Origin of the sequence: Streptomyces sp. col6 (assembly GCF_008042035.1) — a bacterium.
GTDB lineage: Bacteria > Actinomycetota > Actinomycetes > Streptomycetales > Streptomycetaceae > Streptomyces.
The window spans coordinates 251,177-339,087 of sequence record NZ_RDBL01000013.1 but is presented as its reverse complement, the minus strand read 5'-3'; the positions used below and the strand labels follow the sequence as shown (position 1 = coordinate 339,087).

76 protein-coding genes and 2 tRNA genes are annotated in these 87,911 nt (G+C 72.1%); 19 read left to right on the top strand and 59 right to left on the bottom strand.

Annotation, left to right across the window (positions count from 1 at the left end; all coding sequences use genetic code 11):
- Window positions 1-557 precede the first annotated feature (557 nt).
- Together ppdK and dusB are read right to left on the bottom strand one after the other, a co-directional pair.
- On the bottom strand, window positions 558-3,269 hold the full coding sequence (gene ppdK, locus EAO73_RS18090; RefSeq protein WP_147972581.1) for a pyruvate, phosphate dikinase: 2,712 nt from the start codon (window positions 3,267-3,269) through the stop codon (window positions 558-560).
- Between the two features lie 551 nt (window positions 3,270-3,820).
- Complete coding sequence (gene dusB / locus EAO73_RS18085) at window positions 3,821-4,969, bottom strand: tRNA dihydrouridine synthase DusB (protein ID WP_147972580.1); 1,149 nt, start codon at window positions 4,967-4,969, stop codon at window positions 3,821-3,823.
- 141 nt (window positions 4,970-5,110) lie between these two features.
- Between dusB and bla the strand changes: the two genes are divergently transcribed.
- Both bla and EAO73_RS18075 read left to right on the top strand, forming a co-directional pair.
- Window positions 5,111-6,037 carry a class A beta-lactamase gene (gene bla / locus EAO73_RS18080; RefSeq protein ID WP_147972579.1) on the top strand — a complete coding sequence of 309 codons (927 nt, stop codon included), beginning with the start codon at window positions 5,111-5,113 and terminating at the stop codon, window positions 6,035-6,037.
- Between the two features lie 15 nt (window positions 6,038-6,052).
- Window positions 6,053-7,525, top strand: coding sequence for an MFS transporter (locus EAO73_RS18075; RefSeq protein ID WP_147972578.1), 1,473 nt, complete (start codon window positions 6,053-6,055; stop codon window positions 7,523-7,525).
- A 71-nt stretch (window positions 7,526-7,596) separates the two neighbouring features.
- Here EAO73_RS18075 and EAO73_RS18070 read toward each other — a convergent pair whose 3' ends face one another.
- Window positions 7,597-8,496 (bottom strand): helix-turn-helix transcriptional regulator, encoded by a 900-nt coding sequence (locus EAO73_RS18070; protein WP_147972577.1) that lies wholly within the window; start codon window positions 8,494-8,496, stop codon window positions 7,597-7,599.
- A 112-nt stretch (window positions 8,497-8,608) separates the two neighbouring features.
- Between EAO73_RS18070 and EAO73_RS18065 the strand changes: the two genes are divergently transcribed.
- The gene (locus EAO73_RS18065) at window positions 8,609-10,081 is read left to right on the top strand and encodes an MFS transporter (RefSeq protein ID WP_224756357.1); all 1,473 of its coding nucleotides are present in this window, start codon (window positions 8,609-8,611) and stop codon (window positions 10,079-10,081) included.
- Between the two features lie 64 nt (window positions 10,082-10,145).
- Here EAO73_RS18065 and EAO73_RS18060 read toward each other — a convergent pair whose 3' ends face one another.
- Entirely contained in the window at window positions 10,146-10,385 is a 240-nt protein-coding gene (locus tag EAO73_RS18060) for a DUF6243 family protein (RefSeq protein WP_147972576.1), read from the bottom strand.
- A gap of 248 nt (window positions 10,386-10,633) precedes the next feature.
- Window positions 10,634-12,016 (bottom strand): glycine--tRNA ligase, encoded by a 1,383-nt coding sequence (locus EAO73_RS18055; RefSeq protein WP_147972575.1) that lies wholly within the window; start codon window positions 12,014-12,016, stop codon window positions 10,634-10,636.
- Between the two features lie 143 nt (window positions 12,017-12,159).
- Between EAO73_RS18055 and EAO73_RS18050 the strand changes: the two genes are divergently transcribed.
- The 4 genes from EAO73_RS18050 (at window position 12,160) to EAO73_RS18035 (ending at window position 15,348) form a co-directional block, all read left to right on the top strand.
- On the top strand, window positions 12,160-13,113 hold the full coding sequence (locus tag EAO73_RS18050) for a metal ABC transporter substrate-binding protein (protein WP_147972574.1): 954 nt from the start codon (window positions 12,160-12,162) through the stop codon (window positions 13,111-13,113).
- Window positions 13,114-13,169: 56 nt separating this feature from the next.
- Window positions 13,170-13,952, top strand: a complete 783-nt coding sequence (locus EAO73_RS18045; RefSeq protein WP_147973507.1) for a metal ABC transporter ATP-binding protein — start codon at window positions 13,170-13,172, stop codon at window positions 13,950-13,952.
- 2 nt (window positions 13,953-13,954) lie between these two features.
- Window positions 13,955-14,848, top strand: a complete 894-nt coding sequence (locus EAO73_RS18040; RefSeq protein WP_147972573.1) for a metal ABC transporter permease — start codon at window positions 13,955-13,957, stop codon at window positions 14,846-14,848.
- 65 nt (window positions 14,849-14,913) lie between these two features.
- Window positions 14,914-15,348 (top strand): Fur family transcriptional regulator, encoded by a 435-nt coding sequence (locus tag EAO73_RS18035; RefSeq protein ID WP_136317712.1) that lies wholly within the window; start codon window positions 14,914-14,916, stop codon window positions 15,346-15,348.
- Window positions 15,349-15,379: 31 nt separating this feature from the next.
- Here the strand turns inward: EAO73_RS18035 and EAO73_RS18030 are convergent, their stop codons facing one another.
- The 8 genes from EAO73_RS18030 to leuA form a co-directional block, all read right to left on the bottom strand.
- A complete protein-coding gene (locus tag EAO73_RS18030) occupies window positions 15,380-15,910 on the bottom strand; it encodes a YcxB family protein (RefSeq protein ID WP_147972572.1) in 531 nt (176 codons plus the stop codon).
- 49 nt (window positions 15,911-15,959) lie between these two features.
- Window positions 15,960-16,787, bottom strand: coding sequence for an isoprenyl transferase (locus EAO73_RS18025; protein WP_147972571.1), 828 nt, complete (start codon window positions 16,785-16,787; stop codon window positions 15,960-15,962).
- Between the two features lie 21 nt (window positions 16,788-16,808).
- The gene (recO, locus tag EAO73_RS18020; RefSeq protein WP_147972570.1) at window positions 16,809-17,555 is read right to left on the bottom strand and encodes a DNA repair protein RecO; all 747 of its coding nucleotides are present in this window, start codon (window positions 17,553-17,555) and stop codon (window positions 16,809-16,811) included.
- A gap of 59 nt (window positions 17,556-17,614) precedes the next feature.
- A complete protein-coding gene (locus tag EAO73_RS18015) occupies window positions 17,615-18,286 on the bottom strand; it encodes a response regulator (protein WP_147972569.1) in 672 nt (223 codons plus the stop codon).
- The gene (locus tag EAO73_RS18010) at window positions 18,283-19,521 is read right to left on the bottom strand and encodes a sensor histidine kinase (RefSeq protein WP_147973506.1); all 1,239 of its coding nucleotides are present in this window, start codon (window positions 19,519-19,521) and stop codon (window positions 18,283-18,285) included. Before EAO73_RS18010 ends, EAO73_RS18015 begins: the two co-directional genes overlap by 4 nt.
- Window positions 19,522-19,634: 113 nt before the next feature.
- A complete protein-coding gene (locus EAO73_RS18005) occupies window positions 19,635-21,731 on the bottom strand; it encodes an MMPL family transporter (protein ID WP_224756356.1) in 2,097 nt (698 codons plus the stop codon).
- Window positions 21,732-21,882: 151 nt separating this feature from the next.
- Entirely contained in the window at window positions 21,883-22,560 is a 678-nt protein-coding gene (locus tag EAO73_RS18000) for a TerB family tellurite resistance protein (protein WP_147972568.1), read from the bottom strand.
- A 209-nt stretch (window positions 22,561-22,769) separates the two neighbouring features.
- Complete coding sequence (gene leuA / locus EAO73_RS17995) at window positions 22,770-24,557, bottom strand: 2-isopropylmalate synthase (RefSeq protein ID WP_147972567.1); 1,788 nt, start codon at window positions 24,555-24,557, stop codon at window positions 22,770-22,772.
- Window positions 24,558-24,850: 293 nt separating this feature from the next.
- Between leuA and EAO73_RS17990 the strand changes: the two genes are divergently transcribed.
- Window positions 24,851-25,927: a M4 family metallopeptidase gene (locus EAO73_RS17990; protein ID WP_147972566.1), complete on the top strand. Its 1,077-nt coding sequence runs from the start codon at window positions 24,851-24,853 to the stop codon at window positions 25,925-25,927.
- Between the two features lie 58 nt (window positions 25,928-25,985).
- Complete coding sequence (locus EAO73_RS17985; RefSeq protein ID WP_147972565.1) at window positions 25,986-26,252, top strand: protealysin inhibitor emfourin; 267 nt, start codon at window positions 25,986-25,988, stop codon at window positions 26,250-26,252.
- A 28-nt stretch (window positions 26,253-26,280) separates the two neighbouring features.
- On the opposite strand, the gene era is transcribed toward EAO73_RS17985, so the two are convergent.
- From era to EAO73_RS17950, 7 genes are all read right to left on the bottom strand, one after another.
- Window positions 26,281-27,255 carry a GTPase Era gene (gene era, locus EAO73_RS17980; RefSeq protein WP_191134126.1) on the bottom strand — a complete coding sequence of 325 codons (975 nt, stop codon included), beginning with the start codon at window positions 27,253-27,255 and terminating at the stop codon, window positions 26,281-26,283.
- Window positions 27,256-27,387: 132 nt separating this feature from the next.
- Window positions 27,388-27,741, bottom strand: coding sequence for a cytidine deaminase (locus EAO73_RS17975; RefSeq protein WP_147972563.1), 354 nt, complete (start codon window positions 27,739-27,741; stop codon window positions 27,388-27,390).
- Between the two features lie 60 nt (window positions 27,742-27,801).
- Window positions 27,802-28,155, bottom strand: a complete 354-nt coding sequence (locus tag EAO73_RS17970; protein ID WP_093708896.1) for an MmcQ/YjbR family DNA-binding protein — start codon at window positions 28,153-28,155, stop codon at window positions 27,802-27,804.
- Window positions 28,152-29,447, bottom strand: coding sequence for a hemolysin family protein (locus tag EAO73_RS17965; RefSeq protein ID WP_147972562.1), 1,296 nt, complete (start codon window positions 29,445-29,447; stop codon window positions 28,152-28,154). Before EAO73_RS17965 ends, EAO73_RS17970 begins: the two co-directional genes overlap by 4 nt.
- Complete coding sequence (ybeY, locus tag EAO73_RS17960; protein WP_147972561.1) at window positions 29,444-29,941, bottom strand: rRNA maturation RNase YbeY; 498 nt, start codon at window positions 29,939-29,941, stop codon at window positions 29,444-29,446. The genes EAO73_RS17965 and ybeY overlap by 4 nt, the downstream gene beginning before the upstream one ends.
- A 9-nt stretch (window positions 29,942-29,950) precedes the next feature.
- The gene (locus EAO73_RS17955; RefSeq protein ID WP_147972560.1) at window positions 29,951-31,003 is read right to left on the bottom strand and encodes a PhoH family protein; all 1,053 of its coding nucleotides are present in this window, start codon (window positions 31,001-31,003) and stop codon (window positions 29,951-29,953) included.
- Window positions 31,004-31,124: 121 nt separating this feature from the next.
- Window positions 31,125-32,231: a PfkB family carbohydrate kinase gene (locus tag EAO73_RS17950; RefSeq protein ID WP_147972559.1), complete on the bottom strand. Its 1,107-nt coding sequence runs from the start codon at window positions 32,229-32,231 to the stop codon at window positions 31,125-31,127.
- 379 nt (window positions 32,232-32,610) lie between these two features.
- Between EAO73_RS17950 and EAO73_RS17945 the strand changes: the two genes are divergently transcribed.
- Window positions 32,611-33,972 (top strand): MFS transporter, encoded by a 1,362-nt coding sequence (locus tag EAO73_RS17945; RefSeq protein ID WP_147972558.1) that lies wholly within the window; start codon window positions 32,611-32,613, stop codon window positions 33,970-33,972.
- Here the strand turns inward: EAO73_RS17945 and EAO73_RS17940 are convergent.
- The 9 genes from EAO73_RS17940 to hrcA form a co-directional block, all read right to left on the bottom strand.
- Window positions 33,936-34,928 (bottom strand): adenosine deaminase, encoded by a 993-nt coding sequence (locus tag EAO73_RS17940; protein WP_147972557.1) that lies wholly within the window; start codon window positions 34,926-34,928, stop codon window positions 33,936-33,938. The two genes, EAO73_RS17945 and EAO73_RS17940, sit on opposite strands and share 37 nt — an antisense overlap.
- Before the next feature lie 41 nt (window positions 34,929-34,969).
- Window positions 34,970-35,878, bottom strand: a complete 909-nt coding sequence (locus tag EAO73_RS17935) for a ribonuclease Z (protein WP_147972556.1) — start codon at window positions 35,876-35,878, stop codon at window positions 34,970-34,972.
- Window positions 35,879-36,238 carry a histidine triad nucleotide-binding protein gene (locus EAO73_RS17930; RefSeq protein WP_147972555.1) on the bottom strand — a complete coding sequence of 120 codons (360 nt, stop codon included), beginning with the start codon at window positions 36,236-36,238 and terminating at the stop codon, window positions 35,879-35,881.
- 231 nt (window positions 36,239-36,469) lie between these two features.
- The gene (locus EAO73_RS17925) at window positions 36,470-39,688 is read right to left on the bottom strand and encodes a S41 family peptidase (RefSeq protein ID WP_191134125.1); all 3,219 of its coding nucleotides are present in this window, start codon (window positions 39,686-39,688) and stop codon (window positions 36,470-36,472) included.
- A gap of 134 nt (window positions 39,689-39,822) precedes the next feature.
- Complete coding sequence (locus tag EAO73_RS17920) at window positions 39,823-40,236, bottom strand: hypothetical protein (protein WP_147973503.1); 414 nt, start codon at window positions 40,234-40,236, stop codon at window positions 39,823-39,825.
- Between the two features lie 192 nt (window positions 40,237-40,428).
- Window positions 40,429-41,172, bottom strand: coding sequence for a 16S rRNA (uracil(1498)-N(3))-methyltransferase (locus tag EAO73_RS17915; protein ID WP_147972554.1), 744 nt, complete (start codon window positions 41,170-41,172; stop codon window positions 40,429-40,431).
- Window positions 41,169-42,242 carry a nitronate monooxygenase gene (locus tag EAO73_RS17910; RefSeq protein WP_147972553.1) on the bottom strand — a complete coding sequence of 358 codons (1,074 nt, stop codon included), beginning with the start codon at window positions 42,240-42,242 and terminating at the stop codon, window positions 41,169-41,171. The genes EAO73_RS17915 and EAO73_RS17910 overlap by 4 nt, the downstream gene beginning before the upstream one ends.
- Before the next feature lie 109 nt (window positions 42,243-42,351).
- Window positions 42,352-43,488 carry a molecular chaperone DnaJ gene (dnaJ, locus tag EAO73_RS17905; protein WP_147972552.1) on the bottom strand — a complete coding sequence of 379 codons (1,137 nt, stop codon included), beginning with the start codon at window positions 43,486-43,488 and terminating at the stop codon, window positions 42,352-42,354.
- Window positions 43,489-44,505 carry a heat-inducible transcriptional repressor HrcA gene (hrcA, locus tag EAO73_RS17900; RefSeq protein ID WP_147972551.1) on the bottom strand — a complete coding sequence of 339 codons (1,017 nt, stop codon included), beginning with the start codon at window positions 44,503-44,505 and terminating at the stop codon, window positions 43,489-43,491.
- A gap of 184 nt (window positions 44,506-44,689) precedes the next feature.
- Here hrcA and EAO73_RS17895 point away from each other — a divergent pair, with 184 nt between their 5' ends.
- From EAO73_RS17895 to EAO73_RS17885, 3 genes are all read left to right on the top strand, one after another.
- Entirely contained in the window at window positions 44,690-45,418 is a 729-nt protein-coding gene (locus tag EAO73_RS17895) for an MBL fold metallo-hydrolase (RefSeq protein ID WP_147972550.1), read from the top strand.
- Window positions 45,419-45,508: 90 nt separating this feature from the next.
- On the top strand, window positions 45,509-46,327 hold the full coding sequence (locus EAO73_RS17890; RefSeq protein WP_147972549.1) for a DUF3097 domain-containing protein: 819 nt from the start codon (window positions 45,509-45,511) through the stop codon (window positions 46,325-46,327).
- Window positions 46,328-46,444: 117 nt separating this feature from the next.
- Entirely contained in the window at window positions 46,445-49,318 is a 2,874-nt protein-coding gene (locus EAO73_RS17885) for an ABC transporter substrate-binding protein (protein WP_147972548.1), read from the top strand.
- A gap of 60 nt (window positions 49,319-49,378) precedes the next feature.
- On the opposite strand, the gene hemW is transcribed toward EAO73_RS17885, so the two are convergent.
- The 4 genes from hemW to lepA form a co-directional block, all read right to left on the bottom strand.
- Complete coding sequence (hemW, locus tag EAO73_RS17880; RefSeq protein WP_147972547.1) at window positions 49,379-50,620, bottom strand: radical SAM family heme chaperone HemW; 1,242 nt, start codon at window positions 50,618-50,620, stop codon at window positions 49,379-49,381.
- 68 nt (window positions 50,621-50,688) lie between these two features.
- Window positions 50,689-52,575, bottom strand: a complete 1,887-nt coding sequence (locus EAO73_RS17875; protein WP_147972546.1) for an ATP-binding SpoIIE family protein phosphatase — start codon at window positions 52,573-52,575, stop codon at window positions 50,689-50,691.
- Window positions 52,576-52,793: 218 nt separating this feature from the next.
- On the bottom strand, window positions 52,794-54,683 hold the full coding sequence (locus EAO73_RS17870; RefSeq protein ID WP_147972545.1) for an AMP-dependent synthetase/ligase: 1,890 nt from the start codon (window positions 54,681-54,683) through the stop codon (window positions 52,794-52,796).
- A 226-nt stretch (window positions 54,684-54,909) separates the two neighbouring features.
- Complete coding sequence (gene lepA, locus EAO73_RS17865) at window positions 54,910-56,784, bottom strand: translation elongation factor 4 (RefSeq protein ID WP_147972544.1); 1,875 nt, start codon at window positions 56,782-56,784, stop codon at window positions 54,910-54,912.
- Window positions 56,785-56,999: 215 nt separating this feature from the next.
- Here lepA and rpsT point away from each other — a divergent pair, with 215 nt between their 5' ends.
- Window positions 57,000-57,266, top strand: a complete 267-nt coding sequence (gene rpsT / locus EAO73_RS17860) for a 30S ribosomal protein S20 (protein WP_147972543.1) — start codon at window positions 57,000-57,002, stop codon at window positions 57,264-57,266.
- A 321-nt stretch (window positions 57,267-57,587) separates the two neighbouring features.
- On the opposite strand, the gene holA is transcribed toward rpsT, so the two are convergent.
- On the bottom strand, window positions 57,588-58,532 hold the full coding sequence (gene holA, locus EAO73_RS17855; RefSeq protein ID WP_147972542.1) for a DNA polymerase III subunit delta: 945 nt from the start codon (window positions 58,530-58,532) through the stop codon (window positions 57,588-57,590).
- A gap of 104 nt (window positions 58,533-58,636) precedes the next feature.
- On the opposite strand from holA, the gene EAO73_RS17850 reads away from it, so the two are divergent.
- Window positions 58,637-58,882, top strand: coding sequence for a hypothetical protein (locus EAO73_RS17850; RefSeq protein ID WP_147972541.1), 246 nt, complete (start codon window positions 58,637-58,639; stop codon window positions 58,880-58,882).
- A 23-nt stretch (window positions 58,883-58,905) separates the two neighbouring features.
- Here the strand turns inward: EAO73_RS17850 and EAO73_RS17845 are convergent, their stop codons facing one another.
- Both EAO73_RS17845 and EAO73_RS17840 read right to left on the bottom strand, forming a co-directional pair.
- Window positions 58,906-59,790 (bottom strand): YceI family protein, encoded by an 885-nt coding sequence (locus EAO73_RS17845; protein WP_147972540.1) that lies wholly within the window; start codon window positions 59,788-59,790, stop codon window positions 58,906-58,908.
- A 146-nt stretch (window positions 59,791-59,936) separates the two neighbouring features.
- Complete coding sequence (locus EAO73_RS17840) at window positions 59,937-60,743, bottom strand: arylamine N-acetyltransferase family protein (protein ID WP_147972539.1); 807 nt, start codon at window positions 60,741-60,743, stop codon at window positions 59,937-59,939.
- Between the two features lie 101 nt (window positions 60,744-60,844).
- Between EAO73_RS17840 and EAO73_RS17835 the strand changes: the two genes are divergently transcribed.
- Window positions 60,845-61,300, top strand: a complete 456-nt coding sequence (locus tag EAO73_RS17835) for a pyridoxamine 5'-phosphate oxidase family protein (RefSeq protein WP_147972538.1) — start codon at window positions 60,845-60,847, stop codon at window positions 61,298-61,300.
- A gap of 32 nt (window positions 61,301-61,332) precedes the next feature.
- Here EAO73_RS17835 and EAO73_RS17830 read toward each other — a convergent pair whose 3' ends face one another.
- From EAO73_RS17830 to EAO73_RS17795, 8 genes are all read right to left on the bottom strand, one after another.
- Window positions 61,333-63,951, bottom strand: coding sequence for a ComEC/Rec2 family competence protein (locus EAO73_RS17830; protein WP_191134124.1), 2,619 nt, complete (start codon window positions 63,949-63,951; stop codon window positions 61,333-61,335).
- The gene (locus EAO73_RS37215; RefSeq protein ID WP_147972537.1) at window positions 63,948-64,625 is read right to left on the bottom strand and encodes a helix-hairpin-helix domain-containing protein; all 678 of its coding nucleotides are present in this window, start codon (window positions 64,623-64,625) and stop codon (window positions 63,948-63,950) included. The genes EAO73_RS17830 and EAO73_RS37215 overlap by 4 nt, the downstream gene beginning before the upstream one ends.
- 526 nt (window positions 64,626-65,151) lie before the next feature.
- Entirely contained in the window at window positions 65,152-65,997 is an 846-nt protein-coding gene (locus EAO73_RS17820) for a DegV family protein (protein ID WP_147972536.1), read from the bottom strand.
- A gap of 170 nt (window positions 65,998-66,167) precedes the next feature.
- A complete protein-coding gene (locus EAO73_RS17815; RefSeq protein ID WP_147972535.1) occupies window positions 66,168-66,887 on the bottom strand; it encodes a hypothetical protein in 720 nt (239 codons plus the stop codon).
- 137 nt (window positions 66,888-67,024) lie between these two features.
- A complete protein-coding gene (gene leuS / locus EAO73_RS17810; RefSeq protein ID WP_147972534.1) occupies window positions 67,025-69,892 on the bottom strand; it encodes a leucine--tRNA ligase in 2,868 nt (955 codons plus the stop codon).
- Between the two features lie 293 nt (window positions 69,893-70,185).
- Window positions 70,186-70,258 (bottom strand) — tRNA-Ala (locus EAO73_RS17805).
- Window positions 70,259-70,372: 114 nt separating this feature from the next.
- The gene (locus EAO73_RS17800) at window positions 70,373-70,606 is read right to left on the bottom strand and encodes a hypothetical protein (RefSeq protein ID WP_018103228.1); all 234 of its coding nucleotides are present in this window, start codon (window positions 70,604-70,606) and stop codon (window positions 70,373-70,375) included.
- 133 nt (window positions 70,607-70,739) lie between these two features.
- Window positions 70,740-72,218 (bottom strand): MFS transporter, encoded by a 1,479-nt coding sequence (locus tag EAO73_RS17795; RefSeq protein WP_224756353.1) that lies wholly within the window; start codon window positions 72,216-72,218, stop codon window positions 70,740-70,742.
- Window positions 72,219-72,320: 102 nt separating this feature from the next.
- On the opposite strand from EAO73_RS17795, the gene EAO73_RS17790 reads away from it, so the two are divergent.
- A complete protein-coding gene (locus EAO73_RS17790) occupies window positions 72,321-73,214 on the top strand; it encodes a helix-turn-helix transcriptional regulator (RefSeq protein WP_147972532.1) in 894 nt (297 codons plus the stop codon).
- Between the two features lie 58 nt (window positions 73,215-73,272).
- Here the strand turns inward: EAO73_RS17790 and EAO73_RS17785 are convergent.
- The 7 genes from EAO73_RS17785 to EAO73_RS36010 form a co-directional block, all read right to left on the bottom strand.
- A tRNA-Ala gene (locus EAO73_RS17785) sits at window positions 73,273-73,345 on the bottom strand.
- A 116-nt stretch (window positions 73,346-73,461) separates the two neighbouring features.
- Window positions 73,462-74,115, bottom strand: a complete 654-nt coding sequence (locus EAO73_RS17780) for a histidine phosphatase family protein (RefSeq protein ID WP_147972531.1) — start codon at window positions 74,113-74,115, stop codon at window positions 73,462-73,464.
- Complete coding sequence (gene rsfS / locus EAO73_RS17775) at window positions 74,112-74,543, bottom strand: ribosome silencing factor (RefSeq protein WP_147972530.1); 432 nt, start codon at window positions 74,541-74,543, stop codon at window positions 74,112-74,114. Before rsfS ends, EAO73_RS17780 begins: the two co-directional genes overlap by 4 nt.
- Before the next feature lie 142 nt (window positions 74,544-74,685).
- On the bottom strand, window positions 74,686-76,458 hold the full coding sequence (locus tag EAO73_RS17770) for an LCP family protein (RefSeq protein WP_147972529.1): 1,773 nt from the start codon (window positions 76,456-76,458) through the stop codon (window positions 74,686-74,688).
- Window positions 76,459-76,477: 19 nt separating this feature from the next.
- Window positions 76,478-77,095, bottom strand: a complete 618-nt coding sequence (nadD, locus tag EAO73_RS17765) for a nicotinate-nucleotide adenylyltransferase (protein ID WP_147972528.1) — start codon at window positions 77,093-77,095, stop codon at window positions 76,478-76,480.
- Window positions 77,096-77,133: 38 nt separating this feature from the next.
- On the bottom strand, window positions 77,134-77,295 hold the full coding sequence (locus tag EAO73_RS36015; RefSeq protein WP_191134123.1) for a hypothetical protein: 162 nt from the start codon (window positions 77,293-77,295) through the stop codon (window positions 77,134-77,136).
- An 83-nt stretch (window positions 77,296-77,378) separates the two neighbouring features.
- Window positions 77,379-77,531 carry a hypothetical protein gene (locus EAO73_RS36010; RefSeq protein WP_191134122.1) on the bottom strand — a complete coding sequence of 51 codons (153 nt, stop codon included), beginning with the start codon at window positions 77,529-77,531 and terminating at the stop codon, window positions 77,379-77,381.
- Window positions 77,532-77,644: 113 nt separating this feature from the next.
- On the opposite strand from EAO73_RS36010, the gene EAO73_RS17760 reads away from it, so the two are divergent.
- Window positions 77,645-78,766: a M48 family metallopeptidase gene (locus tag EAO73_RS17760; RefSeq protein ID WP_147972527.1), complete on the top strand. Its 1,122-nt coding sequence runs from the start codon at window positions 77,645-77,647 to the stop codon at window positions 78,764-78,766.
- Here the strand turns inward: EAO73_RS17760 and EAO73_RS17755 are convergent.
- The 5 genes from EAO73_RS17755 to proB form a co-directional block, all read right to left on the bottom strand.
- Window positions 78,690-79,817: a hypothetical protein gene (locus EAO73_RS17755; protein ID WP_147972526.1), complete on the bottom strand. Its 1,128-nt coding sequence runs from the start codon at window positions 79,815-79,817 to the stop codon at window positions 78,690-78,692. The two genes, EAO73_RS17760 and EAO73_RS17755, sit on opposite strands and share 77 nt — an antisense overlap.
- 150 nt (window positions 79,818-79,967) lie before the next feature.
- Entirely contained in the window at window positions 79,968-80,552 is a 585-nt protein-coding gene (locus EAO73_RS17750) for a hypothetical protein (protein WP_147972525.1), read from the bottom strand.
- A gap of 65 nt (window positions 80,553-80,617) precedes the next feature.
- A complete protein-coding gene (locus EAO73_RS17745; protein ID WP_147972524.1) occupies window positions 80,618-81,901 on the bottom strand; it encodes a glutamate-5-semialdehyde dehydrogenase in 1,284 nt (427 codons plus the stop codon).
- 82 nt (window positions 81,902-81,983) lie between these two features.
- Window positions 81,984-82,484, bottom strand: a complete 501-nt coding sequence (locus EAO73_RS17740; protein ID WP_147972523.1) for a hypothetical protein — start codon at window positions 82,482-82,484, stop codon at window positions 81,984-81,986.
- A gap of 142 nt (window positions 82,485-82,626) precedes the next feature.
- Complete coding sequence (gene proB / locus EAO73_RS17735; protein WP_147972522.1) at window positions 82,627-83,760, bottom strand: glutamate 5-kinase; 1,134 nt, start codon at window positions 83,758-83,760, stop codon at window positions 82,627-82,629.
- A 188-nt stretch (window positions 83,761-83,948) separates the two neighbouring features.
- Here proB and EAO73_RS17730 point away from each other — a divergent pair, with 188 nt between their 5' ends.
- On the top strand, window positions 83,949-84,602 hold the full coding sequence (locus tag EAO73_RS17730; RefSeq protein ID WP_147972521.1) for a dTDP-4-dehydrorhamnose 3,5-epimerase family protein: 654 nt from the start codon (window positions 83,949-83,951) through the stop codon (window positions 84,600-84,602).
- On the opposite strand, the gene rfbD is transcribed toward EAO73_RS17730, so the two are convergent.
- Genes rfbD through EAO73_RS17715 form a run of 3 tightly spaced genes read right to left on the bottom strand, consistent with a single transcriptional unit; the run spans window position 84,521 to window position 87,539 of the window.
- On the bottom strand, window positions 84,521-85,486 hold the full coding sequence (gene rfbD, locus EAO73_RS17725; RefSeq protein WP_147972520.1) for a dTDP-4-dehydrorhamnose reductase: 966 nt from the start codon (window positions 85,484-85,486) through the stop codon (window positions 84,521-84,523). The two genes, EAO73_RS17730 and rfbD, sit on opposite strands and share 82 nt — an antisense overlap.
- Window positions 85,483-86,472, bottom strand: coding sequence for a dTDP-glucose 4,6-dehydratase (rfbB, locus tag EAO73_RS17720; RefSeq protein ID WP_147972519.1), 990 nt, complete (start codon window positions 86,470-86,472; stop codon window positions 85,483-85,485). Before rfbB ends, rfbD begins: the two co-directional genes overlap by 4 nt.
- Entirely contained in the window at window positions 86,469-87,539 is a 1,071-nt protein-coding gene (locus EAO73_RS17715) for a glucose-1-phosphate thymidylyltransferase (RefSeq protein WP_147972518.1), read from the bottom strand. The genes rfbB and EAO73_RS17715 overlap by 4 nt, the downstream gene beginning before the upstream one ends.
- Window positions 87,540-87,911 lie beyond the last annotated feature (372 nt).

The window sequence follows — 87,911 nt, the reverse complement described above, 5'->3', positions numbered from 1 at the left end:
CATCCGCACCCTGGAAAGGTCCCATCCGGAGACATGGATACGCAGCACCGAACTCCCACCCCTTGCACCTGCAATTGCCCCCTCGCAAGCGTATGCGAATCGTAACAGCACGTCACCACGGGGTTTCGGCCAGAGGTGAAACGCCTCGCCCCGACCCGCCGCCGGACGAAAGGCTGTGCGTCGTCGGGTGCGATTCCGGAGCCACCGGAAGAGCGAGTGAAGGCCGTGGGGGGTTTTGCTCGTTCGGCGGCGGTTGGCAATGGTGCGGCTCCGCACTCGATGGGGGTAAGCCGGGTGCGGCCCGTGGATGGGGATCCACGGGCCGCACCCTGGTTCGTTCGGCCGGGGTGCGTTCAACTGGATTTCTTTGCGCATTAAACGAAGCAATGGACGCCGGTCACTCTGATTATCCGGGACATGACAACGTTGGCCGGAGCGGCCGCACGACAAGGCGGCGGCACCCCCGCACAGGGTGCCGCCGCCTCCGGAATTCCGCGTCACCGCCGGTTCGGTGAGGGTTCGTGGACCGGCCGCGCGCGGAATCGGTCGGTGCCGCGTCAGCGGCTGTCGCTGCCCCTCGGTCCGGCAGCCGCCCGCCCTGCCTCCAGGCGCGCCACCGGAATACGGAACGGCGAGCAGGAGACGTAGTCGAGACCGGCCTCGTGGAAGAAGTGCACCGACTCGGGGTCGCCACCGTGCTCCCCGCAGATGCCGAGCTTCAGGTCCGGGCGGGTGGCCCGGCCGGCCGCGACGGCGTTCTTGACCAGCGAACCCACGCCGTCCTTGTCGATCGTCTCGAACGGCGACACCCCGAAGATGCCCTTCTCCAGGTACGCGGTGAAGAACGAGGCCTCCACGTCGTCGCGGGAGAAGCCCCAGACCGTCTGGGTCAGGTCGTTGGTGCCGAAGGAGAAGAACTCGGCCGCCTCCGCGATCTGCGCCGCCGTCAGCGCGGCGCGCGGCAGCTCGATCATCGTGCCGATCTTCAGCTTGAGGTCCGTGCCGGTGGCGGCCTGCACCTCGGCGATGACCCGGTCCGCCTCCTCGCGGACGATCTCCAGCTCCTGGACCGTGCCCACGAGCGGGATCATGATCTCGGCGCGCGGGTCGCCCTTGGCGTTCTTGCGCTCGGCGGCGGCCTCGGCGATGGCCCGCACCTGCATGGCGAACAGGCCGGGGATCACGAGGCCGAGGCGGACACCGCGCAGCCCGAGCATCGGGTTCTGCTCATGCAGCTTGTGCACGGCCTGCAGGAGGCGCAGGTCGTTCTCGTTGGCGTCCTTGCGGGCCTCGGCGAGCGCCACCCGCACCGAGAGCTCGGTGATGTCGGGCAGGAACTCGTGCAGCGGCGGGTCCAGCAGCCGTACGGTGACCGGCAGCCCGTCCATCGCCTCGAACAGCTCGATGAAGTCCGCCTTCTGGAGCGGGAGCAGCTGCTCCAGGGCCGTCTCGCGCTCCTGGTCGGTGTCGGCCAGGATCAGCTTCTCGACCATCTCGCGGCGCTCACCGAGGAACATGTGCTCGGTGCGGCACAGCCCGATGCCCTGGGCGCCGAAGCGGCGGGCGCGCAGGGCGTCCTCCGCGCTGTCCGCGTTGGCCCGCACCCGCAGCCGGCGCACCCGGTCCGCGTACGCCATGATCCGGTGCACGGCGGCGACCAGTTCGTCGGCGTCGTCGGCGCCCGCGTGCATCCGGCCCTCGAAGTACTCGACGACCGGGGACGGCACGACGGGGACCTCACCGAGGTACACCTTGCCGGTGGAGCCGTCGACGGAGACGAGGTCGCCCTCCTCCACCACGATGTCGCCGACCGTCAGGCGCCGGCGCTTGGTGTCGACCTCGATCTCCTCGGCGCCGCAGACACAGGTCTTGCCCATGCCCCGGGCGACGACGGCGGCGTGCGAGGTCTTGCCGCCGCGCGAGGTCAGGATGCCCTCGGCGGCGATCATGCCGTCCAGGTCGTCCGGGTTGGTCTCGCGGCGGATCAGGATGACCTTCTCGCCGGACCGGGACCACTTGACGGCGGTGTACGAGTCGAAGACCGCCTTGCCCACCGCGGCGCCGGGCGAGGCGGCGATGCCCCGGCCGAGCCGCTGGGTCTTCGCCGCGTCGTCGAAGCGGGGGAACATCAGCTGGGCGAGCTGGGCGCCGTTGACCCGCTGCAGGGCCTCGGCCTCGTCGATCAGGCCCTGGTCCACGAGCTGGGTGGCGATGCGGAAGGCGGCACCGGCGGTGCGCTTGCCGACCCGGGTCTGGAGCATCCACAGATGGCCGCGCTCGATGGTGAACTCGATGTCGCAGAGATCCTTGTAGTGGGTCTCCAGCGTCTCCATGATCTTCAGCAGCTGGTCGTACGAGTTCTTGTCGATCGCCTCCAGGTCGGCGAGCGGCACGGTGTTGCGGATGCCCGCGACGACGTCCTCGCCCTGCGCGTTCTGGAGGTAGTCGCCGTACACGCCCTGGTGGCCGCTGGCCGGGTCACGGGTGAAGGCAACGCCCGTACCGGAGTCGGGGCCGAGGTTGCCGAAGACCATCGAGCAGACGTTGACGGCGGTGCCGAGGTCGCCGGGGATGCGCTCCTGGCGGCGGTAGAGCTTGGCCCGGTCGGTGTTCCACGACTCGAAGACCGCCTTTATGGCCAGGTCCATCTGCTCGCGCGCGTCCTGCGGGAAGTCGCGGCCCGCGTCGCGCGTGACGATCTTCTTGAACTGCTTGACCAGCTTCTTCAGGTCGGCCGCGTCGAGGTCGACGTCGACGGTGACGCCCTTGGCCTCCTTCGCCGCCTCCAGCGCCTCCTCGAACAGGTCGCCGTCGACGCCGAGCACGGTCTTGCCGAACATCTGGATGAGCCGGCGGTAGGAGTCCCACGCGAACCGCTCGTCACCGGCCTGGGTGGCGAGACCCACGACGGAGGCGTCGGAGAGCCCGATGTTGAGGACGGTGTCCATCATCCCGGGCATCGAGAACTTGGCGCCGGAGCGGACGGAGACCAGCAGCGGGTCGTCGGCCTGGCCGAGCTTCTTGCCCATCCGCTTCTCCAGGGCGTCGAGGTGCGCACTCACCTCGTCGCGGAGGGCGGCCGGCTCCTCACCGCTGTCGAGGTAGACCTTGCACGCCTCGGTGGTGATGGTGAACCCGGGAGGAACGGGGAGACCGAGGTTGGTCATCTCGGCGAGGTTGGCCCCCTTCCCGCCCAGCAGGTCCTTCAGATCCTTGTTGCCCTCGGTGAAGTCGTAGACGAACTTCTGCACATCATTGTTTTCCGACACGGGTCTCGACTCCTCGAGGACGCGGTGGCTGCCCTGACGGCGAGGAACATACCCAGATCGAAGGTGCGTGGGTACGTCCACTTGCGCGTCGTACGGCCGTAACCACCCGTCCGCCAGCAGATCGAAAGTCGGCCGTCCGAGGGACACCGGAAAGCGTGCGTTCAGGACTCGTACACAGGATGACGCTGCGCACAACGGAACCCGCTGTTCAGTGGCTGAAAGTAATCGTTGCGTCGATCGATCAAAGTACGGACACCTGGCACCCAGTGCCATCCTTTGAGAAATGCAGCCCCGGATTTCACGCTCATGTGAGCAGGCAGGCTCTCAAGGTGGCGAGAATCACTCCACGGGGGCCGCTCAGATGTCACCATCCGGACACCCATTTGGTAACCCTGGGCGCCCTGCCCTTTACCTGAAGTGATGAGCGGTGGTCGTACTCGTGCGTAAAGCATCGATTCGAGACTTCGGGGCCTGTTTCGCGGCCCATTCGGCGCTCAGATGAGCATGGGGTACGGGTGGGCACCGAGTGCCCACCCGTACGGGGAGCGTCCTCAGCCCCCGGAGGTGTCCAGCTCCGCGTCGGCGCTCACGCCCGCGCAGTCGTACGGGTCCTTCAGCCAGCCGTCCGGCAGGGCCACCCGGTTGTTGCCCGAGGTGCGCCCGCGCGGTCCGTCGGCGCCGTCCGGCCACGGCTGGTCGAGGTCCAGCTCCTGGAGCTGGGAGCCCAGCTCCTCCAGCGACGAGGTGATCGCCAGCTTCTTGCGCATCTCGGAGCCGACCGCGAAGCCCTTGAGGTACCAGGCCACGTGCTTGCGGAAGTCGATCACGCCCCGGGCCTCGTCGCCGATCCACTCCCCCAGCAGCGTCGCGTGGCGCAGCATCACATCGGCGACGGTGCGCAGCGTGGGCGCCTGCCGCGTCTGCGTGCCCTCGAAGGCGCCGACCAGGTCGCCGAAGAGCCAGGGGCGGCCCAGGCAGCCGCGCCCCACGACCACGCCGTCGCAGCCGGTCTCGCGCATCATGCGCAGGGCGTCGTCCGCGCACCAGATGTCGCCGTTGCCGAGCACCGGGATCTCCGGGACGTGCTCCTTGAGGCGGGCGATGGCGTCCCAGTCGGCGGTGCCGCCGTAGTGCTGCGCGGTCGTCCTGCCGTGCAGGGCGACCGCCGTGACGCCCTCCTCGACGGCGATCCGGCCGGCGTCGAGGAAGGTGAGGTGGTCGTCGTCGATGCCCTTGCGCATCTTGATGGTGACGGGCAGGTCCCCGGCGCGGGAGACGGCCTCGTGCAGGATCGCGCGCAGCAACGGCCGCTTGTACGGGAGGGCCGAGCCGCCGCCCTTGCGGGTCACCTTGGGGACCGGGCAGCCGAAGTTGAGGTCGATGTGGTCGGCGAGGTTCTCGTCGACGATCATGCTGACGGCCTTGCCGACCGTGTCCGGGTCCACTCCGTACAGCTGGATCGAGCGCGGGGTCTCGGTCGCGTCGAAGTGGATGAGCTGCATGGTCTTCTCGTTGCGCTCGACCAGGGCCCTCGTCGTGATCATCTCGCTGACGAACAGGCCCTTGCCGCCCGAGAACTCACGGCACAGCGTGCGGAAGGGGGCGTTGGTGATGCCGGCCATGGGCGCGAGGACCACCGGCGGCTGCACGGTGTGCGGGCCGATGCGGAGCAGCGGGGGCGAGGGGGCGAGCGTGGTCATGGCCCCATTGTCCCGTACCCCGGCGACTGCTCCCGAGGCGGCCGCGGCCCGCCGGGGCGGGGGAATGAAGGGGCGTCGCCGGACCCCCGCCGTAGCGTGGGGTTTCCGGCGACGGGCCGGCCCACGAAGGAGACGAAGCTCATGACGACGCCCCTGTCCCGCTTAACCCCCGGCTCCCCCAGCCGTCGCGGACTGCTCGCGCTCGGCGGCGCCGGCGCCGTGGGGGCGCTGCTCGCCGGTGCGGGAACCGCCCGTGCGGCGGACGCGGCCGCGACGGCCCGGCTGCGCGAGCTGGAGCGGCTGCACGGGGCCCGCGTCGGCGCGTTCGCGTACAACGTGGCCACCGGGGCCTCGGTGCGGCACCGGGCCGGCGAGCGCTTCCCGATGCTGTCCACCTTCAAGACGCTCGCCGCGGCGGCCGTCCTGCGGGATCTGGACCGGGACGGCGAGGTGCTGGAGAAGGTGGTCCACTACACGAAGGCGGACTGCGTCTCCGATTCCCCGGTCACCGACACCCCGGAGCACCTCGCGAGCGGGCTGAGCGTCGCCCGCCTCTGCGACGCCGCGATCGGCGACAGCGACAACACCGCGGCCAACCTGCTGCTGCGCGAGCTGGGCGGCCCGACGGCCGTCACCCGCTTCGCGCGCTCCCTGGGCGACCGGGTGACCCGGCTGGACCGCTGGGAGCCCCTGCTGAACTCCGCCGAGCCCGGCCGGGTCACGGACACCACGACCCCGTCCGCGCTCGCCCGCGACTACGCCCGGCTCGTCCTGGGGAACGCGCTGGAGCCCCGGGACCGCGAGCGGCTGACGTACTGGCTGCTCAACTGCCGGACGAGCGGGACGCGGTTCCGGGCCGGGCTGCCGCCGGAGTGGACGGTCGCCGACAAGACGGGTGGCGGCTCGTACGCCTCGTGCAACGACGTGGGCGTCGCGTGGACGCCCGAGGGCGTGCCGGTGGTGCTGGCGGTGCTGACGACGAAGCCCGCGGGCGCCTCCGACGCGGCGGGCGACCACCCGCTGGTCCGGGACGCGGCGAAGGCACTGGCAGCGGCGGTCGTTAGTTAGTCGTACTATCGATGGATGCCTGAGCTCAGCCACCGGCGACGGATGCTGGTGCTGGCGATCTGCTGCATGAGCCTGCTGATCGTCAGCCTCGACACCACCGCCCTGAATGTCGCCCTGCCCGCCATGCGCCGGGAGCTGGACGCGAGCGTCGCGGGGATGCAGTGGACGATCGACGCGTACACGCTCGTCCTCGCCTCCCTGCTGATGCTCGCGGGCTCCACCGCCGACCGGATCGGCCGGCGCAAGGTCTTCATGGCCGGGCTCGTCCTGTTCACCCTGGGTTCGGCGCTCTGCTCGCTGGCGCCGAACCTGGAGGCGCTCATCACCTTCCGGATGGTGCAGGCGGTGGGCGGCTCGATGCTCAACCCCGTCGCGATGTCGATCATCACCAACACGTTCACCGATCCCCGTGAACGGGCCCGTGCGATCGGGGTCTGGGGCGGGGTCGTCGGCATCTCGATGGCGGCGGGCCCGGTGGTCGGCGGCGGGCTGGTCGACTCGGTCGGCTGGCGGTCGATCTTCTGGGTCAACCTCCCGGTCGGCATCGCCGCCCTTCTGCTGACCTGGCGTTACGTCCCCGAGTCGCGCGCCCAGCGGGCCCGCCGCCCGGACCCGCTGGGCCAGTTCCTGGTGATCACCCTGCTGGGTTCGCTGACGTACGCCATCATCGAGGCCCCGCAGAAGGGGTGGGCCTCCGGCGAGATCCTGCTCTTCGCCGGGCTCGCGGCGGCGGCCCTGGTGGGCCTGCTGGTGTACGAGCCGCGGCGCACGGACCCGCTGATCGATCTGCGGTTCTTCCACAGCGTGCCGTTCAGCGGGGCCACCGTGATCGCGGTCAGCGCGTTCGCCGCGCTCGGCGGCTTCCTCTTCCTGAACACGCTCTACCTCCAGGACGTCCGGGGGCTGAGCGCGCTGGACGCCGGTCTGTACACGTTGCCGATGGCGGCCGTGGTCTGCGTACTCTCACCGCTGTCCGGGCGGCTGGTGGCCAGTCGCGGGCCGCGCGTCCCGCTGCTGCTCGCGGGCGGCGCGATGGCGCTGAGCGGGCTGATGCTGGCGGCGTTCGACGCGGAGACCGGGACGGTCTCGATGTTCGCCGCGTATGTGCTGTTCGGCCTGGGCTTCGGCTCGGTGAACGCGCCCATCACCAACACCGCGGTCTCCGGCATGCCGCGTTCCCAGGCGGGCGTGGCGGCGGCGGTCGCCTCCACCAGCCGCCAGATCGGGCAGACCCTCGGCGTCGCCGTGATCGGCGCGGTCCTGGCGGCGGGCATGAGCGGGTCCGCCGGAGCGCCGGAGGGCTTCGTGGAGGCGAGCAGGCCCGGCTGGTGGATCGTGACGGGCTGCGGCCTCGCGGTCCTGCTGGTCGGGGCGCTGAGCAGCGGCCGCTGGGCGCGGGGCACGGCCCGCCGGACGGCGGAGCGGCTGGCGGAGCCGGTGGCCGAGGGGCCGGCCGCTCACTCATCGGCGGCGCGGACGGGGGCCTGAGCCCAGCCCATCGCGAGGATGGGGCCTGAGCCGGCCCCTCGCGGGGGCGGGGGTCCGGGCCCGCCCGCCGCTCAGGCCTCCGCGGCCTCCGCCTCGCGGACCAGTTCCTGGAGCCGCTCCAGCCGCTCGCGGGTCTCGTCGTCGCGGGGCGCGTAGCTGACCAGGCGCGGTCCGGCCGAGGGGCCGAGCCAGAGGTCGGTGGTCTCCACCCGGAGCAGGCCCACCCAGGCGTTGCGGAAGATCTTGGACCGGCTGCCGGTCCCGACGACCTCGTGCCGGGCCCAGTTCTCGCGGAACTCCGGCGAGGCCGCCTCCAGACGCCCCAGCAGCTCCTTCCAGGCGGGCTCGGCAAGGTGTTCCGCCATCGCCGCGCGGAACTTGGCCGTGATGAAGCGGGTCACCTCGGCGGTGTCCATGACCGAGGACCGCCACTGCTCGTTCGTGTAGGCGAGCAGCATGACGTTGCGGTCCTCGGGCGCCACCGTCTCCAGGTCGCAGAGCAGCCGCCCGTACGTGCGGTTGTGGGCGAGGATGTCGTACCGGCTGTTCTGGACGCAGGCGGGGATCGGCTCCAGCTGCCGCAGCATGGTGCGCAGCGCCGGGGTGACGTGCGGGCACTTGGTGCCGGGCGCGGGGTCGATGGCTCCGGCCAGCGAGAAGAGGTGGCTGCGCTCGCTGCGGTCCAGGAGCAGGGCGCGGGCGAGCGCGTCGAGGACCTGGGGCGAGACCTGGATGTCCCGGGCCTGTTCGAGCCAGGTGTACCAGGTGACGCCGACGGCGGAGAGCTGGGCGACCTCCTCGCGGCGCAGCCCGGGGGTGCGCCGGCGGTGGCCCCGGACGAGGCCGACCCGCTCGGGGGTGATCCGTTCGCGGCGGCTGCGCAGGAAGTTCGCGAGTTCGTGCCGCCTGACGTCGGGCTCGCGCCCCCCGTGAACGGCCGTCTGCACCTCGGGCGTCGCCATCGTCGTCATTCCTCCAGGGTGCGGGCCGGGCGGGGGCAGCGGACGAGCTGTGCCTGGTGGTTCTTGTACCAGGATAAAGACACTCTGGTACCAGGCTGCGGTCCGGGCGAGAGTCGGTGGCGTGAGTGAATCCTCTGTACGCACGACAACGGCACGCGCCACGGCCTCCCCGGTGGTGCGGCACGACCATCCCGGCCCGGTGCTCGGCAGGCTGGGCCTGTTCACCGTGCTGCTGGGCGCGGCCCTTCCTCTGATCGACTTCTTCATCGTCAACGTGGCCCTGCCCACCATCGACCACGACCTCGCTGCGGGCCCCGCCCTGCTGGAACTGGTCGTCGCGGGCTATGGCCTCGCGTACGCCGTGCTGCTCGTCCTCGGCGGGCGGCTCGGCGACATGGCCGGCCGGCGCCGGCTCTTCCTGACGGGCATGGCGGCCTTCGGGCTCACCTCGCTGGCCTGCGGGCTCGCCCCGAACGCCTGGTCCCTGGTCGGGGCGCGGGTGGCGCAGGGCGCCTCGGCCGCCCTGATGCTGCCGCAGGTGCTCGCCACCATCCAGGCCGCCACCTCCGGGCACCGCAGGGCGCGGGCGATGAGCCTGTACGGGGCGACGGCCGGGCTCTCCATGGTCGCGGGCCAGATCCTGGGCGGGGCGCTGGTCGCCGCCGCCCCGCTGTCCTCGGTGTTCGGCGAGAGCGCGGGCTGGCGCTCGGTGTTCCTGGTCAACGTGCCCGTCGCGGCCGTCGGCCTGGTCCTGGCGGCGCGCGCGGTGCCGGAGACGCGTGCGGACCGGCCCGCGCCCGTCGACGTACCGGGCACGCTGCTGCTCGCCGTCTCGCTTCTGACGCTGCTGGCCCCGCTCACGGAGGGGCGGGCGGCGGGCTGGCCGCTGTGGACCTGGGTGTCGCTGGCGCTGTTCCCGGTGGCGGCGGCCGCGTTCTACCGGGTGGAGCGGCGGGCGGACCGGCGCGGACCGACCCCTCTGGTGCCGCCGAGTCTGCTGCGCCTGGAATCACTGCGGCGCGGTCTGGCGCTGGTGATGCCGTTCTCGGTGGGCTTCGGCGGTTTCATGTTCGTCATCGCGGTGGCGCTCCAGCAGGGCCTGGAGCTGGGCCCCGCGCAGTCCGGCCTGTCGATGGCCCCGATGGCGGTGGCCTTCTTCGCCGCGTCGCTGGCCGGGCCCCGGCTGGTACGGCGGTACGGCAGCCGGGTTGTCACGGCCGGCGGGCTGATCCAGGCGGCCGGTGTGGCGGTGCTCGCGCTGACGGTGTGGCGCGGCTGGCCGGACCTGGGGATGGCGGGCCTGATGCCCGGTATGGCCGTCGCCGGTTTCGGCCAGGGCCTCCAGCTGCCGGTCATCTTCCGCATCATCCTGTCGGACGTGCCGCCGGAGCGGGCCGGGGTGGGCGGCGGGGTGATGACGACGACCCAGCAGGCGACGCTCACCCTGGGCGTGGCGACGCTCGGCTCGCTGTTCCTGGCGCTGGTGCCCGGTTCGGGGATGCGGGACGCCCTGGTGGTGACCCTGCTGGTGCAGCTGGCGGCCATCGCCCTGACGACGGCGCTGAGCCTGCGGCTGCCGCGCACGGTGAGCTGAGGCGGCGCGGGGGCCCGGACGGGGGCGAACGTGGGCGGGGGCGCCACAGGCGCCCCCGCGTACGTCAGCTCTGCGCCGGGGCCTCCGGGGCCTCCGGCTCCGCGGCCTGCGCGTCCGCGTCCTCGGCGTCCGGCTGCGCGGGCGCCCCGGCCCGCTCCCGCATCTTGCGGAGCAGCTCCTGCTTCTGGTCGGCGGCCGTCCTGCGGTCGGCCTCTCCGGCGGGGCCGGCCCCCTGCGCCCCGGCGCGGGACAGCTTCTTGCGCTGTCCGCCGACGCCGAGGAGGTTGTTGCGGCTCTTGGCCATGGGGTTCTCCCAATGTGTGGTCTCGGTGAGGTCTCTCGCGACCTCGGATCGATCCGGGGGGCGGCGGGTGGTCGGGCCCGCCGCGCTCTCACTCGTAGATCTGGAAGAACGAATACATGGGCAGGACGGTACCCACACCCGGGCGCCGGCTCACCCGGTTTTCCGCGCCCCGTCCCCCGTACGCACGAGGCCCCCGGCATCCGCGCGGCATGCGCGGAAGCGGGGGCTTCGTGCGGTGGGTGCGGCCGTCAGCAGCCGATCAGGCGGGTGGCGAGGTAGCCCTGGATCTGGTCCAGGGAGACGCGCTCCTGCTTCATCGTGTCGCGCTCGCGGACGGTGACCGCGTTGTCGTCGAGGGTGTCGAAGTCGACGGTGACGCAGAACGGCGTGCCGATCTCGTCCTGGCGGCGGTAGCGGCGGCCGATGGCGCCCGCGTCGTCGAACTCGATGTTCCAGTTCTGCCGCAGGTCGGTGGCGAGGCCCTTGGCCTTCGGCGAGAGCTGCGGGTTGCGGGACAGCGGGAGGACCGCGACCTTGACCGGCGCCAGGCGCGGGTCGAGACGCATCACGGCGCGCTTCTCCATGACGCCCTTGGCGTTCGGCGCCTCGTCCTCGTTGTAGGCGTCGAGGAGGAAGGCCAGCATCGCGCGGCCGACACCGGCCGCGGGCTCGATGACGTACGGGGTGTAGCGCTCGCTCTTCTCCTGGTCGAAGAAGGACAGGTCCGTGCCCGAGGCCTTGGAGTGGGCCGTGAGGTCGTAGTCGGTGCGGTTGGCGACGCCCTCCAGCTCGCCCCACTCGCTGCCGCCGAAGCGGAAGCGGTACTCGATGTCAGCGGTGCGCTTCGAGTAGTGGGAGAGCTTCTCCTGCGGGTGCTCGAACCACCGCATGTTCTCCTCGCGCATGCCGAGACCGGTGTACCAGTTCCAGCGCTGCTCCATCCAGTACTCCTGCCACTGCTCGTCCTCGCCCGGCTTGACGAAGAACTCCATCTCCATCTGCTCGAACTCGCGCGTGCGGAAGATGAAGTTGCCCGGAGTGATCTCGTTGCGGAAGGACTTGCCCATCTGAGCGATGCCGAACGGGGGCTTCTTGCGCGAGGTGGTCTGCACCTGGCCGAAGTTGGTGAAGATGCCCTGGGCGGTCTCGGGGCGCAGGTAGGCGACCGAACCGGAGTCCTGGGTCGGGCCGAGGTGCGTGGAGAGCAGGCCGGAGAACTGCTTGGGCTCGGTGAACGTGCCCTTGTTGCCGCAGTTCGGGCAGTTGAGGTCGGCCAGGCCGTTGGCCGGCGCCTTGCCGTGCTTCTCCTCGTACGCCTCCTCCAGGTGGTCCGCGCGGTAGCGCTTGTGGCAGGAGGTGCACTCGGTCAGCGGGTCGGAGAACGTGGCGACGTGGCCGGAGGCCACCCACACCTCGGGGGCCAGGATGACCGACGAGTCGATACCGACCACGTCCTCGCGGGAGGTGACCATGTAGCGCCACCACTGGCGCTTCAGGTTCTCCTTGAGTTCGACGCCCAGCGGCCCGTAGTCCCAGGCGGCCTTCTGACCACCGTAGATCTCGCTGCAGGGGTAGACGAAGCCACGGCGCTTGCTCAGGCTGACGATGGTGTCGATCTTGTCGGCGGCCACGGTGCTCTCTTCATTACGACGGAACGGGCGGGCGAATGGCCCAGATTACCGGCGGCCACTCCCCTTCGATCAAATCGGTATCGGTCCCGGCCGCCAACCCCGCTTGTTGACAATCGTTTCCACTTTTGTTGAAAATGACTGTCATGAACGTACGTCGCCTCATACCCACGGCCGCCATCACCGGCGCGGTCGCCCTCGGCCTCACCGCCCTCACCGCCTGCTCGTCGTCCGACGCCTCCGACCACAAGAGCGGCGACCGGCTGGATGTGGTGGCGTCCTTCTATCCGATGCAGTTCCTGGCCGAGCGCATAGGCGGCGACCACGTCTCGGTCTCCACGCTCACCAAGCCGGGCGTGGAACCCCACGACCTGGAGCTCAGCCCCCGGCAGACCGGCTCCCTCACCGACGCCGACTTCATCCTCTACCTCAAGGGCATCCAGCCCGCCGTCGACGACGCGATCAAGCAGTCCGGCGCCTCCCACACCCTCGACGTCACCACGCTGACCACGCTGGAGGACCACGGCACGGAGGCCGGCGGCGAGGAGCACGGCCACGAGCACGAGGGCGAGGAGGCCGGCGCCGACCCGCACATCTGGCTGGACCCGGTGAAGTACACCGAGGTCGCCAAGGGCGTCGGCAAGTCCCTGGAGAAGACCGACCCGGACCACGCCGCGGACTACCGCAAGAACACCGCCACGCTGGTCAAGGAGCTGGGCGCGCTCGACACCGCGTACCGCGACGGGCTGAAGAACACCACGACGAAGACGTTCATCACCACCCACTCCGCCTTCGGCTACCTGGCCGAGCGCTACGGCCTCACCCAGGAGGGCATCGCCGGCATCGACCCCGAGGCCGAGCCCAGCCCCGCCCGCATCAGCGCCCTGCACTCCATCGCGGAGAAGAAGAAGGTCACCACCGTCTTCTTCGAGACGCTCGCCAGCGACAGGACCGCGAAGACCGTCGCCCGGGACACCGGACTGCGCACCGACGTCCTGGACCCGCTGGAGGGAATCACCAAGAGCTCCAAGGGCGATGACTACATCGAGGTCATGAAGTCCAACCTCGCCGCCCTGCGCACGGCACTCGGCGCGAAGTGAGCGACGACCCCACCGCACCCATCGGCCCGCACCGCGCAGCAGCACCGGAGGCGCTCATGCCCGAGCCCCAGCACCCCGACCGCGAACCCGTGATAGTCGTCCGCGACGCCGTCGCCAGCCTCGGAGCACGTCCCGTGCTGCGCGGTGTCGACCTGACCGTGCACCGCGGCGAGGTCGTCGCCCTGCTCGGCGCCAACGGCTCCGGCAAGTCCACCGCCGTCCGCTCCGTCATCGGCCAGGTGCCGCTGACCGGAGGCACCGTGGAACTCTTCGGCACCCCGCTGCGCCGCTTCCGCGACTGGGCCCGGGTCGGCTACGTACCGCAGCGCACCACGGCGGCCGGCGGGGTGCCCGCCACGATCCGCGAGGTCGTCGCCTCCGGGCGGCTCTCCCGCACCCGGCTGGGCCTCCCTCGCAGGGCCGACCGCGCCGCCGTCGACCGCGCCATCGAGCTCGTCGGCCTCGCCGACCGGGCCAAGGACTCGGTGAACGCCCTCTCCGGCGGCCAGCACCAGCGCGTGCTGATCGCCCGCGCGCTCGCCGCCGAACCCGAACTCCTGATCATGGACGAGCCGATGGCCGGCGTCGACCTGGCCAGCCAGGAGATCCTCGCCGCCACCCTGCGCGAACAGGTCGCCGCCGGCACCACCGTGCTCCTCGTCCTGCACGAGCTGGGCCCGCTGGAGCCCCTGATCGACCGGGCGGTCGTGCTCCGCGACGGCTGCGTCCTGCACGACGGACCGCCCCCGAAGGCCGTCGGACAGCACGCCCTGCCCGGCCACGACCACGTACACCCCCACGCGGCTTCCGAGCCCGTCCGGACGGGACTGCTGAGCTGACCATGGAATTCCTCACCCCTCCCTTCATGCAGCGGGCCCTGCTCGCCGCCGTGCTGGTCGGCGTCATCGCGCCCGCCGTCGGCATCTACCTGGTGCAGCGCCGGCAGGCCCTGATGGGCGACGGGATCGGCCACATCGCGATGACCGGTGTCGGCCTCGGCTTCCTGCTCTCCACCAGCCCGGTCTGGATGGCCACCGCCGTCGCCGTCGCGGGCGCGGTCGTCATGGAGCTGATCCGCTGGTACGGCCGCACCCGCGGCGACATCGCGCTGGCCATGCTCTTCTACGGCGGCATGGCGGGCGGTGTGCTGCTGATCAACCTCTCCGACACCGGCTCGAACGCCAACCTCACCTCGTACCTCTTCGGCTCGCTGTCCACGGTCTCCTCCGAGGACATCACCGCGATCTCGCTGCTCGCCGCGTTCGTGCTGCTGGTGACGGTCGGGCTGCGGCGGCAGCTGTTCGCCGTCAGCCAGGACGAGGAGTTCGCCCGGGTGACCGGTCTGCCGGTGCGCGTGCTGAACCTGCTGGTCGCGGTCACCGCCGCGGTCACCGTCACGGTCGCGATGCGGGTCGTCGGGCTGCTGCTGGTCAGCGCCCTGATGGTGGTCCCGGTCGCCGCCGCGCAGCAGATCACCCGGTCCTTCAAGGTGACGTTCGTGCTCTCCGTCGTCATCGGCGTCGGCGTCACCCTTTCCGGCACCATCACCTCGTACTACCAGGACGTCCCGCCCGGCGCGACGATCGTGCTGCTGGCCATCGGGGTCTTCGTCGCCCTGACCGTGCTCGCCGCCCCCCTCGCCCGCCGCCGGGCCCGGCGCGGCGAGACCGCGGCGGAGCGGTGCACCCTGGAAGTACCGGCGGCCCGCCCGGCTGCGGACGACGTCCACGTCTGACCCCGCGGGAGGAGCGGGCTGGCACAATGGCCCGACAGATGTACGGGCGACACGAGGAGGCTCCTGTGGCGACGGCGCCGATCAGTGGAACGAACGCGGCTCCGGTCCGCGGCCGGTCGACCCGGCAGCGGGCGGCCGTGGCGGCGGCGCTCGACGAGGTGGACGAGTTCCGCAGCGCCCAGGAGCTGCACGACGTCCTCAAGCACCGCGGGGACTCGGTCGGCCTGACGACGGTCTACCGCACCCTGCAGTCCCTCGCCGACGCCGGCGAGGTGGACGTCCTGCGCACCACGGAGGGCGAGTCCGTCTACCGGCGCTGCTCGACCGGCGAGCACCATCACCATCTGGTCTGCCGCATGTGCGGCAAGGCGGTCGAGGTCGAGGGCCCCGTGGTCGAGCAGTGGGCGGAGACCATCGCCACGCAGCACGGCTTCGTCAACGTGGCGCACACGGTCGAGGTCTTCGGCACCTGCGCGGACTGCGCGAGCGGAGAGAAGTAGGCCGGACCGGGGCGGCTCCCGCTCCGGCCGTTCAGACCTTCGTCAGGTTCCGGCCGAAGATCTCGCGCATGCGGTCCACATCGGACCCGTCCCGGGCGCCCCGCTTGGCTATCACGGTCACCCCGGTGGCGTTCCGGTCGTCGCTGAACATCACGAACAGGTCCGTCGTCTCCACGTACCGCGGCTGCGCCCGCCACGTGACGACCGCGCTCGTGCTGTCCGTGTCGACGGCGACGCCGGACTCCTCGACCCGCACCCGGAACTCGCCCTGCCGCCGTACGAACCGGAACAGCTGGCGTGCCGTCAGCCACGGGCCGAGGAACAGCAGCGGGCCGCAGACCAGCAGCGCCGCCAGCAGCGGCACCGGCACATCGCCGCCCTTCGCCACGGACAGCGAGGTGGCCACGACGCCACATCCCGTCGCGGCCACCCCCAGCAGCCGCTGCCGCCGGCCCGAGGCGCTGACCCGGTTGCGGGCGCGGAGCGCCGTCGTGTAGTCCCGCAGCTCGGGGCGGTATCTCAGTTCGACCGCTCCGTGCACGGCACCCTGCTGTTCGTTCATGGCCCCCACCTGGCGTGTGTGAAAGAGCCGTGATCGTACCGGCAGGGGTTCAGGCCCGGGGATCCGTTTTCGCCGCGATCTCCTCGGCGCCGCCGAACCGGCGGTCGCGCTGGGCGAACTCCAGGCAGGCCCGCCACAGGTCCCGGCGGTCGAAGTCGGGCCACAGCACGTCCTGGAAGACCATCTCGGCGTACGCGCTCTGCCAGATCAGGTAGTTCGAGGTGCGCTGCTCGCCGCTGGGGCGCACGAACAGGTCCACGTCCGGCATGTCCGGGTAGTAGATGTACTTCGCGAACGTCTTCTCGTTGACCTTCGAGGGGTCGAGCCGCCCGGCGGCGACGTCCTGCGCGATGCGCTGCGCGGCGTCCGCGATCTCGGCCCGCCCGCCGTAGTTGACGCAGAAGTACAGCGTCATTCTGTCGTTGTCCTTGGTCTGCTCCTGGGCGACCTGGAGCTCCTGGACGACCGACTTCCACAGCTTGGGCATGCGGCCCACCCAGCGGATGCGGATGCCCAGCTCGTCCATCTCGTCACGGCGGCGGCGGATCACGTCCCGGTTGAAGTTCATCAGGAACTTCACCTCCTCCGGGGACCGCTTCCAGTTCTCCGTCGAGAAGGCGTACAGCGAGAGGTTCTTGACGCCCATCTCGATGCAGCCCTTGAGCACGTCCATGACGACGCCCTCGCCGACCTTGTGCCCTTCGGTGCGCGGCAGGCCCCGCTCCTTGGCCCAGCGGCCGTTGCCGTCCATCACGATGGCGACGTGCTTGGGCACGAGCTCCCCGGGGATCTTCGGAGGCACGGCACCGGACGGGTGCGGCTCCGGGGTCTTGTGGTCGCGCCGGTTACGGCCGCCGAGCATCCCGCGTACTGCCATGAGCTTCTCAGTCTCCCTGTGTCACTTCTCTACGTACCGCAGTGAACGCAGCCCGCGCTCCAGATGCCAGTGCAGATAGGCGGACACCAGCCCGCTCCCCTCCCTGACATGACGCGCCTCGCACGCGTCCGCCGTCTCCCAGTCGCCGCTGAGCAGGGCGCTCAGCAGGGCCACGGCCTCAGCCGAGGGTACGACGCTGCCGGGCACCCGGCAGTCGCCGCATACGACGCCGCCCGCCGCCACGGAGAAGAAACGGTTCGGTCCGGGCAGTCCGCAGCGCGCGCAGTCGTCGAAGCTGGGGGCGTAGCCGTTGACGGCCAGGGACCTCAGCAGGAAGGCGTCCAGGATCAGATGCGGCTCGTGCTCGCCCCGGGCCAGCGTGCGCAGCCCGCCCACCAGCAGCAGGTACTGCTGGACCGCGGGTTCACCCTCGTGGTCGGTGAAGCGCTCGGCGGTCTCCAGCATCGCGGTGCCGGCGGTGTAGCGCCCGTAGTCCGTGACGATCCCGCCGCCGTACGGGGCGATCGTCTCGCTCTGGGTGCACAGCGGCAGCCCCCGCCCGACCAGTTCGCTGCCGCGCGCGAAGAACTGCACGTCCACGTGGGAGAACGGCTCGAGCCGGGCCCCGAACTTGGACTTGGTGCGGCGCACCCCGCGCGCGACGGCCCGCACCCGGCCGTGGCCCCGGGTCAGTATCGTGATGATCCGGTCGGCCTCGCCCAGTTTCTGCGTGCGCAGCACCACGCCGTCGTCCCGGAACAAGCTCATGCGTCCATTGTCCGGTACGCCACCGACACCCGGGGCCCGCCCCCGGAAAGCCGGTCCGGTCAGCTCCCCCCGGCGGGCACCACGAGCCCCGACTCGTACGCGGCGATCACCAGCTGGGCCCGGTCCCGGGCGCCGAGCTTGCCCATGATCCGGCTGACATGGGTCTTGGCGGTGAGCGGGCTGAGGCCCAGGCTGTCGGCGGTCTCGGTGTTGTTGAGGCCGCGCGCGACCAGGGCGAGGACCTGGCACTCGCGCTCGGAGAGCATGCCCAGAGCGTCGGGTCCCGGCCCGGAGGGGGCGCGCGGGGCGCTGAGGACCCGGGCGATGAGCCGGGCGGTCGGGCCGGGCGAGAGCAGCGAATCGCCCGCGGCGACCGTCCTGATCGCGGCGAGCAGATCGGCGGGCCGGGTGTCCTTGACCAGGAATCCGGAGGCGCCGGCGCGCAGCGCGTCGACGATGTGGTCGTCGGTGTCGTACGTGGTGAGGACCAGCACCTTCACCCCGGCCAGGTCCTCGTCGGCGGCGATGCGGCGGGTCGCCTCGATGCCGTCGAGCTCGGGCATCCGGATGTCCATGACGACGAGGTCGGCGCGTGCCGAGCGGGCGAGCGCGACCGCTTCGAGGCCGGTGGCGGCCTCGCCGACCACCTCCATCTCCGGGTCGGAGCCGACGAGCATCGCGAAGGCCGCCCGGACGAGCGTCTGGTCGTCCGCGAGCAGTACCCGGATCATGAGGTGGTCTCCGCTTCCCGTTCCGGTGCGTGGTCATGCATGTACGTGGGTGGGCCGTCCGGCTGGTTTCCCGGGGACGGGGGCGGGAACGGCAGCAGGGCCGACACCTCGAAGCCGCCGTCGGGGCGGGGGCCCGCCGTGAGGGTGCCGCCGGTGGAGCGTGCGCGTTCCCGCATTCCGACGATCCCGAACCCGGGTGCGGAGCCGTCGTCCACCGGACCGGTGCCGTCGTCGGTCACCGTGACCCGCAGGGCACCGGCGGCGGGCTCGACGACGACGTGGATGCGGACGCCGGCGCCCGCGTGCCGTACCGCGTTCGTCAGGGACTCCTGGACGATCCGGTAGGCGGCGGCCCCGAGGGCCGGGGCGAGGCGGCCCGCCGGGACACCGACGTCGAGGTCGACCCGGGCCCCGGCCGCCTCGGCGGCCCGTACGAGGCCGGGCAGGGCAGCCAGGTCGGGCAGCGGTCCGTCCGGGTCCGCTCCCCCGCTCTCCCGCCCGCTCCCGCGCAGCACCTGGAGGGTGGTCCTCAGCTCGGCCCTGGCCTCCCGGCAGGTCTCGGCGATGTCGTCCAGCGAGGCGGCGACGGCCTGCCGGTCCAGCCGTTCCGGGTCGACGGTCAGGATGTGCGAGGCGACCGAGGTCTGCACCCCGATGAGGGTGATGCTGTGCGCGAGGAGGTCGTGCAGATCGCGGGCGATGCGCAGCCGCTCCTCGGCGACCCGGCGGGCGGCCTCCTCCTCCCGGGTCCGTTCGGCGCGTTCGGCGCGCTCCAGCACCGAGGCGACGTACTGGCGGTAGATGCGCACGTCGACCCCGCAGAACAGCACCGCGACGATCCACCCGGAGATCCGCAGCAGTTCGAGCCCGTCGTGCGCGCTGAGGGCGAGCACCACCGTCACCATCACGGAGGTGACGCCGATGCCGACGACCAGGGTGCGCAGCGGGCGGCCGGTGACGGCCACCGTGTAGAGCACGATCCAGGTCTGCGGCATCGGCGCCGTGTGGAGGTTGTCGGTGCCGTGGTAGAGCGCCAGCAGCGGCACCATGGCGAGCAGGACCGGCACCGGGGCGCGCCGCCGCCAGACGAGCGGCACGACGCTGCCCAGGAGCAGCGCCCAGCCCGCCGCGCCCATCCTCTCGGCGCCCCCGGCGGCCAGCGCGAGGGCCGTGGAGAGCACCGCCGTGGCCACGGCGAGCAGGGCGTCGTTGCGCGCCCGGTGCGGCGCCCGCATCGGATCGCGGTTGACGACGGCCAGGACGCGGTCGCGGCGGCTCGTGGCCGCGGGGGCGGCCGGTGCGGTGACTGGGGACACGTCGCCATCCTCCGGTACGGGGCGGGGCGTTGTCAGGGGACCGGGACGAGTTCCGGTTCGCGGGGCTCGGCCGCGGGGGCGGGGCGGCTGAGCGCACCGGGCCACCACATCCTGCGCTGGAGGGCCACGCTCGCCGAGGTCACCAGGTAGGTGCGGACCAGGAAGGTGTCCAGGAGCACGCCGACGGCGATCACGAAGCCCATCTCGGCCAGGGCCGTCATCGGCATGTTCGTCAGGACGGCGAAGGTGGCGGCGAGCACCAGGCCCGCCGAGGCGATGACCCCGCCGGTGGTGCGCAGGGCGGTGAGCGCCGCCTCGGTGGGCTCGGCGCCGCGCCGGGCCTCCTCGCGGACCCGGTGCATCAGGAAGATGCCGTAGTCGACGCCCAGGGCCACCAGGAAGACGAAGGTGAGCAGGGGCAGCCCGGGGTCGGTGCCCTTGAGGCCGAGGATCGGTTCGAAGACCAGTCCGCCGATGCCGAGGGCGGCGCCCCAGACCGCGACGACGGCGGCGACGAGCAGCAGGGGCGCGACGAGGCTGCGCAGCAGGGCGATCAGGATGAGGAGGACGGAGAGCAGGACGAGCGGGACGACGACCTTCAGGTCCCGGGAGCCCGCCTTCTCCAGGTCCATCTGCTGGGCGCTGGAGCCGCCGACGTGGCTGCCGGGCAGCCGTTCGCGCAGGGCGAGGATGGTGGCCCGCTCACCGGCGGACTCGGGCGCGGCCTTCGCGGTGACGGCCAGTTCGGTCCAGCCGCCGCCGCTGCGGCCCCGCTCGGCCGCCGCGACGCCCTCGGTGGCCCGCGCCTTCGCCAGCGTGCCGGAGGCCAGCTCGGTGGGCGTGGTGACGACGACGGGCCTGCTGGAGCGGTCGGGGTAGGCGTCGGCGAGGGTCGCCATGGCCGTGACCGAGTCCGGCTTCGTGGTGAAGGAGTCCTCCAGCTTGAGGTTTCCGGGCAGGTTGAGGACCCCGAGCGACAGCGCGCCCAGCAGGGCCCCGCCGGTGACGAGGACGGCGACCGGCCGGCGCCCGGCGGAGCCGCCCATGGCGGCGAACAGCGAGCGGCGGCGGCGCGGCTCGGAGCCGTACACGGGCACGAGCGGCCAGAAGACGCGGCGGCCCAGCAGCACCAGGACGGCCGGCAGCAGGGTCAGCATCGCCAGGAGCGCGCACAGCACACCGACCGCGGCGATGGGGCCCATGCCCCGGCTGCTGGTGAGATCGGCGGCCAGGAGGCACAGCAGGCCCGCCGCGACGGTGCCGGAGGAGGCCAGGACGGCGGGTCCGCAGCCGCGCAGGGCCGCGGCCATCGCCTCGCCGGGGCGTTCGGCGCGGGTGAGTTCCTCGCGGTAGCGGGAGACGAGGAGCAGGGCGTAGTCGGTGCCGGCGCCGAAGACGAGGATGGTCGTCACGGCGGAGCTCTGGCCGGTGACGGTGACGTCGAAGCCCCGGTGGAGTCCGTGGACGATGCCCATGGAGAGGACGTCGGCGACCCCGGCGACGACGAGCGGCACGAGCCACAGCAGCGGGCTGCGGTAGATGAGGATCAGCAGGACCGCGACGACGGCGACGGTCGTGTAGAGCAGCGGACCGCCGAGCGAGCCGTAGACCTTCTTCGCGTCCACGTCCATCGCCCCGGGCCCGCCGACCTCGGCGGTCAGGCCGTCGCCGCCGCGCGCGGTGTCCCGGACCTCGTCGACGAACGCGGTGCGCGCCGCGTCGTCCTGTCCGGGCTCGGTCGTGGAGACCGGGTACATCAGCGTGGTGCCGTCCTTCGACGGGACGGCGTGCGGCGGCGCGGTGAGGGTGTGGCCGCTCGCCACCTCGGCCGTCTGCCGGGCCGCCAGCGCCCGGTCGGCGGCGGTGAGGCCGCCGCCGCGGTGGAAGACGAGGACGAGGTCGGTGGACTCGCCGCCGGGCAGGGCATCCTGGATCTTCGCGGCCTGCGTGGAGTCGGCGCTCGCCGGGAGGTAGTCGACCGCCCGGTTGACCTCCACGTCGCCGAGCTTCCCGGCGAACGGACCTGCGACGGCCATCGCGGCGGCCCAGAGGGCGACGACCGCCCAGGGCAGCAGCCGCCACCGGCTCACCGCTCGTGCTCGTCCTCGGTCCTGTGCTGCGGCCGTCATGGGAGGCCCCCTTCCGTACGGGTGTCCGGTCGTGTCCAGACTCCCGTCGGGGCGGGGCGAGTTCGTCGCGCCAGGGGCCGACTTCCCGGCTACTGCCCGGGAGGGTGCGGCGGGCCCGTTACTCCCTGGGGAGTATCGGGCGGGCGCGGGATCAGGAGGGCGTACGCGCCGCCTGGGCGAGCAGCCGGGCGGTGTCCTCGGCGCGCAGCCGCAGCGCCCCGCCGACCGTCGTCAGCACCTCGCGCTCGGCCGGGCTGTACCCGCCGTCGGCGAGGGCGATCCGGGCCCCCTGGAGCAGAATCGATTCGCGTCCGGTGGGGGCGAGGTGCGGGGCGAGCGGTTCCAGCACCTCGTGGAGCTCGATGGCGAGGGCCGCGCCGCACGCCTCGGCGGCGGGGTCGAACGCGGAGCCGTGGCCGATGTCGGCGGACAGGACCTCGACGACGGTGGCGAGCTGCTCGGGCGTGCAGTCGTCGAACCCGGCGCCGCGCACGGTCTCGGCCGCGGTCTCCAGGACCGTACGGGAGGTGCTGCCGCCGGCCGCGAGGACTCCGAGGGCGACCGTGTGCACGGCGTCCCTGAGCATCGCGGAGAACCGGGTGGTGGTGGGGTGGTCGAGCGCCTCGCAGCCGAAGTGCCCGTGACAGGCGGCGCACTCGACGACCGGGCCCGTGGTGCCGCGCCGCAGCAGCGGCACCCCCAGCACGGCGAAGCGGCGGCGTCCGGTGAGGCGGCGGTAGTTGCGGTCGCCTCCGCAGCCGGGGCAGAAGAACTCCCCGTCGCCCACGGCGTCCCAGAGCGTACGGATGCCGCAGATACGCAGCTTCATGGCGCGTTGTCCCAGGGCTGACCGCACGTCGCACACCTCCGTAACACTCCGGCAACACTGCCGTGTCGACGTGATGTTAACCACATCCCCGTTGCGCCGTCAGCACCCCGCCCGTCACAACCACCCGGAGAATGGCCGAACCCCGCCCCCCGAGGACGGGTGGGCGGGGCTCGTGGACCGTGCCGCTGCGCGCCCTTCCGGGCGCCGGTTCAGCGGGTGGCGCGGTTGACGGCCGAGACGACCGCCTTCAGCGAGGCGCGGGTGGTGTTGGCGTCGATGCCGATGCCCCACAGCACCTTTCCGTCGATGGCGCACTCGATGTACGAGGCGGCCTGCGCGCTCGCGCCCTCGCTCATGGTGTGCTCGGTGTAGTCCAGCAGCCGGGCGTCGATGCCGATGGCCTGCAGCGCTTCGAAGAAGGCGGAGATCGGACCGTTGCCGGTTCCGGTCAGCACGGTGTCCGTGCCGTCGACGGTGGCCTCGACGGTGATCGTGTCCTGGCCGTCGGAACCGGTCGTGCTCTGGCCGGAACGGATCTGCACACGGCCCCACGCGTTGGCCGGGTTGGGCAGGTACTCGTCCTGGAACACGCTCCAGATCTGCGTCGGCGTGACCTCGCCGCCCTCGGCGTCGGTCTTGGCCTGAATGATCCGGGAGAATTCGATCTGCATCCGGCGCGGCAGGTCCAGCTTGTGGTCGTTCTTCAGGACGTACGCGATGCCGCCCTTGCCGGACTGCGAGTTGACGCGGATGACCGCCTCGTAGGAGCGGCCGACGTCCTTCGGGTCGATCGGCAGATACGGCACGGCCCACTCGATGTCGTCCACCGTCTTTCCCTGGGCTGCCGCGTCGGCCTCCATGGCGTCGAAGCCCTTCTTGATGGCGTCCTGGTGGGAGCCGGAGAAGGCGGTGTAGACCAGGTCGCCCGCGTAGGGGTGGCGCGGGTGGACCTCCATCTGGTTGCAGTACTCGCTGGTGCGGCGGATCTCGTCGATCTGCGAGAAGTCGATCTGCGGGTCGACGCCCTGCGAGAACAGGTTCATGCCCAGCGTCACCAGGTCGACGTTGCCGGTGCGCTCGCCCTGGCCGAACAGGCAGCCCTCGATGCGGTCCGCCCCGGCCATCAGGGCCAGTTCGGCGGCGGCGACGGCGGTGCCGCGGTCGTTGTGCGGGTGGACGGACAGGCAGACGAACTCGCGGCGCGACAGGTTGCGCGACATCCACTCGAACCGGTCCGCGTGCGTGGACGGCGTCGAACGCTCCACGGTCGCGGGCAGGTTGAGAATGATCTCGCGCCCCTCCTCGGGCTGCCAGACGTCACAGACGGCCTCGCAGACCTCCAGGGCGAAGTCCAGCTCGGTGTCGGTGAAGATCTCGGGGCTGTACTGGTAGCCGAAGATCGTCTCCTCGCCCAGGATCTTCTCGGCGTACTCCATGACCAGCCGGGTGCCGTCCACCGCGATCTGCTTGACCTCCTCCTTGGTGCCGCGGAAGACCACGCGGCGGAAGGTCGGGGCGGTCGCGTTGTACAGGTGCACGGTGGCGCGGTGGGCGCCGCGCAGGGATTCGACGGTCCGCTCGATCAGCTCCTCGCGGGCCTGCGTCAGGACGGAGATCGTCACGTCCTCGGGGATCGCGCCCTCTTCGATGATCGAGCGGACGAAGGCGAAGTCGGTCTCGCCGGAGGACGGGAAGCCGACCTCGATCTCCTTGTAGCCCATGCGTACGAGCAGGTCGAACATCTCGCGCTTGCGGGCCGGCGACATGGGGTCGATCAGGGCCTGGTTGCCGTCACGCAGGTCCGTGGAGAGCCAGCGGGGAGCCTTGGTGATCCGCTTCTCGGGCCAGGTGCGGTCGGGGATGTCCACGGCCTCGTAGCCGCCGTACTTGTGGACCGGCATCCCGGACGGCTTCTGCAGCACCGCGGCGTTGGTGACCGGCGTGCGACGGCCGACGGCGTGCGAGGCGGGGGTCTGGGCGGGATTCACTTCGGTCATGGCGTAGGGCTCCTCGGGGTCCTTCTACGGGACGGCCGACTGTGTCACTGCAACACCAGACTCCGCGGGGAGGGGGTCGGCCTACGACTACAGGCCCTCGCCGCGGCAGCTAAGAAGAAGCAGCCCGAAACGCATGATGCGTCGAGACTAGCCGAGGGGCGCCCGAGACGTGGGTGCTGTATCAGTATGCGGGACCGGGCGGCTTAAACACCCAACAGTGACCAATCACTCCATTTCATCAACACCAGTTGCAACCAGTGACATTGCGCTTACGCAGTGCCACAGTCGTGTGTATGCAGCCTCATTCACAGCAGGGGTTCCACCCCGTCTTCTGCACCATCGTCCCGCCCCACCTCCTCGACAAGCTGTCCCAGTCCGACGACCCCGTCCTCGCGAACCCGGCCCGCCGCACCCTGGAGGCCGACGCGGCCCGGCGCACCCGTCGCCGGATGACCACCGTCGTCCGGCCCACCGTCACCGCCGAGCCGGACGACGAGGGCTCCGCCAAGCCCGACCGCACGCTCTACGACTGCCGCCACGGCACGGACCTGCCGGGCACCAAGGTCCGCGGCGAGGGCGAGGACCCCACGTCCGACGCCAGCGTCAACCGCGCGTACGCGGGCCTCGGCGCCACCTTCGATCTGCTGCTCACCGCCTACGGCCGGCGTTCGATCGACGGCAACGGGCTGCCGCTGATCGGCTCCGTCCACTACGACGAGAAGTACAACAACGCCTTCTTCGACGGCGAACAGATGGTCTTCGGCGACGGGGACGGCGAGATCTTCCTCGACTTCACCGTCGCCATCGACGTGATCGCCCACGAACTGGCCCACGGCCTCACGCAGTACACGGCCAACCTGAGCTACTACGGCCAGTCCGGCGCGCTCAACGAGTCGGTCTCGGACGTCTTCGGCTCCCTCGTGAAGCAGTACTCGCTGGGCCAGACCGCCGAGCAGGCCGACTGGCTGATCGGCGAGGGGCTGCTCGCGCCCCGCGTCCAGGGTGTGGCGCTGCGCTCGATGAAGGCGCCCGGCACCGCATACGACGACGACGTGCTCGGCAAGGACCCGCAGCCGGCCTCCATGGACGACTACATCCACACCGGCGACGACAACGGCGGGGTGCACCTCAACTCCGGCATCCCCAACCGCGCGTTCTACCTTCTGGCGACCGCGCTCGGGGGCAGTTCCTGGGAGCGGGCGGGTCAGCTCTGGTTCGATGTGCTCACAGGTGGTGAACTGGCGGTGGACGCGGACTTCGCGGACTTCGCCCGGCTCACCGTGGCGGCGGCGCGCAGCCGCTTCGGCGAGGGCGACGAGGTGGAGGCCGTCCTCAAGGCCTGGTCGGAGGTGGGCGTTCCGACCCGTTAGGCACTCCGGCCGACCGGGCGACCCACCGGCCGGCCCGTCCGCCGTGGAAGGACACCGCATGCGGATTCAGGTGAGCAGGACCGGCGGCTTCGCCGGCATCGCGCGCCACCGCGAGATCGACACCTCCGGGCTGGCCGACGCCCCGGAGTGGGAGGCCCTGGCGGGCTCGGCGCTCGCCGACGGCCAGGACACGGCACCCCGGGGCGTCCCGGACGGCTTCAGCTACCGGATAACGGTCGACGGCCGCACGGTGCACTGCGCGGACCCCCGCCTGACCGACGCCCAGCGCGCCCTGATCTCACGCGTCCTGAAAGAGGGCGCGTGAGACGGGGCGGCCGGCGCGGCTGACGGCCTCAGAATCCCAGCTTGCGCAGCTGCTTCGGGTCGCGCTGCCAGTCCTTGGCGACCTTGACGTGCAGGTCGAGGAAGACGGGCGTGCCGAGCAGGGCCTCGATGTGCTTGCGGGACTTCGTGCCGACGTCCTTCAGCCGCTTGCCCTTCGGGCCGATGATGATGCCCTTCTGGCTGGGGCGCTCGATGTAGACGTTGGCGTGGATGTCCAGCAGCGGCTTGTCCGCCGGCCGGTCCTCGCGCGGCAGCATCTCCTCGACGACGACCGCGATGGAGTGCGGCAGCTCGTCGCGTACGCCTTCGAGCGCGGCCTCGCGGATCAGCTCCGCGACCATGACCATCTCCGGCTCGTCGGTGAGGTCGCCCTCGGGGTAGAGCGGCGGGCCCTCGGGCAGGAGGGGGGCGATCAGGTCGGCCAGCAGGTCGACCTGCTGGTCCTTGACGGCCGAGACCGGGATGATCTCCGCCCACTCGAAGCCGAGCTCCTCGCCGAGCCGGGAGACCGCCAGCAGCTGTTCGGCGAGCTGCTTGGAGTCGACCAGGTCGGTCTTGGTGATGATCGCGATCTTGGGCGTCTTCCTGATGCCCGCGAGTTCCTTGACGATGTACTTGTCGCCGGGGCCGAGCTTCTGGTCGGCGGGCAGGCAGAAGCCGATGACGTCGACCTCGGCCCAGGTGGTGCGCACGACGTCGTTGAGCCGCTCGCCCAGCAGGGTGCGCGGCTTGTGGAGCCCGGGGGTGTCGACCAGGATCAGCTGGGCGTCCGGCCGGTGCACGATGCCGCGCACGGTGTGCCGGGTCGTCTGCGGCCGGTTGGAGGTGATGGCCACCTTCCGCCCGACCAGAGCGTTCGTCAGGGTGGACTTGCCCGCGTTGGGGCGTCCCACGAAGCAGGCGAAACCGGCCCGGTGGGGGGCGGTGTTCTCAGCCTGCCGCGCGGCGGCTTCGGGGTTAGGTCGAGCGCTCATGGCGCCCATTGTCCCCGATCCCGGGGGCCGCGGGGCACCCAGGCGTCCGCCGAGGGCCCCGGACCCCGTCCGGGGCGGCCCCGCCACGCCCGCGCGGGGCGCGTCACGGCGCGGTGGGCGGGGCGCCCGTGCGTACGCGGGTCAGCCGGCCGTGACGCTGAGTCGCAGCTGCCCGTCCGGGCCGGCGAGCAGCACCGGGGTGCCGGCCCCGCCCAGGTCCCGTACGGCGGCCCGGTCCTCGTCCGAGGGGGCCTCGGCCTCGGAGACGATCGCGGCGGCCTCCAGGGACTTGGCCCCGCTGGCCACCGCCATCGCGACGGCCGTCCGCAGCGCGCTGAGCTTCAGCGACTCCAGCTCCACGGTCCCCGCCACATACGTGCGGCCCGTCTCGTCCCGGACGGCCGCGCCCTCCGGCACCCCGTTGCGGGCGCGGGCGCTGCGCGCCAGGGTGACGATCTTGCGGTCCTCGGCGCCGAGGTCGGTGCTCTCAGTCATGTGCCGAGCATACGAAGCCCGGCACGGGGCCGGGTACGCGGGAGCCCGGCCCGGTGTGGCTCAGGGCCGGTCCAGCCGCAGCCGCTCCGCCTTCGGCAGGCCGGCGACCACCAGGTCGTAGCTGTCCTCGATCAGCTCGCGCAGCTTCGCGTCGGGGAGGCCGGAGACCGTGACGGTGTTCCAGTGGCGCTTGTTCATGTGCCACCCGGGCACCACCGCCTCGTACTCCTCGCGCAGCCGCACCGCCTCGTCGGGGTCGCACTTGAGGTTCACCGTCAGCGGGCGGGCGTCCAGCGCGCTCAGCGCGAACATCTTGCCGAGCACCTTGAAGACGGACGCCTCGGGTCCGAACGGGAACTCCTCGACGCTGGCGTTGAAGCCCAGGCAGAACGCCCTCAGCTGCTGCGGTGTCATTCCGGGGTCTCCTCCTCCTCGGGAGCCACCGGCTCCACCAGCACCGTGACGATCTTGTTCCGTCGGCCCGCCGGGGACTCGGCGGTCAGCCGCAGCCGCCGCCCGTCGGGCAGTTCGACCTCCGAGGACGCACCGGCGATCGGGACCCGGCCGAGGGCCTTCGCGAGGAGTCCGCCGACCGTCTCCACGTCCTCGTCGTCGTACTCGTCGAGGCCGAACAGCTCGCCGAGGTCGCCGATGTCGAGCCGGGCGGTCACCCGGAAGCAGCCGTTCTCCAGCTCCTGGACGGGCGGCAGCTCGCGGTCGTACTCGTCGGTGATCTCGCCGACGATCTCCTCCAGGATGTCCTCGATGGTGACGATGCCCGCCGTGCCGCCGTACTCGTCGATGACGACGGCGACGTGGCTGCGGTCCTGCTGCATCTCGCGCAGCAGGTCACCGGCGTTCTTGGTGTCGGGCACGAACGCCGCCGGGCGCATCGCGGTGGAGACCGGGTCGGCCTCCGACTCCCGGTTGATGTGCGTCTTGCGGACCAGGTCCTTGAGATAGACGATCCCGACGATGTCGTCCTCGTTCTCGCCGGTGACCGGAATCCGGGAGAAGCCGGAGCGCAGCGCGAGGGTGAGCGCCTGACGGATCGTCTTGTAGCGCTCGATGCAGACGAGGTCGGTGCGCGGGACCATCACCTCGCGCACGAGCGTGTCACCGAGTTCGAAGACGGAGTGCACCATGCGGCGCTCCTCGTCCTCGATCAGCGACTCCTGCTCGGCGAGGTCCACCATGGCGCGCAGCTCGGCCTCGCTGGCGAACGGCCCCTTGCGGAACCCCTTGCCGGGGGTCAGCGCGTTGCCGATGAGGATCAGCAGCTGCGGAATGGGCCCCATGATCCGGGCCAGCGGCAGCAGCACGTACGCCGAGGCGGTGGCCGTGTTCAGCGGGTGCTGGCGGCCGATGGTGCGCGGCGAGACGCCGATCGCGACATAGGAGACGAGGACCATCACGCCGATGGCGACGGCCAGTGCCTCCCAGGTCTCCGGGAACTCCTTCAGGCAGGCGTAGGTGACGAGCACCCCGGCGGCCATCTCGCAGGCGACCCGCACCAGCAGGGCGACGTTGAGATAGCGCGTCGGATCGGCCGCGACCTGTTCCAGCTTGGCGCTGCCGCGCCGGCCCGAGCGGACCGCCTCGGCGGCCCGGAAGCTCGACGTACGGGCGATCCCGGCCTCGGCGCAGGCGGCCAGCCAGCCGACGACGACCAGCAGCACAACGCCGGAGATCAGCGGCAGGCTCACGAGACGGTCGGGGCGGGGGACGGGCCGGTCAGCCCGCGCTCACCGCGCCAGCCGTCCACGATGGCCGCCTGGAGGCCGAACATCTCGGCCTTCTCGTCCGGCTCCTCGTGGTCGTAGCCCAGCAGGTGCAGCACCCCGTGGACGGTGAGGAGCTGGAGCTCCTCGTCCATGGAGTGCTGCGTCTCGGCCTCCTGGCCCTGCTTCGTGGCGACCTCGGGGCAGAGCACGATGTCGCCGAGGAGCCCCGGCGGGGGCTCCTCGTCGTCCTTGGCCGGCGGACGCAGCTCGTCCATCGGGAAGGACATGACATCCGTCGGGCCCGGGAGGTCCATCCACTGGATGTGCAGCTGCTCCATGGCCGCGGTGTCCACCACGATCACCGACAGCTCGGAGAGCGGGTGGATCCGCATGCGCGCGAGCGCGTAGCGGGCGATGTCGAGGATCGCCTGCTCGTCGACCTCGGTTCCGGACTCGTTGTTGACGTCGATCGACATGGTGCGCTGCTACTGCTTCCCGTTGTGGCGGCCCCGGCCACGATGGCCGCTGCCGTCCTGCTCGCCCTTGCTGCTGTCGTACTTCTCGTACGCGTCGACGATACGGCCGACCAGCTTGTGCCGGACGACATCCTGGGAGGTGAGCCGGGAGAAGTGCACGTCGTCGATGCCCTCCAGGATCTCCTGCACCTGGCGCAGACCGCTCTTGGTCCCCGTCGGCAGGTCGACCTGGGTGATGTCGCCGGTGACGACGATCTTGGAGTCGAAGCCGAGCCGGGTCAGGAACATCTTCATCTGCTCGGCGCTGGTGTTCTGCGCCTCGTCCAGGATGATGAAGGCGTCGTTCAGGGTCCGGCCGCGCATGTACGCCAGCGGCGCGACCTCGATCGTGCCCGCCGCCATCAGGCGCGGGATCGAGTCGGGGTCGAGCATGTCGTGCAGGGCGTCGTAGAGCGGGCGCAGATACGGGTCGATCTTGTCGAACAGCGTGCCGGGCAGGAAGCCCAGCCGCTCGCCCGCCTCGACGGCGGGGCGGGTCAGGATGATCCGGCTGACCTGCTTGGACTGGAGGGCCTGGACCGCCTTGGCCATGGCCAGGTAGGTCTTGCCCGTACCGGCGGGGCCGATGCCGAAGACGATCGTGTGCTGGTCGATCGCGTCGACGTACCGCTTCTGGTTGAGCGTCTTGGGGCGGATCGTGCGGCCGCGGCTGGAGAGGATGTTCTGCGTCAGCACCTCGGCCGGGGTCTCCGTGCCGTCCGCCTGGCCGTTGTCGCTGGCCTTGAGCATCGCGATCGACCGTTCCACGGCGTCCTCCGTCATCGGCTGTCCGGTGCGAAGCACCAGCACCATCTCGTCGAACAGGCGCTGGATCAGCGCGATGTCCGCCGCGTCGCCCGTCGCGCTTATGTCATTGCCCCGGACGTGGATGTCGGCCGCCGGGAACGCCGCTTCGATCACGCGCAGCAGCGAGTCGCCCGCTCCCAGCAGCATCACCATCGGGTGAGCGGCCGGAATGCTGATGTGGGCACGCGCCTGCGGCTGTGTGGGTGACTGAGTCATGGGCCGGCCCTCGGGCCTGCACATACCTCCCGTTGCAGGGTTCTCGCTGCTCGAAAACCTCGTGTCCCACAAGCCTACGACTCCGCAGTGACAACACCAGAGGTTTTCCCGGGCGGTGGGGTTACGGACGGAAGCCGATCGTGGGTACGGCCCGGCGCAGCGGCCAGGGCCGGGCGGCGGCCGGCAGCAGGTCGTCGAGGAAGGCGTAACGACGCAGCGCGGCCGGGTCCTGGCCGGCGCAGGTGCGCACCTGCTGCCACCAGGCGGCGATCTCCGCCCAGCCGGGGGCCGAGAGCGAGCCGCCGAACTCCTGGACCGAGAGGGCGGCGGTCAGCCCGGCGAAGGCGAGGCGGTCGGCGAGGGGCCAGCCGGCCAGGGTGCCGGTGACGAAGCCGGCCACGAAGACGTCGCCCGCGCCGGTCGGGTCCAGGGCCTCGACCGCGATGGCCGGGACCTCGGCGGCGGTCCCGGTGGCCGCGTCGACCGCGTAGGCGCCCTCGGAGCCGAGGGTGACGACGGCGAGCGGTACGCGTTCGGCGAGGGCGTGCGCGGCGGCCCGGGGGCAGTCGGTGCGGGTGTAGCGCATGGCCTCCTCGGCGTTGGGGAGGAAGGCGTGGCAGTGCTCCAGGCCGTTCAGGGCGTCCAGGTCCCAGCGCCCGGTCTCGTCCCAGCCGACGTCCCCGAAGATCAGGGCCCCCCGGCGGGCGGCCTCGGCGACCCAGGGTTCGGTGCGGCCGGGGACGAGCGAGGTGACGGCCGCCCGAGCCCTGGGCGGGCAGCGGGGGAAGGCGGGGGCCTCGGGCGAGGCGGTGGTGGGGAGCGCCGGGGCCTCGTGGCCGTGCGAGACCATCGTCCGCTCGCCCTCGTACGCCATCGAGACGGTCACCGGGGAGTGCCAGCCGCGGACCGTGTGCGAGCGGGACAGGTCGATGCCCTCGCCCTGTTCGAGCGCGTCCCAGCAGTACTCGCCGTAGTGGTCGTCGCCGAACGCGGCGGCCAGCGAGGTGTGCAGGCCGAGACGGGCCAGCGCGGTCGCCATGTTGGCGACCCCGCCGGGGCTGGAACCCATGCCCCGGGCCCAGGACTCGGTGCCGCGTACGGGGGCGCTGTCCAGGCCGGTGAAGATGATGTCCAGGAAGACCGTGCCGGTGAGGAAGACGTCGCAGTCGGGGTCCTGCGGGGCGCGCAGCCCGTCCAGCGGGTCGATGTCCGGAATCCCAGCGCTCACCTTGCACTCCCCGGTCGTGGCGGTTGCGGCCAGTGTGCCCGATTCCCGGCCGCATGGGACGAGTGCGCGCCGCGCGTGTGTTCACCGACTCTGACCTGCATAAACATGCGCAGTTACCCATCGATGGACCGCATAAACACAAAGGTGACCCAGATCACAGGAGACCGGCTTTCGGCGCGCCGGGAGCACTTGATACAAATTGGCCCGCGAGCACCGTTGGAGACGTACCCGACGGAAGCGCCGATTTCCTCGTATTCCCGCAGTGCCTCTCCTCGCGTCACCCTCCGGGCATCGCCCTCTTCGCACCACCCCCTCGTACCACCCCGCGCCTTACCCCTCCCTGCCTTCCGCCTCTTCTGGCATGTCTTCAGGAACGCCCATGTCCTCGCGCCCTCGCGCCGCGTGGCCCCTGGTCGCCGTGTTCACCGCCGGTTACCTCGCCGCCTACCTCCTCCCCACCATCGTGGGACGGCTCTCCGTCTACCTGGGTCTCAGCACGGCCCAGGCCGGGCTGGTCGGCAGCGCCCTGCTGCTCAGCTCGGCCTCCGCCGGTTTCACCCTGGCGGGACGCGTGGAGACGTACGGACCGTGCAGACCGGCACGCGTGGGACTGATCCTGTGCGTGGTGGGGTACGGCTGCGCGGCGCTGGCCGGGTCCGTGCCGCTGGTGGTCGCCGGCGCGGTGGTCGGCGGCCTCGGCTCCGGCACGGCGACCGCCGTCGCGGCGGCGGGCATCGCCGCCCAGCACGACCCGCACCGCACCTCGTCCCTGGGGCTGCTGAGCGTCTCGGCGACCGCGGGCGCCCTGTACCTGACGGTGCCGCACCTGGGCGGCGGCCACCGGCTGCCGTTCGCCTCGATCGCCCTGGTCGCGCTCCTGGTGTGGCCGGCCACCTCCCGGCTCGGCGGCTCGGTCCGCGAGGACCAGGCCGGACCGGCCGTCCCCGCCGCCGGCCGGCTGCCGCACCGCCGCTCCGGTCTGGTGCTCGCGGGCGGCATGCTCGTCTGGTCGATGGCGCAGAACGCGCTGTGGGGCGTCAGCAGCCGGATCGGCGTGGACCAGGTCGGGCTGTCCGAGGTGACCATCGGCGCCGTGTTCGCCGCCGCGCTCGGCGCGGGGCTGCTCGGCGTGATGGGCGCCGGGCTGCTCGGCTCCAAGCTCGGCCGGGCGGTCCCGATCGGCGTGGGCACTGCCGTCATCGCGGGGAGCATCGTGCTCAGCTCGTCCGCCGGGAGCCTCGGCTCCTTCGCGACCGGCGAGATCCTGTGGAACACCGTCTACCCGGTGGTCCTCTCGTACCTGATCGGCCTGGCCGCCTCCCTCGACGTGCGCGGCCGCTGGGCGGTCCTCGCGGGGTCCGCCTCGTCCGTCGGTGTCGCCTGCGGGCCGGTGCTCGGCAGTGTGCTGTCGGAGGCGGCCGGCTATCCGGGAATGGGCCTGGTCCTGGGCGTGACGACGCTGCTGATAGCGCTCCCGGTGACAGCCGTTGCCCTGCACACCGGCGGCCGTCCGCTGGTGCCCGGTTCGGTACGCCGCCGGGGTGGTGCGCCGGCCGCGCTGCTCGCCGTCACCACGGGTGCGGTGCCCGGGGCCGTGCCCAAGGTGGGCGCGCCCGAGCAGGCCGTCACGGAACTCAGCATCCCGGCCCTGCGCCGCAGGCGCCTGGGCAGGAACGCGTTCCGCACGGCCGGCCCGGAGGGCGGTCAGTCGAACGCGTACGCCTCGACCTCCGACAGGTAGCGCGCCCTGCGCTCCTCGTCGTGGTCGAGGAAGGCCGCCTCGAAGGAGTTGCGGGCCAGCGTGCGCAGCTGCTCGCGGTCCAGCCCGAGCGCCTCGTGCACGGCGTGGAAGGTGTCTCCGACGTACCCGCCGAAGTAGGCGGGGTCGTCGGAGTTCACCGTGCACAGCAGCCCGGCGTCCATCATGGCCGGCAGCGGGTGCTGCTCCAGGGTGTCGATCGCGCGCAGCCGTACGTTGGACAGCGGGCACAGCGTGAGCGGTACGCGCTCCGCGACCAGCCGCTTCACCAGGTCCGGGTCCTCCATGCAGCGCAGCCCGTGGTCGATGCGCTCCACGCCCAGCACGTCGAGCGCCTCGCGGATGTAGGCGGGCGGCCCCTCCTCCCCCGCGTGGGCGACCTTGCGCAGCCCGAGCTCCCCGGCCCGTTCGTACACCTCGCGGAATTTCGCGGGCGGGTGGCCGACCTCGGCGGAGTCCAGGCCGACGGCGCTGATCCGGTGCAGGTGCGGCCGGGCCGCCTCCAGGGTCTCCAGGGCCGAGTCGGCGGACTGGTCGCGCAGGAAGCACATGATCAGCTGGGTGGAGATGCCGTGCTTCTCCTCGCTGCGCTGCAGCGCCCGGCCCAGGCCCTCGACGACGGTGCCGATGGGCACGCCGCGTGCGGTGTGGGCCTGCGGGTCGAAGAAGATCTCGGCGTGGCGCACGCCCTGGGCGGCGGCGCGGGCGAGGTAGGCGTCGGCGAGCTCGGCGAAGTCGTCCTCGGTCCGCAGCACCGCCATCAGCGCGTAGTAGAGGTCCAGGAAGCTCTGCAGGTCCTCGAAGAGGTACGCGGTGCGCAGGGCCTCGGTGTCCGCGTACGGCAGGGTCACGCCGTTGCGCGCGGCGAGCGCGAAGGCCAGTTCCGGTTCGAGGGTTCCCTCGATGTGGAGGTGGAGTTCCGCTTTGGGGAGGTGCACGGTGTTTCTCGCTAACGCAGGTGGTGCTGGTGTGGGGGCTGTTACGGGTGACGGCTCGGGACCGGTACCCGCATCAGATCCTCGGCGACGGTCAGCTCGCCCTGGTACCCGGCCCCCCTCGCCTCGGCCTCGAAGGCCTCCGGCTCCGGGTAGCGCTGGGAGAAGTGCGTGAGGACGAGATGGCGTACGCCCGCCTCCCGGGCGACCGTGGCCGCCTGGGCCGCGGTCAGGTGGCCGTGGTCCTGAGCCAGCCTGCGGTCCTCGTCGAGGAAGGTCGACTCGATGGCCAGCAGGTCGCACCCCTCGGCGAGGGCGTACACGCCGTCGCAGAGCCTGGTGTCCATGATGAACGCGAACCGCTGTCCGCGCCTGTGCTCGGAGACGTCCGCGAGCGTGACCCCGCCGAGCGCGCCCTCGCGCAGGAGGCGTCCGACGTCCGGCCCCGCGATGCCGTGCTCGGCGAGCTTCGCGGGCAGCATGCGCCGCCCGTCGGGCTCGGTGAGCCGGTAGCCGTACGACTCGACGGGGTGCGAGAGCCGGTGGCTGTCGAGCGTGTACGCCGGGGTGGTGGCCAGGGTTCCGTCGGCGGCGACCGGGGCCTCGGTCAGCTTCACGGTCTCGCGGTAGGCGGTGGCGTACCGCAGCCGGTCGAAGAAGTGCTGCCCGCTCGCCGGGTAGTGGGCGGTCACCGGGTGCGGGACCTGGTCGAGGTTGATCCGCTGGATCACCCCGGCCAGGCCCAGCGAGTGGTCGCCGTGGAAGTGCGTGACGCAGATCCGGTTGATGTCGTGCGCGGCGACCCCGGCCCGCAGCATCTGGCGCTGGGTGCCCTCGCCGGGGTCGAAGAGGATGCCCTCGCCGTCCCAGCGCAGCAGATAGCCGTTGTGGTTGCGGTGCCGGGTCGGGACCTGGCTGGCGGTCCCGAGCACGACGAGTTCACGAGCGGACATCTATCCGGGGGGCCATTCCAGGCCTCGGCCGCCCAGGACGTGGGCGTGCGCGTGGAAGACGGTCTGGCCGGCGCCGGCGCCGGTGTTGAACACGACCCGGTAGCCGGTCTCGTCGATCTTGTCGGCGGCGGCGACGTTGCCCGCCTCGCACAGCACGTCGGCGAGCACCGTCGGTTCGGCGGCGCCGAGCGAGGCGGCGTCCGGGTAGTGCAGGCGCGGGATGACGAGTACGTGGGTGGGGGCCTGGGGGTTGATGTCGCGGAAGGCGACGGTGGTGTCGGTCTCCCGGACGATGGTGGCCGGGATCTCGCCCGAGACGATCTTGCAGAACAGGCAGTCGGGCTGCGGTTCTCCTGCCATTCGCTTACGCGCTCCTTGGTCTGGGTGATCCGTTGCGTGCCAGCCTATCCGGGGGCGCTGCCCCCGGACCCCCGCTCCTCGATCGCCGGAGGGGCTTGATCGTGCCGCGCGGCCACTTCCAGCCTCGCCGGCGTTTGAGACGCGGGGTCCGGGGCGGAGCCCCGGGTTCGGGAAGGGGCGGGGTGGGGAACAGGCCCGCCGCAGGCGCGCCTGTTCCCCACCCCGCCGAAGTCACCCCGGAAGGCCCGGCAGCTCCGGTGCCGCCTTCGCCGGGACCCGCTCCAGCGACTCCAGCGCCAGACGGATCGCCTCGTCCAGCTGAGGGTCACGCCCCTCCGCGTGGTCCCGGGGCGTCATCACGACCTCCACGTCCGGGTCGACGCCGTGGTTCTCGACGCCCCACCCGTACCCCTCCAGCCAGAACGCGTACTTCGGCTGGGTGACCAGCGTGCCGTCGACCAGCCGGTAGCGGCTGTCGATGCCGATCACGCCGCCCCAGGTCCGCACGCCGACCACGGGCCCGATCTTCAGGGCCTTGATCGCGGCGTTCACGATGTCGCCGTCCGAGCCGGAGAACTCGTTCGCGACGGCCACGACCGGCCCGCGCGGCGCGTCGCCCGGGTAGCTGTACGGACGCATGTTGCGCGGCAGGTCCCAGCCCACGATGCGGCGGGCCAGCTTCTCCACGACGAGCTGCGAGGTGTGGCCGCCCCGGTTCTCCCGGACGTCCACGACCAGGCCCTCGCGCGCCATCTCGGTGCGCAGGTCGCGGTGGATCTGGGCCCAGCCGCCGCCGACCATGTCCGGGACGTGGAGGTAGCCGAGGCGCCCCCCGGACCGCTCGTGCACGTACGCCCGCCGGCCGGCGACCCACGCGTGGTAGCGCAGCGCCTCCTCGTCGGCGACGGGTACGACGACGACATGGCGCCGGTCGCCGCCGTCGGCCGGGGAGACGGTCAGCTCGACGGGCTTGCCGGCCGAGCCGGTGAGCAGCGGCGCGGGCCCGGTCAGCGGGTCGACGGGGTGCCCGTCGACGGCCAGGATCGCGTCCCCGGCCCGGACGGCGACGCCGGGCGCGGCGAGCGGCGAACGGGCCGCCGGGTCCGAGGTCTCGGAGGGCAGCACGCGGTCGATGCGCCAGCTGCCGTCCTCCGCACGGGAGAGGTCCGCACCGAGCAGCCCCTGCCGGGCCGCCTCGTCGCGCCAGCCGCCGGGCGGGGTGACGTAGGCGTGGGAGGTGCCCAGCTCGCCCTGGATCTCCCAGAGCAGGTCGATGAGGTCGTCGTGGGTCGCCACGCGCTCCAGGGCCGGCCGGTACCGCTCCAGGACGCCGTCCCAGTCGACGCCGCCCATGTCGGCCCGCCAGAAGTTGTCCCGCATGACGCGGCCGGCCTCGTCGTACATCTGGCGCCACTCGGCGGCCGGGTCGAGGGTGCGGCGGATGCGGGAGAGGTCGACGGTCACGGCGTCGTCGTGGTCGTCGTCGCCCGCGGGCACCCGGCTGTCGGAGGGGACGACGGACAGCTTGCCGTGGTGGACGATCGCGAGCCGCTTCCCGTCACCGCTGACCGCGAAACGGCTGACGTCGGAGGTGAGTTCCTCGCAGCGCAGCTTCTCCAGGTCGTACCGCTCCAGGACGGTGTCCGGGCGCCGCGCGTCCGGACCGGCGCCGCTGGTGCCCAGGACCCCGGTGAGCGGGTGGCGCAGCCAGAGCAGCCCGTCCCGCGCGGCCCTGAGCGAGGAGTAGACGGCCGCGTCGACGGGAAGGGGCACGATCCGGTCGGCGAGGCCGTCCAGGTCGATGCGGGTGATCGGGAGCGCGGTGGGGTTGTCCTCGCCGTCGCCGCCCTTCTCCTTCTCGGTGGGCCGCCCGTGCAGCTGCGGACCGAACGGCGAGGGCGTGGTCGCCGCGAGCGTCAGCAGGTGCGGCCGGCAGGAGCCGATGAACGCCATGTCGAAGACGTGCGCGTCGTAGATGGGGTCGAAGGCCCGCTCGGAGAGGAAGGCCAGGTGCTTCCCGTCGGCGGTGAAGGCGGGCGCGAAGTCCCGGAACCGCAGCGGGGTGGCCTCGGAGACCGAGAGGTCCGCGATGTGGGCCAGCTTGAGCTGGCTGAGCGGCTCGGGGCCGGGGTGCGACCAGGCGAGCCAGGCGGAGTCGGGCGACCAGGCGAGGCCGGAGGCGTCGCCGTTCTCGCTGCGGTCCACCTCGTGGATCTCGCCGCTCTCCCGCTCGACGATCAGCACACGGCCGTCGTGCGCGGCGACCGCGAACCGGCTGCCGTCGGGGGCCGGGGCGAGGTCCAGGACGCGGCCGATCCGGCCGGCCGCGAGGCGGCGGGGCCCGGCGCCGGGCGCGGTGCCCGTGGCGGGGGCGATCTCCAGCGCGTCGTCGCCCTCGGCGTCGGTGACCCAGACGACGTGCTGGTCGCCGTCGGCCTGGAAGGTGCGCGGCAGCCTGGCCCGCACACCGGGGTCGGCGGCGAGCGCGCGGGCCGGGCCCTCGCGGTGGGTGACCCAGTGGACGGCGCCCCGTGACAGGACCGCGCTGCCGCGGCCGGTGCGGTCGGGCGACGCGCTGGTCAGATGGCTGTCGGCGTGCAGCGGGTAGGGCTGGAGATCGGCGCGCTGGCCGCCGAGCCGGATCTCCACGCGGCGGGGCTCGTCGCCCTCCAGGCCGTCCAGGAGCCAGAGTTCACCGGCACAGGCGTAGGCGACCCGGGTGCCGTCGGTGGTGGCGTGTCGCGCGTAGAAGCCGTCGACGGGGGTGTGCCGGCGCAGGTCCGTGCCGTCGGGCAGCGAGGAGTAGAGGGCGCCGACGCCCTCGTGGTCGGAGAGGAACGCGATGCGCTCCCCCACCCACATCGGGCACTCCAGGTTCCCGTCGAGATCCTCGTGGACGCGGACGAACTCCAGCGGGTCGTCCTCGGCCGCGATCCAGAGCTTGCCGGCCGTGCCGCCCCGGTAGCGCTTCCAGGTGGCGGCCTCGCGGCCCATGGTGGCCGAGAGCAGCAGGACGCGTCCGCCGGGCCCGTAGGCGAGGGAGCCGACGGGGCCGTACGGGAGGGTCCGCGCGGGTCCGCCGTCGACCGGGACGGCCCGTGCCCAGGTGCGGCGCAGCGAGACCTGGCCCTGGGTGCTGGTGACCAGTACGTCCCCTTCGGGGGTCCAGCCGCGCACGGTGGTGCGGGTGTCCCCCCAGTGGGTGAGCCGGCGTGAGGGTCCGCCGTCTGCGGGTGCGAGGTGCACTTCGGGCGCCCCGTCACGGGTGGAGGTCCAGGCGACGAGAGTGCCGTCGGGCGATATGCGCGGCTGGGTCACGGGACGGTTGTCTGCGCTGACCCGCCATGCCCGGCCACCGTCGAGCGGGGCGAGCCAGACGTCGTCCTCGGCGGTGAAGGCGATCAAGTCACCCTGGACATGGGGGTACCGGAGGTAGGAAGGCTGTGTCACACGATCACCCTAGGCCGCGCACGCCCCGGGTGGCACGGGGTTGGCCGGAGTACGTCCCGCGCCGGCGCCGGCCGTGCGGACATGCCCCGGGGACATGCGGACCACGGGGAACGTCAACGGCCCACGCGGCAACCCTACTTGCCCGGGTACGCGGTGACCGTGACCGTCACGGTGGCGGTCGGGCCGTTGCCGCTGCCCGGACCTCGGGCGGGCGGAGCGGTCGTGGCCGGGGCGGTGCAGTCGCCGAGCAGGGTGGCCCGGAAGACGGCGCGCCCGCCGGACTTCGCGGTCATGTCGCCGCGTACGCACCGGCCTTCGACGGCCTGGGTCACCTTCCCGTCGAGCGCGATGTCCCCGCCGGACCTCGTCTCGCCGTCGCAGTGGACCTCGGCGACCCGGCGCGCGGAGGCGGAGGGCGCCGTCGAGCGGGTGGCGTCGCCCCCGTCGAGGGAGGCCGTGCAGGTCAGCCAGCGCACATGGACGCCTTCGTGCTCCAGCGCGCGGGTGGCGGTCCGGTCGGTGGTCACGGCGACGGACGCGGTGTTCAACGCCCCGATGCCGTCGGCCGGTTCACAGGCGGTGAGGCCGGTGACGGCCACCGCGGCGATGCCGAGTGCGGCCGGAAAGCGACGGGCCGTGCACCGGCCCCATGCCCTTGATGTCCCCATACGGGCAGCTTCCCACCCCTCCTGACGGTGCGGTAGACCGCTTGCGGCCACAACCACCCCTTCGGGGGCGGGTTACGACCAACGCCCCGTGCGTCCCAGCAGCAGCGCCGCCGCCGCGGTACCCGCCGTGGAGGTACGCAGGACCGTGGGGCCCAGCCGGCAGGTGCGGGCCCCTGCGGCGGCGAACGCGGCCAGCTCGTCCGGGGACACGCCGCCCTCGGGGCCGACGACCAGCACGATCTCGCCCGCAGCGGGCAGGGCGACGGTGGCCAGCGGCTCGCTGTCGTAGTCGCGGTCCTCGTGCAGCACGGCCGCGAAGTCCGCCGCGGCCAGCAGGGCCGCGACCTGCTTGGTGGTGGCCAGGTCCGCCACGTCCGGGAAGAGCACCCGGCGGGACTGCTTGCCCGCCTCCCGGGCCGTGTTGCGCCACTTCGCCAGGGACTTGAGGCCGCGGTCGCCCTTCCACTGGGTGATGCAGCGCGCCGCCTGCCACGGCACGATCCCGTCGGCGCCGGTCTCGGTCATCGTCTCCACGGCGACCTCGCCCCGGTCCCCCTTGGGCAGGGCCTGGACGACGGTGATCCGGACGGCGGGGCGCGGCTCCTCATGCACCGGTTCCAGGCCGACGACGAGCCGGTCCTTGCCCTCGGCGGACCGCACGGCGCCCGGGGCCCAACGGCCGCGGCCGTCCGTCAGGACGACCTCCTCGCCGGTGCGCAGGCGCTTCACGGAGACCGCGTGCCGCCCCTCGGGGCCGTCGAGGACGAACTCGGGCGCGTCCGGCAGCTGTTCGACGACGAAGACGGGTGCCGTCACTGTGTACTCCTTGTGCTCACTGCCGTCCGTGCGGCGTCCAGTTCCTCGGCGAGCGTCCGGACCAGCCGGCCGGCGGGCAGTTCGCGGACCATCCGGTGGCCCTGCCCCGCCCACAGCGCCATGCCCTGCGCGTCCCCGGCCCGCGCGGCCGCCCTGCGCAGCACGGAGGTCATGTGGTGGACCTGCGGGTAGGCGGCGGGGGCGTACGGCCCGTGCTCGCGCACGAAGCGGTTGACCAGACCGCGCGCCGGGCGGCCGGAGAACGCCCTGGTCAGGGTGGTCCGGACGAACAGCGGGTTGGTCAGGGCCTGTTTGTGCAGCGCGTGGGCGCCGGACTCCGGGCAGGCCAGGAAGGCGGTGCCGAGCTGGGCGGCGTCGGCGCCCGCCGCGAGCACGGCGGCGATCTGGGAGCCGCGCATCAGGCCGCCGGCGGCGACGACCGGTATCTGCACGGTCTCGCGGACCTGGGTCACCAGGCTCAGCAGCCCGGTCCCGCCGTCCTCGGTCGCGGGGTCGTCCTCGAAGGTGGAGCGGTGGCCGCCCGCCTCGGTGCCCTGGGCGCAGACGGCGTCGGCCCCCGCCCACTGGGCGGCCTGGGCCTCCTCGGGCGAGGTGACCGTGACGACGGTGTACGTACCGGCCGCGGCGAAGGCGTCGAGGGTGTCGCGCGAGGGACAGCCGAAGGTGAAGGAGACGACCGGGACCGGGGTGTCGAGGAGGACGGCGAGCTTGTCCTCGTAGAAGTCGTCGCCGCCGGTGCCGGGGTCACCGAGCGCCGTCTCGTAACAGGCGGCCTCGCCCGCGAGCCGGTCGCCGTAGGCGTCCAGGACGGCGGGATCGGCCGGGTTGTGCTGCGGCATGAAGAGGTTGACGCCGAAGGGCTGCCCGGTCAGGGCGCGCATCTGCCCGATCTCGTCGCGGATGCCGTCCGCCGTCCGGTACCCGCCGGCCAGGAAGCCGAGCCCGCCGGCCTCGGAGACGGCCGCGGCGAGCTGCGGGCAGGAGGGACCGCCGGCCATGGGGGCCTGCACGATCGGATACCGGCAGAGATCGGTCAGCGCGGAGGACATGACCGCATCGTGTCATGTCCTTCCTGTCCCGTGATGTTCGCCCCACGGCGGCGCCGTCCGTGCGGTACGGGCCCGGTGACCGGGCCCGTAACCGCGTGGACGCGGGCCGTCAGCGGCCGTTGAAGGCGTCCTTCAGGCGCGAGAACAGGCCCTGCTGGCCCGGCTGGAACTGGCCGGTGGGCCGCTCCTCGCCGCGCATCTTGGCCAGTTCGCGCAGGAGGCGTTCCTGCTCGGGGTCCATCTTCGTCGGGGTCATCACCTCGACGTGCACGATCAGGTCGCCGCGCCCGCCGCCCCGCAGGTGGGTGATGCCGCGCCCGTGCAGCGGGACGGACTGGCCGGACTGGGTGCCCGGCCGGATGTCGACCTCCTCCAGTCCGTCCAGCGTCTCCAGCGGCACCTTGGTGCCGAGGGCCGCCGCCGTCATGGGGATGGTGACCGTGCAGTGCAGGTCGTCGCCGCGGCGCTGGAACACCGCGTGCGGCAGCTCGTGGATCTCGACGTAGAGGTCGCCGGCGGGGCCGCCGCCGGGGCCGACCTCGCCCTCGCCCGCGAGCTGGATGCGGGTGCCGTTGTCGACACCGGCGGGGATCTTCACGGTCAGCGTGCGCCGCGAGCGGATGCGGCCGTCGCCGGCGCACTCCGGGCACGGGGTCGGCACGACCGTACCGAAGCCCTGGCACTGCGGGCAGGGCCGCGAGGTCATGACCTGGCCCAGGAAGGACCGGGTGACCTGCGAGACCTCACCACGGCCGCGGCACATGTCACAGGTCTGCGCGGAGGTGCCGGGGGCAGCCCCCTCGCCGCTGCACGTCGTACAGACGACGGCCGTGTCGACCTGGATGTCCTTGGTGGTGCCGAAGGTCGCCTCGGCGAGGTCGATCTCCAGCCGGATCATGGCGTCCTGGCCGCGCCGGGTGCGCGAACGGGGCCCGCGCTGCGACGACGTACCGAAGAACGCGTCCATGATGTCGGAGAAGTTGCCGAAGCCGCCCTGGCCGAAGCCGCCGGCGCCGCCGCCCCCCGACTGGGAGAGGGGGTCGCCGCCGAGGTCGTAGACCTGCTTCTTCTGGGCGTCCGACAGCACCTCGTAGGCGGCGTTGATCTCCTTGAACCGCTCCTGGGTCTTCGGATCGGGGTTCACGTCCGGGTGCAGCTCGCGGGCGAGCCTCCGGAAGGCCTTCTTGATCTCGTCCTGGGAAGCGTCGCGGCGCACGCCGAGTACGGCGTAGTAGTCCGTGGCCACTTACGACTCCGCCAGGATCTGTCCGACGTAACGTGCCACTGCGCGTACCGCTCCCATCGTTCCGGGGTAGTCCATGCGGGTCGGTCCGACCACGCCGAGTTTGGCGACTGCCTCGTCGCCCGAACCGTAGCCGACCGCGACGACGGACGTGGAGTTGAGGCCCTCGTGGGCGTTCTCGTGCCCGATGCGTACGGTCATGCCCGAGTCCTTGGCCTCGCCGAGCAGCTTCAGCAGCACGACCTGCTCCTCCAGTGCCTCCAGCACCGGCCGGATCATCACCGGGAAGTCGTGTCCGAAGCGGGTGAGGTTGGAGGTGCCGCCGATCATCAGCCGCTCCTCCGTCTCCTCGACGAGGGTTTCGAGCAGGATCGAGAGGACGGTGGACACGGTTCCCCGGTCCTCGCTCTCGAAGGATTCCGGCAGGTCCTGCACCAGCTGCGGGACGTCCGCGAAACGGCGTCCCACCACCCGGCTGTTGAGCCGGGCCCGCAGATCGGCGAGTGAGGTCTCACCGAACGGCGCCGGGCAGTCGACCAGCCGCTGTTCGACCCGGCCGGTGTCCGTGATCAGCACGAGCATCAGCCGCGCCGGGGCCAGGGACAGCAGTTCCACGTGCCGCACCGTCGAGCGGGTCAGCGAGGGGTACTGCACGACGGCGACCTGCCGGGTCAGCTGCGCGAGCAGCCGTACGGTCCGGCCCACGACGTCGTCGAGGTCGACCGCGCCGTCGAGGAAGTTCTGGATGGCGCGGCGCTCCGGCGACGAGAGGGGCTTGACGCCCGCGAGCTTGTCGACGAAGAGCCGGTAGCCCTTGTCCGTCGGGATGCGCCCCGCGCTGGTGTGGGGCTGGGCGATGAAGCCCTCGTCCTCGAGCACCGCCATGTCGTTGCGGACGGTGGCCGGGGAGACCCCCAGCTTGTGCCGCTCCGTGAGCGCCTTGGAGCCGACGGGCTCCTCGGTGCCGACGTAGTCCTGGACGATGGCGCGCAGCACTTCGAGTCTGCGTTCGCTGAGCATCGCGCACACCTCCAGCTGTCCATCTCGGTGGTTCTCGGGCCGTTCCCGGGATTTCCCCTGGCACTCGGTGCGTACGAGTGCCAGCGATCCCCGGCCAGTGTACGGCGACGGGGTGGCTTCCTAGCAAGGGCGACCGGCCACCGTGCCGGAGGACCGCGCAGGTCGTTGCCGATAGCGTCGCCGCATGGACGCCTCTTGGGAAGACTTCGGGTGGGAGCGGCTCGGTCACGGAACGGGCCGCCGGCGCCTTCCGGTGTGGGACGCGACGGCCCTGCTGGTGACGGGCGCCGACGGGGTGCTGCTCTGCGACACCGGTGCGTCACTGCGCGAGGGCATCGAACTGCGTATGCAGGCGCAGTCGCTGCTCGGCCGCAGGGTGACGCACATCGCACTCAGCCACCCTCATTTCGATCATGTACTGGGCACGGCCGCCTTCGCCGGGGCCCGGGTGTACGGCGCCGCCGGGACGGCGGAGCTGCTGCGCCACGGGGCGGACGGGCTGTACGCCGACGCGGTGTCCCAGGGCCTGCCGGAGCCGGACGCGGCCGAGTCCGCCGATGTGCTGGTGGCCCCGGGCGAGGAGGTGGACGGGGAGCTGAGGGTGGATCTGGGCGGCCGGGAGGTGGTGCTGGTGAACGTGGGCGCGGCGCACAGCGGCCACGACCTCGCGGTGCTGGTCCCGGGCTCTCCCGGCTCCCCGGCGCTGGTGTTCTGCGGCGACCTGGTGGAGGAGTCCGGCGAACCGCAGGCGGGCCCGGACGCCCGCCCGGCCCGCTGGCCGGCGGCGCTGGACCGGCTGCTGGCGCTGGGCGGCGAGGACGCGCTGTACGTGCCGGGGCACGGGGCGGTGGTGGACGCGGCGTTCGTCCGGGAACAGCGGGACGCGCTGGCGGCGCGGTTCGGCGGGGCGTGAGGTTCGGCGGGGCCCGGAGGGGGAACGCGGAAGCGCCGGCCGGCCGCCCGGCTCGGCGTGTCGTGGCCCTTCCCCGCTTATCGTCGTGCGATGCGCAGCTACCAGCCGGATCTGACCCCGCCGTGGAAGAAGTCCGCCCCCGCCCCCGAGGTCSCCGCCGAGACCGATCTCGTCGTGGAGGAGGCCGTCACCGGTTTCTGCGGGGCGGTGATCCGGTGCGAGAAGACCGCGGAGGGGCCGACGGTGACCCTGGAGGACCGGTTCGGCAAGCACCGGGTCTTCCCGATGGCGCCGCGCGGCTTCCTGCTGGAGGGCCGGGTGGTGACGCTGGTGCGCCCGTCGGCCGGCGGCCCGGTGCGGCCGGCCCGTACGGCCTCCGGTTCGGTGGCGGTGCCCGGCGCGCGGGCCCGGGTGGCGCGGGCGGGGCGGATCTACGTGGAGGGGCGGCACGACGCGGAGCTGGTGGAGCGCGTCTGGGGCGACGACCTGCGCATCGAGGGCGTGGTCGTCGAGTACCTGGAGGGCATCGACGACCTGCCGGCCATCGTCCGCGAGTTCGCGCCCGCGCCGGACGCGCCTCTGGGGGTGCTGGTCGACCATCTGGTGCCCGGTTCCAAGGAGTCCCGGATCGCGGCCCAGGTCTCGGACGACAGCGTGCTGGTGGTCGGCCATCCGTACATCGACGTGTGGGAGGCCGTGAAGCCCGCGTCGGTGGGGATCGCCGGGTGGCCGGTGGTGCCGCGCGGGCAGGACTGGAAGACGGGCGTGTGCCGGGCACTGGGCTGGCCGGAGAACACCGGAGCGGCCTGGCAGCGCATCCTGGCCTCGGTCCGGTCCTACCGGGACCTTCAGCCCGAACTCCTGGGCAGGGTCGAGGAATTGATCGATTTCGTCACCCTTCCGGACTGATGTCCGGCGGGCCTTCCCGTCGATCCCGCACCGATACGGACGAATGCCTGCGCCTCGCACGCATCATCGGTTATTGAGTGGGACCAGGCTCTTTTCGCGAGGGAAGGCACGGGGGCGATGGCGCGCGAGGTATGGCGGGACAGTGCGGAGAACGAGGCGGCCTCCGCCGTCTTCCACTTCTTCCAGCAGCTCATCGACCGGTACCGCGACAACCGGCCCGTGATGCCGCTGGTGGTCCTCCAGGCCGCCGAGGCCGATGTGCCGGCCGCCGTGGACGCCCGGGTCGAACAGATCGTGCGGCAGATCCACCGGGCCAACCAGCCGCGCCGCGTCCCCCTGAAGCTGCTCGAAGGGCGGGGCCCGACGCCGTACGACGCGGCCCTGGACATGGTCCGCACGCTGACCGAGAGGCCGTGGGAGACCCGGGGCGGCTCGCAGTACAAGCCGTTCGCCTTCCCCCGCTCCCGGCTGCTCGGCGCCATCGAACAGGCCACCGAGGCCGTGCTGCGGGACCCGGACCCGGGCGGCTCCCGGTACCAGCGCGACGAACGGATCCTGGAGGAGCTGAGCGCGCTGCGCTGGCGGGCCGGGCGGCGCGGGCCGGGCACCTGGTGGAACGCGTTCCGCGAGTCGGTGCGGCCGGAGACCTTCGTCGGGGCCGTGGTCATCGCGGTCCTGGGCGTGCTGCTCGGCGAGATCGGCTGGCTGCCGACCACGCTGGTGGCCGTGGGGGCGGTCCTCGGGCTCGCCGTCGTGCGGCTGCTGACGACGTCGGCGCCGCCGCTGCTGTGGCTGCGCCGGGCCAGCAAGTGGTTCGCCACCACCTCGTCACTGGCCGCCGCCAGTACCGGCTACCCGTCCGACGGGTGGTCCCGATTCTCGCCGAGCGGTTCCTGGCGGGTGATCCGGGCGCGGGCCGCGGTGGTGGCGGGGCGGGTAGCCGACGCGGCGGCGGGCGACGAGCGGTCCCGCCAGTTCCACCTGGAGCTGCGGGTGCAGGCCCTGCTGGAGGACCTGCGCAACAACTACCGGCCGCACGCGACGGACTGGCGGCGCGGCAAGCGCACGGTGCCCCCGGTGGTCTTCCTGCCGAAGGCCGCCCAGGGCAACGGCGGCATCCAGCTGATCAACGCCCTCAACAACGTCCGCTCCCGGCGCAGCGAGGTCGATCCGCTGCTGCTCCTGGCCTCGCTGCCGGCGGCGGAGATCCTGCGGCACACCCCGCCGCTGCCGCCCGATCCGCCGCCCACGCGCACCGGTGCGGCGCGTGCCCGGTACGAGGACTGGGTCAGTCACCTCAGCATCGGCCAGGCCCCGTCGGCCACGGCCACGCCCGCCTGGGTGCTGCGGCTGCCGCTGTCGACCGAGCAGCTGACCCACGAGCACGCACACGCGCAGCTGTCCACGGTGCGGGTGCGCAGGACGTGGGTGTGGTGGGTGATGTCGCGGACGACGGTCGCCTGTCTGGTGGCCGGCGCGCTGCTCGGGACGCTGCTGCTGAGCAACCAGCTGGCGAACCGTTACTGCCATGGGCCGCTGACGGACTTCAACACGGACTCGGTGCGGCTGACCGGTCCGGGCGGCGGGGACAAGGAGTGCATCGGCGTGGCCACGACCACGAAGGTGCGCTTCGCCGAGGGCAACGGCCTGGAGCTGGACGGGGCCGGCGCGGGGATCACCTTCGACCGGGTCGAACGGGCGGTGGCCGAGGAGAACGCGTCGATCGAGCCGGGCGACAAGTACGTCACCCTGGTCTACGCGGGCCCGTTCACCGCCCGGTCCCCGGAGGGCACCCGCAAGGCCCTGGAGGAGCTGACCGGCGTCTACCTCTACCAGCACCACACCAACACGCTGGACTTCTCGGTCAAGCTGCGGGTGCTGACGGCCAACGGCGGGCAGGACATGCTCCAGCAGATACCCGCGGTGAAGAAGATCATCGAGGTGGCCGGAAGAGACCCCTCGGTCGTCGGGGTCGTCGGGCTCGGCCGCGACACCACCGACAGCCCGGAGGCCACCGCGCTCCTCCAGCGGGCGGGCCTGCCCGTGGTGGACACCACCAACTCCGGCGGCTATCTGGCGACGGACTACTCCAACTACTTCGGTCTGGCGGCCACCGACCAGGAGCAGGCGGACGCCATGGGCCTCGTCGCGAAGCAGGTGGCCGGGAAGGCGGCCGGCACGCGCAAGCCCCGGGCCCTGGTCCTGTCCCGCAAGCTCGGCAACAACGACAAGGACCGCTACACGCTGGAGCAGCGCAAGGTGGGCAGCGCGATGCTCGCCAAGTCGGGCTTCGCGCTCTCGGAGCCGGTGGAGTACAGCCTCGGCCGCCGCAGCAGCGCGGACCTGGACCGGCCGGTGCAGCAGATCTGCGGGGCGGATCCGGCGCCGGACGCGCTGTACTTCGCGGGCCGGGTCGAGGACGTCGCCAACCTGATGAGCCGGCTCACCCACAGCTGCTCCCGCCGCCCCATCACCGTCTTCACGGGCGACGACCTGACCAAGGCCCGGCTCGACGCGAGCACGGACACCACGCGGAACGTCACGCTCTACCACACGGCCCTCGCCCCGATGAGCCGCGGCCGGGCCGACGGCTTCTACCAGGAGTCGTACCGGGCGCTGCAGAAGCTGCTGCCCGAGGGCGGGACGCTCCCCCGGCTGCCGGCGTCGAAGCCGTACGAGGACCTGCTCTTCGCCAGCGGCCAGTCGGTGATCTCGTACAGCGCCACGGCCGCGCTGTACGACGCGGCGAGCCACGGCGACGCGGTGAACAGCGCCGCGGAGACCTGGGCGAACCTGTACGCGGTGAACCTGCGGACCATGCCCACGGGCACGATCACCTTCCGCGGCTTCATCCCGTACGAGGCACAGGCGGGCCACGGTCTGGACGTCGTCCAGATCACCTATCCGGACGGCCGCAGCCATGCCCGGATCATCTGCGGCCGGGCAGCGGGGGCGCGGGCGCTGACACCGGCGGAGTGTCCGCTGAAGTGAACGGGGCGTCCCCGGGGGCGTACGCCTTGCTTCGCGTACGCCCCCGAGGACGCGCCCTGCTCAGTCCACCAGGTCGCGCACCACCGCATCGGCCAGCAGCCTGCCGCGCAGGGTCAGCACGGCCCGCCCCTCGGCGAACGGCGCCGGTTCCAGGAGCCCGTCGTCCACCGCGCGGCGGGCGGCCGTGAGACCGGCGGGGGCCAGCAGGGAGAGCGGGCAGCCGTCGACGAGCCGCAGTTCGAGCAGGATGCGCTCGACGCGGCGGTCCTCGGCAGACAGGATCTCGCGCCCCGCCCCCGGTGACCGCCCCTCAGCGAGCGCCTGCGCGTACGCCCCCGGGTGCTTCACGTTCCACCAGCGCACGCCCCCGACGTGGCTGTGCGCCCCCGGGCCGGCACCCCACCAGTCGGCCCCGCGCCAGTACAGCTCGTTGTGCAGGCAGCGGCCCTCGGGGGTGCGGGCCCAGTTCGACACCTCGTACCAGGAGTAGCCGGCGGCGGCCATCGCCTCGTCCGCGATGAGGTAGCGGTCGGCGTGCGCGTCGTCGTCGGTCATCGGGATCTCGCCGCGCTTGATGCGGCGGGCGAGCCCGGTGCCCTCCTCGACGATCAGCGCGTACGCGGAGACGTGGTCGGGCCCGGCGCCGATCGCCGCGTCGAGGGACGCGCGCCAGTCGTCGTCGGACTCGCCGGGGGTGCCGTAGATCAGGTCGAGGTTGATGTGCTCGAAGCCGGCCGCCCGCGCCTCGGCGACGCATGCCTCGGGCCTGCCCGGGGTGTGGGTGCGGTCGAGGACCTTCAGGACGTGCTGCCGGGCGCTCTGCATGCCGAAGGAGATCCGGTTGAAGCCGCCCTCGCGCAGCTCCGCCAGGTAGGCCGGGCCGACGGACTCCGGGTTGGCCTCGGTGGTGATCTCGGCGTCCTCCGCGAGCCCGAACTCCTCGCGGATCGCCGCCAGCATCCGTACCAGGTCGGCGGCGGCCAGCAACGTGGGCGTGCCGCCGCCGACGAAGACCGTGCGGACCGGGCGGGGGTCGTCGCCGAGGACCTTGCGGGCCTGGCGGACCTCCCCGGTCAGGTGGGCGGCGTAGTTGTCGCGGGATGCCAGCGCACCGCCGGAACCGCGCAGCTCGGTCGCGGTGTAGGTGTTGAAGTCGCAGTAGCCGCAGCGGGTCGCGCAGTACGGGACGTGCAGGTAGAAGCCGAGCGGCCGGCCGGCCGCGCCTTCCAGGGCATGGCGGGGCAGCGCCCCGTCGTCGGGTACGGGTTCACCATCGGGCAGTACGGAAGGCATACCGTCCATTGTCGCGCGCCGCCCGGCAACCGGACGCCACGCCCGTGGCGCGCCCGGCGGAGGCCGCCGGGCGCGCCCTACTCGGCCTGGAGCACCAGCAGCGCCAGGTCGTCGTCCGGCGGGCGCTCGGCGAAGTCGTGCACGGCACGCTTGATGCGCTCCGCGATCTCCTCGGCGTTCAGCCCCGCACAGCCGGACAGCGCCTGGGCGAGCCCGTCGCCGTCGTCGAACATCTCCCCGCCCGAGCGCCGCTCCGTGACCCCGTCCGTGACGCAGAGCAGGCTGTCGCCTGGCGCCAGGTCGAAGCTCTGGGTCTCGTAGACGGCGTCGTCCATGAGGCCGAGCAGCAGCTGCGGCTCGGCGGCGGGCCGCACGGTGCCGTCCGGGCGCAGCAGCAGCGGCAGCGGGTGCCCCGCGCTGGCCAGGGTGCAGCGGGCGCCGCCACCGGGCAGCGGCACCAGCTCCCCGTACAGCAGGGACAGGAAGCGGGACTGGCCCCCGTTGTCCTCGGAGTGCTGGCCGCCGGCGGCGGCGACCATCAGCGCCGCTGCCTCGGCGGCCTCCATCGCGTCGTCCAGGAGCAGCCGGTTGAGCCGCACCAGCACCTCGTCGGCCTGGAAGCCCTCGCGGGCCAGCAGCCGCAGCCAGGGGCGGGCGAGGCCGGTGACGACGGCGGCCTCGGGGCCGCTGCCCTGCACGTCGCCGAGCACGAAGCACCAGCGGTCGCCGGAGCACGGGAAGATGTCGTAGAAGTCGCCGCCGACCACGCCGTCGTCGCTCGGTTCGTAGACCAGGGAGCTGGCGACACCCGGTATCTCGGCGACCTTGCTGGGCAGCAGGCCGCGCTGGAGGATGCGGCTGATGGTGGCCTGGCGGGTGTAGGCGCGGGCGGCGCCGACGGCGAGGCCGACCCGGCGCACGAAGTCCTCGATGAGGGCCGTCAGCTCGTCGGGCAGGCGGACGGTGGTCTCACGGCCCAGCAGTACGGCTCCGAGGGTGCGGCCGCCCGAGGTGATCCGGTAGGCGAACGCGACGCCCTCGTCCTCGTCCGGCGGTTCGCCGTCCTCGGCGCTGCCGGGCCACGGCATGGAGACCGCGCCGGTGCCGACGCGTTCGGGGAGCCGGAGCGGGTGGCCCTCCAGCAGGGTGCGCAGCGCCGGGATGCGCTCCTCGTCCACGTGCCAGATCTTGGCGAGGCGGGGGACGGCCGCGGGGCCGCCGCTCTCGGGCTCCAGCCAGATCGCGCACCAGTCGGCGAGCCGGGGGACGAGTAACTGTCCGGCGAGGGCCGCCACGATGTCCTCGTCGAGCTGCCCGGCCAGGAGGTCGGAGGCCTCGGCGAGGAAGGAGAGCGCGCCGCGACCGGCCCAGTCCCCGTCGTCGCGTGCGACGCGCCGGGCGGGGGCGAGGATCTCGGAGCGCAGTCCGCGGTCGAGGCCGGTCTCGCCGCGCCCCTCGGGGAACGGGTTCCAGTCGTCCACCGGGAGCCGGGCCCAGACGGTCTTGGTGCCGGCGCGGTAGGTGATGCCCCAGCGCTCGGCGAGGGCGGCGACGATGTCCAGGCCGCGCCCGTAGTCGGCAGGCTCGCCCGCGCCCTCGGAACTGTGCGCGTGGTCGCCGCGCACCGTACGGGCGGGGTGGTGGTCGGACACCTCCAGGACCAGGGCGGACGCCTCGTCCTCGGTGGCCTCCTCCAGCCGGAAGAGCAGTTCGACGGCGGTACCCGCGTGGACGACGGCGTTGGTCACCAGCTCGCTGACGATCATCGCCGCGTCATCGGACAGCCGTTCGCTGAACCCCACGGCCGCGGGCAGCCCGAGCCCGGTCCACTCGGCGAGCGCGGCGGCGACGAACCGCCGGGCCGCGGAGGGCGCGAGGAGGTTGCCGGGCAGACTGGTCCGGGCGACCGGCTGTGTGCCCGTGGCGGCGGTGGTTCCGGGACGCTGCACAATGTCCCGCTGCAAGGGAATGGACCCCACAGGGCGGCTCCTGACCTGTTCTCGCTCTGCCTGTTTCTCCATGTGCGCCGCTGACGACACGGACAGAGTGACAGATCGGCCCTCCCCATACGCGCCGAGTTACCGAAGTGGGTGGTGAAGACGTTGTGTCACCAACGCGCCGGCCCCCCGCGCCGGAGCGCGCGGGGGGCTTTCGGGGGCGTACGGGGGTGGGCGGGCGCCGGTCAGGCCTCGCGGGAACCGGCGTACATCTCCTCGATCAGGTCCTTGTAGGTGCGCTCGACGACGGGCCGCTTCAGCTTGAGGCTGGGCGTGACCTCGCCGTGCTCGATGTCGAGGTCACGCGGGAGCAGCCGGAACTTCTTGATGGTCTGCCAGCGCTGGAGGCCCTCGTTGAGGCGCTTGACGTAGCCCTCGATCAGCTCGACGGTCTTCGGGGAGGCCACGACGTCGGCGTACGACTTGCCCTCCATGCCGTTCTCGGCGGCCCAGCCGAGGATGGTCGGCTCGTCCAGGGCGATCAGCGCGGTGCAGAAGTTACGGTCCGCGCCGTGCACCAGGATGTTGGAGACGAACGGGCAGACCGCCTTGAACTGGCCCTCGACCTCGGCGGGCGCGATGTACTTGCCGCCCGACGTCTTGATCAGGTCCTTCTTGCGGTCGGTGATCCGCAGGTAGCCGTCCACGGACAGCTCGCCGATGTCGCCGGTGTGGAACCAGCCGTCGGCCTCCAGCACCTCGGCGGTCTTGTCCGGCAGGCCCTGGTAGCCCTGCATGATGCCGGGGCCGCGGAGCAGGATCTCGCCGTCGTCGGCGATGCGGACCTCGGTGCCGGGGAGCGGCTTGCCGACCGTGCCGGTGCGGTAGCTCTCGCCGGGGTTGACGAAGGAGGCGGCGCTCGACTCGGTGAGGCCGTAACCCTCCAGGATGTGGATGCCGGCACCGGAGAAGAAGAGCCCGATGTCGGGGGCGAGCGCCGCGGACCCGGAGACGCAGGCGCGGAGCCGGCCGCCGAAGGCCTCGCGGATCTTGGCGAACACGAGGGTATCGGCGACCTTGTGCTTGGCGCCGAGCGCGAAGGGCACGGAGGCCTGGCCGGTGCGCCGGAAGTTGTCCTGGGAGACCTTGGCGTACTCGCGGGCGACGCCGGCCGCCCACTGGAAGATCTTGTACTTGGCGCCGCCGCCCGCGCGCGCCTTGGCCGCGACCCCGTTGTAGACCTTCTCGAAGATGCGCGGGACGGCGGCCATGTAGGTCGGCTGGACGACCGGCAGGTTCTCGATGATCTTGTCGACCCGGCCGTCGACGGCGGTGACGTGGCCAACCTCGATCTGCCCGGAGGTGAGGACCTTGCCGAAGACGTGGGCGAGCGGCAGCCAGAGGTACTGGACGTCGTCCTTGGTGATCAGGCCGGTGGAGACGGTGGCCTTGGCCATGTACGACCAGTTGTCGTGCGGCAGCCGTACGCCCTTGGGGCGGCCGGTGGTGCCCGAGGTGTAGATGAGGGTCGCCAGCTGTTCGGAGGTGATGGCGTCGACGCGCTCGCGGACCGCCTCCGGGTTCTTCGCCAGGTGCTCGGCACCCAGGGCCTCCAGCTCGGCCAGGGTGAGCACCCAGCCCTCCGGGTCGCCCTCGGCGGGGCCCGCGCCCTCGGGGTCGATGACCACGACATGGGCCAGGTCCGGCAGCTCGGCACGGCGCTCGCGGGCCTTGGCCAGCTGGGCGGCGTCCTCGGCGATCAGGACCCGGCTCTCGGAGTCGGAGAGGATGAACGCCGACTCCTCGGCGTTGGTGGAGGGGTAGACCGTGGTGGTCGCGGCGCCCGCGCACATGACCCCGAGGTCGACGAGGATCCACTCGACCCGGGTGGACGAGGCGAGCGCGACGCGCTCCTCCGGGCGCACGCCGAGCGCGATCAGCCCGGCGGCCACGGCGTACACCCGCTCGGCGGCCTGCGCCCAGCTGAGCGACTTCCACTCGTCGGGACCCTCGCCGCCGGCCGCGGGGACCGGGTAGCGGTAGGCCTCCCCGTCCGGAGTGGCCGCCACCCGGTCGATGAAGAGGGTCGCCACCGAGGGCGGGCGGTTATCGATCATGGTCTGTGTGTCGCTCACGACATCCTCCGGGCCTGCGGCGTTACTTCACGACCGGCTGCTGCTTGATGTGATCCTGCGTGCTGCGATCCCGCTTGCTTAACTGGCGAGTAACTAAGAAGTCGTGATCAGGGTAAAGGGCCCGCGCGCGCCACGTAAGAGGCAATCGGACCCCGCTTGATAACGAACGGGCCCCCGCACCGCAGCGTGCTGCGATACGGGGGCCGCCGGTCCTGTCCTGCCGGGACTACTTCTTGGCCTTGCCCTCACCGGCGGACTCGTCGGTCGACAGCACGGAGATGAACGCGTCCTGCGGCACCTCCACGTTGCCGACCATCTTCATCCGCTTCTTGCCTTCCTTCTGCTTCTCCAGCAGCTTCCGCTTACGGGAGATGTCACCGCCGTAGCACTTGGCGAGGACGTCCTTACGGATGGCGCGGACGGTCTCACGGGCGATGACCCGGGAGCCGATGGCCGCCTGGATCGGCACCTCGAAGTTCTGCCGGGGGATGAGCTTCTGCAGCTTGGCGACGAGGCGCACACCGTACGCGTACGCCTTGTCCTTGTGCGTGACCGCGGAGAAGGCGTCGACCTTGTCACCGTGCAGCAGGATGTCGACCTTGACGAGCTGCGCCGACTGCTCGCCGGTGGGCTCGTAGTCGAGGGAGGCGTAACCCCGGGTCTTGGACTTCAGCTGGTCGAAGAAGTCGAAGACGATCTCGGCGAGCGGCAGCGTGTAGCGGATCTCGACCCGGTCCTCGGAGAGGTAGTCCATGCCGAGGAGGGTGCCGCGGCGCTGCTGGCACAGCTCCATGATCGCGCCGATGAACTCGCTGGGCGCCAGGACCGTGGCCCGGACGACCGGCTCGTGCACCTTGTCGATCTTTCCCTCGGGGAATTCACTCGGGTTGGTGACGACGTGCTCGCTGCCGTCCTCCATCTCGACCCGGTAGACCACGTTGGGCGCGGTGGCGATGAGGTCGAGGCCGAACTCGCGCTCCAGCCGCTCGCGGACCACGTCCAGGTGGAGCAGGCCGAGGAAGCCGACGCGGAATCCGAAGCCGAGCGCCGCGGAGGTCTCCGGCTCGTACACCAGGGCGGCGTCGTTGAGCTGGAGCTTGTCCAGGGCCTCGCGCAGGTCCGGGTAGTCCGAGCCGTCCAGCGGGTAGAGGCCGGAGAACACCATCGGCTTGGGGTCCTTGTAACCGCCGAGCGCCTCGGTCGCCCCGTTGTTCAGCGAGGTGATCGTGTCACCGACCTTGGACTGCCGGACGTCCTTCACGCCGGTGATGATGTAGCCGACCTCACCGACGCCGATGCCGTCCGACGGGGTCATCTCCGGCGAGGAGACACCGATCTCCAGCAGCTCGTGGGTGGCGCCCGTCGACATCATCCGGATGCGCTCGCGCTTGTTCAGCGAACCGTCGACGACACGGACGTACGTGACGACACCGCGGTACGAGTCGTAGACCGAGTCGAAGATCATCGCGCGGGCGGGCGCGTCGGCGTTCCCGACCGGCGCCGGGACGTCCCGGACGACGCGGTCGAGCAGCGCGTCCACACCCATGCCGGTCTTCGCGGAGACCTTGAGCACGTCCTCCGGCTGGCAGCCGATGAGGTGCGCCAGCTCCTCGGAGAACTTCTCGGGCTGCGCGGCCGGCAGGTCGATCTTGTTGAGCACCGGAACGATGGTGAGGTCGTTCTCCATCGCCAGGTAGAGGTTGGCCAGGGTCTGGGCCTCGATGCCCTGCGCGGCGTCGACCAGCAGGATCGTGCCCTCGCAGGCGGCGAGCGACCGGGAGACCTCATAGGTGAAGTCGACGTGTCCCGGTGTGTCGATCATGTTGAGGACGTGGGTGCTGCCCCGGCCCTCACCGGTGGTCGGCGCCCAGGGCAGCCGGACCGCCTGGGACTTGATGGTGATGCCGCGCTCGCGCTCGATGTCCATCCGGTCGAGGTACTGGGCGCGCATCTGCCGCTGGTCGACCACCCCGGTGAGCTGGAGCATCCGGTCGGCAAGGGTCGACTTGCCATGGTCGATGTGCGCGATGATGCAGAAATTGCGGATCAGCGCCGGGTCGGTACGGCTCGGCTCGGGCACGTGGAGAGGAGTCGCGGGCACGCAGGGTCCTGATTCTTGAGACGCCGGACGCCGTGTCTCGGGTCGATGTCGGGTCGGGGCGGATCTGTACGTAGCTTCCATCGTCCCACGCCCGCGGGGCAGCGACCGGTTTGGGCCGGTCGGACCGCTCCTGCTACCGTGGACAGCTGTGCCATGTGGCTCCCGGGCCGCGCGGACACACATCGAAGATCCAACGAACCTGAAAAGGCTCTTTCGTGGCGAACATCAAGTCCCAGATCAAGCGGAACAAGACGAACGAGAAGGCGCGCCTGCGCAACAAGGCCGTCAAGTCGTCGCTCAAGACCGCCATCCGCAAGGCCCGTGAGGCCGTTGTCGCGGGCGACGTCGAGAAGGCCACCGTGGCCGTTCGCGACGCTTCGCGTGCCCTCGACAAGGCCGTCTCGAAGGGTGTCATCCACAAGAACGCCGCCGCCAACAAGAAGTCGGCGCTGGCTGCCAAGGCTGCCACCCTCCAGGCCTGAACGATCTGATCAACCGCCGGAACGGACCAAGCGGGCCCTCTACCCCGCTCCTGCCCGGCCCCCGCGTCGCACACCGAACCTGCGTTCGCCACGCGGGTGCGACGCACCCCGTCTGTACCCGAGGCCCCGCCACCCTTTCCCCAGGGAGCGGGGCCTTCGGCATGTGCCTGCTTTCACGCTGCCCGAACCGGCACGCCCACAGCCCGCACGGCAAAACCCAGGCCGACAATCCCAGCCCGTCCGGCGATTGAGGACGCCCGAACGGCAAGTTCAAGCCCGTCCGGCGATTGAGGACAGCCGCGGGCCGCCCCCTACCGCGGGCTACGCCCGCCCGTATTCGGGGTCGTCCCCGCCCCCCTTCACTCCCGCGTCCGCCTCCGCGACCGCCCGCAGCGCCACCGCGACCCCGTCCGGCGTCCACCCCCGCATCTGCTGGCGCACCCGGTCGATCTTCCACGGCGGCATCCCCAGCTCACGCGCGAGATCCGCGGGCCGCCCCCCGCGCGCCGAGGACAGCTTGCCGATCGCCCGTACGCCCTGCGCCAGCGCGCTGGTGATCAGGACGGGGGCCACGCCCGTGGACAGCGACCAGCGCAGGGCCTCCAGCGCCTCCGCCGCCCGCCCCTCGACCGCCCGGTCGGCGACCGTGAAGCTCGACGCCTCCGCCCGCCCCGTGTAGTAGCGCCCGACGACCGCCTCGTCGATCGTGCCCTCGACGTCCGCGACGAGCTGCGACGCCGCGCTGGCCAGCTCCCGCAGGTCGCTCCCGATGGCGTCGACCAGCGCCTGGCACGCCTCGGGCGTCGCGGAGCGTCCCAGCGCCCGGAACTCACCCCGTACGAAGGACAGCCGCTCGGCCGGCTTCGTCGTCTTCGGGCACGCCACCTCGCGGGCCCCCGCCTTGCGGGCCGCGTCGAGCAGCCCCTTCCCCTTGGCGCCGCCCGCGTGCAGCAGGACGAGCGTGATCTCCTCGACCGGGTCGTCCAGGTACTTCTTGACGTCCTTGACCGTGTCCGCGCCCAGGTCCTGCGCGTTGCGCACGATCACGACCTTGCGCTCGGCGAACAGCGACGGGCTGGTCAGCTCGGCCAGCGTGCCCGGCTGGAGCTGGTCGGGGGCGAGGTCCCGGACGTCCGTGTCGGCGTCGGCGGCGCGCGCGGCCGCCACCACCTGCTGCACGGCACGGTCGAGGAGCAGGTCCTCCTGCCCCACGGCGAGCGTGAGCGGGGCGAGCGGATCGTCGGTGGAATTTCTTCTGGTGGCCATCGCCGTCCAGCATCCCACGGGCCGCTGACAGCCCGGCCGCCGCCGGACCACCGCACCCGGCGGCCGGGTCCGCCGCTCCCTCCCCCGTAACCGAGAATGGGCGGGTGAGCGATGAGAGACACGTACTGGTGCTGCCCGACCGCGACGCCGCCGAGGAGGCGGCGGAGGAGCTCGCCGACCGCTTCGGTGTCACCGACGAACCGCAGCTCGTACGCGACGCGCTGGCCGGCGAGGACGACGCCGAGGACGCCCAGTGGCTGCTGGTCGTGGAGGACCCGGACCACCGTCTCGACCCGACGGCGCTCGACGCCTTCGCCGCGGAGTACGAGGGCTGGCTGGAGGCCCCGTAGGACCGGCGCCACGGGGCGGAGGATCAGCCCTTCGGGACGATCTGCACGTCCATCTCGATGGAGATGCTCGGGCCGACGACCGCGATACCGCGCGCCAGCATCGTCTGCCAGGTGAGGGTGAAGTCCTCGCGGTGCAGCTGTGTGGTGGCGCGGCAGGCGGCCCGGGACTCGCCCTCCATCCCGTTGCCGAGCCCCAGGTACTGGGTGTCGAGCGTCACCGTGCGGCTCACCCCGTGCAGTGTGAGCGCCCCACTCACACCCCAACGGGTCCCGCCTCGGTGCACGAAGCGGTCGCTGTAGAACTCCAGCGTCGGATAGCGGCCGACGTCCAGGAAGTCGCTGGAACGCAGGTGGTCGTCGCGCATCTGGACGTTCGTGTCGATCGACGCGGCGTCGATGATCACGTGCATCGCCGAGTCCTCCATTCGGTCGGCGATCCGCACCGCCCCGGCGAAGGTGTTGAACCGGCCGTGGATGCGGGCCATCCCGATGTGCCGGGCGGTGAAGCCGATCTGCGAGTGCATCGGCTCGATCTCCCAGTCGCCCGGCTCGGGCAGCTGCGGCGGCGCGGAGACCTGGAGGGTCACATCGCCCAGGCTCGCGTGAGCGCCCTCGCCGACCGTGGCCGCACCGTGGAAGGGCGTGAACCCCTCCGCCGTGACGGCGAGCCGGTACTCTCCCGCCGGAACCGTGGCAAGGACATTGCCGTACGGGTCGGTCTCGCCCCCGACCACCTTGCGCCCCGAGCGGTCCGTCAGCACGAACTCCGCCCGCACCACGGGCTCGTTGACCGGGTCGAGCACCCGGCAGCTGAGGACACCCGCCGAGTCCGGTACCACCAGTCCGGCGAGGGCGTTGCCACGAGCGGCACCCGTCGCAGCTTTGTTTCCGAACCAACGGCCGAACATCTCCACACACTCCCGGGCGCGCGTTCACCTCGGGCCGGAGGGCAGACGTCGATGTCGGAGCAGCGGCCCGCCGACGAGCATGCATTCGATCACTCTTGGGGTGTTCGAGGCAAACAGAGCAGCTCGCAGGGACTTGGGTGCAGGTGTTACCGAAGGTCCGATTTGCTGGGGAGCCGGTCCAGGCGCACCCCGAAGTGCTCGCGGTAGGCGGCCAGCACCTCGTCGTCGCTCCCCAGCGGCGTCTCGTACCGGTCGGTGCCCACCGTCGTGAGGAGCTTGCGGCCGGTGAGCGTGATCCGGCCGTCCTCCGTGCAGCGCGAGCAGACCGGGGCCCGGGTGAAGTGGGAGTCGGGCGAGGTCCGGTGGTACCAGGCACCGGCCCGGAAGTCGCCCAGCACCCGGGGCCGCCGCTCCAGCCGGAGCCGGGGCCTGCCGTCGCACAGCACATCGAGGTCCCCGGACTCCTCGCCGTCCGGGGCCGGCACGATCCGGAAGGTTCCGCCCGGGTCCGCCTGGTCGCCGCGGTCGTCCAGCGCGAGCGGCCGCCTGGCGTGGTCACCGAAGCCGACGTCGGCGAGCCACGGCCCGGTCCCGTCGTCCGTCTCGACGCGCAGCGCCAGGTGGTCGTACGGGATGCCGAGCCGTCCCCCGTCGCCGTGGACGCGGGCCTGGAGCAGGGTGACGCGGAAGCCGAGCGCCCGCAGCAGTACGGCGAACGCGCCGTTGAGTTCGTAGCAGAAGCCGCCCCTCCGGCGGGCCACGATCTTGTCCAGGAGGGCGCCCTCCTCCAGCGCGATGTCCTCGCCGAGGTGGATCGAGAGGTTCTCGAAGGGCACGGCGACGAGGTGGCGCAGTTGCAGTTCGCGCAGCGCCGGCGCGTCGGGGCGGGTTGGCCTGTCCGCACCGATGCGCTCCAGGTAGGCGTCGATGGTCTGCGGCAGTTCCGGGTCCATGGGGCCAGTCTGTGCAGAGGTCGCGGCGCCGCGCCATGCGCCACTGGTCCTAGGACCAGTGGCGGTGTTACGGGGCCGGAGGAGCGGCTAGCGTCCGCGGCATGCCTCACCCGCAACCGGCTCGCACCCGTGAACAGCGCAAGCAGGACGCCCTAGACCGCCTGGAGAAGGACACGGACGCCTGGGTGTCCACGGCCTCCGCCGACGGAGCGCCGACCCTCGTGCCGCTGTGGTTCGCGTGGGACGGGGAGACCCTGCTGATGGCCACCCGGCGCACCAACCCGACGGCGGTCAACCTGACACCGCGCGGCCGCGCCCACATCGCGCTCGGCCACACCCGCGATGTGGTCATGATCGAGGCGACGGCCGAGGTTGTGGAGGGCACGGACCTCCCGACGGCATCGGGCGACGCCTTCGCCGGGAAGTTCGGCTGGGACCTGCGAGGGCGCCCCGCCTGGGTGTACCTCCGCTTCACCCCGCACGCGGTGCGGGCATGGCGCGAGTCCAACGAGCAGCCCGGCCGCGACCTGATGACGGACGGCCGCTGGCTGGTCTGAGGGCCCGGCCACCGCCACCGCCCGGTACGCCGTCATGACCGCGCCACCGCCCGCAGCCCGCTGCCCGTGCCCGTCACCGCGATCGCCCCGTCCCGGTCGGTGCGCAGCACCACCGCCCCCTGCCCCCTGAGCGCGTCGACCGTCCGGGGTGCCGGGTGCCCGTACGGGTTGTCCCGGCCCACGCTCACCAGCGCGAACCTGGGCCGGACGGCCCGCAGCAGGGCGCTGTCCTGATACGCCGAGCCGTGGTGGGCGACCTTGAGCACGTCCACCCGGGGCAGTTCCGGATGGCTGCGCAGCAACGCCTGCTGGGCGGGCGGTTCCAGATCGCCCGGCAGCAGCAGGGTGAGTCCGCCGGCCCGCACGAGCAGGGTGACACTGGCGTCGTTCGGGTCCTGCGGGACGGGACCGGCCGCCGCAGCCGTGCCCGACTCCCCCGGCGGCCACAGCACCTGCCAGTCGAGCTCGCCGATCCGGCGCCGTTCACCGGGGGCCGCCCTCATCATGGGGATCCGCGCCCTGGCCGCCGTGGCCCGTACGAACGCGGCCTGCTCCGGCGGTTCGTCCAGGCCCGTCGTCTGGATCGCGCCCACCGTTCTGCCGCGCAGCATCCCGGGCAGCCCCCGCACATGGTCGGCGTGGAAGTGGGTGAGCAGCAGCAACGGGACGCGGCTGACGCCCAGTTCGCGCAGGCACCGATCGGCGAGCCGGGGATCGGGGCCCGCGTCGACGACCACCCCCGCACCCCGCCCCGCCGCGAGCACCAGGGCGTCGCCCTGCCCCACGTCGCACATCGCGAACGTCCAGCCGGGTGGCGGCCACCCGGTCAGCACCCGGGTCAGCGGAGCCGGCCGGAGCACGGCGAGCACCAGCAGCAGCGCGGCGGCCGAGCAGACCCAGGGGCGGTGTCCCACCCACCGGGCGGCCGTCACCAGCACCAGGGTCAGGGCGGCCAGCAACAGCGCCCCGGACAGGCCGTCGGGCCAGTCGGTCTCCGTCCCGGGGAACGCCGCTCCGGTCCTGGCCACCGAGGCGATCCATCCGGCCGGCCATCCCGCGACGCGGGCGAGCAGCCCGGCCACGGGCATCGCCACCGGTGCGAGGGCCAGCGCGGCGAACCCGAGGACCGTGGCCGGCGCCACGGCGAACTCGGCCAGCAGGTTGCACGGGATCGCCACCAGGCTCACCCGGGAGGCGAGCAGCACCACGACGGGCGCGCACACCGCCTGGGCGGCGGCCGCGGCGGCCAGCGCCTCCGCCAGGTGCGGCGGCACCCGGCGCCGGCGTAGCGCCTCGCCCCAGCGGGGGGCGAGGGTCAGAAGGGCACCGGTGGCCAGCACCGACAGGACGAAGCCGTAACTGCGCGCCAGCCACGGGTCGTACAGCACCAGCAGCAGCACGGCGGCGCACAGCGCGGGGATCAGCGACCGGCGCCGCCCGGTGCCGATGGCGAGCAGCGTGATCAGCCCGCACGCGGCGGCCCGCAGCACGCTCGGTTCCGGCCGGCAGACCAGGACGAACGCGAGCGTGAGCCCGCCGCCGAGCAGTGCGGTCATCCGCAGGGAGATCCCGAGCACGGGGGCCAGTCCCCCGCGTTCGGCGCGCAGTGCTCTGCCGGGCGGTCCGATGAGCAGGACGAGCAGAATGCTCAGGTTTGAACCGGATACAGCCATCAAGTGCGTGAGGTCGGTCGCCCGGAACGCGTCGTGCAGTTCGGGGGTGATCCGTGACGTGTCGCCGACGACCAGGCCCGGCAGCAACGCCCGCGCGTCGGGGCCCAGTCCGGCGGTGGCCTCGCGCAGTCCGGCACGCAGCCGGCCGGCCGTGCGCTGAAGGAGGCTGGGCGGCCCGGTCACCCGGGGCGGGGCCTTTCCGTCGGGCCGCAGCACGGCGGCGACCCGTTCGCCCGTGTGCAGCGGAGGTGACAGCCGCCCGCCGATCCGCAGGCGGGTGGAGGGGAGCAACCGCTGCCAGGCGGCCGTCGCCCCGCCCGGCCGGACGATGACCAGCACCGGAGTCCGCAGCCGTACGGCCGTGCCGTCGGGCCGCGTCAGGAGGGTGATCTCCGCGTCCACGAGCAAGGACGCGGGCGTGCTGTGGTCGCCGCGCACCCGGGGGTAGGTGCGCCGGGCGTCGGAGGTGAGGGTGATCTCCGCGTCGACGTGCCCGAACTGCCGGGCCAGTCCGGGCACCGGGCCCCGTCGCGCGTCGGCGCTGTGCAGCCCGGCGGAGGCCGCGCCGGCTGCCGCGCAGAGCAGCGCGGTCGCGGCAGCGGTGGCGTGAAGTCTCCACCGGGCGTGGCCGGCGCCGGCCYCGCCCGGCTCACCCATGCCTCCCGCGGCGACAGCCTGCCCGCCCGCCGCACGGTTACCCGCCCGCCCGGGGCCCACCGCAGGGGACCCGGCCTGTCCAGGACTCCCCACGCGCGGCCCCCGCAGCCCCGGCGCCGCCAGAAGGACCATCGCCGCCCCCAGGCAGAACACCACCGCCATCACCACCCACCCCCCGGAAACGCCGAGGGCGATCCCCGCACCGCCCCAGGCCGCCGCTGCCGGGGCGAGCAGTCGCAGATCGGCCGGGCCCTCCTCCTGCCGGGGGTCGGAGAGGCCCAGGCGCCTGCCCGACGCCGCGTGGATGTCCGGCGCGCTCACGGCCGCACCAGGGGGTGCAGATCGGCGAACCGGCGGGCGCCGATCCCGTTGACCTCGCGGAGTTCGTCGACGGACCGGAATCCGCCGTGCTGCGTGCGGTAGTCGACGATGTGCTGGGCCAGCACGGGGCCCACGCCCGGAAGCCCCTCCAACTGGTCCGGCGTCGCCGTGTTCAGGCTCACCGGCCCGGCGGGACCGCCGGAAGCGGTGGGAGCACCCGCTGCCGGGACCGGGGCCGGCGGGGCGCCCACCACGATCTGCTCGCCGTCCATGAGCACCCGCGCCCGGTTGAGACCCGCCAGGTCCGTCCCGGGCCGCACCCCGCCCGCCGCCTGCAACGCGTCGTCCACCCGTGAACCCGACGGCAGCCGCCGCAGCCCCGGGCTCCGCACCTTCCCGCTCACGTCCACGACGATCTGTCCGCCCGTCGTCGCGGCGGGTGCGGGACCGGGGGACGGCTCGGGCCGCTCCGCACCCTCCGCGTCCGGGTCCGTATCCGCGTCCGTCGGCAGCCCGGCGGCGTGCACCGCCCCACCCACCACGTCCGGGGCCCGTACGCCCTCGGGCCGGGCGGACCAGAAGTGCGTCCCGGCGAGCACGGCGGCGGCGACCAGGACCACGGCGAGCGCGGCAAGGGCCTTCGGCTCCAGGCCGCATCGGAGCTGCACCCACATCGGCAGCCGCTCCCGTACCGCGAACAGTGCCGCAGCTCGCCGCCCCACGGGAGCCGCGGCCGGTACCGCCGGAGCCGGTTCGGTCGTCTCCGTATCCGCATCGCCGTCCCCGGCCCGCGAAGGGCCGGAGGCCGGAGCAGGAACCGAGGCGGCCGGCAGAGCCGGGGCCGCGCCCGTCCCCCATCGCGCGACGCGTCCCCCGTACCCGCCCGCCATGAGCGCATCGGCCCGGCTGCGCGCCGCCGCAGCCGTAGCCTCGGCGCGGCCCGTGGTCCGTCGGCGGCGCCCCGGTCCGGAGCCCGCGGCCCGCAGGACGCGGCCGTCGGAAGCCGGGGCACGTCCGGGTCCGCTGGTTGCACGATGTGATCGGGAAGCCATGCCTCAAGACGCTAGGCACACACGCCAAAGCCCGCTGAGCACAAGCGATTTCAGTGGAAAATGGGCCCGATGTGGATAACTCCACCACTCCGGAGAGTGATGGAGCGCGGAGCCGCAGGCGTCGGAGCCGGCCGGCCACCGCGCCGCTTCAGCGCGGCGACACCACCGCGGCCAGCAGCCCCGGCCCGGTGTGCGCGCCGATCACCGCGCCCACCTCGCTGACGTGCAGGTCCACCAGTCCGGGCACGCGCTCCCGCAACCGCTCGGCCAGCCGCTCCGCCCGCTCGGGCGCCGCGAGGTGGTGCACGGCGATGTCCACGGCACCGCCGCCCGCGCGCTCCGCGACGATTTCCTCCAGCCGGGCGATCGCCTTCGAGGCCGTCCGGACCTTCTCCAGCGGCTCGATCCGGCCGCCCTCCAGCTGGAGCAGCGGCTTGACCGCGAGGGCCGAGCCGAGCAGGGCCTGCGCGGCGCCGATCCGGCCCCCACGGCGCAGGTAGTCCAGGGTGTCGACGTAGAAGTACGCGGCCGTGCCCGACGCGCGCTTCTCGGCGGCCGCCACCGCCTCGTCCGGACCACCGCCCGCCTCGGCGGCCTCGGCGGCCGACAGGGCACAGAAGCCGAGGGCCATCGCGACCATCCCCGTGTCCACCACCCGCACCGGCACCGGGGCGTCCTTGGCCGCGAGCACCGCCGCGTCGTACGTGCCGGAGAACTCCGCCGACAGGTGGAGCGAGACGATGCCGCTCGCACCGGCCTCCGCGGCCGCCCGGTAGGTGGCGGCGAAGACTTCCGGGCTGGGCCGGGAAGTCGTGACGGAGCGGCGTTTCTGGAGGGCCACCGCCAGCGAGCGGGCCGAGATCTCGGTGCCCTCCTCCAGGGCCTGATCGCCCAGGACCACGGTCAGCGGCACCGCGGTGATGCCGTGCCGCCGCATCGTGTCGGGCGGCAGGTAGGCCGTTGAATCGGTGACGATGGCGACATGGCGGGACATGAGCGGGAGGTTACCCGCAGGGGCGGGACCTCGGCAGTCCGACCCCGCACGAGTGATCGGTCGCGGTCATCTCGTATCGCATCCTGCCACCCCCCGGTCAGCGGTGGTCCCGGTGTTCCCCGGCGCGTCACGGCCGCGCACCCCGCGGGCGGCGCACGCCCCGGCACCGCTCAGTTCGAGGTCTCGCGACGGGCCGTCTTCTGCCACGGGTAGGTGGCGCTCTGCCGGGGATCCCGGGCGGTGATGGCCTCCGGCGCATCCGGCTCCGCGCTCCACTCCTCCGGCGCCTCCTGCGCCCGGCGCGGCCTCTGACCCGCGTCCCGGTCCGCCATCGGCTCCTCCGTGACCGTGGTCCAGTGCCGCAGCGCCCCGGCCTCCACGTCGATCTGTGCGTTGAGCGCCGAGAGCTCGTCGTCGGCGAAGTTGCGGGCCCGGTCCCGGGCCGCCCAGCGCAGTGAGTCGGCGGACCCGGTGATCCGTGCGGTGCGCTCCTTCAGGCCGGGAAGCCGCGAGGTCACCGTGGCCTTGTCGGGCTCGCGTTCCAGCGCCTTCAGTTCCGCGTCCAGCTCATGTCCGTGCACGCTCAGCCGGTCGAACAGGCCGAGGGACTCGGCGAGCGACGCGTCCTCGGCCGCGCCCGCCCGCAGTGCCTCCTGCGTGGCACGCATCGACGTACGCAGCGAGAGGCGCAGCTGTGCCAGCTCACCGCCGACGCCCGGCTGTCCGTAGCTCTTGGCCCGCAGGGTGGTGTCCTCGACGGTGCGGCGCGCCTGTGTGATCGTGCGGTCCACGCCGCGCCGGGCCGCCCCGACGACCTTGACGGTCGCGTAGACGCCCAGGGCCATGAAGGCGACGACGAGCAGCCCCAGGATCAGGATCACGGCTTCCATGAGCGCCCCTCGGGTGGTGTGACGGCCTCCGGTACAGGTTCACCGGTCCTCTCCACCGTAAACGGAACGGGCAGGTTGGGGGTTCCGTCGGAACCCCCAACCTGCCCGTAGGGGAAAGCCCTCACCCGCTCCCGTGACTAGGCGGGAACGATGTTCACCAGCTTCGGCGCGCGGACGATCACCTTGCGGATGCCCGCCCCGTCCAGCGCGGCGACGACGGCCGGGTCGGCCAGGGCCAGGGCCTCCAGCTCCGCGTCCGTGATCGACGGGGAGATCTCCAGCCGCGCCTTGACCTTGCCCTTGATCTGGACCACGCAGGTCACGGTCTCGTCCACGACGTACGCCGGGTCGGCCACCGGGAAGTCCTGGTGCACGACCGACTCCGTGTGGCCCAGCCGGCGCCACAGCTCCTCGGCGATGTGCGGGGCCAGCGGCGCCACCAGCAGCACCAGGGCCTCGGCGACCGGGCGGGGCAGCGGGCCGCCCGCCTTGGTCAGGTGGTTGTTCAGCTCGGTGACCTTGGCGATCGCCGTGTTGAACCGCATGCCGGCCATGTCGCCGCCGACGCCGTCGATGGCCTTGTGCAGCGCGCGCAGCGTGTCCTCGCCGGGCTCGGAGTCGACGACGGTGACCTCGCCGGTCTCCTCGTCCACGATGTTGCGCCACAGCCGCTGCAGCAGCCGGTACTGGCCGACGACCGCACGCGTGTCCCAGGGCCGCGACACGTCCAGGGGGCCCATCGCCATCTCGTACAGGCGCAGGGTGTCCGCACCGAACTCGGAGCAGATCTCGTCGGGCGTGACGGCGTTCTTCAGGGACTTGCCCATCTTGCCCAGGACGCGGGAGACCTTCTCGCCCTGGTAGTAGTACGCCCCGTCGCGCTCCTCGACCTCGGCGGCCGGGACGGCGATGCCGCGGCTGTCCCGGTAGACGAACGCCTGGATCATGCCCTGGTTGTACAGCTTGTGGAACGGCTCGGCGGACGAGACGTGGCCCAGGTCGTGCAGGACCTTGGACCAGAAGCGGGCGTACAGCAGGTGCAGCACGGCGTGCTCGGCGCCGCCCACGTACAGGTCGACGCCACCGGTCGGCTGCCCCTCGCGCGGGCCCATCCAGTACTCCTCGATGGCCGGGTCGACCAGCTTCTCGGAGTTGTTCGGGTCCAGGTAGCGCAGCTCGTACCAGCAGGAGCCGGCCCAGTTGGGCATGGTGTTGGTCTCGCGGCGGTACTTCTTCGGGCCGTCGCCCAGGTCCAGCGTGACGTTGACCCACTCGGCGTTGCGCGACAGCGGGGTCTCGGGCTGGGTGTCGGCGTCGTCCGGGTCGAAGGTGCGCGGCGAGTAGTCGTCGACCTCGGGCAGCTCCAGCGGCAGCATCGACTCGGGCAGCGGGTGGGCGATGCCCTCCTCGTCGTACACGATCGGGAAGGGCTCGCCCCAGTAACGCTGGCGGCTGAACAGCCAGTCGCGCAGCCGGAAGTTGACGGTGCCCTCGCCGACACCGTGCTCCTTCAGCCACTCGGTGATGCGCGCCTTGGCGTCGGCGACACCCAGACCGTTCAGCGAGATCTCGTCGTTGGCGGAGTTGACCAGCTTCGCGTCGTACGAGGCGAAGGCGTCCTCCCACGTCGAGGCGTCCGTACCGCGGTCGTCCGACGGCTCGACGACACAGCGCACCGGCAGCTCGAAGGCGCGCGCGAAGGCGAAGTCGCGCGCGTCGTGCGCCGGTACGGCCATGATCGCGCCGGTGCCGTAGCCCATCAGGACGTAGTCGGCGATGAAGACGGGGATCTGCTCGCCGCTGACGGGGTTGGTGGCGTACGCGCCGGTGAAGACGCCGGTCTTGTCCTTGGCCTCGGCCTGCCGCTCGACGTCGGACTTGGACGCGGCCTGCTTGCGGTACGCGGTAACCGCCTCGGCCGGGGTGGCGTGGCCGCCCGTCCAGACCGGGTGGGTGCCCTCGGGCCAGGCGGCGGGAATGATCCGCTCGACCAGCTCGTGCTCCGGCGCCAGCACCATGTAGGTGGCGCCGAACAGGGTGTCCTGGCGGGTGGTGAAGACGGTGACGCTGCCCGCGCCGTCGACCGGGAAGTCGACGCGCGCGCCCTCGGAGCGGCCGATCCAGTTGCGCTGCTGCAGCTTGATGGCCTCGGGCCAGTCCAGCCCGTCCAGGTCGTTCAGCAGCCGGTCGGCGTAGGCCGTGATGCGCATGTTCCACTGGCGCAGCTTGGCCTTGAAGACGGGGAAGTTGCCGCGCTCGGAGCGGCCGTCGGCGGTGACCTCCTCGTTGGCCAGCACGGTGCCCAGGCCGGGCGACCAGTTGACCGGCGCGTCGGAGGCGTAGGCCAGCCGGTACCCGCCCAGGACGTCGGCGCGCTCGGCGGCGCTCAGCGCGCTCCAGTCACGGCCGTCGGGGGTGGCGCGCTCGCCGCTCTCGAACTGGGCGACCAGCTCGGCGATCGGCCGGGCGCGGTCCGCCTCGGTGTCGTACCAGGAGTTGAAGATCTGCAGGAAGATCCACTGGGTCCACTTGTAGTACTCGGACTCGATCGTGGCGAACGAGCGGCGCTTGTCGTGGCCCAGGCCCAGCCGGCGCAGCTGCGCCGTCATGTTCTCGATGTTGGCCTCGGTGGAGATCCGAGGGTGGGTGCCGGTCTGTACGGCGTACTGCTCCGCGGGCAGGCCGAAGGCGTCGAAGCCCAGGGTGTGCAGGACGTTGTGCCCGGTCATCCGCTGGTGGCGGGCGAAGACATCGGTGGCGATGTAGCCCAGGGGGTGGCCGACGTGCAGTCCCGCGCCCGAGGGGTACGGGAACATGTCCATGATGAACTTCTTGGGCTTGGCGGCCAGCTCCGGGTCGCCCGCCAGGTCACCGGTCGGGTTGGGTGCCTCGTACGTTCCCTCGGCGTCCCAGAAGTCCTGCCAGCGTGCCTCGATGTCGGCGGCCATCGCTGCCGTGTAGCGGTGCGGCGCAGCAACGTCGGCTGCGGAATTCGTCTCGCTCATGATCCTCAAAGCTCCATCGATCGTCATCTGCCGGCGCCCACGTCGTACGGACACACGTCCACGGAAACGAAAAATCCCCTCGCACAGGAGGGGACGCCGCGCTGATGCCGACCAGGCATTCTCACCGGTCGGGACTGATCAGCGCGGCTCGCTAAGCAGAAGGCCTACGGCACGCATGGCGTCAGGGTACCGCACGGAGCCGGTCCGCCTCCGGGCAGTGGCCGGAGGTGAGACCCGTACACACAGAACGGCGGGCCATCCGATCCGGATGGCCCGCCGTTCCTTCTTCGCTGTGGAGCTAAGGAGAATTGAACTCCTGACCTCTTGCATGCCATGCAAGCGCTCTACCAACTGAGCTATAGCCCCTCGCTGCGCCGCCCGGTCTCCCTGGCGACATCGAGAACAGTACCGGTCCCCCGGGCTGTCCACCAAATCCATTCCGGTCCGCCCGGTTTTCACCCGCCGGAGAGGGGGAAGCGGTCAGGCCGTGGCGAAGGAGTAGAAGCGTTTGAGCGTGCAGTGCTCCTCCAGGAGCCGGCCGTAGATCGGCTCCCCCTCGAGTTCCCGGTAGGTCTCGATGGGGTCGCCTTTTATGATCAGCGCCCGCGCGCACTCCTCGCACCAGTACTGGTAGTCCGCGTTGACCGGATCCATGTCCCTGACGATGGGCGTACCGCTGCCGCACCAGTCGCACTTCCGCCTGTGTGCACCCATGGATCAGCTCCGGCTCCGGTGGAGGAAAGGCGGCGTCGGGACCTCGTGGCGGCTCCCAGGCATCGCGCACACCCTCCCGTTCGGTCCGTCGCCCCCTCCGGCGGTCCGATTCTGCCATGACCCCGCAAGGGGGTCAGCCCGCCGGAGTCGCCGCCCGCCGCCGACGCCGTACGAGCCCAGCCGCGGCCCCCGCGCAGGCCGCCGCGACGAGGACCAGTTCGCAGATCCACAGCGCGTGACCCGAGCCCTGCGGCCCCGGTGCACCGAGGCGGTTGAGGTAGAGGGTGCCGATGGTGGCGACGCCGATGACCTGGCCGAGCTGGGTCACGGTCACCAGGACACCACTGGCGTCGGCGGCGTCCTCGGGCCGTACGTTCGCCAGGGCGCCCGCGAGGTTCGGGCTGAACGCGAGAGCCATACCCGCGCCCATCAGCACGAAACCCGCGTACAGCACGAGGCCGCCGCCGTCGCCGCCCCGCAGCACCAGACCGATCACGACCTCGCCGGCGGCCATCACCACGAAGCCGCCCGGGACCAGGGCCCGTTGCAGCCGTGCGGGCCACCGCCGCCATGTCAGCCCGGCCGCCCCGAAGGCCGCCGCGGTCGGCGCGCACATCAGCCCGGCGCGCAGTGCCGAGTGACCGAGGCCGCCCTGGAGGTGCAGGGTCAGTGTGAAGAGGAAGCCCGCGTTGGTGGCCATCACGAGCAGGATGCGCACCGAGGCCACGGCGATTCCGGGCAACCGGAGCACCCGGGGCGCGATCAGGGGCGCACCGCCCCTCGCGGCGAGCCTCGTCTCGTACGCCACGAAGCCGGCGAGGACCACCGCGCAGGCGAGCAGGCAGATCCAGGTCCAGGCCGGCCAGCCCAGTTCCTGGCCGAGCACCAGTGGGACGGTCAGCAGGGTGACGCCCACAGCGAGCACGACCAGGCCCACCGGGTCGAACCCGCGTGCCCGCGCCTCGCGCCGGGCCTGCCCGGTACGAGGCTCCCCCGGCAGCACACGAGCGCCGAGCACCAGCAGAACGAGCCCGATCGGCACGTTGACCAGGAAGACCGGCCGCCAGCCCGCCCCGAACAGGTCGACGCTCACCAGCACCCCGCCCACGACCTGCCCGGCGGCGGCCCCCGTGGCCAGCACGGCACTGTAGGCGCCGATCGCGCGGACCCGCGCCGCCCCGGTGAAGTGCTGCTGGATCAGGCTGAGCACCTGCGGGATCATCACCGCGGCGCCCACCCCCTGGATCACCCGGAACGCGATCAGCTGGCCCGAGTCCGCGGCCAGTCCGCAGGCGAGCGAGGCCGCGGTGAAGACCGCGAGTCCGGCCAGATGCGCGCGGCCGTGGCCGAACACGCCGCCGAGCCGGGCACCGGCGACGAGGAGGACGGCGTACGAGATGGTGTATCCGGCCACCACCAGCTGCAATCCGGCCCCGGACGCGCCGAGTTCGGTCCGGATCGTCGGGGCGGCGACGTTGACGATGAAGATGTCGAGCATGGCCATGAACTGGGCCGTGAGCACCACGGCGAGCAGCCGTGCGGGTGCTTTGTCAGTGGCGGGAGCTTTACTGGTGACGGAGCGTGAGGCCGCCGTCTCGGAGGTCGCGGTCATGCGTTCCAGGCTGGTCCCGGACGCATACGGGTAACGAGAGCCCGCTGATGCTGGTACTGACAGCACCTGGCAACTCCCGTGCGCAGCACCGACGATGGGGGCGTGACGACGGTGACGACACAGCAGCACACGCGGCGGGGCGGGCCGGCGACGGGCAGGCGGCCGGAGCTCGCCGCCTTCCTGCGCAGCCGCCGGGCCCGGGTGACCCCGGCCGACGTGGGCATGGCCCCTGGGTTACGGCGCCGCACGCCGGGGCTGCGCCGCGAGGAGGTCGCCCAGCTCTCCGGCGTCGGTGTCACCTGGTACACGTGGCTGGAGCAGGGCCGCCCGATCAACGCGTCGCCGCAGGTCCTGGACGCCGTGGCCCGGACGCTGCGGCTGGACCCGCCGGAGCGCGAGCACCTCTACGAGCTGGCCGGGGTCGCCTTTCTGCCGGGCCGGGAGTCCGACATCGTCGAGGTCGGCGAGGAGATCCAGGGCATCATCGACGCCCTCGACCCGCTCCCCGCGGTCGTCTACAACGCGCGCTACGACGTGCTGGCGACCAACCCCGGCTACCGCGACCTCTTCGGCATCCCTCCCATGAAGGGAACCCGGGTCCGCAACGCCCTGTGGTCGCTGTTCACGGCCCCGGAGGACGACTGTCCCGTCGTCCACCGCAGCCAGGAGCTTCCCCTGATGGCGGCGACCCTGCGCAGCGGTTACGGACGCCATGTGGGCGAGCCGGCATGGGAGACGTTCATCGAGGCGCTGTCGGAGGCCAGCCCCTACTTCGCGCAGCTGTGGCGCAGCGGGGACGTCCTGCCGCCGGGGCGGCGCGTGAAGGTCTTCCGGCACCGGGCGGTGACCGGCGAGATACGGATGACGTCGGTGTCACTGACGGTCAACGGGCTGCCGGAGTGCCGGATCGTCACGTACACGCCGGCCGACGAGGAGAGCAGGCGACTGCTCGCGGTCCTGCGGACACAGCGTCGGGGCCCTGCGGCCCGCCCCTGATCGCGGGAGCCGTACATGCGGAAATCCCGCCCCCTGGTGGGGGCGGGATTTCCGATTGTGGAGCTAAGGAGAATTGAACTCCTGACCTCTTGCATGCCATGCAAGCGCTCTACCAACTGAGCTATAGCCCCGCTGTCCGCTGTGTTTCCCTGCGCTTGTGCGCTGCGAACAAGAAGAACTTTAGCCTGTGACCAGCCGGAAAGTGAAATCCGGCCCCTGCCGCCCGGAGCGGCCGGCGGCGACCGGGTCAGGTGTCGTCGCCGAGCACCGGTTCCGGCAGGGTGCCGGCGTTGTGTTCCAGCAGACGCCAGCCGCGGGCGCCCTCGCCCAGCACGGACCAGCAGCAGTTGGTGAGCCCGCCGAGGCCCTCCCAGTGGTGTGCCTCCAGGCCCAGCAGCCGGCCGATGGTGGTCCGGATGGTGCCGCCGTGGCTGACGACGACCAGCGTGCCGTCGTCGGGCAGCTTCCCGGCGTGCCCGAGGACCACGGGGGCGGCCCGGTCGGCCACCTCGGTCTCCAGCTCGCCGCCGCCGCGCCGCACGGGCTCGCCGCGCTTCCACGCGGCGTACTGCTCGCCGTACCGCTCCACGATCTCCTCGTGGGTCAGCCCCTGCCAGGCACCCGCGTAGGTCTCGCGCAGGCCCTGGTCGTGCACCACGTCGATCCCGGTGAGCGCGGCGAGCTCGGCGGCCGTGGCCGCGGCCCGCCGCAGGTCGGAGGCGACGATCGCGTCCGGCTTCAGCGAGGCGAGCAGCCGGGCGGCCCGGCGTGCCTGCGCGACGCCGGTCCCGGTCAGCTCGATGTCCGTGGAGCCCTGGAAGCGGCGCTCCAGGTTCCACGCGGTCTGGCCGTGGCGCCAGAGGACGATCCGGCGGCCCCTGCCGCTCCTGCTGCCGTTCAGTTCTGCTCACCTTCCGTGCCGCCATGGAGCTCCGCGTGCTCGGCGGCCTTGCCGCGGGTCTTCACGGCGTCCTCGGGCAGGGCGATCTCCGGGCAGTCCTTCCACAGGCGCTCCAGCGCGTAGAAGACGCGCTCCTCGCTGTGCTGGACGTGGATGACGATGTCGACGTAGTCGAGGAGGATCCACCGGGCGTCGCGGTCGCCCTCACGGCGGACCGGCTTGGCGCCGAGGTCCTTCTGGAGCCGCTCCTCGATCTCGTCGACGATCGACTTGACCTGGCGGTCGTTGGGGGCCGAGGCCAGCAGGAAGGCGTCGGTGATCGACAGCACGTCGCTGACGTCGTAGGCGATGATGTCGTGCGCGAGCCGGTCGGCAGCCGCCTGGGCGGCGGCGTTGATGAGCTCGATGGAGCGGTCAGTGGCGGTCACAAGCAGGCTTTCGTCGTCGGTCGGATAGACCCCTAGGGTCTCACGGGGAACCGTCGGCGCACGCAGCCGTATTCCGGGGCCGCCCGAGAGCCGCGCGCCTGCCTCGCGGGAGGAGGGCCCGGGGCCCTCCTCCCGCCGCCCGTCACTCGATCTTGAAGTCCTGGCCGAGGAGGACGGACACGTCCGCGTTCCCGGCCGGCTTGCCCTTCTTCACCGTGCTCGTCGGCAGTCCGAGGGTCTTGGCGACCTGGGTCGCCTTCTCCTTGTCGGCCGCCTCGGCGTAGACCACCTGCGAGGAGGCGACCGCGTCGGCCTTCCCGCCGTTGACGAAGGCGAAACCGCCGTTGACCAGCTTGCCCCGGGCGGACTCGGTGCCGCCCGTGTCACCGGTGGCGTTCTTGATCCCGACCCGGACCACCCCGTCCGCGGACGGAGCCTTGACCGTGCCGCCGAGGATGTCCTTGACCACGCTCTCGGTGGCCGCGTCGGTCAGTGTGCCGTCCTCCTGGACCGGCAGCAGCGCGGTCTTGTAGTCGCCGATCTTGGCGTGCTCGGCGAGCTTGGCCAGCGAGGCCCCGAGGTCCTTCTCGGGCAGCGACGGGTCGAGGATCTGGGCCAGCGTCTGAACGGTGACCGTGGCGGCCTTCGGGTCGTCGGAGATCTTCCGCAGGACCCCGCGCATGACCTGCCCGAACCGCATCAGCTGCTTGGCCTCGGCCTCGCCGGGCCCGCGGTACGTGGCGTACGCGACGGCCATCGGACCGCTGAGGGTCTGCGCCTCGCCCTTCTTCACCAGGTCGCCGGAGCCCTTCTTGGCGCCCGGCACAGCCGTGTCGGTGTCGATGTCGATGTTGCCGACGAGGTCGACGAGGTTCTCCAGGTACGGGGTGTCGAGCCGCCAGGTGCCGCCGATGTCCGTGCCGAGCAGGGTGTCCAGGGACTCGCGGGTCCCGGAGGTGCCGTCGTCGTCGACCGACTTGCCGAGCGTGGTGGTGGTCCCGTCCTCGTCGGAGACGGCGAGGGAGTTGGGGAGCAGGACCGTGGTCCCCTGCTTGGTGGTGACGTTGTCGACGAGCAGGGCGGTGGAGGTGCCGCCGTTCTTGGTGTCGTGGAGGTGCACCACGATGACGTCCCGGCGCTGCGGACCGGTCGTCGCGGTGTTCTCCTTCTCGCCGCCGGACAGACCGGGGATCTTGTCCGCCGACCACAGGTAGCCGACGCCGCCGAGCACGGCCAGGACCGCGACGACGATCAGCGCGACGATCCGGTTGCGGCCCCGGCGGCGCGCCTCCTCGCGGCGCTCGCTGCGGCTCTCGGTGAACTTGAGCCAGTCGATGACGTCCTCGGAGTCCTCGTCGGGCTCCTCGATGAAGGCGAACTGCTCGGTGCGGTAGTCCTCGCCGCCGCGGCGCTGCCCGGGGACGGCCGCCTCCGGCGCCGGCTGCGGCTCGGGCTCCCGCGGCGGTGCCGGAGCGGGGGCCGGGGGCGGGGCCTGCTGCGGTATGCCCCACTGCTGGGTCGTGTCGACCGCGGCGGGCTGCTGCCCGGTGTCGTACGCGGCCTGCTGTCCGGTGTCGTACGCGGGCTGCTGTCCCGTGTCATAGCCGTACGGGTCGTAGCCGTAGCCCTGCTGCGGGGCCTCGGCGGACCGGTCCGCGTAGGGGTCGTACTGCTGCGGCGGGGCGGGGGGCTGCTGCTGGGCGTACGGGTCGTAGCCGTACCCCTGCCCGCCCTGCGGCGCCTGCTGGGGAGGCTGCTGCGGCTGCCGGCCCTGGTACGGCTGCTGCTGTTGCTGCGTGTACGGGTCGTACTGCTGCTGACCCGGCTGCTGGTACACCGGCTGCCCGTACTCGTCGTAGCCGATGATCTGCGGCTGCTGGTAGTACGGGTCGTACGGGTTCTGTCGGTCGTTCACCGGTGCCCCTTTCCGTGGCTCACTCGCCGCGGTACAGCTGGCGCTTGTCGATGTAGCGGACCACACCGTCGGGCACGAGGTACCAGACCGGCTCCCCCTGGGCGACCCTCGCGCGGCAGTCCGTCGAGGAGATCGCGAGCGCGGGGACCTCCACCAGGGAGACGCCCCCCTTCGGCAGCCCGTCGTCCGTGAGCACGTGGCCCGGCCGGGTCACACCGATGAAGTGGGACAGCGAGAACAGTTCGTCGGCGTCGCGCCAGGTGAGGATCTGGGAGAGTGCGTCGGCGCCGGTGATGAAGAAGAGATCGGCGTCGCCGTGGACGTCGCGCAGGTCCCGCAGGGTGTCGATCGTGTACGTGGGGCCCTTGCGGTCGATGTCGCTGCGGCTGACCGAGAACTGCGGGTTGGACGCCGTCGCGATGACCGTCATCAGATAGCGGTCCTCCGCCGGGGAGACGTGCTTGTGGCTCTTCTGCCACGGCTGCCCGGTCGGCACGAAGACCACCTCGTCGAGGTGGAACTGGGCGGCCACTTCACTGGCCGCCACCAGGTGTCCATGATGAATCGGGTCAAACGTCCCGCCCATCACGCCGAGTCGGCGTTTTCCGCGGCCGGTAGGCACTTCCTGCTCTCCCATGCGTGCAGAGCCTACTGGCACAGCTGTACGCCTCGGCCTCAGCGGTCGCGGTTGAAGCGCGTGGTGATCCACAGAAGGAGGAGAAGCACGACAAAGGCACCGCCACCGGTGAGGTAGGGGCTGAGGCTTTCGTGATTGCCGCCGTGCTCGCCCTCTGCGGCGACGGTGACCAGCTGCTGTGCGGTGCTCGTGAGGCTCATCTTCGGCAGGACCTATCGATCGGGAGTCGGGGGAAGACGTCGCGGACATCGTATGCGGGTGCCCCGGGCACGCTCACGCCGACTCAGTCGTTGTTGTCGTCGTTGCGGTATCCGCGCAGCAGGAACCAGGCCAGCAGGGCGGCTCCGAGGAGGGAGACGACGAGCACGACGCGGATCGTGTTGCCCGGCCCCTGGTCCTCGGATGCGGCGGCGAACAGAGCAACTGCGTGCGGCATGTCGGGCGTCTCCTCAGTTATCCACAGCCCCCCGCACACCGTAGCCCCAGCACCTAGGGTGGACGGCGTCAGGGGGGCGAGCGACGTCTCGTACGAACACAGGGGGCCCATTCATGACCGACAGCCACGAGAACCGGGGCGGCGTGCCGAGCAGGCAGCGCACGCGATTCCCGGGCATCTCCTCCCGCGCCTACGAGCACCCTGCGGACCGCTCCGCGCTGGTGGCGCTGCGCAAGCTGAGCGGCTTCGACACCGTCTTCAAGGCGCTGAGCGGCCTGCTGCCGGAGCGCAGCCTGCGACTGCTCTTCCTGTCGGACTCCGTCCGGGTGAGCGACGCCCAGTTCGTCCACCTCAACGACATGCTCCGCGACGCCTGTTACATCCTGGACCTGGAGAAGGTCCCGCCGATGTACGTCAACCAGGACCCCCGGCCCAACGCCATGTGCATCGGGCTCGACGAGCCGATCATCGTGGTGACCACCGGGCTGGTGGAGCTGCTCGACGAGGAGGAGATGCGGGCGGTCATCGGCCACGAGGTCGGCCACGCCCTGTCCGGTCACGCGGTGTACCGGACGATACTGCTCTTCCTCACCAACCTGGCGCTCAAGGTCGCCTGGATCCCGCTGGGCAACGTCGCGGTCATGGCCATCGTGACGGCGCTGCGCGAGTGGTTCCGCAAGTCGGAGCTGTCGGCGGACCGGGCGGGGCTGCTGGTCGGCCAGGACATACAGGCGTCGATGCGCGGTCTGATGAAGATCGCCGGCGGCAACCACCTCCACGAGATGAACGTGGACGCGTTCCTCGCCCAGGCCGACGAGTACGAGAAGTCCGGGGACCTGCGCGACTCGGTGCTCAAGATTCTCAACGTGCTCCCGCGCTCGCACCCGTTCACCACGGTCCGGGCGGCCGAGCTGAAGAAGTGGTCGGAGACCCGCGAGTACCAGCGGATCATGGACGGCCACTACCCGCGCCGCGACGCGGACAAGGACACCTCGGTGACGGACGCGTTCAAGGAATCCGCCTCGCATTACGCCGATTCGGTGCGCAACAGCAAGGACCCGCTGATGAAGCTGGTCGGCGACCTGGCCGGGGGCGCCGGGGACCTGGGCGGGAAGCTGCGGGACAAGTTCACCGGCGGGGGCGGCTCCAAGGGCGGTGCTACGGACGGCTCCGGGCAGCCGTCGGGGACGGAGGGCCCTGAGGGCTCGCAGGGGCCCCGGACGGAAGGGAGCTGACCTCCAGCGTCCCGCAGAGCGCGGCGACGGGCCGGCCCGTGGCGTACGGGTCGGTGCCCGCCGGGCCGCGCGAAACGGCCCGCTCGCCCGCGAGCAGCGGCCGCAGGGCGCCCGAGGTGTCGGCCGGGCAGGACTGCGGCCCCGCCTGGAGGTAGCTGGTCTGCACCTCCAGCCGGTGCAGCCGCAGGTCCTCCCGGTCGAACCGGAAGCGCATCTCCCGCCGCACGGTGAACAGGGAGGCGCCGCCCTTCGGCCGGGGGCCGGAGACGGCGGGGCGCAGCGCGTACGTGAAGGTGTGGTCCGACACAACCTCCAGGGCGTCGGAGCCGGTCTGGGTGTAGCGCAGGGTGCCCCGGACCCGGATCTCGGGGTCCGCTTCGACACGGGCCGGGTCGAAGCGGACGAGCCAGCCGGTGGCGGCGTGCTGCCCGTCGTCGTAGGGCTCGTCGACGCTGCGGTCGAACTGCTCCATCTGGTCCGGGTCGAGCAGCGACTCCACGGGGCGCACGGCGTTCCCGCCGAGCACGTCGGGGTCGAGCGAGGAGGCCACCAGGTAGTCCTTGACGGTGGCCAGGGCGGCGCTGACCTGGCTCTCCGAGAAGTCGGCGGTGGCTCGGGCGGGCGGCGGGCTGATGCCGTCCCTGCCCTTCGCGTAGTGGGCGGCGGGGCTGCTCGCGAAGAGGGCGGCGGGCGTGCCTCCGGGCACGCTGGTGCGCGGGGCCAGGGGGACGAGGGTCATCCGCAGCGGTTCGGGCCGCCGGGCGGCCGGGGTCTCGTAGGGGTGGCTCAGGCCCATGAAGACGGCCGTGCCGAAGGCGAGCGCGATCAGGATCATCAGGGCGATGGCGATCCGGGAGCCGCTGCGGAAGGCCCGCCCCGGCAGGCTGCGGACGGCGTGGGCGTGCTCTCCCATGCGCTCCTGGGCGGAGAGCTCCTGCAGCCGGGCGGCCCGTACGAAGGACTCGTCGAAGACGAGTGAGCCGTACTCGTCGTCCTGGCCGCTCGCACCGTTCTCCGCCGGGCCATCGGGTGGGTCGCCGCGGTCTGCCATGACTTCTCCCGACTCCGTGAGAAGTCCCCTCTTCGAGCGGAGGAGGGGTCATACATTCAGGGTGGGTCGATCACGACGACGGTAAACGCGGTGGCGCCCGGGAACCACCGGGGAGTTTCGGTCGGGGGCCGTTCTGCGCCGGCTGGGGGATCAGGGCGTGCGCGGGACGGCGGAGACCATCGGGCGGGAGTAGTCGTCCGCGTCCGACGGGGCGGAACCCGGGCCGGGGCCGGGCGCGCTGTCCACGCCGGTGGTGGCCGGCGGCGGGATCTGGTCCTGCCGGTCGCCCGAGCTGTTGCGGTAGACGGCGCTGAAGGCCAGCGCGACCATGCCCACGCCCATCAGGACGGCCAGCAGCCAGGCGACCGGCCGGTGCCAGCGGGCGGCGCCCCGGTAGGGACGCAGGGAGCCGCCGTGGCGCCCGTAGGGCCCGTGCTCGTAGGTGCCGTCGTCGTCCGCGTCCAGCGGGTCGCCGTAGCCTCCGGGCCCGTAGCCCTCGTCGTACAGCTCGTCGTCGAGCGGACCGCCGCGGACGCCCGCGCGCCGGGCGTCGGCCTCGGCACGTGCCTCGGCGGCCGCCAACAACCGCTCCACCGCGGTCGGTTCGTGGAACTCGGCGGCCCGTACGAAGTCCTCGTCGAACACCACGGAGGCGAAGTCCTCGTCCGCGCCCCCGCGGTCGTCGTCGGGCTCCCGGCCGTTCGGATACGGCCTGCCCCCCACGTCGTCCGGCACGGTTTCAGACTAGCCCCGGCGGCCCGCTTTGGGCAGGGAGACGGCGGATTCGGCGCGCACGGGAATCAGCGCACGTGGCCGTCGCCGGTGACGATGTACTTGGTCGACGTGAGTTCCGGCAGGCCCATGGGGCCCCTGGCGTGCAGCTTCTGCGTGGAGATGCCGATCTCCGCGCCGAATCCGAACTGGCCTCCGTCGGTGAACCGGGTCGAGGCGTTGACGGCCACCGTCGTGGAATCCACCAACTGGGTGAAGCGGCGGGCCGCGGCCTGCGAGGTGGTGACGATCGCCTCGGTGTGGCTGGAGGACCAGAGCCGGATGTGCGCCACGGCCGCGTCCAGCGACTCCACGACGGCCGCCGCGATGTCGTACGAGAGGTACTCGGTCTCCCAGTCCTCGGCCGTCGCCGCCACCACGGTGGCCTTGGAGCCCTCGGCGTACTCCAGCACCCGCTCGTCGCCGTGCACGGTCACGCCGGCCTCGGCCAGGGCGTCCAGAGCGCGCGGCAGGAAGGCGTCGGCGATGTCCTTGTGGACGAGGAGGGTCTCGGCGGCGTTGCAGACACTGGGGCGCTGGGCCTTGGAGTTGACCAGGATCTCCACGGCCATGTCCAGGTCGGTCTGCGCGTCGACGTACACATGGCAGTTGCCGGTGCCGGTCTCGATGACCGGGACCGTGGACTCCTCGACCACGGTGCGGATCAGGGAGGCGCCGCCGCGCGGGATGAGCACGTCGACGAGGCCCCGGGCGCGCATGAGTTCGCGCACCGAGTCGCGGCTCTCGCCGGGCACCAGCTGCACCGCGTCGGCCGGCAGCCCGGAGCCGCCCACCGCGTCGCGCAGCACCCGCACCAGGGCGGTGTTCGAGGAGAAGGCGGAGGACGAGCCGCGCAGCAGGACGGCGTTGCCCGACTTCAGGCAGAGGGCCGCGGCGTCCACCGTCACATTGGGCCGGGCCTCGTAGATGATGCCGACCACGCCGAGCGGCACCCGGACCTGGCGCAGGTCGATCCCGTTGGGCAGGGTCGAGCCGCGCACGACCTCGCCGACCGGGTCGGGCAGGGCGGCGACGTCCCGTACGTCGGCGGCGATGGCGCGGATGCGCTCGGGGGTGAGGGTCAGCCGGTCGACGACGGATTCGCTGGTCCCGGCCTCACGGGCGCGCGCCACGTCCTCGGCGTTGGCCTCGAGGATGTCGCTCGTCCGTACCTCCAGCGCGTCCGCGATGGCCAGGAGCGCGTCGTCCTTCGCCGCGCGCGGAAGTGGCGCGATGTCGGCGGCGGCGGAGCGGGCCCGGTAGGCGGCCTGGGCCACGGGAGACATGTTGTCGTACGGCGAGAGCGTGGTCATGCCCGCAGAGTAGTGCGCACACTGCGGGCATTCCGCACGCATCCCGTGATGCGAGACGGCCGTCCCACCGGCGGCGGCCGGGTCAGTACGGGTGGACGCCGACCGGGGCGGCCGGGGGCGGTCCGTACCCCTCGGCGACGCGCTGGTGGTAGGTCTCGCGGTCGATGACTTCGAGGCCGACGATGGCCCAGGGCGGCAGGCCGGCGCTGGAACGGTGCTCGCCCCACAGGCGCAGGGCCACCGCCGCCGCGTCGTGCAGGTCGCGGGCCTCCTCCCAGTAGCGGATCTCCGCGTGGTCGTTGGCATAGCGGCTGGTCAGCAGGAACGGGTGGTCGTGCGCGAGCTGTTCGAGCCCGCGCCGGACCTCCTTCAGGGGGAACTCGGTCCCGGAGACGCAGAGGGTGATGTGCCACAGCTTCGACGGGGTGTGCTCCTGGCCGGCCGGTCTCGGCTCCGGCCGGGCGGTGCGCTCGTCCCTCCGGTCGGCGGGCCCGCTCCCGTCGAAGCCGGCCCCCGCTCCCACGCTGGTCAGGGTGCGGCCACCCGTTCCTCGGGGCGGCGCCCCCGGGCGCGCTCGTCTCACCGGCGGCCTCCTGTGATGTGTTGCTTTTGCTGTACCCCGCAGTTTCCCTGCTACAAAGTGGACCAGCCCGCGGCCCGGTGTGGGGCGGTTTTCGTGAAGGTCTCTGTCCGATGGCTGGACTTTCAGCCGTTTCAGGGGTGCGTCAGCCGTGCAGGACGACGAGATCGTCCCTGTGTACGACCTCGCGCTCGTAGGCGGGGCCGAGGTCCCGGGCGAGGTCCCGGGTGGAGCGGCCGAGGAGCTGCGGCATCTCCTTGGCGTCGAAGTTGACGAGCCCGCGGGCCACCGGCCGGCCCCGCAGATCGCGCAGCTCCACCGGGTCGCCCGCGGTGAACTCGCCCTCGACCGCCGCGATCCCGGCGGGCAGCAGCGAGCTGTGGCGCTCCACGACCGCCTGCACCGCCCCGTCGTCCAGGGTCAGCGAGCCGCGCGGGGTGGAGGCGTGGGCGAGCCAGAGCAGCCGGTCGGCGGACCGGCGGCCGGTGCGGTGGAAGTAGGTGCCGGTGTCGCGGCCCGCGAGGGCGTCGGCGGCGTGGCTGGCGGAGGTCAGGACGACGGGGACGCCGGCGGCGGTGGCGATCCGGGCGGCCTCGACCTTGGTGACCATGCCGCCGGTGCCGACGCCCGCCTTGCCGGCGCTGCCGATGCTGACCCCGGCCAGGTCGGCGGGGCCGGTGACCTCGGCGATGCGGGTGGTGCCGGGGATGCTCGGGTCGCCGTCGTAGAGGCCGTCCACGTCCGAGAGGAGCACCAGCAGGTCGGCACGGACCAGGTGGGCGACGAGCGCGGCGAGCCGGTCGTTGTCGCCGAACCGGATCTCGTCGGTGGCGACGGTGTCGTTCTCGTTGACGACCGGCAGCGCGCCCATGTCCAGGAGCTGGTCCAGGGTGCGGTACGCGTTGCGGTAGTGGGCGCGGCGGCTGGTGTCGTTGCTGGTGAGCAGGACCTGGCCGACCCGGACGCCGTAGCGGGCGAAGGAGGCGGTGTAGCGGGCGACGAGCAGTCCCTGGCCGACGCTGGCGGCTGCCTGCTGGCGGGCCAGGTCCTTGGGCCTGCGGTGCAGTCCGAGCGGGGCGAGTCCGGCGGCGATGGCCCCGCTGGAGACGAGGACGACCTCGCGTTCGCCGCCGTCGCGGACCTTGGCCAGTACGTCGACGAGCGCGTCGACCCGGTCGGCGTCGAGGCCGCCGGCGGCGGTGGTGAGGGAGGAGGAACCGACCTTGACCACGATCCTGCGGGCTTCCGTGACGCCCTGCCTTGCCCCTGACACCCGCATCCCCCAAGGTTCGCTCGCTGGACCCCGCAATCTACGCGAGAGGGGAATCCGGCGCCTTCGCGTTCCGTACCGTGGACCCGGTTTCGTACCGGTTGGTCCCGTTCCGTGTCTGTTCGCCCGCCGGACTCGTTGGGCCGAGGTACGGGGCCGGCAGGAGGCCCCGCGGACTGCGAAGAGGATGTGATCGCATGCGCCGGCTCTCCGTTCCCGGGGCCTGGGTGCACGAGCCCCAGGTCTTCCCGGACGGCCGCGGCAGCTTCCACGAGTGGTTCAGGGCCGCGGACCTGGAGGCCGCGGCCGGGCACACGCTGGGGCTCGCTCAGGCCAACTTCTCCACCTCGCGGCGGGGCACGCTGCGCGGGATCCACTTCGCCGACGTGCCGCCGGGCCAGGCGAAGTACGTGAAGTGCGTGCGGGGCGCGGTGCTCGACGTGATCGTGGACGTACGGACCGGCTCGCCCACGTACAAGCGGTGGGAGGCGGTCCCGCTGGACGACACCGGCCACCGGGCGGTCTACCTGGCGGAGGGGCTCGGCCACGCCTTCATGGCGCTGACGGACGACGCGTGCGTGCTGTACCTGTGCTCCGAGGGCTATGCGCCGGAGCGCGAGCACGGCATCGACCCGCTCGACCCGGACCTGGGCATCGAGTGGCCGTCGGACATCGCGCCGCTGCTGTCCCCGAAGGACGCCTCGGCCCCGAAGCTGGCCGAGGCCGGAGAGCGGGGACTGCTGCCCTCGTACGAGGCGTGCGAGGCGTACTACGCGCGGCTGCGGGCGGGTGGTCCGGCGGTCCCGGGGGTCAGGACGGAGGAGCCGTCGCTCAGTCCGTCCGGGCGCTGAGCGGGGCGTTCGGCGGCGAGCAGGGCGGGAAAGGCCTCGGCCAGCGCCGTACGCCAGTCACGGAGGGGGGCGATCCCGGCGGCCGTGAAGCGGTTGTGGCCGAGCACGCTGTACGCGGGCCGGGGCGCCGGGCGGGCGAAGGCGGCGCTGCTGGTCGGGCGGACGCGGTCCGGGTCGGCGCCGAGCAGCCGGAAGACCTCCCGGGCCAGGCCGTACCAGGTCGTCCGGCCGCCGCTGGTGCCGTGGTAGACGCCCGCCGGTGCGGTGCCGTCGAGCGCGGCGCGGCCCAGCAGGACCAGCTGTGCGGCGAGATCGGCGGTCCAGGTGGGCTGTCCGCGCTGGTCGTCCACCACGTCGAGGGTGTCCTTGACGGCTTCCAGTTTGATCATCGTACGGACGAAGTTGGCGCCGCCCGCCCCGTAGAGCCAGGCGGTGCGCACGACGTGGCCGGTGCTGGGCAGGGTCTCCAGGACCGCGCGCTCGCCGGCCAGCTTGGTGCGTCCGTAGGCGCTGCGCGGGGCGGTCGGGGCGTCCTCCGGGTAGGGCCGGTCCGCGTCGCCCGCGAACACGTAGTCGGTGGAGACATGCAGCAGGACGCTGCCGTGGGCGCGGCAGGCCTCGGCGAGGACGGCGGGCCCGGTCCCGTTGACGCGCAGCGCCTCCGCCTCCCGGCCCTCCGCCTCGTCGACGGCGGTCCAGGCGGCACAGTTGACGACGACGGCGGGCCGGTGGGCGGCGAACACCTCGCGCACGCGGGCCGGGTCGGCGATGTCCAGGGCCGCGCGGTCCGCCGCGACGGTGGTGACGTCCGCGCGGGCGAGGGCGGCCGTCAGGTCCCGGCCGAGCATGCCACCGGCCCCGGTGACCAGCCAGCGCGGGCTCACAGGGCGGCCCTCTCCTTGAGCGGCTCCCACCAGGAGCGGTTCTCGCGGTACCAGCGCACGGTCTCGGCGAGGCCGGCCGCGAAGTCCTTGCGGGGCGCGTAGCCCAGCTCCTCGCGGATCTTCGTGCAGTCCACCGAGTAGCGGCGGTCGTGGCCCTTGCGGTCCTCGACGTGGACCACGTCGGTGTCCCAGTCGGCGTCGCAGGCCTCCAGGAGCAGCCGGGTGAGCTCCTTGTTGGAGAGTTCGGTGCCGCCGCCGATGTTGTAGACCTCGCCGGGGCGGCCCTTGGTGCGGACGAGTTCGATGCCCTGGACGTGGTCGTCGATGTGCAGCCAGTCGCGGACATGGGCGCCGTCGCCGTAGAGCGGGACGGGCCGGCCCTCCAGGAGGTTGGTGACGAAGAGCGGGATGACCTTCTCGGGGAAGTGGTGGTGGCCGTAGTTGTTGGAGCAGCGGGTGACACGCACGTCGAGGCCGTGGGTGCGGTGGTACGCGAGGGCGATGAGGTCGCTCGACGCCTTGGAAGCGGAGTACGGGGAGTTGGGCGCGAGGGGTTCGTCCTCGGTCCAGGAGCCCTCGTCGACGGAACCGTAGACCTCGTCGGTGGAGACATGGACGAAGGTGTCCACGCCCGCCTCGTGCGCGGCGTGGACCAGGGTGTGGGTGCCGGTGACGTTCGTACGGACGAAGGCGGCGCCGCCGTCGATGGAGCGGTCGACGTGGGACTCGGCGGCGAAGTGCACCACCTGGTCGTGCCCGGCCATGAGCCGGCCCACCAGTTCCGCGTCGCAGATGTCCCCGTGCACGAAGGCGAGGCCCGGGTGGTCCCGGACCTCGTCCAGGTTGGCCGGGTTGCCCGCGTAGGTCAGGGCGTCGAGCACGGTGACGGAGACGTTCCCGGGGCCGTCCGGGCCGAGCAGCGTGCGGACGTAGTGGGAGCCGATGAAGCCGGCGCCGCCGGTGACGAGGATGCGGGTGGGGGTCATGAGGAGATCTGCACCTTGCTGTGGTCGCCGAGGACGAGTCGGTGGGCGGAGGGGCTGCGGGGCGCGGGCGTCACCTCGACGTCATGGCCGATCAGCGAGGCCTCCACGCGCCGCACCCCGTCGATGGACGCGCCCCGCAGCACGATGGAGTACTCGATCTCGCTGTCCTCGATGCGGCAGTTGCGGGAGACCGAGGTGAACGGGCCGACATAGGCGTCGCTGATCACCGACCCGGTCCCGATGATGGCGGGCCCGACGATGCGGCTGCGGGTGACCCGGGCGCCCGGTTCGATCAGCACCCGGCCGATGATCTCGCTCTCGCCGTCGACGTAGGCGCCCTCGGTGCACGGCTCGACGCTCTCCAGCACGGTCCGGTTGACCTCCAGCATGTCCGTGACGTTGCCGGTGTCCTTCCAGTAGCCCCGGATGACGGTGGAGCGCACGTCGCGTTCCCGGTCGATCAGCCACTGGAGGGCGTGGGTGATCTCCAGCTCGCCGCGCCAGGAGGGCCGGATCGAACGGACGGCCTCGTGGACGGCCGGGGTGAAGAGGTAGACGCCGACGAGCGCGAGATCGCTCTTGGGGTGCTCGGGCTTCTCCTCCAGCGCCACCACCCTGCCGTCCCCGTCCAGTTCCGCGACGCCGAACGAGGTCGGGTCGGGCACATGGGTCAGCAGGATCTGCGCGTCCGGCCGGTCCGCGCGGAACTCCTCGACCAGACCCGCGATCCCGCCGACGATGAAGTTGTCGCCCAGGTACATCACGAAGTCGTCGTTCCCCAGGAAGCGCTGGGCGACCAGGACCGCGTGGGCGAGACCCAGGGGTTCGGACTGCGGGATGTAGGTGACATCGATACCGAAGCGCGAACCGTCCCCCACCGCCGCGCGGATCTCCTCCTCGGTGTCGCCCACGATGATGCCGACCTCGGTGATACCGGCTTCGGCGATGGCCTCCAGGCCGTAGAACAGCACCGGTTTGTTCGCCACCGGCACCAGCTGTTTGGCCGAGGTATGGGTAATGGGACGAAGCCGGGTGCCCGCCCCACCGGAAAGTACGAGAGCCTTCACAGTTTCTGCCCCCACGATGAGATGTGGCCGATGAGATGGCGGTCCTGTCGCAGCCGTGACCTCCGGCCGACCTTACTGAGATTCGCCCGCACTTCCGTGACAAAACGGCTCCGGCCCACCCGTTGCGGCACATCCGGCGCGCTCTCGCACCTTTCTTTGCTCCGGGCGAGTGAATTCATGGACATGGCAAAGGGTTGCGCGCGGGCGCTCGTTTCTCACGAAGCTTTCACGTCCGTCTCATCGTCCGACTGGCCGCATTCCCTACGGTGGCTCTCGAAATCCCCGCTCCTTCGCGCACCCCGGCCGAAAGCCGCCGCCCCCACGGCGCACACAAGAGCCCGAGCTCTTTTGGAGTCCCACCCGTGCCACCTC

Excerpts from the sequence above, each read along its gene's own strand:
- dusB (WP_147972580.1), bottom strand. The coding sequence starts at position 4,969 with ATGACCACGCTCGCCCCCTCGCCCCCGCTGCTCCGCATCGGCCCGCAC.
- bla (WP_147972579.1), top strand. The coding sequence starts at position 5,111 with ATGACGACGCCCCTGTCCCGCTTAACCCCCGGCTCCCCCAGCCGTCGC.
- EAO73_RS18075 (WP_147972578.1), top strand. The coding sequence starts at position 6,053 with ATGCCTGAGCTCAGCCACCGGCGACGGATGCTGGTGCTGGCGATCTGC.
- EAO73_RS18070 (WP_147972577.1), bottom strand. The coding sequence starts at position 8,496 with ATGACGACGATGGCGACGCCCGAGGTGCAGACGGCCGTTCACGGGGGG.
- EAO73_RS18060 (WP_147972576.1), bottom strand. The coding sequence starts at position 10,385 with ATGGCCAAGAGCCGCAACAACCTCCTCGGCGTCGGCGGACAGCGCAAG.
- EAO73_RS18050 (WP_147972574.1), top strand. The coding sequence starts at position 12,160 with ATGAACGTACGTCGCCTCATACCCACGGCCGCCATCACCGGCGCGGTC.
- EAO73_RS18045 (WP_147973507.1), top strand. The coding sequence starts at position 13,170 with ATGCCCGAGCCCCAGCACCCCGACCGCGAACCCGTGATAGTCGTCCGC.
- EAO73_RS18040 (WP_147972573.1), top strand. The coding sequence starts at position 13,955 with ATGGAATTCCTCACCCCTCCCTTCATGCAGCGGGCCCTGCTCGCCGCC.
- EAO73_RS18030 (WP_147972572.1), bottom strand. The coding sequence starts at position 15,910 with ATGAACGAACAGCAGGGTGCCGTGCACGGAGCGGTCGAACTGAGATAC.
- EAO73_RS18025 (WP_147972571.1), bottom strand. The coding sequence starts at position 16,787 with ATGGCAGTACGCGGGATGCTCGGCGGCCGTAACCGGCGCGACCACAAG.
- recO (WP_147972570.1), bottom strand. The coding sequence starts at position 17,555 with ATGAGCTTGTTCCGGGACGACGGCGTGGTGCTGCGCACGCAGAAACTG.
- EAO73_RS18015 (WP_147972569.1), bottom strand. The coding sequence starts at position 18,286 with ATGATCCGGGTACTGCTCGCGGACGACCAGACGCTCGTCCGGGCGGCC.
- EAO73_RS18010 (WP_147973506.1), bottom strand. The coding sequence starts at position 19,521 with ATGCGGGCGCCGCACCGGGCGCGCAACGACGCCCTGCTCGCCGTGGCC.
- EAO73_RS18005 (WP_224756356.1), bottom strand. The coding sequence starts at position 21,731 with ATGACGGCCGCAGCACAGGACCGAGGACGAGCACGAGCGGTGAGCCGG.
- EAO73_RS18000 (WP_147972568.1), bottom strand. The coding sequence starts at position 22,560 with ATGAAGCTGCGTATCTGCGGCATCCGTACGCTCTGGGACGCCGTGGGC.
- leuA (WP_147972567.1), bottom strand. The coding sequence starts at position 24,557 with ATGACCGAAGTGAATCCCGCCCAGACCCCCGCCTCGCACGCCGTCGGC.
- EAO73_RS17990 (WP_147972566.1), top strand. The coding sequence starts at position 24,851 with ATGCAGCCTCATTCACAGCAGGGGTTCCACCCCGTCTTCTGCACCATC.
- EAO73_RS17985 (WP_147972565.1), top strand. The coding sequence starts at position 25,986 with ATGCGGATTCAGGTGAGCAGGACCGGCGGCTTCGCCGGCATCGCGCGC.
- era (WP_191134126.1), bottom strand. The coding sequence starts at position 27,255 with ATGGGCGCCATGAGCGCTCGACCTAACCCCGAAGCCGCCGCGCGGCAG.
- EAO73_RS17975 (WP_147972563.1), bottom strand. The coding sequence starts at position 27,741 with ATGACTGAGAGCACCGACCTCGGCGCCGAGGACCGCAAGATCGTCACC.
- EAO73_RS17970 (WP_093708896.1), bottom strand. The coding sequence starts at position 28,155 with ATGACACCGCAGCAGCTGAGGGCGTTCTGCCTGGGCTTCAACGCCAGC.
- ybeY (WP_147972561.1), bottom strand. The coding sequence starts at position 29,941 with ATGTCGATCGACGTCAACAACGAGTCCGGAACCGAGGTCGACGAGCAG.
- EAO73_RS17955 (WP_147972560.1), bottom strand. The coding sequence starts at position 31,003 with ATGACTCAGTCACCCACACAGCCGCAGGCGCGTGCCCACATCAGCATT.
- EAO73_RS17945 (WP_147972558.1), top strand. The coding sequence starts at position 32,611 with ATGTCCTCGCGCCCTCGCGCCGCGTGGCCCCTGGTCGCCGTGTTCACC.
- EAO73_RS17935 (WP_147972556.1), bottom strand. The coding sequence starts at position 35,878 with ATGTCCGCTCGTGAACTCGTCGTGCTCGGGACCGCCAGCCAGGTCCCG.
- EAO73_RS17930 (WP_147972555.1), bottom strand. The coding sequence starts at position 36,238 with ATGGCAGGAGAACCGCAGCCCGACTGCCTGTTCTGCAAGATCGTCTCG.
- EAO73_RS17910 (WP_147972553.1), bottom strand. The coding sequence starts at position 42,242 with ATGTCCTCCGCGCTGACCGATCTCTGCCGGTATCCGATCGTGCAGGCC.
- hrcA (WP_147972551.1), bottom strand. The coding sequence starts at position 44,505 with ATGCTCAGCGAACGCAGACTCGAAGTGCTGCGCGCCATCGTCCAGGAC.
- EAO73_RS17895 (WP_147972550.1), top strand. The coding sequence starts at position 44,690 with ATGGACGCCTCTTGGGAAGACTTCGGGTGGGAGCGGCTCGGTCACGGA.
- EAO73_RS17885 (WP_147972548.1), top strand. The coding sequence starts at position 46,445 with ATGGCGCGCGAGGTATGGCGGGACAGTGCGGAGAACGAGGCGGCCTCC.
- hemW (WP_147972547.1), bottom strand. The coding sequence starts at position 50,620 with ATGGACGGTATGCCTTCCGTACTGCCCGATGGTGAACCCGTACCCGAC.
- holA (WP_147972542.1), bottom strand. The coding sequence starts at position 58,532 with ATGGCCACCAGAAGAAATTCCACCGACGATCCGCTCGCCCCGCTCACG.
- EAO73_RS17845 (WP_147972540.1), bottom strand. The coding sequence starts at position 59,790 with ATGTTCGGCCGTTGGTTCGGAAACAAAGCTGCGACGGGTGCCGCTCGT.
- EAO73_RS17840 (WP_147972539.1), bottom strand. The coding sequence starts at position 60,743 with ATGGACCCGGAACTGCCGCAGACCATCGACGCCTACCTGGAGCGCATC.
- EAO73_RS17835 (WP_147972538.1), top strand. The coding sequence starts at position 60,845 with ATGCCTCACCCGCAACCGGCTCGCACCCGTGAACAGCGCAAGCAGGAC.
- EAO73_RS37215 (WP_147972537.1), bottom strand. The coding sequence starts at position 64,625 with ATGTGGGTGCAGCTCCGATGCGGCCTGGAGCCGAAGGCCCTTGCCGCG.
- EAO73_RS17820 (WP_147972536.1), bottom strand. The coding sequence starts at position 65,997 with ATGTCCCGCCATGTCGCCATCGTCACCGATTCAACGGCCTACCTGCCG.
- EAO73_RS17815 (WP_147972535.1), bottom strand. The coding sequence starts at position 66,887 with ATGGAAGCCGTGATCCTGATCCTGGGGCTGCTCGTCGTCGCCTTCATG.
- leuS (WP_147972534.1), bottom strand. The coding sequence starts at position 69,892 with ATGAGCGAGACGAATTCCGCAGCCGACGTTGCTGCGCCGCACCGCTAC.
- EAO73_RS17800 (WP_018103228.1), bottom strand. The coding sequence starts at position 70,606 with ATGGGTGCACACAGGCGGAAGTGCGACTGGTGCGGCAGCGGTACGCCC.
- EAO73_RS17795 (WP_224756353.1), bottom strand. The coding sequence starts at position 72,218 with ATGACCGCGACCTCCGAGACGGCGGCCTCACGCTCCGTCACCAGTAAA.
- nadD (WP_147972528.1), bottom strand. The coding sequence starts at position 77,095 with ATGGGAGAGCAGGAAGTGCCTACCGGCCGCGGAAAACGCCGACTCGGC.
- EAO73_RS36015 (WP_191134123.1), bottom strand. The coding sequence starts at position 77,295 with ATGAGCCTCACGAGCACCGCACAGCAGCTGGTCACCGTCGCCGCAGAG.
- EAO73_RS36010 (WP_191134122.1), bottom strand. The coding sequence starts at position 77,531 with ATGCCGCACGCAGTTGCTCTGTTCGCCGCCGCATCCGAGGACCAGGGG.
- EAO73_RS17760 (WP_147972527.1), top strand. The coding sequence starts at position 77,645 with ATGACCGACAGCCACGAGAACCGGGGCGGCGTGCCGAGCAGGCAGCGC.
- EAO73_RS17755 (WP_147972526.1), bottom strand. The coding sequence starts at position 79,817 with ATGGCAGACCGCGGCGACCCACCCGATGGCCCGGCGGAGAACGGTGCG.
- EAO73_RS17745 (WP_147972524.1), bottom strand. The coding sequence starts at position 81,901 with ATGACCACGCTCTCGCCGTACGACAACATGTCTCCCGTGGCCCAGGCC.
- proB (WP_147972522.1), bottom strand. The coding sequence starts at position 83,760 with ATGCGGGTGTCAGGGGCAAGGCAGGGCGTCACGGAAGCCCGCAGGATC.
- EAO73_RS17730 (WP_147972521.1), top strand. The coding sequence starts at position 83,949 with ATGCGCCGGCTCTCCGTTCCCGGGGCCTGGGTGCACGAGCCCCAGGTC.
- rfbB (WP_147972519.1), bottom strand. The coding sequence starts at position 86,472 with ATGACCCCCACCCGCATCCTCGTCACCGGCGGCGCCGGCTTCATCGGC.